This is a genomic window from Rhodococcus sp. NPDC059179, from assembly GCF_042754885.1.
Lineage (GTDB): Bacteria > Actinomycetota > Actinomycetes > Mycobacteriales > Mycobacteriaceae > Rhodococcus_G.
This window is the reverse complement of sequence record NZ_JBHZBV010000001.1, coordinates 248606-362595: the sequence shown is the minus strand read 5'-3', so window position 1 is coordinate 362595 and position 113990 is coordinate 248606. Positions and strand designations below refer to the sequence as shown.

The 113990-nt window shown below is 69.3% G+C and carries 104 protein-coding genes (2 of these 104 running past the window's edge); 59 read left to right on the top strand and 45 right to left on the bottom strand.

Annotated features, from left to right (window positions below; all coding sequences use genetic code 11):
* The 5 genes from pepN to ACFXMV_RS01640 form a co-directional block, all read left to right on the top strand.
* Positions 1-2388, top strand: the 3' portion of a protein-coding gene (pepN, locus tag ACFXMV_RS01660; protein WP_378499987.1) for an aminopeptidase N. 114 nt of this gene lie to the left of the window's left edge; 2388 of the gene's 2502 nt are visible here — the last part of the coding sequence; its start codon lies beyond the left edge, outside the window; its stop codon occupies positions 2386-2388.
* A gap of 28 nt (positions 2389-2416) precedes the next feature.
* Positions 2417-3604 carry a winged helix DNA-binding domain-containing protein gene (locus ACFXMV_RS01655; RefSeq protein WP_378499988.1) on the top strand — a complete coding sequence of 396 codons (1188 nt, stop codon included), beginning with the start codon at positions 2417-2419 and terminating at the stop codon, positions 3602-3604.
* 156 nt (positions 3605-3760) lie between these two features.
* Positions 3761-4168: a hypothetical protein gene (locus ACFXMV_RS01650; RefSeq protein ID WP_378499989.1), complete on the top strand. Its 408-nt coding sequence runs from the start codon at positions 3761-3763 to the stop codon at positions 4166-4168.
* A gap of 55 nt (positions 4169-4223) precedes the next feature.
* Complete coding sequence (locus ACFXMV_RS01645) at positions 4224-5942, top strand: DEAD/DEAH box helicase (RefSeq protein ID WP_378499990.1); 1719 nt, start codon at positions 4224-4226, stop codon at positions 5940-5942.
* A 102-nt stretch (positions 5943-6044) separates the two neighbouring features.
* Positions 6045-6848, top strand: a complete 804-nt coding sequence (locus ACFXMV_RS01640; RefSeq protein WP_378502663.1) for an SDR family oxidoreductase — start codon at positions 6045-6047, stop codon at positions 6846-6848.
* Positions 6849-6864: 16 nt separating this feature from the next.
* Here ACFXMV_RS01640 and ACFXMV_RS01635 read toward each other — a convergent pair whose 3' ends face one another.
* From ACFXMV_RS01635 to ACFXMV_RS01625, 3 genes are all read right to left on the bottom strand, one after another.
* Positions 6865-7989, bottom strand: coding sequence for a GIY-YIG nuclease family protein (locus ACFXMV_RS01635; protein ID WP_378501493.1), 1125 nt, complete (start codon positions 7987-7989; stop codon positions 6865-6867).
* Between the two features lie 175 nt (positions 7990-8164).
* Positions 8165-8791, bottom strand: a complete 627-nt coding sequence (locus tag ACFXMV_RS01630; protein ID WP_378501494.1) for an MBL fold metallo-hydrolase — start codon at positions 8789-8791, stop codon at positions 8165-8167.
* A complete protein-coding gene (locus ACFXMV_RS01625; RefSeq protein WP_378501495.1) occupies positions 8788-9876 on the bottom strand; it encodes an S-(hydroxymethyl)mycothiol dehydrogenase in 1089 nt (362 codons plus the stop codon). Before ACFXMV_RS01625 ends, ACFXMV_RS01630 begins: the two co-directional genes overlap by 4 nt.
* 212 nt (positions 9877-10088) lie before the next feature.
* On the opposite strand from ACFXMV_RS01625, the gene ACFXMV_RS01620 reads away from it, so the two are divergent.
* Positions 10089-10487: a VOC family protein gene (locus tag ACFXMV_RS01620; RefSeq protein WP_378501496.1), complete on the top strand. Its 399-nt coding sequence runs from the start codon at positions 10089-10091 to the stop codon at positions 10485-10487.
* Between the two features lie 64 nt (positions 10488-10551).
* Entirely contained in the window at positions 10552-12783 is a 2232-nt protein-coding gene (locus tag ACFXMV_RS01615) for a thiamine pyrophosphate-dependent enzyme (protein WP_378501279.1), read from the top strand.
* 3 nt (positions 12784-12786) lie between these two features.
* Here ACFXMV_RS01615 and ACFXMV_RS01610 read toward each other — a convergent pair whose 3' ends face one another.
* Genes ACFXMV_RS01610 through ACFXMV_RS01600 form a run of 3 tightly spaced genes read right to left on the bottom strand, consistent with a single transcriptional unit; the run spans position 12787 to position 14881 of the window.
* A complete protein-coding gene (locus ACFXMV_RS01610; protein WP_378501278.1) occupies positions 12787-13452 on the bottom strand; it encodes a cyclase family protein in 666 nt (221 codons plus the stop codon).
* Positions 13453-13483: 31 nt separating this feature from the next.
* The gene (locus tag ACFXMV_RS01605) at positions 13484-13981 is read right to left on the bottom strand and encodes an HPP family protein (protein ID WP_378501277.1); all 498 of its coding nucleotides are present in this window, start codon (positions 13979-13981) and stop codon (positions 13484-13486) included.
* 30 nt (positions 13982-14011) lie between these two features.
* Positions 14012-14881, bottom strand: a complete 870-nt coding sequence (locus tag ACFXMV_RS01600) for an alpha/beta fold hydrolase (protein WP_378501276.1) — start codon at positions 14879-14881, stop codon at positions 14012-14014.
* A 95-nt stretch (positions 14882-14976) separates the two neighbouring features.
* Here ACFXMV_RS01600 and ACFXMV_RS01595 point away from each other — a divergent pair, with 95 nt between their 5' ends.
* The gene (locus tag ACFXMV_RS01595; protein WP_378502664.1) at positions 14977-15531 is read left to right on the top strand and encodes a TetR/AcrR family transcriptional regulator; all 555 of its coding nucleotides are present in this window, start codon (positions 14977-14979) and stop codon (positions 15529-15531) included.
* Positions 15532-15652: 121 nt separating this feature from the next.
* Here ACFXMV_RS01595 and ACFXMV_RS01590 read toward each other — a convergent pair whose 3' ends face one another.
* Positions 15653-15973: a GYD domain-containing protein gene (locus ACFXMV_RS01590; protein ID WP_378502749.1), complete on the bottom strand. Its 321-nt coding sequence runs from the start codon at positions 15971-15973 to the stop codon at positions 15653-15655.
* A 105-nt stretch (positions 15974-16078) separates the two neighbouring features.
* Here ACFXMV_RS01590 and ACFXMV_RS01585 point away from each other — a divergent pair, with 105 nt between their 5' ends.
* A complete protein-coding gene (locus tag ACFXMV_RS01585; RefSeq protein WP_378500328.1) occupies positions 16079-16900 on the top strand; it encodes a DUF72 domain-containing protein in 822 nt (273 codons plus the stop codon).
* A 21-nt stretch (positions 16901-16921) separates the two neighbouring features.
* Here the strand turns inward: ACFXMV_RS01585 and ACFXMV_RS01580 are convergent, their stop codons facing one another.
* Positions 16922-18256 (bottom strand): ABC1 kinase family protein, encoded by a 1335-nt coding sequence (locus ACFXMV_RS01580; protein WP_378500329.1) that lies wholly within the window; start codon positions 18254-18256, stop codon positions 16922-16924.
* A gap of 244 nt (positions 18257-18500) precedes the next feature.
* On the opposite strand from ACFXMV_RS01580, the gene ACFXMV_RS01575 reads away from it, so the two are divergent.
* A complete protein-coding gene (locus ACFXMV_RS01575) occupies positions 18501-19979 on the top strand; it encodes a DUF4185 domain-containing protein (RefSeq protein WP_378500327.1) in 1479 nt (492 codons plus the stop codon).
* Positions 19980-20009: 30 nt separating this feature from the next.
* Positions 20010-20489 (top strand): hypothetical protein, encoded by a 480-nt coding sequence (locus tag ACFXMV_RS01570; protein WP_378502665.1) that lies wholly within the window; start codon positions 20010-20012, stop codon positions 20487-20489.
* Positions 20490-20517: 28 nt separating this feature from the next.
* Here ACFXMV_RS01570 and ACFXMV_RS01565 read toward each other — a convergent pair whose 3' ends face one another.
* Complete coding sequence (locus tag ACFXMV_RS01565) at positions 20518-20997, bottom strand: alpha-isopropylmalate synthase regulatory domain-containing protein (RefSeq protein WP_378500325.1); 480 nt, start codon at positions 20995-20997, stop codon at positions 20518-20520.
* A gap of 339 nt (positions 20998-21336) precedes the next feature.
* Here ACFXMV_RS01565 and ACFXMV_RS01560 point away from each other — a divergent pair, with 339 nt between their 5' ends.
* Complete coding sequence (locus tag ACFXMV_RS01560) at positions 21337-21999, top strand: hypothetical protein (protein ID WP_378500324.1); 663 nt, start codon at positions 21337-21339, stop codon at positions 21997-21999.
* A 57-nt stretch (positions 22000-22056) separates the two neighbouring features.
* On the opposite strand, the gene ACFXMV_RS01555 is transcribed toward ACFXMV_RS01560, so the two are convergent.
* From ACFXMV_RS01555 to ACFXMV_RS01545, 3 genes are all read right to left on the bottom strand, one after another.
* Positions 22057-23064, bottom strand: coding sequence for an NAD(P)H-dependent glycerol-3-phosphate dehydrogenase (locus ACFXMV_RS01555; RefSeq protein ID WP_378502666.1), 1008 nt, complete (start codon positions 23062-23064; stop codon positions 22057-22059).
* A gap of 98 nt (positions 23065-23162) precedes the next feature.
* A complete protein-coding gene (locus tag ACFXMV_RS01550) occupies positions 23163-23807 on the bottom strand; it encodes a YdcF family protein (protein WP_378502667.1) in 645 nt (214 codons plus the stop codon).
* Positions 23808-23975: 168 nt separating this feature from the next.
* A complete protein-coding gene (locus tag ACFXMV_RS01545) occupies positions 23976-26198 on the bottom strand; it encodes an MMPL family transporter (protein ID WP_378502668.1) in 2223 nt (740 codons plus the stop codon).
* A gap of 189 nt (positions 26199-26387) precedes the next feature.
* Here ACFXMV_RS01545 and ACFXMV_RS01540 point away from each other — a divergent pair, with 189 nt between their 5' ends.
* Positions 26388-28148 (top strand): cholesterol oxidase substrate-binding domain-containing protein, encoded by a 1761-nt coding sequence (locus ACFXMV_RS01540; RefSeq protein ID WP_378500954.1) that lies wholly within the window; start codon positions 26388-26390, stop codon positions 28146-28148.
* A 19-nt stretch (positions 28149-28167) separates the two neighbouring features.
* Here ACFXMV_RS01540 and ACFXMV_RS01535 read toward each other — a convergent pair whose 3' ends face one another.
* Positions 28168-28683 carry an Lrp/AsnC family transcriptional regulator gene (locus ACFXMV_RS01535; protein ID WP_378502669.1) on the bottom strand — a complete coding sequence of 172 codons (516 nt, stop codon included), beginning with the start codon at positions 28681-28683 and terminating at the stop codon, positions 28168-28170.
* Between the two features lie 104 nt (positions 28684-28787).
* Here ACFXMV_RS01535 and ald point away from each other — a divergent pair, with 104 nt between their 5' ends.
* The 3 genes from ald (at position 28788) to ACFXMV_RS01520 (ending at position 31461) form a co-directional block, all read left to right on the top strand.
* Complete coding sequence (ald, locus tag ACFXMV_RS01530) at positions 28788-29894, top strand: alanine dehydrogenase (RefSeq protein ID WP_378500952.1); 1107 nt, start codon at positions 28788-28790, stop codon at positions 29892-29894.
* Positions 29895-29970: 76 nt separating this feature from the next.
* Complete coding sequence (locus tag ACFXMV_RS01525; RefSeq protein ID WP_378502670.1) at positions 29971-30771, top strand: crotonase/enoyl-CoA hydratase family protein; 801 nt, start codon at positions 29971-29973, stop codon at positions 30769-30771.
* Between the two features lie 81 nt (positions 30772-30852).
* On the top strand, positions 30853-31461 hold the full coding sequence (locus ACFXMV_RS01520) for a ribonuclease H (RefSeq protein ID WP_378502087.1): 609 nt from the start codon (positions 30853-30855) through the stop codon (positions 31459-31461).
* Here ACFXMV_RS01520 and ACFXMV_RS01515 read toward each other — a convergent pair whose 3' ends face one another.
* The 3 genes from ACFXMV_RS01515 to ACFXMV_RS01505 form a co-directional block, all read right to left on the bottom strand.
* Entirely contained in the window at positions 31462-32325 is an 864-nt protein-coding gene (locus tag ACFXMV_RS01515; RefSeq protein ID WP_378502750.1) for an amidohydrolase family protein, read from the bottom strand. It abuts the gene before it with no gap.
* Between the two features lie 340 nt (positions 32326-32665).
* A complete protein-coding gene (locus tag ACFXMV_RS01510; protein ID WP_378502671.1) occupies positions 32666-33667 on the bottom strand; it encodes an oxidoreductase in 1002 nt (333 codons plus the stop codon).
* A 41-nt stretch (positions 33668-33708) separates the two neighbouring features.
* Positions 33709-34188, bottom strand: a complete 480-nt coding sequence (locus ACFXMV_RS01505; protein ID WP_378499045.1) for a MaoC family dehydratase — start codon at positions 34186-34188, stop codon at positions 33709-33711.
* A gap of 170 nt (positions 34189-34358) precedes the next feature.
* Here ACFXMV_RS01505 and ACFXMV_RS01500 point away from each other — a divergent pair, with 170 nt between their 5' ends.
* From ACFXMV_RS01500 to ACFXMV_RS01470, 7 genes are all read left to right on the top strand, one after another.
* Positions 34359-35048: a TetR/AcrR family transcriptional regulator gene (locus tag ACFXMV_RS01500; protein WP_378499046.1), complete on the top strand. Its 690-nt coding sequence runs from the start codon at positions 34359-34361 to the stop codon at positions 35046-35048.
* Between the two features lie 271 nt (positions 35049-35319).
* Entirely contained in the window at positions 35320-36138 is an 819-nt protein-coding gene (locus ACFXMV_RS01495) for an SDR family oxidoreductase (protein ID WP_378499047.1), read from the top strand.
* 54 nt (positions 36139-36192) lie between these two features.
* The gene (locus ACFXMV_RS01490) at positions 36193-37419 is read left to right on the top strand and encodes an acyl-CoA dehydrogenase family protein (protein WP_378499048.1); all 1227 of its coding nucleotides are present in this window, start codon (positions 36193-36195) and stop codon (positions 37417-37419) included.
* 2 nt (positions 37420-37421) lie between these two features.
* Positions 37422-38204 carry an SDR family oxidoreductase gene (locus tag ACFXMV_RS01485; RefSeq protein ID WP_378499049.1) on the top strand — a complete coding sequence of 261 codons (783 nt, stop codon included), beginning with the start codon at positions 37422-37424 and terminating at the stop codon, positions 38202-38204.
* On the top strand, positions 38197-39234 hold the full coding sequence (locus tag ACFXMV_RS01480) for a phosphotransferase family protein (protein WP_378499050.1): 1038 nt from the start codon (positions 38197-38199) through the stop codon (positions 39232-39234). Before ACFXMV_RS01485 ends, ACFXMV_RS01480 begins: the two co-directional genes overlap by 8 nt.
* Positions 39235-39267: 33 nt before the next feature.
* Positions 39268-40251, top strand: a complete 984-nt coding sequence (locus tag ACFXMV_RS01475) for an NADPH:quinone oxidoreductase family protein (protein ID WP_378499051.1) — start codon at positions 39268-39270, stop codon at positions 40249-40251.
* A gap of 53 nt (positions 40252-40304) precedes the next feature.
* Positions 40305-41156: an alpha/beta fold hydrolase gene (locus ACFXMV_RS01470; RefSeq protein WP_378499052.1), complete on the top strand. Its 852-nt coding sequence runs from the start codon at positions 40305-40307 to the stop codon at positions 41154-41156.
* 68 nt (positions 41157-41224) lie between these two features.
* Here ACFXMV_RS01470 and ACFXMV_RS01465 read toward each other — a convergent pair whose 3' ends face one another.
* On the bottom strand, positions 41225-43033 hold the full coding sequence (locus ACFXMV_RS01465) for a DUF222 domain-containing protein (RefSeq protein ID WP_378502673.1): 1809 nt from the start codon (positions 43031-43033) through the stop codon (positions 41225-41227).
* Positions 43034-43283: 250 nt separating this feature from the next.
* On the bottom strand, positions 43284-46748 hold the full coding sequence (locus tag ACFXMV_RS01460; protein ID WP_378499054.1) for an indolepyruvate ferredoxin oxidoreductase family protein: 3465 nt from the start codon (positions 46746-46748) through the stop codon (positions 43284-43286).
* 163 nt (positions 46749-46911) lie between these two features.
* On the opposite strand from ACFXMV_RS01460, the gene ACFXMV_RS01455 reads away from it, so the two are divergent.
* The 6 genes from ACFXMV_RS01455 (at position 46912) to ACFXMV_RS01430 (ending at position 53067) form a co-directional block, all read left to right on the top strand.
* The gene (locus tag ACFXMV_RS01455; protein ID WP_378499056.1) at positions 46912-47454 is read left to right on the top strand and encodes an Lrp/AsnC family transcriptional regulator; all 543 of its coding nucleotides are present in this window, start codon (positions 46912-46914) and stop codon (positions 47452-47454) included.
* A 9-nt stretch (positions 47455-47463) separates the two neighbouring features.
* Positions 47464-48954 carry an adenylate/guanylate cyclase domain-containing protein gene (locus tag ACFXMV_RS01450; protein WP_378502674.1) on the top strand — a complete coding sequence of 497 codons (1491 nt, stop codon included), beginning with the start codon at positions 47464-47466 and terminating at the stop codon, positions 48952-48954.
* A gap of 120 nt (positions 48955-49074) precedes the next feature.
* Entirely contained in the window at positions 49075-49449 is a 375-nt protein-coding gene (locus ACFXMV_RS01445; RefSeq protein WP_378501251.1) for a nuclear transport factor 2 family protein, read from the top strand.
* A gap of 109 nt (positions 49450-49558) precedes the next feature.
* Positions 49559-50428, top strand: a complete 870-nt coding sequence (locus ACFXMV_RS01440) for a DNA-3-methyladenine glycosylase family protein (protein ID WP_378501254.1) — start codon at positions 49559-49561, stop codon at positions 50426-50428.
* A 141-nt stretch (positions 50429-50569) separates the two neighbouring features.
* Positions 50570-51970: an MFS transporter gene (locus tag ACFXMV_RS01435; RefSeq protein ID WP_378501252.1), complete on the top strand. Its 1401-nt coding sequence runs from the start codon at positions 50570-50572 to the stop codon at positions 51968-51970.
* A gap of 92 nt (positions 51971-52062) precedes the next feature.
* Entirely contained in the window at positions 52063-53067 is a 1005-nt protein-coding gene (locus ACFXMV_RS01430) for a TIGR03617 family F420-dependent LLM class oxidoreductase (protein WP_378502675.1), read from the top strand.
* A 14-nt stretch (positions 53068-53081) separates the two neighbouring features.
* Here ACFXMV_RS01430 and ACFXMV_RS01425 read toward each other — a convergent pair whose 3' ends face one another.
* Positions 53082-54971: a helix-turn-helix domain-containing protein gene (locus tag ACFXMV_RS01425; RefSeq protein ID WP_378499227.1), complete on the bottom strand. Its 1890-nt coding sequence runs from the start codon at positions 54969-54971 to the stop codon at positions 53082-53084.
* Between the two features lie 113 nt (positions 54972-55084).
* Here ACFXMV_RS01425 and ACFXMV_RS01420 point away from each other — a divergent pair, with 113 nt between their 5' ends.
* Positions 55085-56497: an FAD-binding oxidoreductase gene (locus ACFXMV_RS01420; RefSeq protein WP_378499226.1), complete on the top strand. Its 1413-nt coding sequence runs from the start codon at positions 55085-55087 to the stop codon at positions 56495-56497.
* An 18-nt stretch (positions 56498-56515) separates the two neighbouring features.
* On the opposite strand, the gene ACFXMV_RS01415 is transcribed toward ACFXMV_RS01420, so the two are convergent.
* The gene (locus ACFXMV_RS01415; RefSeq protein WP_378499225.1) at positions 56516-57415 is read right to left on the bottom strand and encodes an alpha/beta fold hydrolase; all 900 of its coding nucleotides are present in this window, start codon (positions 57413-57415) and stop codon (positions 56516-56518) included.
* A 103-nt stretch (positions 57416-57518) separates the two neighbouring features.
* On the opposite strand from ACFXMV_RS01415, the gene ACFXMV_RS01410 reads away from it, so the two are divergent.
* Positions 57519-58697, top strand: coding sequence for a hydroxylase (locus tag ACFXMV_RS01410; RefSeq protein ID WP_378499224.1), 1179 nt, complete (start codon positions 57519-57521; stop codon positions 58695-58697).
* Between the two features lie 69 nt (positions 58698-58766).
* Here ACFXMV_RS01410 and ACFXMV_RS01405 read toward each other — a convergent pair whose 3' ends face one another.
* Positions 58767-59405 (bottom strand): TetR family transcriptional regulator, encoded by a 639-nt coding sequence (locus ACFXMV_RS01405; protein WP_378499223.1) that lies wholly within the window; start codon positions 59403-59405, stop codon positions 58767-58769.
* Positions 59406-59475: 70 nt separating this feature from the next.
* Here ACFXMV_RS01405 and ACFXMV_RS01400 point away from each other — a divergent pair, with 70 nt between their 5' ends.
* Positions 59476-60654 (top strand): alpha/beta hydrolase family protein, encoded by a 1179-nt coding sequence (locus tag ACFXMV_RS01400; RefSeq protein WP_378499222.1) that lies wholly within the window; start codon positions 59476-59478, stop codon positions 60652-60654.
* A gap of 69 nt (positions 60655-60723) precedes the next feature.
* Here ACFXMV_RS01400 and ACFXMV_RS01395 read toward each other — a convergent pair whose 3' ends face one another.
* Together ACFXMV_RS01395 and ACFXMV_RS01390 are read right to left on the bottom strand one after the other, a co-directional pair.
* A complete protein-coding gene (locus ACFXMV_RS01395; protein WP_378499221.1) occupies positions 60724-61467 on the bottom strand; it encodes an SDR family NAD(P)-dependent oxidoreductase in 744 nt (247 codons plus the stop codon).
* Positions 61468-61492: 25 nt separating this feature from the next.
* Entirely contained in the window at positions 61493-62416 is a 924-nt protein-coding gene (locus ACFXMV_RS01390; RefSeq protein ID WP_378499220.1) for a 3-oxoacyl-ACP reductase, read from the bottom strand.
* 341 nt (positions 62417-62757) lie between these two features.
* Here ACFXMV_RS01390 and ACFXMV_RS01385 point away from each other — a divergent pair, with 341 nt between their 5' ends.
* Together ACFXMV_RS01385 and ACFXMV_RS01380 are read left to right on the top strand one after the other, a co-directional pair.
* On the top strand, positions 62758-64182 hold the full coding sequence (locus tag ACFXMV_RS01385) for an MFS transporter (protein WP_378499219.1): 1425 nt from the start codon (positions 62758-62760) through the stop codon (positions 64180-64182).
* 100 nt (positions 64183-64282) lie between these two features.
* Positions 64283-65875 (top strand): acyl-CoA synthetase, encoded by a 1593-nt coding sequence (locus ACFXMV_RS01380; protein WP_378499218.1) that lies wholly within the window; start codon positions 64283-64285, stop codon positions 65873-65875.
* A gap of 1 nt (position 65876) precedes the next feature.
* Here ACFXMV_RS01380 and ACFXMV_RS01375 read toward each other — a convergent pair whose 3' ends face one another.
* The 3 genes from ACFXMV_RS01375 to ACFXMV_RS01365 form a co-directional block, all read right to left on the bottom strand.
* Positions 65877-66281 carry a plastocyanin gene (locus ACFXMV_RS01375; protein ID WP_378499217.1) on the bottom strand — a complete coding sequence of 135 codons (405 nt, stop codon included), beginning with the start codon at positions 66279-66281 and terminating at the stop codon, positions 65877-65879.
* 143 nt (positions 66282-66424) lie between these two features.
* On the bottom strand, positions 66425-66907 hold the full coding sequence (locus tag ACFXMV_RS01370; protein WP_378502676.1) for a nuclear transport factor 2 family protein: 483 nt from the start codon (positions 66905-66907) through the stop codon (positions 66425-66427).
* Positions 66908-66935: 28 nt separating this feature from the next.
* Positions 66936-67805, bottom strand: coding sequence for an LLM class F420-dependent oxidoreductase (locus ACFXMV_RS01365; protein ID WP_378502677.1), 870 nt, complete (start codon positions 67803-67805; stop codon positions 66936-66938).
* Positions 67806-68009: 204 nt separating this feature from the next.
* Here ACFXMV_RS01365 and ACFXMV_RS01360 point away from each other — a divergent pair, with 204 nt between their 5' ends.
* Positions 68010-68894 carry an IclR family transcriptional regulator gene (locus tag ACFXMV_RS01360; RefSeq protein WP_378501415.1) on the top strand — a complete coding sequence of 295 codons (885 nt, stop codon included), beginning with the start codon at positions 68010-68012 and terminating at the stop codon, positions 68892-68894.
* An 18-nt stretch (positions 68895-68912) separates the two neighbouring features.
* On the opposite strand, the gene ACFXMV_RS01355 is transcribed toward ACFXMV_RS01360, so the two are convergent.
* Positions 68913-69413, bottom strand: coding sequence for a flavin reductase family protein (locus ACFXMV_RS01355; RefSeq protein ID WP_378501414.1), 501 nt, complete (start codon positions 69411-69413; stop codon positions 68913-68915).
* 140 nt (positions 69414-69553) lie between these two features.
* Between ACFXMV_RS01355 and ACFXMV_RS01350 the strand changes: the two genes are divergently transcribed.
* The 6 genes from ACFXMV_RS01350 to ACFXMV_RS01325 all read left to right on the top strand — a co-directional run bounded on the left by ACFXMV_RS01350 (position 69554) and on the right by ACFXMV_RS01325 (position 75694).
* Complete coding sequence (locus ACFXMV_RS01350; protein WP_378501413.1) at positions 69554-70426, top strand: alpha/beta fold hydrolase; 873 nt, start codon at positions 69554-69556, stop codon at positions 70424-70426.
* Positions 70426-72120 (top strand): FAD-binding protein, encoded by a 1695-nt coding sequence (locus ACFXMV_RS01345; protein WP_378501412.1) that lies wholly within the window; start codon positions 70426-70428, stop codon positions 72118-72120. Before ACFXMV_RS01350 ends, ACFXMV_RS01345 begins: the two co-directional genes overlap by 1 nt.
* An 85-nt stretch (positions 72121-72205) precedes the next feature.
* Positions 72206-73384: an acyl-CoA dehydrogenase family protein gene (locus tag ACFXMV_RS01340; protein ID WP_378502678.1), complete on the top strand. Its 1179-nt coding sequence runs from the start codon at positions 72206-72208 to the stop codon at positions 73382-73384.
* A 32-nt stretch (positions 73385-73416) separates the two neighbouring features.
* Complete coding sequence (locus ACFXMV_RS01335; RefSeq protein ID WP_378502679.1) at positions 73417-74337, top strand: VOC family protein; 921 nt, start codon at positions 73417-73419, stop codon at positions 74335-74337.
* Between the two features lie 135 nt (positions 74338-74472).
* Positions 74473-75204, top strand: a complete 732-nt coding sequence (locus ACFXMV_RS01330; protein ID WP_378502422.1) for a flavodoxin family protein — start codon at positions 74473-74475, stop codon at positions 75202-75204.
* A 103-nt stretch (positions 75205-75307) separates the two neighbouring features.
* Entirely contained in the window at positions 75308-75694 is a 387-nt protein-coding gene (locus ACFXMV_RS01325; RefSeq protein WP_378502421.1) for a VOC family protein, read from the top strand.
* Between the two features lie 66 nt (positions 75695-75760).
* Here the strand turns inward: ACFXMV_RS01325 and ACFXMV_RS01320 are convergent, their stop codons facing one another.
* From ACFXMV_RS01320 to ACFXMV_RS01310, 3 genes are read right to left on the bottom strand one after another with little or no spacing between them, the layout of a single operon-like run.
* On the bottom strand, positions 75761-76552 hold the full coding sequence (locus ACFXMV_RS01320; RefSeq protein WP_378502680.1) for an SDR family NAD(P)-dependent oxidoreductase: 792 nt from the start codon (positions 76550-76552) through the stop codon (positions 75761-75763).
* A gap of 32 nt (positions 76553-76584) precedes the next feature.
* Positions 76585-76812 carry a hypothetical protein gene (locus ACFXMV_RS01315; protein WP_378502009.1) on the bottom strand — a complete coding sequence of 76 codons (228 nt, stop codon included), beginning with the start codon at positions 76810-76812 and terminating at the stop codon, positions 76585-76587.
* A gap of 1 nt (position 76813) precedes the next feature.
* Positions 76814-77974 (bottom strand): Rieske 2Fe-2S domain-containing protein, encoded by a 1161-nt coding sequence (locus tag ACFXMV_RS01310; protein ID WP_378502008.1) that lies wholly within the window; start codon positions 77972-77974, stop codon positions 76814-76816.
* A gap of 175 nt (positions 77975-78149) precedes the next feature.
* Here ACFXMV_RS01310 and hsaA point away from each other — a divergent pair, with 175 nt between their 5' ends.
* Positions 78150-79316, top strand: coding sequence for a 3-hydroxy-9,10-secoandrosta-1,3,5(10)-triene-9,17-dione monooxygenase oxygenase subunit (gene hsaA, locus ACFXMV_RS01305; protein ID WP_378502681.1), 1167 nt, complete (start codon positions 78150-78152; stop codon positions 79314-79316).
* A gap of 26 nt (positions 79317-79342) precedes the next feature.
* Here hsaA and ACFXMV_RS01300 read toward each other — a convergent pair whose 3' ends face one another.
* The 5 genes from ACFXMV_RS01300 to ACFXMV_RS01280 all read right to left on the bottom strand — a co-directional run bounded on the left by ACFXMV_RS01300 (position 79343) and on the right by ACFXMV_RS01280 (position 87420).
* Entirely contained in the window at positions 79343-81310 is a 1968-nt protein-coding gene (locus tag ACFXMV_RS01300; RefSeq protein WP_378501265.1) for an acyl-CoA dehydrogenase family protein, read from the bottom strand.
* Positions 81311-81410: 100 nt separating this feature from the next.
* Positions 81411-83354 carry an acetyl-CoA hydrolase/transferase C-terminal domain-containing protein gene (locus ACFXMV_RS01295; RefSeq protein ID WP_378501264.1) on the bottom strand — a complete coding sequence of 648 codons (1944 nt, stop codon included), beginning with the start codon at positions 83352-83354 and terminating at the stop codon, positions 81411-81413.
* 442 nt (positions 83355-83796) lie between these two features.
* Positions 83797-85383: a DUF222 domain-containing protein gene (locus ACFXMV_RS01290; protein WP_378502682.1), complete on the bottom strand. Its 1587-nt coding sequence runs from the start codon at positions 85381-85383 to the stop codon at positions 83797-83799.
* Positions 85384-85572: 189 nt separating this feature from the next.
* On the bottom strand, positions 85573-85743 hold the full coding sequence (locus ACFXMV_RS01285) for a hypothetical protein (protein ID WP_378502683.1): 171 nt from the start codon (positions 85741-85743) through the stop codon (positions 85573-85575).
* Between the two features lie 147 nt (positions 85744-85890).
* Positions 85891-87420, bottom strand: coding sequence for an FAD-dependent oxidoreductase (locus ACFXMV_RS01280; protein ID WP_378502684.1), 1530 nt, complete (start codon positions 87418-87420; stop codon positions 85891-85893).
* Positions 87421-87578: 158 nt separating this feature from the next.
* Between ACFXMV_RS01280 and ACFXMV_RS01275 the strand changes: the two genes are divergently transcribed.
* The 8 genes from ACFXMV_RS01275 to ACFXMV_RS01240 all read left to right on the top strand — a co-directional run bounded on the left by ACFXMV_RS01275 (position 87579) and on the right by ACFXMV_RS01240 (position 96268).
* Complete coding sequence (locus ACFXMV_RS01275; RefSeq protein WP_378500353.1) at positions 87579-88193, top strand: TetR family transcriptional regulator; 615 nt, start codon at positions 87579-87581, stop codon at positions 88191-88193.
* A 104-nt stretch (positions 88194-88297) separates the two neighbouring features.
* Positions 88298-89074: an SDR family oxidoreductase gene (locus tag ACFXMV_RS01270; protein ID WP_378500352.1), complete on the top strand. Its 777-nt coding sequence runs from the start codon at positions 88298-88300 to the stop codon at positions 89072-89074.
* A 145-nt stretch (positions 89075-89219) separates the two neighbouring features.
* Complete coding sequence (locus tag ACFXMV_RS01265) at positions 89220-90383, top strand: steroid 3-ketoacyl-CoA thiolase (protein ID WP_378500351.1); 1164 nt, start codon at positions 89220-89222, stop codon at positions 90381-90383.
* 78 nt (positions 90384-90461) lie between these two features.
* Complete coding sequence (locus ACFXMV_RS01260; protein WP_378502685.1) at positions 90462-92651, top strand: acyl-CoA dehydrogenase; 2190 nt, start codon at positions 90462-90464, stop codon at positions 92649-92651.
* A gap of 12 nt (positions 92652-92663) precedes the next feature.
* Complete coding sequence (locus ACFXMV_RS01255; protein WP_378502686.1) at positions 92664-93869, top strand: lipid-transfer protein; 1206 nt, start codon at positions 92664-92666, stop codon at positions 93867-93869.
* Between the two features lie 5 nt (positions 93870-93874).
* A complete protein-coding gene (locus ACFXMV_RS01250) occupies positions 93875-94747 on the top strand; it encodes a MaoC/PaaZ C-terminal domain-containing protein (RefSeq protein ID WP_378502687.1) in 873 nt (290 codons plus the stop codon).
* Positions 94747-95397: a PaaI family thioesterase gene (locus tag ACFXMV_RS01245; RefSeq protein WP_378502186.1), complete on the top strand. Its 651-nt coding sequence runs from the start codon at positions 94747-94749 to the stop codon at positions 95395-95397. Before ACFXMV_RS01250 ends, ACFXMV_RS01245 begins: the two co-directional genes overlap by 1 nt.
* An 82-nt stretch (positions 95398-95479) precedes the next feature.
* Positions 95480-96268 (top strand): SDR family NAD(P)-dependent oxidoreductase, encoded by a 789-nt coding sequence (locus ACFXMV_RS01240; protein WP_378502185.1) that lies wholly within the window; start codon positions 95480-95482, stop codon positions 96266-96268.
* Between the two features lie 122 nt (positions 96269-96390).
* Here the strand turns inward: ACFXMV_RS01240 and ACFXMV_RS01235 are convergent, their stop codons facing one another.
* On the bottom strand, positions 96391-96807 hold the full coding sequence (locus ACFXMV_RS01235; protein WP_378501656.1) for a nuclear transport factor 2 family protein: 417 nt from the start codon (positions 96805-96807) through the stop codon (positions 96391-96393).
* The gene (locus tag ACFXMV_RS01230; RefSeq protein ID WP_378501657.1) at positions 96804-99620 is read right to left on the bottom strand and encodes an FAD-binding and (Fe-S)-binding domain-containing protein; all 2817 of its coding nucleotides are present in this window, start codon (positions 99618-99620) and stop codon (positions 96804-96806) included. The genes ACFXMV_RS01235 and ACFXMV_RS01230 overlap by 4 nt, the downstream gene beginning before the upstream one ends.
* 212 nt (positions 99621-99832) lie before the next feature.
* Between ACFXMV_RS01230 and ACFXMV_RS01225 the strand changes: the two genes are divergently transcribed.
* Positions 99833-100267, top strand: a complete 435-nt coding sequence (locus tag ACFXMV_RS01225; RefSeq protein ID WP_378501658.1) for a hypothetical protein — start codon at positions 99833-99835, stop codon at positions 100265-100267.
* A gap of 20 nt (positions 100268-100287) precedes the next feature.
* On the opposite strand, the gene ACFXMV_RS01220 is transcribed toward ACFXMV_RS01225, so the two are convergent.
* The 5 genes from ACFXMV_RS01220 to ACFXMV_RS01200 form a co-directional block, all read right to left on the bottom strand.
* Positions 100288-100803: a nuclear transport factor 2 family protein gene (locus ACFXMV_RS01220; protein ID WP_378502688.1), complete on the bottom strand. Its 516-nt coding sequence runs from the start codon at positions 100801-100803 to the stop codon at positions 100288-100290.
* Positions 100800-101714, bottom strand: coding sequence for a TIGR03619 family F420-dependent LLM class oxidoreductase (locus tag ACFXMV_RS01215; protein ID WP_378500945.1), 915 nt, complete (start codon positions 101712-101714; stop codon positions 100800-100802). Before ACFXMV_RS01215 ends, ACFXMV_RS01220 begins: the two co-directional genes overlap by 4 nt.
* A gap of 60 nt (positions 101715-101774) precedes the next feature.
* Positions 101775-102263, bottom strand: a complete 489-nt coding sequence (locus ACFXMV_RS01210; RefSeq protein ID WP_378500946.1) for a nuclear transport factor 2 family protein — start codon at positions 102261-102263, stop codon at positions 101775-101777.
* Positions 102264-102265: 2 nt separating this feature from the next.
* The gene (locus ACFXMV_RS01205) at positions 102266-103927 is read right to left on the bottom strand and encodes a class I adenylate-forming enzyme family protein (protein ID WP_378502689.1); all 1662 of its coding nucleotides are present in this window, start codon (positions 103925-103927) and stop codon (positions 102266-102268) included.
* Between the two features lie 116 nt (positions 103928-104043).
* Positions 104044-105210: a 12-oxophytodienoate reductase gene (locus tag ACFXMV_RS01200; RefSeq protein ID WP_378500948.1), complete on the bottom strand. Its 1167-nt coding sequence runs from the start codon at positions 105208-105210 to the stop codon at positions 104044-104046.
* Between the two features lie 225 nt (positions 105211-105435).
* Here ACFXMV_RS01200 and ACFXMV_RS01195 point away from each other — a divergent pair, with 225 nt between their 5' ends.
* The 4 genes from ACFXMV_RS01195 to ACFXMV_RS01180 are packed head-to-tail and all read left to right on the top strand — an operon-like array spanning position 105436 to position 109105.
* The gene (locus ACFXMV_RS01195) at positions 105436-105621 is read left to right on the top strand and encodes a hypothetical protein (protein WP_378500949.1); all 186 of its coding nucleotides are present in this window, start codon (positions 105436-105438) and stop codon (positions 105619-105621) included.
* Positions 105621-107333, top strand: coding sequence for an AMP-binding protein (locus ACFXMV_RS01190; protein ID WP_378502690.1), 1713 nt, complete (start codon positions 105621-105623; stop codon positions 107331-107333). The genes ACFXMV_RS01195 and ACFXMV_RS01190 overlap by 1 nt, the downstream gene beginning before the upstream one ends.
* A 19-nt stretch (positions 107334-107352) precedes the next feature.
* Positions 107353-108189, top strand: a complete 837-nt coding sequence (locus ACFXMV_RS01185) for an SDR family oxidoreductase (RefSeq protein ID WP_378501505.1) — start codon at positions 107353-107355, stop codon at positions 108187-108189.
* A gap of 34 nt (positions 108190-108223) precedes the next feature.
* A complete protein-coding gene (locus ACFXMV_RS01180; RefSeq protein WP_378501506.1) occupies positions 108224-109105 on the top strand; it encodes an LLM class F420-dependent oxidoreductase in 882 nt (293 codons plus the stop codon).
* A gap of 8 nt (positions 109106-109113) precedes the next feature.
* On the opposite strand, the gene ACFXMV_RS01175 is transcribed toward ACFXMV_RS01180, so the two are convergent.
* Both ACFXMV_RS01175 and ACFXMV_RS01170 read right to left on the bottom strand, forming a co-directional pair.
* Complete coding sequence (locus tag ACFXMV_RS01175; protein WP_378501507.1) at positions 109114-109527, bottom strand: DUF1992 domain-containing protein; 414 nt, start codon at positions 109525-109527, stop codon at positions 109114-109116.
* 70 nt (positions 109528-109597) lie between these two features.
* A complete protein-coding gene (locus ACFXMV_RS01170; RefSeq protein WP_378501508.1) occupies positions 109598-110158 on the bottom strand; it encodes a helix-turn-helix domain-containing protein in 561 nt (186 codons plus the stop codon).
* Between the two features lie 67 nt (positions 110159-110225).
* Between ACFXMV_RS01170 and ACFXMV_RS01165 the strand changes: the two genes are divergently transcribed.
* Both ACFXMV_RS01165 and ACFXMV_RS01160 read left to right on the top strand, forming a co-directional pair.
* Entirely contained in the window at positions 110226-110927 is a 702-nt protein-coding gene (locus ACFXMV_RS01165) for an AzlC family ABC transporter permease (RefSeq protein WP_378502691.1), read from the top strand.
* Positions 110924-111247, top strand: a complete 324-nt coding sequence (locus ACFXMV_RS01160; protein ID WP_378499928.1) for an AzlD domain-containing protein — start codon at positions 110924-110926, stop codon at positions 111245-111247. The genes ACFXMV_RS01165 and ACFXMV_RS01160 overlap by 4 nt, the downstream gene beginning before the upstream one ends.
* 45 nt (positions 111248-111292) lie before the next feature.
* Here the strand turns inward: ACFXMV_RS01160 and ACFXMV_RS01155 are convergent, their stop codons facing one another.
* Positions 111293-111763, bottom strand: coding sequence for a nuclear transport factor 2 family protein (locus ACFXMV_RS01155; RefSeq protein ID WP_378499918.1), 471 nt, complete (start codon positions 111761-111763; stop codon positions 111293-111295).
* A 122-nt stretch (positions 111764-111885) separates the two neighbouring features.
* Between ACFXMV_RS01155 and ACFXMV_RS01150 the strand changes: the two genes are divergently transcribed.
* Both ACFXMV_RS01150 and ACFXMV_RS01145 read left to right on the top strand, forming a co-directional pair.
* Positions 111886-113355: an MFS transporter gene (locus ACFXMV_RS01150; protein ID WP_378499919.1), complete on the top strand. Its 1470-nt coding sequence runs from the start codon at positions 111886-111888 to the stop codon at positions 113353-113355.
* A gap of 56 nt (positions 113356-113411) precedes the next feature.
* On the top strand, positions 113412-113990 hold the beginning of the coding sequence (locus ACFXMV_RS01145; protein ID WP_378502692.1) for an acyl-CoA dehydrogenase family protein. 588 nt of this gene lie beyond the right edge of the window; only the first 579 of its 1167 coding nucleotides appear in the window; the start codon lies at positions 113412-113414; the stop codon falls past the right edge of the window.

Genomic DNA, 113990 nt, shown 5'->3' with positions numbered 1-113990 from the left:
GGCTTCGCGTCCACCACGACCCTCGAGTTCGATGCCACCGTCGACGAGACGTGGATCGACTTCATCGGGCTCTCGGTCGAGTCGGTGACGGTCAACGGGGAGTCCGCGGACGTCGAGTACGACGGCGCCCGCATCACCGTCCGGAACCTGGGTCCGTCGAACGTCGTGGTCGTCGAGGCGACCGGCGAGTACAGCCGTTCCGGCGAGGGGCTGCACCGGTTCCTCGACCCGGTCGACGGCCAGACCTACCTCTACACCCAGTACGAGCCGTCCGACGCGCGCCGGGTATTCGCCTGCTTCGAGCAGCCGGACATGAAGGCGCCGTACATCTTTGCCGTCACCGCGCCTGCGGGCTGGGAGCTGGTGTCCAACCGCCCGACCGCGACGCGCGAGGCCGACGACGTCCGCCAGGCGGTGGAGTTCTCCCCCACCCTGCCCATCTCGACCTACCTCACCGCGCTGGTCGCCGGCCCGTACGCCCGCGTCGAGTCCTCCTGGAGCCGAGGCGATCTCACGGTTCCGCTCGGGGTCCTCTGCCGCGCCTCGCTCGCGCGGTACCTGGATGCCGACACCATCTTCGAGGTGACCAAGCAGGGCCTCGACTTCTTCGCCGAGCACTTCGAGTACCCCTATCCGTGGGGCAAGTACGACCAGGTCTTCGTGCCGGAATACAACCTCGGCGCGATGGAGAACCCGGGCTGTGTCACGTTCACCGAGGCATACGTCTTCCGCGGCGCGGCCACGGCCGCGCAGTACGAGGGCCGCGCCAACACGATCCTGCACGAGATGGCGCACATGTGGTTCGGGGATCTCGTCACGATGGTGTGGTGGGACGACCTGTGGCTCAAGGAATCCTTCGCGGACTTCATGGGCGCGCTCGCCAGCGCCGAGGCCACGCAGTGGTCCGATGCCTGGGTGGCGTTTGCGAACCGCCGCAAGGCCTGGGCGTACTCGCAGGACCAGCTGCCGACGACGCACCCGATCGTCGCGGACATCGTCGACCTGGAGGCGGCCAAGCTCAACTTCGACGGCATCACCTACGCCAAGGGTGCGAGCGTGCTCAAGCAGCTGGTCGCGTACGTCGGGCGGGACGCGTTCTTCGAGGGATCGCGGCGCTACTTTCGGGCGCACGCCTTCGGGAACACCACCCTCGCCGACCTTTTGGCGGAACTCTCGGCCGCGTCCGGCCGCGACCTGACGGCGTGGGCGCGGGCCTGGCTGCAGACGTCGGGGGTGTCGACGCTGACGCTCGAGCGACGCCGCGGCAGGTACGAGATAGTCCAGACCGACCCCCGCCCGCACACCCTCGGTATCGGCCTCTACGACTTCGACTCCGGCGGCGACCTGGTGCTCGCGCAGCGGCTGGACGTGGACATCGCCGCGGCCCGCACGCCGGTCGAGCTGACCGAGACTCCGCTGGTGCTGCTCAACGACGGCGACCTCACCTACGCCAAGGTGCGCCTCGGTGGCCGCTCGATCCGCACCGTCGAGGACTCCCTGGACCGGGTCACCGATCCGCTGGCCCGCGGGCTGATCTGGTCGGCGCTGTGGAACGCGACCCGCGACGGCGAGTTGGACGCCGAGCGCTACCTGACGATGGCCCGCGCGTTCGCGCCTGCCGAGTCGAACATGGCGCTGCTGGCCGCCGTGCTGGCGAACGCGTCCCACGCCATCGGGCACTACCTGCCCGCCGCGGAGCGGGACCGGTGGCGCGGCGACTGGCTCGATGCGAGCTGGGCGGCAATGCAATCCGCCGCTCCGGGTTCGGGAGCCCAGCTCGCCTGGGCACGCGCGGCGGCGTCCGCGGCCACGGTCGCCGCAGGCCGGGCGAGCGAGACCAGGGCGGTCCTGGACGGCCGCGCGCCCACGCCTGCCGGTCTGGCCCTGGACCCCGACCTGCGCTGGGCGCTGTGGACGGCGCTTGCCGCCACCGGCCACGCCGAAGCGGCGGACCTGGATGCCGAGCTCGCCTGCGACGACACCGCCTCGGGGCGGACGGCCCACCTGCGGGCGCTGGCGGCGCGGCCGGACGCGGAGGTCAAGGCGTGGGCCTGGGCTTCGGCGCTGGGAGATGAACGGCAGGGGGACACCACGCTGACCAACGACCACCTCGACGCCGTGATCGCCGGCTTCCGGGCGGGCGAACGTCGCGACCTCACCGCCCCGTACGACGAGGAGTACTTCGCCGCGATCGGCGCCGTCTGGGAGCGGCGGAGCATCGAGATCGCCAGACGCATCGTGCTCGGGCTCTTCCCCGCGGCCGAGTCGCTCGGCCGGGTCGACGCCTGGCTCGCGGCCAACAACGCCGCGCCGAATGCGTTGCGCCGACTCGTGATCGAGCAGCGTGACCACCTGGCGCGGGACCTGCGGGTGCGTTCGAGGCGCTGAAGGGCGGGGAGCGGGCACAATGAATCCCGTGTCCACCGATCACGCAACACCGTTCGACGAGGCGCAGCGCCGCGCCCGACTGGCCCGACGTCACCGACTCGCGCCCGAGGTCCGCGCCGAGAGCGTGACGGAGGCGGCGACGAGCATGGTGTGCCTGCACGGCACGGACCCCGCGACGATCTTCCTGTCCGCAAGGGCAAGGGTCGACGGAATGGTGGTGGCCGACCTGGAGCGCGCCCTGTACGAGGAGCGTTCGCTGGTCAAGCACCTCGCGATGCGGCGCACGCTGTTCGTGTTCCCGAGCGAGTCGCTGCCGTTCGTCCAGGCCGGTGCCAGCAATCGGGTCGCCGACACGGAGCGGCGCCGCCTGATCCGGGAGGTGGAGAAGGCCGGTCTGTTCGACGACGGGGCTGGCTGGCTCGGGGCGGCCGGGGACGCGGTGCTCGATGCTCTGGCAGGCAGTGAACCGACGTCGTATACGGCACTGCGCGAGCGGATCCCGCTGTTGCAGGGCTCGATGGCCTACGGCGAGGGCCGGAGCTGGGGTGGGCAGGTGTCGGTCGGACCGCGGGTGCTGACCGTGCTGTCGGCCGAGGGCCGGATCATGCGCGCGACCAATGACGGACCCTGGCGGGCGTCGCGGAACCGCTGGGCGACGAGCGAATCCTGGCTGGGCACGCCGATCGATCACCGCACGGAGGCGGCAGGCGCGGCCTGGCTGATCGGGTCGTGGCTGCGTGCGTTCGGTCCCGGCACCGAGGCCGACCTCAAGTGGTGGCTCGGGTCGACGGTGTCGACCGTGCGGAAGGCGTTGTCCGCGTTGGACGTCGTCACCGTCGACCTGGACGGCAGGACCGGCTACCTGCTGGCCGACGACCAGGAACACGATGACCCCGTCGAGCCATGGGCGGCACTGCTACCCGCCCTCGACCCCACCACGATGGGCTGGCGGGACAGGGACTGGTACCTCGGGCCGCACAAGGACCTGCTCTTCGATACCAGCGGCAACGCCGGTCCGACGGCGTGGTGGGACGGCCGGATCGTCGGGGGGTGGTGGCAGGACGAGGCCGGTCGGGTGGTGGTGCACCTGCTCGAGGACGTCGGTGCCGAGGCGCGGTGCGCGTTCGACGACGAGGCGGCGAAGCTGTCGGCCTGGCTCGAGGGCGACAAGGTGCTCCCCCGCTTTCCCTCACCATTGGCGAAGCTGCACGCCTGACCCCGAACGGGCGGATATCGGACCATCTGTCGAGTGGCGTGCCCGATAACCGCGCGTTCGCGTGGACGCGTGAACCCGTCCCCGGGGCCATCGCGCGGGTCTACGCTGGTCACCTGTACCTGCCCCGACCGGATGTGCCAGCGGAATGAGGACCAGATGAGCCCAGCCATCCGCCGTGTCGCGCGGCTCGCCGCGACCGCGACCCTCGCCGCAGGCGCGGTCCTCGGATCGGCGGGCGCCGCGGCCGCGGACGAGTGGCCGCCGATTCCGCCGTATCCCAGCCCGTCCGTCCCGTTCGACACCAAGGATTTTCTGACCCCGACCGACCCCGACTACTGGAACCCGTTCGTCAGCAAGAACCGGCTCACCTCGCCGTTCGGTACCAGCACCCGCATCGTGTGCACGGCCTTCCACGGCGTAATGACCGGCTGCTGGCAGGCCGACGAGAACGGGGCGCCGCACAAGCTGGTCCCGCTGCCGCTGAACTTCCCCGGGTCCACCGAGTGGTTTCTGCCGGGCGGCGGACCAGCCCATTTCGTCTACCCGATCGCTCCAGGAAGCTAGTACCGCGCCACGGCCGCGCCACCGATGTGTCACAGGGCGCGGCTACGGTTGCCCCGTGACCGCCAAGGCCCGCCGAAAGACCGCCCGCCCCGCGAAGAAGGCCGCGACGAAGAAGGCCGCGGCGAAGAAGCCCGACGCGCCGGTCGCCGCCGCCGGGGAACGCGTCTGGGTGCTGGAGGTGCCGTTCCGGGCACCCGCTCCTGGCGCAAAGTACTACGGCGCCATCAAGAGTCACGCCTACGTCGGGTCGAGCCTGCCCGACGCGCTGCGCCCCTACGCGGCGAAGCCGTACTCGTACCAGCAGTGGGTCGAGGACGAGCTCAACGGCACCAGGGGACCCTCCGCCCAGGCCGCCGCGAAGGAGCTACGGCCCGAGCAGGTCGAGGGTGCCGCCGCGATCGCTCAGGCCGCGAAGGCCGACTTCCGGGGGTTCTGCCTCTCCGACGACCCGGGCCTGGGTAAGACGCTCAGCGCGATCGCGGGCGCGAAAGCAGTGGCCGAACAACGCGGTGGTACAACAATTCTCGTCACCGTCGACCGTCCCGTCTCGATCACCATCCCGCACTGGCGCGCGTCGATCGCGGCCGTCGGCGACGGCGGCTACCGGTGGCTGATCATCTCCCCGGATCAGCTGAAGAAGCTGATCGCCCGTAACGGCAGGCCGAGGTACCGCTTCGACGTCGTCGTCAACGACGAGGCGCACAACTTCCGGCACGACTCGCAGCGCACCGACTACCAGCGGCGGGTCACCCGGCACCTCGACCCGCCCGAGAAGGCGCCGTTCGTGATCTCGCTGACCGCGACCCTCGGGCATCACCCCGGGGAGTGGCGGTACCTGTCGTCGCTGCTGGCGCAGGTCCACCGGGAGCCGCCGGAGCGCTGGGACGATCTCGGCGCCCGCCTGCTCGAGCTGGGGGTACCGCTGGAGCGGTACATGGGTCGCTGGCAGTGGACGGCAGAGGCGAAGGCATCCGGACGCGCCCAGGTCGACGCCGTCGCCCTGGTGCGGGACACGATGACCGCGGCCGTCCCGCCGGTGATGCTGCACAGGGACGCGCCCTGGGGGCAGGCCCCGATCGACGGCCTTGGCGTCGACCTGACCGTCGCCGAGCGGCAGCAGTACGAGATGGAGTGGGGCGACTACCGCCGGGAGATGCAGATCGCCAGGACCGGTTCCGACACCGCGCGCGGCCGGGCTGCGCTGATCCGGTTCCGGCAGAAGGCGGGCATGATCCGGGCGCCGCACACGGCGGACCTGGTCGCGGCGACCGTGGACCGCGGCTACCAGTGCCTGGTCGCGACGGAGATGGTGAGCACGGGCGCGGAGCCGGTCGCGGACCTGCTCGAGGCCCGCGGCATCGCGGTGTCCCGGATCTTCGGCGGCCGCCCCGACGCCGAGAACGAGCGGCTGCGGTTCCAGCGCGGCGAGACCCGGGTCGTCGTGTTCAACACGACCTCCGCGATCAGCCTGCACGCCGCCGAGCACCTCGCCGACGGCACCAGGGCCACCGCGACCCCGCGACTGGGGTTCTTTCACCAGCCCCGCTACTCCGGGATCGCGGCCAGGCAGACGATCGGCCGAGGTCACCGCGACTACCAGGTGTGCCCGTGGTCGTTGCTCTACGCCACCGACACCGTCGAGGAGTCCGCGGCCACCACGATGGTCGACCGGCTGATGGTCACCTCCGCCAGCGTCGACGGCGACACCAGCGCGCTGGCGTCGATCGCCCGGCTGTTCAACGCGGACTGGATCGACGAGCGGGCGTTCGATTGACGGGGAGTCTCGAATCACCCGCTGGATGGGACGAACCGGCGTGACGGATGGACGGCGACGGTTAGCCTGCACCGGTCCGATTCGCCGCTCGAGAGGAACCTCATGGCCACCTACGTCATCACCGGCGCCGCGTCCGGCCTCGGTGCGGCAACCAAGGCTCGTCTCGAGTCCGACGGCCACCGCGTCATCGGCGTCGACCTGCACAACACCGACGTCAACGTCGACCTGAGCACCGCCGAGGGTCGCGCGGAGGCGATCGCGAAGGTCACCGAGCTGGCCGACGGCAAGCTCGACGGATTCGCCCCGTTTGCCGGCCTGGCCGCCGCCGCGGGCCGCCCCGCGAGTCTGCTGATCGCGGTCAACTACTTCGGCGCCATCGAACTGCTCGAGGGCCTGCGCCCGCTGCTGGCCGCGGGCGAGAATCCGTCCGTGGTGCTGATCAGCTCCAATTCCACTACCAGCCAACCGAACTGGCCGACCGATCTCGCCGACGCCTGCCTGGCAGGCGACGAGTCGGGCGCGAACGCGGTCGCCGCGACGTTCGGCGACTTCGCCGCCATCCAGGCCTACCCGGCCACGAAGGCCGCGCTGGCCTACTACGCACGGACGAAATCCGCCGAGTACATCGCGGAGGGCATCCGCCTCAACGCGATCGCGCCGGGCCTGATCGACACGCCGATGACGCAGGAGGGCCGCAAGGATCCGCTGGTCGGGGCGGGCATGGAGCAGTTCCTGGCCACCATCCCCGCCGGCCGCGGCGGCAAGCCCGAGGAGGTGGCCGCGCTGGTCGCGTTCCTGCTCGGCCCCGAGGCCAGCTACTTCGTCGGGTCGGTCATCTTCATCGACGGCGGCACCGACGCCGCGTTCCGCGGCAAGGACTGGCCGAAGGTCTGGGACCCGAGCTAGCCGACACTCCCCTGCCTCAACGCCCCGGACGCGCGTGCGTCAGGTGGGACACCGATCCGTTCGTCGGCCATTTCTTCAGCCCCACGCGATCCGGCGTGATCCGCTTCCGCACGAACTGGGCCTCGAGCTCCTGGTCGGCAGCGCCCGTGAACCGCCACAACGCGGTGTCATCCGTGCGCGACACCATCGCCCACGACTCCGCACGGTACGCGGCCCGAACGATGTTGTCCGCGACCACGATCACCGGGATCTTTGCCGAGTTGCGCACGGCGGTCCCGGCCGCCCACGACTGCCGTGCCATCTCGTAGATCTCCTCCGGGGTGACTCCGCGCTTCGCTGCGCCCTTCACCTCGATCAGGAAGCACGGCGTCGGCAGTTCCGGCACGGGTTCGGCCGAGTACTGGATCACCAGATCCTCGACCGGCGCCGCCCTGAGTTCGGGTGCGCCGCCTGCGAGGTTCGTGAGGCCGGGAGTCTCGGTGTCCGGCTCGATCAGGCCGAGCACGCCGACGAGCGCCCTGCCGACCGCGTCCGCGGTCTGATCGTCGTCGGCGGCCGTGATCCGATGCGCCGCAATGTAGTGCTCCACTTCGTGGCCGGAATCGTAGATGTCGCGAATGCGCCTGATGTTCGCGTCCGTGACCTCGGCGCGGTCGGTCTCCGGGCCATCGAGCAACCGACTACTCTCGGTTTCCTCCAGCGCAGTCCACACGTGGCCGTACACGCGGTTGCCGCGACCACTCCCCACGTAGAAGACCGTCCGGTTGCGCGGATCCAGCAGCGCGTACACGTACAAACCCAACTGCTCGGACACCCGCGCGGGTAGCGGCTTCGGAGCGGGACGGGTCTGATGCACCGTCGTGACGATCAGGCGCAGCGCGGCGAGCCTCAGGGCCACCGGAACGCCGTGGCCGTCACCGTCGATCCGATCGAACAGCGCCGCCGACGCCGCCTGCACCGACGTGAACGTCCGGCCCACATGTCGCCCGAGGGCCGAGGTCACCTCGGCGAACTGCGCGAGCCGCACCCGCGGATCCGGGGAGGCGTCGGCCAGGTCGTTCGATGCGAGGAAGGTCTGGACCTCGGGCGAGTCAAGCCAGCGCGGTGTGATGTCGATCGGAACTGTCCAGACGGTAGCCATGCCCCGACTCTAGTGAAGTTCCTGTGAATGAAGCTGGTGGCGCGAGCACTATGCGGTGTGGGGCGCCTGGCTCCCCCTGGTCAGAGTGAGTGCGCCCAAGGCGATGATGAGTGGGCCCCCGATCGGCCAGCCTCTGAAGCTGTGCCGGCCCGACCGGGGCGCCCGTGCGCGGGTACTACGAGCCCGCCCGGATCCACTCCTCGAGGTGCGGAGACTCGGTGCCGATCGTGGTGCCGTCGCCGTGCCCGGTGTTCACCCGGGTCTCCGCGGGCAACGCGAACAGCGCGTCGCGGATCGACCCGATGATCGTCGGGAAGTCGGAGTACGAGCGGCCCGTCGCCCCTGGTCCACCGGAGAACAGGGTGTCGCCGCTGAACAGCTCGCCGGCCTCGGGCAGGTACAGGCAGGTCGAGCCCGGTGAGTGGCCGGGGGTGTGGATCGCCTGGATGTCGGTGCCCGCCACCGCGATCCGCTGACCGTCCTCCAGCGAGCCGTGCGCGACACCGGGGTGCGTCATCTCCCACAGCACGTCATCGGCCGGGTTGAGCAGGATCGGCGCATCCAGCCGCTCCGAGAGTTCCGGTGCGACGGTCACGTGGTCGTTGTGCCCGTGCGTGCAGACGATCGCGACGACCTTCCGGCCGCCGACCGCGTCGATGATGGGCTGTGCGGTGTGCGCGGCGTCGACGATCACCACCTCGGAGTCGTCGCCGATCAGCCAGATGTTGTTGTCGACGTCCCAGGTGCCGCCGTCGAGGCTGAAGGTGCCGGAGGTGACGACCCGGTCCACCCGCAGGCTCACAGCACGACCACCGAACGCAGCACCTCGCCGCGGTGCATGGACTCGAACGCCTGCTCCACCTGATCCAGCGCGATCCGCTCGGTGACGAACTTCTCCAGCGGCAGCCGTCCCTGCTGGTACAGGTCGACGAGCAGCGGGAAGTCGCGTTCGGGCAGGCAGTCGCCGTACCAGGAGGACTTCAGCGATCCGCCGCGGGAGAAGAAGTCCACCAGCGGCATCTCCAGCGTCATGTCGGGGGTCGGCACCCCGACCAGCACCACGGTGCCGGCCAGATCGCGCGCGTAGAACGCCTGCTTCCAGGTCTCCGGCCGCCCGACCGCGTCGACCACCACGTCGGCGCCGAAGCCGCCGGTCAGTTCCTGCACGGCCTCGACCACGTCGTCGACCTCGGCGGCGTTGACGGTGTGGGTGGCGCCCAGCTCGACGGCCCACTCGAGCTTGCGGGGGTCGCGGTCGATCGCGATGATCGTGCCCGCGCCTGCCAGCCGGGAGCCCATGATCGCCGCGTCGCCGACGCCGCCGCAGCCGATCACCGCGACGGAGTCGCCGCGGCCCACGTTGCCGGTGTTCATCGCCGCGCCCATGCCTGCCATGACGCCGCAGCCGAGCAGGCCGACGACCGCGGGGTCCGCGGACGGGTCCACCTTCGTGCACTGTCCCGCGTGTACCAGGGTCTTGTCCGCGAACGCGCCGATGCCGAGCGCAGGCGTCAGCTCGGTGCCGTCCTCGAGCGTCATCTTCTGCGTCGCGTTGAAGGTGTCGAAGCAGTACTGCGGGCGTCCGCGCTTACACGCCCGGCACTGCCCGCACACGGCCCGCCAGTTCAGCACCACGAAATCGCCGACCGCGACCGAATCGACGCCCGCGCCGACGCTCTCGACGATCCCGGCCGCCTCGTGTCCAAGCAGGAACGGGTACTCGTCGTTGATGCCACCGTCGCGGTAGGTCAGGTCGGTGTGGCACACCCCGCAGGTCGAAACGGCGACGACGACCTCGCCGGGGCCGGGGTCGGGGACCGTGATCGTCGCGATCTCGACCGGTGCTCCCTTCGACCGGGCGATTACTCCCCGAACCTGCTGCGGCATGGCGTTGTCTCCTTCGGGCTGCTGTGGACTGATGGCTGTATGAGCGCCGGGTTCGACGGTAGTCCAACCGCCGTCCGCCGTGCCCCGACCGCGTCGATCGGACATAGTTGTCGGGCACCGATGAGTTTGGCGATCGGCGATGGTCTACCTCTTCGACGACCTCACAGGCCGAGGACGCGACGACACGCGACACCCGACGACAGGAGCAGACAATGTCCCGAATGCTTTTCGTGAACATTTCGGTCAAGGACATCAAGGCGACCCGGAAGTTCTTCGACGGACTCGGTTTCGGGTTCAATGAGACCTTCAGCGACGAGAACTGTGCGTCGATGGTGGTCAACGACCTGACCACCGTCATGCTGCTGGAGGAGGCGCGCTTCCGCGACTTCATCTCCGACGACATCTGCGACACCTCGAAGGCCCGCGAGACCCTGCTGTGCATCTCCGCGGACAGCCGCGAGGAGGTCGACTCACTGGTCGACACCGCCATCGGTGCGGGCGGGTCGGCCTGGATGGAGCCGCAGGACCAGGGCTTCATGTACGGCCGCGCGTTCCGCGACCTGGACGGGCACGTCTGGGAGGTCATGTGGATGGATCCGGCCGCCGTGTAGCGCCTCCGGCGCCCGTGCGCGTGTTTCACCCCAATCGGGGTGAAACACGCGCACAGTTGTCAATATGGCCGAAGCGATCGACGAGCTGTTCGTCGAGGCCGTCGCGGCGATGGCGAGCCCGACCCCCCGGCGCCCGCCCGACCCGACGGAGCCCGTTCGTGAGGGTTCGCCGCTCACGGTGGCCCGCTGCCTCGAGCTCTTCGACGCCCAGCTCGGCAGCCGTCACCTCGACCTCGCGGCGCGATGGCTGCGGGCGCGGGGTGCCGGTTTCTACACGATCGGCTCGTCGGGCCACGAGGGCAACGCGGCGGTGGCCGGAGCCCTGCGTGCCACCGATCCGGCGCTGCTGCACTACCGGTCCGGCGGATTCTTCCTCGAACGCGCGCGCCAGGTCGGCGGCGGCGATCCGCTGCGCGACGTGCTGCTCGGGGTGGTCGCCGCCGCGGACGACCCGATCTCCGGCGGGCGGCACAAGGTGTTCGGTCGCCACGACCTCGCGGTGATCCCGCAGACCTCCACCATCGCCTCGCACCTGCCCCGCGCGCTCGGCGTCGCGTTCTCGATCGCCCGCACCCGCAGGCTGGGCGTCGACACGCCCTGGCCAGCGGACGCGGTTGCCGTGTGCAGCTTCGGCGATGCCTCCGTGAACCACTCGACGGCGGTCGGGGCGATCAACGCGGCGACGCTTGGCGCGTACGAGGGACTGCCGCTGCCGCTGCTGCTGGTCTGCGAGGACAACGGCATCGGCGTCAGCGTGCCCACCCCCGACGGCTGGATCGAGGCCGCATACTCGGGGCGGGTGGGCCTGGAGTACCTCTCGGCGGACGGCTGCGACCTCGCCGACGCCTTCGACGCGGCGACGCGCGCCTCGGATTGGGTTCGCGCGCACCGACGACCGGCGTTCCTGCACCTGCGCACGGTCCGGCTGATGGGGCACGCGGGCTCGGACGTGGAATCGGCCTACCGGTCGCCCGGAGTCATCGCCGCCGAGCAGCGCCGGGACCCGCTGCTGGGCACCGCCCGGCTGCTGGTCGGGTCGGGCGCCCTGACCCCGGCCGAGGTGCTCGCCCGGTACGAACGCAAGCGGGACGTCGTGTTCGCCCTCGCAGGCGAGGTGGCCGAGCTCCCCCGACTGACGACGACCGCCGCGGTGATGACGCCGCTGCGCGAACCGAACCCCGAGTCGGTGGCCGACGCGGCGGGCCAGCCGGCCGATCTGCCCTGTCGAGCAGCGTTTTTCGACAATGGACTGCCGGAGGCCGCGGGGCCGCTCACCCTGGCGCAGGCGATCAAACGGGCCCTGCTCGACGCCCTCGCGGCCTACCCGGAGGTGCTGGTCTTCGGCGAGGACGTCGCGCGTAAGGGCGGGGTCTACGGCGTCACCCGCGGGCTCGCGGCGCGGGCCGGGCAGGCCCGGGTGTTCGACACCCCGCTCGACGAACAGACCGTGCTGGGACTGGCACTCGGCGCCGCCGTCTCCGGGCTGCTGCCCATCGCGGAAGTCCAGTACCTCGCCTACCTGCACAACGCGGAGGACCAGATCCGTGGCGAGGCTGCGACATTGGGGTTCTTCTCGTCCGGCAGGTACCGCAACCCGATGGTGGTGCGGGTCGCCGGCTACGGCTACCAGAAGGGTTTCGGCGGGCACTTCCACAACGACGACTCGGTCGCGGTGCTGCGCGACGTCCCGGGCCTGGTGGTGGCCTCGCCTGCCCGGCCCGACGACGCCGCCGCGATGCTGCGGACCTGCGTCGCCGCCGCGAAAACCGCAGGGGCGGTGTGTGTTTTCCTCGAACCGATCGCGCTGTACCACGAGCGGGACCTGCATGAGTCCGGAGACGGGGGCTGGTTGGCGCCGTACGCGGGTGCCGACAGCTGGGCGGCGACGCACGTGCCGATCGGGAGCGGGCGCACCTACGGTGACGGACCGGACCTGACCATCGTGACGTTCGGCAACGGGCTTCGGATGAGCCTGCGGGTCGTCGAGAGGCTGCGGTCCCGGGGCATCGGCGCGCGGGTGTTCGACCTGCGCTGGCTGGCGCCACTGCCGGCGGCGGACCTGCTCCGCGAGGCGGGCGCGACCGGCCGGGTCCTGGTGGTCGACGAGACGCGGCGGTCGGGCGGCGTCTCGGAGGGGGTGATCGCGGCGCTCGTCGATGCGGGTTTCGAGGGCCGGATCGCGCGGGTCACGAGCGAGGACAGCTTCGTCCCGCTCGGCGAGGCCGCGCGCCTGGTGCTCGTCTCCGAGGAGCAGATCGAGGAGGCGGCGGTCGGGCTGGTCGGCCTGCGCCGGTGACGGTCAGGGCCGGTCGAGCTCCATCGCGACCGCCCGCACCGGCGCACCGTCGCCGCCCACGAGTTTCAGCGGCAGGAGGCTGATCAGCGGGTCCGGGAAGTCGACGAGCTCGAGGTTGCAGAGGTTCTCGGCGATCACGCCGCCCGCGTTCGCGACCAGGTGGTGCGCCGGATAGTCCGTGTCCTCGTCGCCGGACGGGTCGATGCTCGGCGCGTCGAGGCAGAACGCCCGCACCCCGCGATCGAGCAGCAGCTCGCAGGCGTCGGGGCTGAGGAAGGGGTGGTCGTAGTAGGCGTCGGTGCCGTAGTGCCGGGCCCACCCGGTGTGGATCAGCGCGATGTCGCCGGGCCGCACCGATTCGGCGGGCCCGGCGATCATCGCCTCGGTGATCGACTGCCCAGGGGCCAGTCCGCGCAGGTCGAAGACGACGCCGCGGCCGACGAAGAGCGACAGGTCCATCCGGTCGACCGGGGTGTCGCCGTCCCGAAGGTGCACCGGCGCGTCGACGTGGGTGCCGGACTGGGATCCCATCTCCACGCGCAGGACGTTGTAGCCGTCGCGGGCCACGGTGCAGTGCGGGGTCAGCCTCGGTACCGGGTCGCCCGGGTACACCGGCATGCCGGTGTCGATCGGATGTGACAGGTCCACGATCCTGCGCACCGTGCTCATCGGCCCCACCTCCGTCGCGTGTCGACCAGTATCACCCGCGCAGCGGGTACTCGAAGCCGGGCACGATCCGCCCGGCCACCGACCCGACCGCGATCACGATCGCCACGGCAGGCACCAACGTACCCACCAGGTAGCCGAAGCCCGGATCGGTGAGCCCGATGACGCCGGCGCACAACGCCGCCGGTACGTGCGGCGCCCGCAACAGGACCATCACGACGACGGCCGACACCACCGAGACGGCAGCGGCGGCCTGTGACGGGCCCGCCACGGCGGTGATGAGCAGCGCGGCCACCGCGGCCGCCGGATAGGCGCGGACGATGGCGCCCGGTCTGGCCAGCGGCGCGGTCGGTGCCATCGCGATCACGGCGGCGGACGCCAGGTATGGCAGCCCGAACACCGTCCACCCGAGCGCCTCCTGCGCGGCCCCCAGTGCCGCGGCGATCATCAGCGCGGCCGCTCCGGCGGTCAGTGCGGGAAATGCGGTGGAACGCCAGGGTGCGGCGACGGAATCGGTGGTGATAGCGGACATTGCTGTTCCCTCTCGAAGAGTGTTGCGGGATCAGAGGTTTCGGCGGAGGAAGTCCCGGATCAGGTCGGCGATCTCCTGCCCGTGGGTTTCCAGCGCGAAGTGGCCGGCGTCGAGCAGGTGGATCTCCGCGTCGGGAAGGTCGGTCGCGAACGCCTCCGCGCCCGCGGGGCCGAAGATCTCGTCGCCGCGGCCCCAGGCGACCAGCGTCGGCGGCCGGTGGGTCCGGAAGTACTCCTGGAAGGCGGGGTATCCGTCGAGGTTGAACTGGTAGTCCCAGAACAACTGAAGCTGAATCTCCTTGTTGCCCGGTCGGTCCAGGCCCGCCTGGTCCGTCAGCCAGGTCTCGGGCGCGATCCGGTCGAGCCGGTCGGTGGGGACGCCGTGGGTGTACTGCCATCGCGTCGCGTCGAGCTCGAGGAGTTCGCGGACCGCGGGCTCGTGCTCCGCGCGGTTCTGCGCATGCGCGAACAGCACGTCCCAGAACGCGGTGAATCCCTCCCGGTAGGCGTTGCCGCTCTGGGTGATCAGTGCGGTGACGCGCTCCGGGTGCTTGGCGGCGATCCGCAGCCCGATCGGGGCGCCGTAGTCCTGGATGTACAGGGCGAAGCGGTCCAGGCCGAGGCGATCGAGGAGGCCTTCGGTGATCTCGGCGAGGCGGTCGAAGCTGTAGTCGAACTCGTCGACCGCGGGCATGGCGGAGCGGCCGAAGCCGATGTGATCGGGCGCGACCACGTGGAACTCGTCCGCGAGTTCGGCGACCAGGTTCCGAAACATGTGTGAGCTGCTCGGAAACCCGTGCAGGAGAACGAGGGTCGGGCTGTCCGGACTGCCGGACTCCCGGTAGGAGACCTCCAGTCCATCGATGGTCGCGGTGCGGTGGCGGGTGTCGAAACTGGACATCGGTGACTCCTGACTCGCTTGGGAGAACGATCGTTCTCCGCCGTGACGTGTACAGTAGAGAACGATGGTTCTCCGCGCAAGTACCGAGGTGAGAGATGGATCCAGATACCGCAGACAGCCAGCTGCTCGATGCGGCCGAGGCGCTGTTCAACGAGCGCGGCGTGCAGGCCGTCGGGATGGACGCGATCCGCGAGCGGTCCGGGGTCTCGCTCAAGCGCCTCTACAAGCTGTATCCGGCCAAGGACCGGCTGGTCGAGGCGGTGCTGCGCAGGCGCGACCTCATGGTGCGGGAGCAGCTGGCCCGGTTCCTCGAGCCGATCGACGACCCCCGTGATCGAGTCCTTGCTGTGTTCGACTACCTGGACGCCTGGTTTCGGCAGGACGACTTTCGGGGCTGCACGTTCATCAACACATTCGGTGAGCTGGGCGGCGGAAACCAGGCCGTCGCCGACATCGCGAAGGCGAACAAGGCGGCGCTGCTCGGGACCCTGCGCGAGCTGGTCTCCGACGCGGATCTGCCTGCGCCGCTGGCCGACCAGTTCGTGATCCTCGCGAACGGGGCGATGGCGACCGCCGCGATCGCCGGCTCGCCCCTGCCGGCCCGGCAGGCCCGGGATGCCGCCCGCGTCCTGCTCGACGCGGTGACCTGACGCCGACCTCCCCAATGTCACATTGGTTCGCCTGAGGTGAACCAATGTGACATTGGGGAAGTCGGGAGGTCGGGAAGTCGGGAAGTCGGGAGGTCGGGAGGTCGGGAGGTCGTCCGGACGGTCAGCGTCCGGGTGGGCGGTAGTCCGCCGGCCGCTTCGCCGCCTGGTCGATCTGTTCGGGGGTCAACAGTGCGACGGTCACCGTCCGGGCCGCGCCGCTCGCCGCGGTGTGGATGCTCAGGGACGCCGCGGCGACCTCGTCGGGCACCTCCCCGATGACGTAGAGGTCGTGGCCGCCGAACGCGAAATGGCAGCTCTCCACGGTCCCGCCGACGCTCTCGACCGCGCGGACTATCGCGTCGCGGCGTCCCGATCCGCCTTCGGTGAGTAGGCCATTGGCACCATCGGGCGTGTAGCCGACCTGCCACAGGTACTTCGGCATGATCATGTCCCTCGGCTCGACTGCTGGGTCCAACCAATCGTCCTCCCTCCGGCCGGGAATCGGTGCGCTATCGGGGAAACCGCGGTGCGGATCTACGCTCGGTCCATGGCGGAAGTCCGTGTCGGGATCTCCGGATGGGCGTATCCCGGCTGGCGAGGCGATTTCTATCCGGCCGGCCTGGTGCATCGGCGGGAGTTGGAGTACGCAGCGTCCCGGATGACGTCGATCGAGATCAACGGATCCTTCTACGCTCTCAAGACCCCCGATTCCTTCGCCCGGTGGCGGGATGAGACCCCCGACGACTTCGTGTTCGCGGTCAAGGGTGGCCGCTACATCACCCATATGAAGCGGCTGCGCGACGTGGGCACCGCGCTGGCCAACTTCTTCGCGTCCGGCCCGCTCGCGCTGCACGCCAAGCTCGGCCCGATCCTGTGGCAGCTGCCGCCCACCCTGGCGTTCGACGCGAGCCGGGTGGCCGAGTTCCTGGCGGCTCTGCCGCGTACCACCACCGCGGCGGCCGCGCTCGCGGAACACCACGACGACAAGGTTCCCGCGGACAGTGCGCTCACCTTCGCCGATGCGCCGCGCCCGGTCCGGCACGCCCTCGAGGTGCGGCACACCAGCTTCGCCGACCCGGCGGCGGTGGCGCTGATCGAGCAGCACGACGTGGCCCTCGTCGTCGCGGATACGGCGGGCCGATATCCGATGTTCGACAGGTGCACAAGCGATTTCATGTATGTGCGGCTGCACGGCGATACCGAGCTCTATGCGAGCGGCTACGGCGACCGTGCCCTCGACGCGTGGGCGACCAGGATCGGCGGGTGGTCTGCGGACGGACTCGACGTGTTCGTCTATTTCGACAACGACGAGTTCGGCCGCGCCCCGTTCGACGCGATGGCGCTCCGGAGCCGGCTGGGCGGGGGTTAGGGCGTGGCGACCGCCGCGTGCTCAGTCCTCGGGCAGCGTGACGCCGAGCGTGGCCGCCCGCAGGGCCACCGCCTCCGGAAAGACGTTCTTGAACAGGTACGGGTCCTGGCCGAGCACCCATCCGGGGGCGAGGCGGGTGGCGTACCGCTCGAAGTAGCCGAGCTGTTTGCCGAACAGGACCAGCTCCTCCGGGCTGGCGACGCCCCACTGTTTGCCGACCTGGACCAGACCCATGATGAGGGCGCCCAGGTTCAGCTCCGCCAGGTCGTTGGCGAACACCGGCGCCAGGACGGCGGCGACCTGCATGCCGACCTCGGAGTCGTCGGCCTCGAGTTCCGCGGCGTAGCCGAGATCACGGATACCGCGCGCCACGCGGGTGAAGTCGCCGTCGATGAGGTTGGCGTAGAACATGTCCCGCAGGATCGACCGCCACACCTCGGGTAGCTCACCGACGATGCCGAAGTCGAGGAAGGCGATGCGTCCGTCGTCGAGCGCCCACAGGTTCCCCGCGTGCACGTCGCCGTGGAACGGGCCGTGCACGGTGATCGATTCGATCCACGCCTTGACGCCGCGCCGGATCAGCATCGTGGTGTCGTGGTCCTCGTCGGGGACGAACCGGTCAAGGGGCACGCCGTGCAGCCGCTCCATGCAGATCACGTGCGGGCCGCAGTAGTCCCAGTACACCTCGGGCGCGGTGACGCCCTTGTTGTCGCGGAACGCCCAGATCGAGTCGCGGAAGCGGGTCTGCCGGTCGGCCTCGACGGCGCTGTTGAGCTCCGTGATCGTGGCGACGTGCAGATCCCGGATGATCGCCGTCGCGTTCGCGATCCGGAAGAACTCGAAGAGCCGCTCGAGCAGCTTGGCGCCGCCGTACGCGGTGCGTAGGTCGACCAGCATCCGGTGGTAGATGCCCGGTCGCTGCACCTTGATCACGGCCTGCCTGCCGTCGCGGAGCACGCAGGCGTGAACCTGAGCGACGGAGGCCGCCGCCAGGGGCACGTCGTCGAAGCTCGCGAAGATCTCGTCGACGGGCCCGCCCAGGTCACCCTCGATGACCCCCCTGGCCTTCTGCGCGGACACCGGCGGCACGTCGTCGAGACAGCGTAGGCAGGCGTTGGCGAGCGGGGCCGGGAACACGCCGGAGGATGACGCCATCAGCTGCCCGAGCTTGACGAAGGTCGGTCCGAGCACCTCGAAGGCATTGACCACGCCCTCCGAGGCGGCGTCCGCCCAGGTCTCGCCGCGCCGCAGGAACGGCTTGGTGACCACCGCGTACCCCGCGCAGGCGAGGATGACCACCCCGACCACCAGGGCCCGCCAGATCTGGGCCAGGCCGAACCGGTCGAGTTCTGGCATGTGGACCGACAGGGCGGCCACGGGCGGTCCCGACGCGTACGGACCGACGGGATGCGGATGGTTGGACTGTGACACCGTTCACCTCGATTCGGGTCCAGCCAGCGTAGGGGTGGCGGCGGGTTCCGTCGACACCAGGCCCGGGAGGCGGGGGATTGCCCCACGTCGATGCTAGATTCCAACAGCAACGTGGTAAGCCCGGTGGCGGGTCTGCGGGCCCCCAGTAGAGCTCGACGCGGAGGTGCCATTGACGCGCAGGCTTGCCGTCGCAGTCGCGGCCGTGGTGATCGGTTCCTGCGCTGTGGTCTACGCGGACAATCCGGATGCCGCAGCCGCCCCACCGAATTCGGGACGACCCGGTGCGCAGGGGAGCGGATTGTGCGCCACCGACCTGGTGACCACCACGGCGCCGTTGCTGCCGGAGAAACTCGAGATCCCGATCCCGGTCCCGATGGTGACCGCGGTGCCGTTCCCGGCGCCGACCACCACCCCGACCCGGATCCCGGCGCAGGTGCTGCCGCCGGACACCTGCGCCGACCCCTGCCCGGAGCTGACCGACGAGGGTCCTGCCGGGCCGGACACCCTGTTGAAGGCTCTCCGGATCCCCGAGATCGGTCTCAAGTTCCAGCCGTTCCACCTGGGGATCCCGGTGCCCGGGCCGGATCCCGGGCAGCAGGCGGCCGCCCCAGACCCGGTGTTCCCGCCGACGGAGGCGGCCGGGCATTCGGCCGCCCGCGCCACACCTCGGGTCGGTGCGGTCACCCGGGTCGCAAAGGAGACGGGGGCCGGCTCGATCAACCGCACCGACAAGCGCTGGCAGGTGAACGGCACCGATCTGGGCATCATGTGGGAGAGCGCGCCCGGCGAGGTCGCGGTGGCATTCGGTGACACGATCGGCCGGGGCTTCCATCCGCCGGGGGGTCAGGGCGACGACTGGCGGAGCAACGTCCTGGCCTTCAGTACCGACGAAAACCTCTCGGACGGTATGAGTTTCGACTCCATGGTGCAGGACGGGCGGTGTCACGCGGCGGAGCTGCTCGGCAGCAGGAAACTGGACAACGTGGAGATCACCACCATCCCCACCTCGGGTTTCGCGATCGGTGATCGGCAGTACATGAGCTACATGTCGATCCGCACGTGGAACAGCATCCCCGGCACCTGGTTCACCAATCACGGCGGCATCGCCTATTCCGACGATCACGGTCAGACCTGGGTGAAGGATCCGTATGCCGTGTGGGACAACATTTTCGGGCTGTCCAACTTCCAGGTGAGCGCCATGGTCCCGCAGGGCGAGCACGTCTACATGTTCGGCACCCCCAATACCCGGCTCGGGGACCTGGGCCTGGCGCGGGTCCCGATCGGGGACGTGCTCAACAAGTCCGCCTACCAGTACTGGCAGAACGGGGTGTGGACCCCGGTCGGTGGGCAGGCGGCCGCGGCCCCGGTCGTCGGTGGCCCGGTCGCCGAGGTGTCCGTCCGGTACGACGAGGCCAGGCGGGTGTGGCAGATGGTCTACCTGGATACCGCCAGGACCGCGATCGTGCTGCGTGAATCGGACTCGCCGCAGGGGGCGTGGTCGGAACCGGCGCCGCTGGTCAGCGTCACCGAGTATCCCGAGCTGTACGGTGGCTTCATCCACCCCTGGTCGACCGGTGAGGACCTCTACTTCACCATCTCGACGTGGTCCGACTACAACGTCTTCCTCATGCGCGCCGAGCTGAACTGAACCCAAGGATCCAAGGAGCAGTACCACCCGATGTGGCCCACCGAATGGCCGTCCGCCGCCCGTGAGATCGCCGACGCGACCGACGCCGCCGTCGCCGCGGCACGCGCCGCCGAGCCGGAGTCCTACGCGGAGGCGGCCGCCCGGCTCGCCGCCCTCGACCAGGAGCAGGTCACCGTGGTGCACGCATCGATCGTGCGTGAGCTGCTCGAGGAGCTGCACCCCGACGGGCTGACTGGCGACGACGTACAGGCCGTGCTCGCACGCTGTGCGCGGTCCGCCGCGGTGTGGGTGCCGGACCTGGACGTGTCGATGCTCGTGGTGGTGCTGACCGGCGCGCTCGGCCTGACCGATCCCGACGAGGATCCGCGCCCCCTCGCGCGGGCCGACCTGCCCCGGTACGCGGCCCTGATCATCGCCGACCTGCTCGCGACCGCGGACGCGGCGGGCTCGGGCTACATCCGGCGGGCGATCGGTGAGATCGCCCGCGCGGAGACCGTCGAGATGCCCTGAGCCTCGCCGTCGACCCGGTCGAGGCGGCTCAGCCGTGCAGGATGTTCGCGCCCGCGATCATCGCCTCGATCGACGATTCGGTCGCGGTGTCCGCGAGGCCGACCGACCAGTGCCTGCGCCCGTCGTGCTCGCACAGCAGGAACGTCGCGGTGCGGCCGCCCGCGTCCTGCTGGTGGAAGGACAGGATCTCCAGTTGCACGCCTGCGTCGTAGAGCATCGAGGTGAGTGCGGCGATGGGGCCGGCCGCCGTGGCCTTGGCCTGGTGAATGGTGTCACCGAGGGCGAGGGTGGCCCGGAACTCGGAGCGGCCGGCGCCGAGGGCGTGCGCGGACCAGCGGCCGAATCGGATCGGGCCGCGCGGCGGCGAGTAGGTGGCGAGGAAGGTGCGCCAGTTCATGCCCGCGGCCTCGGTGCGCAGCGCGCGGGGGAGCGGGGTGCCGAAGCGCAGCGCGAAGGGGTCGGACGGCGTGGTGGCGGTGTGCGAGGCGAATGCCTGGAGAGGGTTCATTGAAGCGGTCTTCCTGAATCAAAGGAAGGACCAACAGAGAGCTCGACGACCCGCAGCGAGGGGTCGGTCCGAATCAGACCCCGCTACGGGCGGAATACGAGCTGCATGCGCTTCATGGGCGTCGAATGTAGTGGCGAAACCTCGATCGCGCAACCGGGGCGCGGCCACCGGCTCCGCGGGGATGTGACTCGGACCCCGACGCGCCCTTGCTTTGCCTAACGATTCATCAAGTGCGGCAGGAATATCCGAATTCACATCCGGGCCTGAACGCCCGTCCATACGATGGCGCGACGCACGTTCGGGGGGCGCGTGCACACACCTATCGATCGGAGAACATGCATGTCACATCCCATGATGCGCCGTGTCGCATCCACCCTCGCCGCCGCGACCCTGCTCGCCGCAGGCGGCGGCCTCGCCCTGGGTGCCAGTGCCGCGTCCGCTGGACCGCTCGACTTCGGTTCCTCAGCAGGCGGACCGGCCGGGCTTGATTTCGGATCCAGTGCGAATGGCCAGGAGTTGCCCGCATCGGCCACCGTGACCGCCGACAATCTCGCGATCACCAAGGTCATCGTCGGCAACAACACGATCGCCCCCACTGGCACGGTCACCTACCGGACGACCATCGCCGCCACCGGCGCGCCGGACCGGATCATCACCAAGATCGTCGACATCGCCCCGCCCTCCCTGCGCTATGTCGAGGGGAGTGCGAAGGTAACCTCCTGGGTGGACGGCCAGGTCAAGACGGAGGGTGTTGTCCCAACGGAGTCCGGCGGCCGACTCATCGCGGCCAACGATGTCGGCTGGGTGGTCTCGGTGAACGACAACAAGACCGTCAGCTTCGAGGTCACGTACCAGGTGCGTCCCGATATCACCTTCGACACCGACACCTTCGACAGCGGCGCCGCGATCGAGGTCAGTGGGCAGGCGCCGCGTGAGTGGCCCGAGATGGGTGTGAAGTTCCGGATCCTCAGCTCGGGCGGCTCGTCCTTCGTCGGCAGCTGACGACGCTCGAGCCTCTGTGGGGCCGTTCGGGATTCTCCCCCGGGCGGCCTCCGGCGCTCAGGCCATGTCCTCCTCGCCGCCGGGGGCGACCCGCCGCAGCCCGCGGTAGGCGTCCTCGGCGGTGCGCCGCCCGGCGACCACCGCCTCCACCTCCGCGGCGATCGGCATCTCGACGTCGAAGTCGCGGGCCAGCTCCATCACCGTCGGCGCTGTCTTGACGCCCTCGGCCACCTGACCCAGCTCGGCGACGGCCTGCTCGACCGTGAGCCCGCGCGCGAGCGCCTCGCCGACCCGGCGATTGCGGGAGGCCGGGCTGATGCACGTCGCGATCAGGTCGCCGACGCCGGTGAGCCCGGCGAAGGTTCGCGGGTTGGCCCCCATCGCCTCGCCGAGCCGGGTCATCTCGGCCAGCCCCCGGGCGAGCACCATCGCCCGGGTGTTGTCGCCGACGCCGAGGCCGTCGGCCATGCCCGCGGCGATCGCGACGATGTTCTTGAGGATGCCGCCGAGCTCACAGCCGAGCACGTCGGTGTTGCGGTAGACGCGGAACACCGGGGAGGCGAACAGCGGCTGCAGCGCCGTCGCCACCCGGTCGTCCTGGGTGGCCACCACCGACGCGGCGGCCAGGCCGTCGACGATCTCCCTGGCAATGTTCGGTCCGGCGAGCAGCCCGACCGGGTGGCCCGGCAGGCATTCGGCGATCACCTCGGTGGGACGCTGCCTGGTGCCGGGCTCGAGGCCCTTTGCCAGGGACAACACCGGCACCCATGCGCGGACCCCGTTGGAGATCTCGCTCAACGTGGAGCGAACCGCGTGCGAGGGCACCCCGACTACCAGGACGTCGGCCTCGTTGGCGGCCTCGGCGAGATCGGAGGTCGCGCGAAGGTCCGGCGGCAGGGCGCGGTCGCCGAGGTAGCGGGAGTTACGGTGCTCGGAGTTGACCTCGTCGGCCGTATCCGGGTCCCGGGCCCACAGCAGCGTCGGGGTGTTGCGCGCGGCGAGGCCGGCCACCGTGGTCCCCCAGGAGCCGGCCCCCAGCACTACCACCCGTACCGGCCGCGCCATCACCGATCACCCAGTCCGCCACCGACGATTGCGATCATCAGCTCAGATTCCCACCTCGCCGATGGTGCGGTGCGGAAATCTTGAAACTCGTCGCAGCCCTACTGGGGTGCGACGACGCCCGCGATGGGGATGCGGCCGCCGACGGCGACGCGGAAGTCGACCATCGCGCGCTGCAGGTGGTCCGGCGAGGTGACCACGACGGCGCTGGTGGCGCCCCGCTGGGCCAGGAGCCAGTTGGTGTTCCGCGCGTTCTCGACCGTGGAACGCGAGGTGAACTCCTCGGTGATCCGGAACGCGGGGATGCCGTGGGCGATCAGCCAGTCGCGCATCGCCCGGGACTCGGTGATCCCGTTCTGCGGCACGCCGCCGCTGACGATGATCGGGGACAGCGGGTACCGGTGGGCGACCTGCAGGGTCGCCCGCATCCGGGACTCGAGCACCGGCCGCATCGTGCCGTTCGGGTACAGACCCGCGCCCAGCGCCACGATGTTGGTGCCGAACGGATTCAGGTCGAGGACCACCGGGAACTGGGTGGTCAGGGTCTCGAATCGGGTGCAGGCGAGGATCGCGTCGCGGGAGGGTGTCTGGCAGCCGCCGACGGTCGAGAGAACGCCGTTCACGAGCGTGGTCGGTGTCACGTCGGCGTTCGCCGTCGCGGGCAGCGCCGCGCCGGCTGCGGCCGCGGCGAGGACGGCGGCGGCGAGGAACCGGCGAGAGAGCTGTGACCGTGAACGAAACGACATGGCACTCCTTTTCGAGCGGACGGCTCCTCCCCCGCAGGAGGTGGCGATCGGGGATCAGTCTGCCGCAGGACAGCTGGATTGTGGGGACCTTCCGGGAAACTGTTCCCACGGAGCACTATTCGAACGACGCGACACGCCCGGTCATCGGGGTGCGCCGCGCTCGGGGGTTCAGTCCCCGGCCTTCGCCAGCGCCGACGGCCACCAGATCCGTTTACCGATGTCGTACGACAGGGCGGGCACCAGCACACTGCGCACGATGATGGTGTCGAGCAGCACGCCGAACGCCACCGCGAACCCGATCTCCGCGAGGAACACCAGGGGCAGCACGCCCAGCACCGCGAACGTCGCGGCGAGAACCACACCCGCAGAGGTGATCACGCCGCCGGTGACGGCCAGCCCGCGCAGCACGCCGGACCGGGTGCCGTGCGCGAGCGACTCCTCGCGCACCCGGGTCATCAGGAAGATGTTGTAGTCGATGCCGAGCGCGACCAGGAACACGAAGGCGAAGAGCGGGAAGGCCTGGTCGGCGCCCGCGAAATGGAACACGTGGGTGAAGAAGAATCCGCAGACGCCGAGGGTGGCGGCGAACGAGAGCACCACGGTCCCGATCAGGATCAGCGGGGCGAGCAGCGCCCGGAGCAGGATCGCGAGCACCAGGAAGATCACCACCAGCACGATCGGGATGATCAGGTTCCGGTCGTGCACCGAGGCGGTCTGCACGTCGAGGGTGGCCGCGGAGTTCCCGCCCACCAGGGCGTCGCCGCCGGGAACGGCGTGCACCGCGGTGCGCAGCCTCTCGATGGTCTCCAGCGCCTCCGGCGAGTCGTAGGAGTCGGCGAGGGTGGCGGTGACGACGGTGCGGCCGTCGATCGGCTGCACGGTCAGCTGCGGCGGTGGGCAGCCAGTCGGGGCGCCCGCGGGGGCGCCGCCGCCCAGGTTCAGCCCCGCCAGCTTGGCGTAGTCGATCTGCAGGCACACCGATCCGGGCGCCGTCGACACCCCGTCGACGCCGGTTGCGGCGGCGATCACCTGGTCGGCGGCGTCGGCGTTGGTCATGATGACGGCTGGCGCGCCGGTGCCCTGCGGGAACTTGGCGTCGTAGATCGCCTGGCCCTGCGCGGCGTCGGGGTTGTTGGTGAAGTTCTCGGTGGCGGTGAGCCCGTCCGTCTGCAGGCTGCCGATCCCGATGGCGCACAGCGCGATCAGCAGCACCGTCGTGCCGATCCAGGCGGGCCGGGCCCGGTTGCCGACGGCGGTGGCGATCCTGCCCCACATGCCGTGCGACGCGAGGTCGGCGGCGTGGTCGACCTGCGGGACGCGCGGCCAGAACACCCATCGGCCCGCGGCGGCGAGCGCGACCGGCAGGAAGGTCATCATCACCAGGTAGGTGCAGCCGATGCCGATCGCGGTGACCGGACCGAGGCTCTTGTTCGAGTTCAGCTCGGAGAAGGTCAGGCACAGCAGCCCGAGGATCACGGTGACGGCGGAGGCGGTGATCGCCGGGGCGGATTCGCGCCAGGCCCGGATCATCGCGTCGAAGCGGTTCGGGTAGGCGTGCAGTTCCTCCCGGTACCGCGCGATCAGCAGGAGGGCGTAGTCGGTGCCCGCGCCGAGCACGAGAACCATCAGGATGCCCTGACTCTGGCCGGTGAGCGTCAGGATGTCCTGCTTGGCAAGGAAATAGATCACCATCGAGGACAGCCCGAGCGCGAGCATCGCGGACAGCAGCGGGAAGACCCAGAGGACGGGGGAGCGGTAGACGACCAGCAGGATCAGGATCACCACCAGCAGGGCCGCGACGAGGAGTGTGCCGTCGAGGCCGGCGAAGGCATCGATGAACGCGACGAGCAGCCCGCCGGGTCCCGCGGGCAGCACCTCGAGTTCGGTGGCGGCGGCGGACTTGGCCGCGTCCATCACGTGCTGCTCGGTCTCGGCGAGGACGTCCCCCTGGACCTGTGCGCCGTCGGTCTTGGCCACCAACGGCACGAACAGGGAGGCGGTGGTGCCGTCCTCGGAGTACTGCACCGGGGCCATCCCGGCCCTGTCGACGCCGGGGACCTGCGCCACCGCCGTCGCGGCGCGGGCGATCGATTCCCTGTCCTGATCGGTGAGCGGGCCGTCGCGATGGAAGACGACGAATCCCGGGATGGTCTCCACCGTGACGAACTTCGCGGATTCGTTGGCCACGATGGTGGATTCGGCGGAGGCGGACAGATAGCTGGCGTTGTCATTCTTCTGGACCTCGGCGAGCTTGCTCTGGAACGAGCCGCCGACGCCGCCTGCCAGGAAGGCGATCAGCGCGATCGCGATGATGGTGAAGACCGGCCAGCCGCGCAGGGGCTTGCGGGGTGCCACCGTCGAAGGCTCGTCGCTGACGTCGAGTTCTGCCATCGGTTCTCCTCGGAAATGCCCGTTACCGCAGGTCTCCAACGGGCTCAAGTAGACCACGGGGCGGCATCGGGTAACCCGGATTCCCTGGACCCAGATACGCGTTTCCCGACACGGAGACGGGAACATGTTCTATTTTTGTCCTCGCTCCGGCACGTCCGTTGTGCCACCACTGAGAGAGGGACACCATCGATGGCCGCAGGGCGCTCGGACCAGCACTCAGGCTTCTCTCGCAGAAGCTTCCTGACCGCGGCCGCGGGGGCCGCCGCCCTCACCGGGCTCGGTTGGACGCCCGCGCAGGCGATCCCGTTCGGTGACGCCAGGGCAACCCTGCCCGCCCCGCCCGCGTTCCCCGACGGCATCCCGCTTTCCCAGCAGGGCTACGAGAACTGGGTGCAGGAGATCGTCTTCGACCAGGTCTGGACGTGCACGCCCCGCGACGCGCAGGACGTGGTGCGGCTGGCGAACTGGGCGCACGCGAACGGCTACCGCCTGCGGCCACGCGGAACCATGCACGGCTGGAGCCCGCTGACCCTGGTCCCCGGCCAGAACGTCGAACGGCTGATCCTGGTGGACACCCTCACCAGGCTCAACGCGGTCACGGTGCACAAGTCCGCGGAGCCGGGTCGGTCCACCGTCACCGCCGACGCCGGCGCGCTGCTGATAGATGTGCTGAGCGAGCTGCAGGACCATGGGCTGGGCTGGGCCAACTCCCCCGCGATCGGCGAGCTCTCCATCGCAGGCGTGCTGGCGATCAACGCGCACGGTGCGACACTGCCCGCCGACGGCGAAAAAGTCCTCCCCGGAGCGTCGTTCGGATCCCTGAGCAACCTGATCACCGCGATGACGGCGGTGGTCTGGGACCAGGCGGCCGGCGCGTACGCGCTGCGCGAGTTCACCCGCGCCGACGCGGAGATCCGTCCGCTGCTCACCCACCTCGGACGCGCCTTCATCACCTCGGTGACGCTGCAGGCAGGCGCCAACTACCGGCTGCGCTGCGAGAGCTCCACCAACATCCCGTGGCGCGAACTGTTCGCCCCCGCGGGCTCACCCGGCCGCACATTCGAAAGCTACGTGGCCCGCTCCGGCCGGGTCGAGGCCATCTGGTTCCCCTTCACCGACACGCCGTACCTCAAGGTGTGGACCCCGACCCCCACCAAGCCGCCGCAGTCACGGGAGGTGACAGGGCCCTACAACTACCCGTACTCCGACTCGATCCCGAAGCCGGTCACCGACCTGCTCGGACAGATCGTCGACGGCTCCGGCGTGGTGACCCCGCTGTTCGGCCAGACCCAGTTGGCCACCTTCAAGGCCGGTCTGGCCGCCACCAACGGCGCCGACCTGTGGGGCTGGTCCAAGGACGTCCAGTTCTACCTGAAGGCGACCACCCTGCGGATGACCGCGGGTGGCGGCGTGGTGATCACCAAGCGCGCGAACATCGCCCGGGTCATCAACGAATTCACCACCTGGCACCACGAGCGCCAGCGGCATTACCAGTGGAGGGGTCAGTACCCGATCAACGGACCGTTCGAGGTGCGGCTGTGCGGGCTCGACGACCCGTCCGAGATGACCGTGGAAACCTCTGGGCCGCCAACTATTTCGGCGCTGCGGCCGCGTCCGGACCATCCCGAGTGGGACACCGCGATCTGGATGAACGTGGTTGGGGTGCCCGGCACCCCGGGTCAGGCCGCCTACTTCCGTGAGATGGAGCGGTTCATGCGGCAGAACTACAGCGGCGACTACGCCACCTTCCGGCCGGAATGGGCCAAGGGCTGGGCGTACACCGGCGAGTCGGCATTCGCAGACGGCGAGACGATCGAGACCGCGATCCCGGCGACCTTCCGCGCGGGCGTCCCGGCGGGGGACAACTGGGACTCTGCCCGGGCCGCCTTCAACGCCCACGACCCGCACCGGGTGTTCTCGAACCCATTGCTGGACAGGCTTTTGCCGTGAGGCCGGTCGGGTCGCTGTCTCAGCGACCCGACCTGGGCCGGATGTGCTCGAACACGAGGATCGTCTCGGTCGCTGCGACCTCGGGCCGCGCGGACAGGTGGTCGAGCACGAAGTCGCGCAGGGCTCCGGTGTCGCGCATGGCGACGTGCAGCAGGTAGTCGTCGGCGCCCGCGATGAAGTAGACGTCGAGCACCTCGGGGGCGGCGGACATCCGATCCGCGAACCTGGCCATGTGCGGGCGCGCGTCGGCGCGCAGTCGGACCGAGATCATCGCCTCGAGGTCCCGGCCGAGCGCCGCCGGGTCGATGTCGGCGTGGAACCCCCGGATCACGCCCCGTTCGATCAGCGAGCGCACCCGGGCAAGGCAGGTGGACGGCGCGATGCCCGCCATCGCGGCGAGCGCGTTGTTCGGGGTGCGGGCGTCGCGGGTGAGCTGGGCGAGTAGGACATGGTCGATCTCGTCGAGTCCGACCCCCCGAACATCGTTCGGACGGACGGTCCTCGACGGCCTCGAATCCGAAGATCCGGTACCCATAGAGCGATTCTAGAGAATCTTCGGCGCATATCTAGGTATCGATTCGCCGAAAATTCATACTGGGCGCAGCTTCACCGTTCACCTCCGCAACCCGAGGAGCCGTCATGAGGATCGGTGTCCCGCGCGAGATCAAGAATCACGAGTACCGGGTCGCCATGACCCCCGCGGGTGTCCGCGAGCTCGTCGGCCGCGGCCACCAGGTGGTCGTCGAGACCCAGGCAGGCGCCGGGTCGTCGTTCGCCGATGCGGACTATCGGGCCGCAGGTGCCCGGATCCTCGCCGAGCCGTCCGACGTGTGGGGGGAGGCCGAGCTGCTGCTGAAGGTGAAAGAGCCTATCGCGGAGGAGTATTCGCGCTTGCGCGGCGACCTGGTGCTGTTCACCTACCTGCACCTGGCGGCCTCGAGGGAGTGCACGGACGCGCTGATCGCGGCGAGGACGACCGCGATCGCCTACGAGACGGTGCAGGCCGCCGACGGCTCCCTGCCGCTGCTCGCGCCGATGAGCGAGGTCGCCGGCAGGCTCGCGCCGCAGGCAGGCGCCTACCACCTGATGGCCAGCGCAGGCGGCCGCGGTGTCCTGATGGGCGGCGTGCCGGGGGTGCGCCCGGCCAATGTGGTGATCCTCGGCGGCGGGGTGGCCGGCCAGAACGCGGCGGCGATGGCGGTCGGCATGCGCGCCGACGTCACGGTCCTGGACCTGAACGTCGCACGCCTGCGCGAGCTCGACGACCGATACCGCGGCCGGCTGCGGACCGTCGTGTCCAACGGGTTCGAGGTGGAGCAGGCGGTTCTGGGGGCGGACCTGGTCATCGGTGCGGTGCTGGTCCCGGGGGCCAGGGCGCCGCAGCTGGTCTCGAACGAGCTGGTCTCCCGGATGCGGCCGGGGTCGGTGCTGGTCGACATCGCGATCGACCAGGGCGGCTGCTTCGAGGGGTCGCATCCGACCACGCACACCGAGCCCACCTACCGGGTGCACGACTCGGTCTTCTACTGCGTGGCGAACATGCCGGGCGCGGTGCCCCGCACGTCCACCTTCGGCCTGACCAACGCCACCCTCCCGTACGTCATCGAGATCGCCGACCTGGGCTGGCGACGTGCCACCGCAGCGGACCGGGCGCTGGCCGCCGGCCTCAGCACCCACGACGGCGCCGTGCTCTCGACCGCGGTCGCGGACGCGCACGGCTATCGCGGCTTCGCCGCCCGTGCGTGATCGGTACCCCGATTGGGGTGAAAATCGCGCACAGGCGCGGAGCGCATAGCCTTGGCGCGACCGAAGGGAGAGCGCAGTGACCGAGGCAATCGTGGTGGAGCGCGACGGGGACGTCGTCACCTGGACGCTGAATCGTCCGGAGACCCGCAACGTCATCTCCGAGCCCGACGTGATCGAGGCGTTCGAGGCCGCGATCGCGGACGTCAACCGGGACGTGACGGTGCGTGCGGCGGTGTTGACCGCTGCCGGACCGTCGTTCTCCTCGGGCGGCAACGTCAAGCACATGCGCGACCAGGAGGGCATGTTCGGCGGTTCGCCCGCCGAGCTCCGCGGCGGCTACCGGCACGGCATCCAGCGGATCCCGCGGGCGCTCTACCACTGCGAGGTCCCGGTGATCGCCGCGGTGAACGGACCGGCCATCGGCGCGGGGTGTGACCTTGCGCTCATGTGCGACATGCGGATCGCGGCGACCACCGCCACCTTTGCGGAGAGCTTCGTCAAGCTGGGCATCATCCCCGGCGACGGCGGCGCCTGGTTCCTGCCCCGCGCGGTCGGTGCGGCGCGGGCCGCCGAGATGGCCTTCACCGGCGATGCGATCGACGCCGCGACCGCGCTCGAGTGGGGCCTGGTCTCCCGGGTGGTGGAGCCCGATCAGCTGCTGCCCACCGCCCGTGCGCTGGCCGAACGGGTCGCCGCCAACCCGCCGCAGGCCCTGCGGATGACCAAGAAGCTGCTCCGTGAGGGACAGCATCAGAGCCTGGAGAGCCTGCTCGAGCTGTCGGCCGCGATGCAGGCGCTGGCGCACCACACGCAGGACCACCAGGAGGCGGTGGCGGCGATGCTCGAGCGCAGGCCGCCGCGGTTCACAGGGGCGTAGCCGGCGCCGGGCCGGGCTGTCCGCTTTCGGGCTCGGCGCGGGCCCTTCGCAATGTCGGGGGGCCACCGTAAGGTGTCGGTCGTGATCATCGTCAGCACGGACGGCTCCTGCCTTCGCAACCCCGGCGGCGCGATCGGCTGGGCGTGGGTCAACCACATGGGGCCGAGCCGCTCCGGCGGTGAACGGTCGGGCACCAACCAAATAGCCGAGCTGCGTGCACTTTTGGAGGCCATCAGGGCGCACCCGGGTGACGAGCCGATGTTGATCGAGTCCGATTCGCAGTACGCCATCAAGTGCGCCTCCGAGTGGGTGTCCGGCTGGAAGCGCAAGGGCTGGCGTACGGCCTCGGGCGAACCGGTGAAGAACCTGGACCTGGTGCGCTCGATCGACGAGGCGATCGCCGAGCGCACCGGTCCGGTGCGCTTCCGTTGGGTGCGCGGCCACGTCGGCAATCACTACAACGAGGAGGCGGACAAGCTGGCGGGCGAGGCCGCTCGCGCCGTCGCCTCCGCTGCCGCGCCCGCGCCCGCCCCGCGGGCCAACGCCGCGACGCACTCCGCGCCGCTGTCCCCGGCGAAGAAGGTCTCGCGGGCCAAGTCGGTCGCGGCCAACGCCGTCGTCCCGACGGAGATGGAGCCGACACTGTTCGAGGTCGTCCCCGAACCGGACGATTCCCTCACCCTGTTCTGATCAGAGGTCGAACAGGCGCGTGCCGTTGCCGTGGCACACCGCGCGGACCCAGTCCTCGCCCAGGTCGAGTCGGGAGACCGCCTCCAGCGCATGGGCGTACTGGTAGGGGATGTTCGGGAAGTCGCTGCCGAACAGGATCCGGTCCTGGAGGTCGAGTAGGCGCGGCAGGTCGGACGGGAGCAGCGGCGCGGCCTCGCTGATGAAGTCGGTGAAGGCCATCGTGGTGTCGAGAAGCACCCGATCATGGCGTTCGGCGATCGCGAGGAAGTCCGCGTACTCGGGCATACCCATGTGCGCGATGATCAGCCGAAGCCGGGGGTATCGGGCCAACAGTTCCGCGATCGGTCCCGGTCCGGTGAAGCGCCCGGGGGCGGGCCCGGACCCGCAGTGGATGACGATCGGGGTGCCGGCGTCCTCGAGGGCTCCCCAGACGCCGTCGAGAAGCGGATCGTTCGGGGCGTAGTCGCCAACCTGGATGTGCGACTTGAATACCCGGGTGCCTGCGTCGAGTGCGTCGGTGACGTACTCGAGCGCGCCGGGCTCGGGATAGAAGGTCGAGGTGTGCAGGCAGTCGGGGTTGCGGGCGGCGAACTCGACCGCCCACTGGTTGAGCCAGGCCGCCATGTTCGGTTTGTGCGGATAGATCATCGAGGTGAACGCCTTGACCCCGTAGGAGCGCAGCCGGTCGAGTCGGACGTCCTCCTCGAGCCGGTAGGCGATCGGCCAGGTCATCCCGGTCAGTGGTCCGACGGAGTCGAAGTACGTCCAGACCTTGTCCATCACGCTCTTGGGCATGAAATGCGTGTGCACGTCGATGATTCCGGGCAGGTTCCACTGCTCGCGAAACGCGGTCACCGCGTCGATGTCGGCCTGCCGGGATTCGGGTTCGTCGATCACGGCCCCACACTGTCACGTCCGGTATCGGTTCGGCCAGAGTGGTCGACACGGTCCGCATCAATCGTTACCGTAGCTGCGGATCGCGGGCCCCGTGATCCTCATCGGACTGTTCTCGAGGAGAAGTTCAAGCATGCTGACCAACGTGATCAACGGGTTCCTTGGCGCCGTCGGCGGAAGCTCCGCCGGCAGCAGTGGCTACCAGATCGCCCCGGGCACACTGCCTTTCGGTAGCTGATTCCAGTGTTCGGCTGATCGAGTGGACGGGAGCGTTCACTCGATCAGCCCGTTCGATTGATCAGCCCGGGCGTCAGAACCCGCCGTCGACCCGGACCACGGCGCGGCCGGTGTAGGTCCCGGACCGCACCCGGTCCAGCACCGGGGCGATGTCCCGGATCGGCACCTCGTGCGCGATCGAGGACAGGTGCCGCGGCCGCAGATCGCCCGCGAGCCGCGCCCACAGCGCGCGCCTCTTGTCGATCGGCAGCTGCACGGAGTCGACGCCCAGCAGGGCGACGCCGCGCAGGATGAACGGGAGCACCGTGGTCGGCAGCGACGATCCGCCCGTCAGCCCGCTCGCCGCGACCGCGCCGCCGTACCTGATGGTGCTGAGCACGTGGGCCAGCGTCTTGCCGCCGACACAATCGACCGCCGCCGCCCACTCCGCCCTGCCGAGCGGGCGGGGCTTCGCGTCCGGGTCCTCGGGCAGCCGACCGATCACGGACGCCGCGCCGAGCGAGGTCAGCAGATCCGCGGCCGCAGGCTTGCCGGTCGACGCGACCACCTCGAACCCGGCCGCGGCGAGCAGGTCGACGCTGACGCTGCCGACGCCGCCGCTGGCACCGGTGACCAGGACCGGCCCGTCCGAGGGGGTGAGGCCGCGCTCGAGGAGGGCCTGCACGCTCATCGCCGCGGTGAAACCGGCGGTGCCGATGGTCGCCGCGTCCCGAGGGGACAGGTCCGAGAGCCGGACAACCCAGTCCGCCGGGACCCTGGCGAGCTCGGCGTAGCCGCCGTGACGTCCGGTGCCGATCTCGTACCCATGGGCCAGCACCAGGTCGCCGGGGCGAAACGATTCGTCCTCGGAGGCGACGACCTCGCCTGCGAGGTCGATGCCCGGGACGATCGGGTATTCGCGCACAACGCCGCCCCTGGGCGTGACGGCGAGGGCGTCCTTGTAGTTCACGCTCGAGAAGTGCACCTTGATGGTGACCTCGCCGGGCGGCAGCGCGGCGTCGTCGAGGGTGTCGGGGGCGAGTGCGATCTCCCCGTCCTGGTCGCGTGCGATGTAAGCCGAGAAGGTCGTGGTCACGCTGCCGAGCCTAGGGCGTCCGCAACCGCGGGGCCAGGCCTCTACTTGCGCTCGGCGAGGAATCCCACCGCCTCGGCCACCAGGACCGGTTTGGCCGAGCCCTCGCGCTCGATGGTCAGCTTGTTGGTGAGCTGCGCACCCCCGGCGATCTCGTGCACCGCGATAATGGTGGCGTGCATTCGAATTCGTGATCCGACCGGCAACGGCGCGGTGAACCGCACCTTGTTGTAGCCGTAGTTGAGTGCGTGTGCGAATCCGTCGAAGGCGATCAGCTGCGCGGTGAAGAACGGGCCGAGCGAGAGGCTGTAGTTGCCGTGCGCGATGGTCGTGCCGAACGGGCCTGAGGCCGCGCGCTCGGGGTCGACGTGGATCCACTGGTGGTCGCCGGTGGCGTCGGCGAAGGCGTCGATGCGCTGCTGCGTCACGTCGTGCCAGTCGGTGGGCCCGAGCACGGTCCCGACCAGCGCGGTGAGCTGGGCGAGGGTGCTCGGTCGGATCGGGTCGGCGCTGGTCTCGGTCATGTCTGCCCCTCGATGCAGCGACTGTGGTGTGCAACACCGTCATATTACGGTCCGCGAGTGTGCCCTGCGGCGACGCCGGGTGGTCCGCGCGTCGATGCGCACGGGACGCGGAAATCGCATGCCACGGTGTCAGATCATGCCGTCTACCGGCGGTGACGTATAACTACTGCATGCCATCTGTCCCCGAGGACGACCGCGACGACGCGCCGCCGTCGATGGCCCGCTCCTCTCTGTTGCGGGAACTGCCCGCGACCGAGCGCGGGCTGCGGACGCGGTCGTCACTGATCGCGGCGGCACGAAAGGTGTTCGAGCGCGCCGGCTATCTCGACACCCGGCTGATCGACATCACAAAGGCCGCCAAGTGTTCGGCGGGGACCTTCTACACCTACTTCGCGAGCAAGGAAGAGGTCTTCGCCGCGGTCCTGGAGCTGGCGCAAGAGGACATGATGCATCCGGGGATGCCGCACGTCGCCGCCGACGACGAGCCGGCCGCCATCATCGAGGCGAGCAACCGGGCGTACTTCCAGGCCTACAAGCGGAACGCGAAGCTGATGGGCCTGCTCGAACAGGTCGCCAGCATCGACCCCGAGTTCCGCGCCCTCCGGCAGTCCCGCGCGAACGCGTTCATTCGGCGTAACGCGCGCAGCATCGAGAGCCTGCAGCAGCGCGGCCTGGCGGATCCCGAGATCGATCCGCTGCTGGCCTCGAGGGCGCTGTCCGGCATGATCAGCCGTCTCGCCTTCGGGTACTTCGTCACCGGAGACGGCACCGAGGACGGCAAGACCATGCCCCTCGACGACCTCGTCGGTGCAGCCACCCGGCTCTGGGTGAACGCGCTCCGCATCGCCCCCCGCGCCTGACCCTTCTGGCGCGAGGCGGTTGTCCCGACGTTCAGGGAACCCACCTGGCTCACCGTGACCTGAATGCCGCCACCGACCTCGTCGGCGGAAATGATGTTGGTGCACATGCGGATTCGCGAGCCAGCCGGGACCGGCGTGGGGACGCCGGCCTCGACCCTGGCCTCAAATCTTGAATATGACGCCGGATTCAACTATACATTGTCGGGAGACCTGGAGCACGGGTCGTGGGGTCCGGACCGAGAGCAGTGCCACACGAAATGAGGGACTCGGAGTGAAGGTTGCAAGCAAGGTTGCCGTCGTCACCGGCGGCGGTGGTGGTATCGGCGGCGCGCTCGCGGAGGCGCTGACCGCGGCCGGCGCGCGGGTCGTGGTGGCGGACCTGGACGCGACCGCCGCGCAGGCCGTCGCCGACAAGATCAACGCCGACCGCCCCGGAACCGCGGTCGCGGCGGGCGGGGACGTCGCGGACACCGAACAGATCCGCGGCCTGATCGCCCTGGCGGAGAGCGAGTTCGGTCCGGTCGACATGTACTTCGCCAACGCCGGCATCGCCGGCAGGCCCGGACTCGAGGCCGACGAGGCCGACTGGGACCTCTCGATCGATGTGAACCTGCGCGCGCACATCAGGGCGGCGCAGCTGCTGGTGCCGGGATGGGTCGAGCGCGGCGAGGGCTACTTCGTCAGCACGGCCTCCGCCGCGGGCCTGCTCACCCAGATAGGGTCCGCCACCTATTCGGTGACCAAGCATGCCGCGGTCGGCTTCGCGGAGTGGCTCAATGTCACGTATGGCGACCGCGGGGTCCGGGTCAGCTGCCTGTGCCCGATGGGCGTGAACACCAAGCTGCTCTACGCCGGTGAGGATTCCGGTGACGGACTCGGCCTCGCGGCGACCCGGGCCGTCACAGCCGCGGGCAACGTGCTCGAGCCCGCCCAGGTGGCCGCCGACGTGCTGGCCGCCGTGGACGAGGAGCGGTTCCTCATCCTTCCGCACGCCAACGTGCTGGAGATGTACCGGCAGAAGGGCTCGGACTACGACCGCTGGCTGCGCGGCATGCGCCGGTACCAGGCCTCGCTGCTGGGCGAGGCGTAATGAGCACCGACCGGCGATCCCCGACTTTTCCCTCCCTATCCGTCAGGAGTTCACATGTCCCTGTTTGAGACCTCGGACCGCGGCAAGAAGTATCAGGAAGACCTGCTCGACTTCATGGACACGCACGTCTACCCGGCCGAGGCCGTGTACGACGAGCAGATGCGCGAGTCCGGCGACCCGCACTTCCAGCCGCCGATCCTCGAGGAACTCAAGGCCGAGGCCAAGAAGCGGGGCCTGTGGAACCTCTTCCACCCGCACCCCGGCCGCGGCCCGGGGCTGACCAACCTCGAGTATGCCCCGCTCGCGGAGATCATGGGCCGCAGCCACATTGCCTCCGAGGCGTGCAACTGCAACGCCCCCGACACCGGCAACATGGAGGTGTTCGAGCTCTTCGGCACCGACGAGCACAAGAAGAAGTACCTCGAGCCGCTGCTCGACGGCACCATGGCCTCCGCGTTCGCGATGACCGAGCCCGGCGTCGCCAGCTCCGACGCCACGAACGTCGAGCTGTCGATGGTCAAGGACGGCGACGAGTACGTCCTCAACGGCCGGAAGTGGTTCGCCTCCAACGCCTTGCACCAGAACTGCAAGGTGATGATCGTGATGGGCAAGACCGACCCGACCGCCCCGACACACCGTCAGCAGTCGATGATGGTCGTCCCGATCGACGCCGCAGGCGTCACCGTGATGCGCGGACTGCCGGTCTTCGGCTACCAGGACCGCGAGGGCCACGCCGAGATCGACTTCAAGGATGTCCGGGTGCCCGCGAAGGACGTCCTCAAGGGCGAGGGAGAGGGCTTCGCGATCAGCCAGGCCCGCCTGGGCCCCGGCCGGATCCACCACTGCATGCGCGCCATCGGCATGGCCGAGCGCGCCCTGGAACTGATGTGTAAGCGCGCGCAGTCCCGCGTCACCTTCGGCAAGCCGGTCGCCGACAACGCCAACATCCAGGACTGGATCGCCGAGGCGCGCATCGACATCGAGATGATTCGGCTGCTCACCCTCAAGGCCGCCTATCTGATGGACACGGTCGGCAACAAGCAGGCGCAGACGGAGATCGCCGCGATCAAGGTGGCCGCGCCGAACATCGCGCTCAAGATCGTCGATCGCGCCATCCAGGTGCACGGCGGCGCCGGCGTCACCGACGACTTCCCGCTCGCGATGGCCTACGCGCACCTGCGCACCCTGCGCCTCGCCGACGGCCCGGACGAGGTGCACAAGCGCGCCATCGCCCGCCGTGAGCTGCGCCCGTACCGCGACCTGCGACCGGAAGGACTGTGACAATGACGAATCTGGACCTGACCGGCAAGACCGCGATCGTCACCGGTGCCTCCCGCGGCATCGGGCTGGCCACCGCACAGGCGCTGGCGACCGCGGGCGCAAACGTGGTGCTGACCTCGCGTAAGCAGGAGTCGGCCGACGCGGCGGCCGCGCAGATTACCGGAAACGCGATCGGCGTCGGCGCCCACGCGGTCGAGGAGGACCAGGCGCGCCGCTGCATCGAGATCACCCTCGAGCGATTCGGCAGCCTCGACATCCTCGTCAACAACGCGGGCACCAATCCCGCGTTCGGGCCGCTGATCAACCAGGACCACGGGCGTTTCGTGAAGACCTTCGACGTGAACCTGTGGGCACCGCTGCTGTGGACCGGCCTGGCCGCCGAGGCGTGGATGGGCGAGCACGGCGGCTCGGTGATCAACACCGCCTCCATCGGTGGGCTCGGCCACGAGGCAGGCATCGGCATGTACAACGCGTCCAAGGCGGCGCTGATATACGTGACCAAGCAACTGGCACTGGAACTTTCGCCACGGATCAGGGTGAACGCGGTGGCGCCGGGCGTGGTGCGCACCAAGCTGGCCGAGGCGCTGTGGAAGGAACACGAGGAGCAGGTCTCGGCGTCAACCGCGTTGAACCGGATCGGCGAGCCCGACGATGTCGCGACGGCAATTGCGTTCCTGGCATCGGACGCGGCGAGCTGGATCACCGGCGAGACCATGGTGATCGACGGCGGCCAGCGTCTCGGCGACGCCAAGGCCTACCGGAGCGGAGCGGGTGTCGGTGTCTGACGTGCAGGAAGTGGTCGGGATCGACCCGGTCGCGGTGACGCGGTGGTTCGGGACCCTCGGAATCGAGGCAACCGGCCCACTGAGCTTCGACCGGATCGGCCTCGGCCAGTCCAACCTCACCTACCTCGTCCGCGACGAGGGTGGCGGGCGCTGGGTGCTGCGCAGGCCGCCGCTCGGCCACCTGCTGGCATCGGCGCACGACGTGGCCCGAGAGGCGCGGATCATGACCGCGCTCGAGCACACCGATGTACCCGCCCCGCGGATCTACGGCGTCGCACAGGATCCGGCGATCTCCGAGGTGCCGCTGGTGCTGATGGAATTCATCGACGGCCAGGTCGTGGACACGATGGAGATCGCGCAGTCGCTCACCCCGCTGCGGCGTCACGAGATGGCGGTCTCGCTGCCGCGCACCCTCGCGAAGATCCACGCGGTGAATCTCGACGAGGTCGGTCTGTCCGACCTCGCGAGCCACAAACCGTACGCGGCACGTCAGCTCAAGCGCTGGGCCGGGCAGTGGGAGCAGTCGAAGACCCGGGAACTCCCCGAGCTCGACGACCTGACCCGCCGGCTGGTGGCCGCAGTCCCGGAGCAGCGCGAGCTGGCACTGGTGCACGGCGACTTCCACCTGCGCAACGTCATCACCTCCAGGGAGAACGGCGAGGTGATCGGGGCACTGGATTGGGAGCTGTCGACGCTCGGGGATCCGTTGGCGGACATGGGTTCCATGCTCGCGTACTGGCCGGAGCCGGGCGAGGACACCGGAGGCGACTTCCCCGCCTCGACGCTGGCGGGTTTCCCGAACCGGGCCGAGATCGCCCAGATATACCTGGACGAGACCGGACGGGACGCCGAGGCGCTCAAGTTCTGGCACGTGCTGGGGCTGTGGAAGGTGTCGGTGATCGCCGAGGGCGTCATGCGCCGCGCCATGGACACCCCGCAGAACAAGGCCGCGGCTGGCACGCCGACCGTCGAGCGAATCGACGCGCTGGTGCGCAAGGCCCGCGAAATCGCCGATGCGGCAGGCATTTAGCACCTTCGCATCCACACCCGTCAGGAGAACAACATGAAGGCATGGCGCGTCAACGAACTTGGCCAACCCCGCGACGTACTGAAACTGGAGGACGTCGACGACCCGACCGCCGGTGACGGCCAGCTGCTCGTCAAGGTGCTCGCCGCCCCGGCGAACTTCCCCGACGTGTTGCTGTGCCGCGGCGAGTACCAGATCAAGCCGCAGCTGCCCTTCACGCCTGGCGTCGAGCTCTGCGGTGAGGTCGTCGCGGTCGGCGTCGGCGTCACCGAGTTCGCGGTCGGCGACCGGGTGGTCGGCAACCCGAACCTGCCTGATGGAGGGTTTGCCGAGCTCGCGGTCATGGAGGAGGCCAATGCCTTGCCAGCGCCCGCCGCGCTCGACGATGCCGAGGCGTCGGCGCTGAGCATCGGGTATCAGACGGCCTGGTTCGCGCTGCACCGCCGCACCCAGCTGCTGGCGGGGGAGACCCTGCTGGTGCACGCCGCCGCCGGTGGGGTCGGCAGCGCCGCCGTCCAGCTCGGCAAGGCAGCGGGAGCCACGGTGATCGGCGTCGTCGGTGGTCCGGAGAAGGCGGAGTACAGCCGCCAGCTCGGTGCCGACCTGGTGATCGACCGGCGAACCGAGGACTTCGTGTCGATCGTCAAGGAGTTCACCGGCGGCCGCGGCGCGGACGTGGTGTTCGACCCGGTCGGCGGCGACGCCTATGCCGGCTCGACCAAGTGCATCGCGTTCGAGGGCCGGATCGTGGTGATCGGGTTCGCGGGCGGCACCATTCCGCAGCCCGCACTCAATCACGCACTGATCAAGAACTATTCGATCATCGGCCTGCACTGGGGTTTGTACAAGGCATACAACCAGCAGGCCATCGATGACTGCCATGCCGAGCTGACCAAGCTCGCCGCCGCGGGCGCGATCAAGCCGCTGATCAGTGAGCGGCTCTCGTTCGCCGATCTGGCCGACGGCGTCGGCAGGCTCGGTGATGGCACCACCGTCGGCCGCGTCGTGTTTCAGCCCTGAACCGGATGTCCGGCTCCGGCTTCGAGAACTGAAACGTGTTCTAGTATCGCCAGATGGACGTGACCTACGAGGGGACCAAGAGGGAAATCGCCACCGAAAAGGGTGTGCTGCGCTACCACGAGGCGGGGGAGGGGCCACCACTCCTGCTGCTGCACGGCTCCGGGATCGGGGTGAGCGGTTGGCGGAACTACCGAGGAAACCTGGATGTCTTCGCCGAGCACTTCCACTGCTACGTCCTCGAATTCCCTGGTTTCGGGGTGAGCGATCCCATCGACGGACATCCGGTGCTCACGGCAGGGTCGTCGGTGATTCGCTTCATGGACGCGCTCGGCATCGAATCGGCCGCGATGATCGGAAACTCGATGGGCGGGGTCGTCGGCGTCAACGTGGCCATGAAGTATCCCGAACGGGTGAGCAAGCTCGTCACCATCGGCGGTGTGGGTCCGAACATCTTCAGCCAGAATCCAAGTGAGGGCACTCGGCTGCTGCAGGACTTCGCCGACGAGCCCAGCCGTGACAAGTTGGTTCGCTGGCTCGAATGCATGGTCTATGACCGCGACGTGGTCACCGAGGAACGGATCGAGGAGCGCTGGGAGACGGCCAACGATCCGGAGTCGCACAAGTCGCTCACCGCCATGTACGGCTCCGCCGCGTTCGAGGCACAGCAGCAGGCGATGACCAATGCCGGTCTGCCGCCGTACTGGGCGATGATGGGCAAGGTGCAGTGCCCGACGCTGCTGACGTGGGGTCGAGACGACCGGCAGTGCCCGCCGGACATGCCGATGATCCCGATGCGACTGATTCCCAATGCCGAGCTGCACATCTTTCCGAACTGCGGGCACTGGGTGATGATCGAGGCGAAGGAAGCATTCGAGCGGATCACCCTCGAGTTTCTGCTCCGGTGACCTGGCAGCCACCGCTCGGGTGACTGTCTGTTCGCTGCGTCAAGCACTGGGGTAGTGAGGGATTGACCTCAGAACGGTGGCGGTTCGTCGAGATCGATGACGAGGATCGGCCTGGCGGGTTTGCGGGGTTTGGGGTGTCGCCAGTCGGGTGACAGCGTGTCGAGGAGGTAGGCGAGGTCGTCCTCGACGGTGCGGCCGCTGTTACGGTCGGCGAGGTCGCGGAGGATGCGGTCGGTGTCGGTGTCGGTGTCGGTGTCGGTGTCGGCGGTGTCGTGTTCGTGTTCGTTCATGCGCGGAGCGCTACCGGTATCGGCCCGTGCGGTGTCGCCGCTGTTGATGTTGTGTGTGTCGACAGCGTGCTCGTCCGGGCCGTGCCCGCTGCTGTGATCGTCGTCGGGGTCGGTGAAGGGTCCGGTGGGTTCGGTGATGGTGGTGGTGCCGTGTCGGTCGGTCCATTGGAGGCGGCCGGAGCCGATCTGTTGGACGGTCCAGTAGCCCTCGGTCTTGAGGCGGTGATGTTTTCGGCAGAGGCAGGCCAGGTTCTGTTCGATGGTCAGCCCACCGAGTGCGGGGTTGGCGTGGTTGAACGGGATCGTGTGGTCGAGGTCGCAATCCTGTGCCCGCGCGGTGCAATTGGGGAATCGGCAGGTGCCGTCTCGGGTGCGGATGATCTCGGCGAGCCGGGCGCTGGGCTTGTAGGTGAGGGCTTCCCGCGAGGCCTTGGTGCGGTTGGCGATGTCGGACGGGGTGATACCCGCGGCCTTGAGGGCTTTGCCGACACCGAGGATCGGTCCGTGCGGATTCGTGTCGATGCGGCGGCCGGAGACCCAGGGCTCCCCGTCGTCGGCATCAGCGCCGGTGTCGTCGTTCGATTCCTGTGTGCCGGTGAACAGTTCGGGTGAGGCGCCGCCGAGTTCGCCCAGGAGGGTATCGATGAGGCGTTGCCGGTCCTTCTCGGGAAGCAGCAGGATTTGTTTCCAGGTGCCGTCGGCGGCGAGGTCGCGGGCGAGGGCGGCGTCTATGGCGCCGTAGCCGTCGAGGTAGCCGGGGAGATCGTCGAGGCCGAGGAGGGTGCTGGCGGAGATGCCGACCAGGACCGTTGCGGTCGGCTTCGGTGGTTGTCCTGAACTGTTTGCGGCAGGGCAGTGTTGTTGTCCGCACTGGCAGGGGAGGTGGTCGGCGCCGTCGGTCAGGGCGATGAGGGCGTCGGCTCGGCGTTGGGCGAGGGTGCGGGGGTCGTCGGCACAGACCTGTAGCGACATTTGGCGTAGTCGCATGGACAGTCGTTGGGCGCCGACGGTGGGGAGCAACCCTTCCAGGGTCGACATGCCGTCGTCGGAGGCGTGGGTGCGGACGTCGCGGTCGGCTTCGGCGCGTTCGCGTCGCTTGCGTGCTCCGTCGGGGTCGTGGCGGGCGATCAGGCGGCGGGCGCGTTGTTTGAGTTTGGTGGAGCAGTGGTGGTCGGCGCCGTCGAGGAGGCGTTGTTCGATGGCGTCGAGTTTGTCGTCGGAGACGTTCGCCAGGGCGTCGGCGATGGCGCGGGTTTGGGTGAGGTCGATGGTTCCTGCGGCGAACGCGGCGCAGGTGCGGTGCAGCCGCCAGCGTAGGTCGCAGCCGAGGTCGATCATCGCGGCGGCGGCACGTTCGGTGATGTGCAGGATCGCGGCTATCTCGACGTGCGCGAATTCGCCCTGGCGGGCCTCGTTCTTGCCGCGCCGGGCGTCTTGCTCGCAGTCGGCGAGGTAGAGGGCGGTGACGGCATGGATTTCGCGGAATTGTTCGCGGGCGATGTGGGCGTGGTGCTGTTGCAGCGTTGCCGGTTGTTCAAGATCCGGCACGTTGTCGAGCAGTCCCGATGTCGACCCGTTATCGAACATACATTCGAGCATATCGGAAACTGAGGATGGAATCCAGAGGTGAACCCAACCGAATTTCCTCGAACTGAGGGGATCTGCTGCGGCCTGTCCGAGATGCACTGCGAAGGGCGCGAGCGCCGACCTGCGTGAAGTGCGCAGACTACACTGGCGACCTGGCGTTGACGAACTGGTGATACCAAAGAGGGCATCCGGTGGTCGGCCGGGGAAGATTGACCACCGAATGCCCTCTGCGCGAGCGGAACTCCCCTCGCTACCGCTCGATCCCCAGCTCGCGCAGCTGCTCCCAGTAGAGCTCCACGTTGCCGAGCTTGACGTCCTCGTAGCCGCGGACCATGTCGGGCAGCCCGGCCACCTGGACCGCGGTCGCGTAGCTGCCCGTGTCCAGTTCGTCCGCCAGCCGCAGCACCATCGCGGTGTAGTGCGCCAGCAGCTCGCGCTCGACCTTGCGGACGTGGGCGTAGCCGAACGGGTCGAGCTTGGTGCCGCGCAGCACCTTGCCCTTGGCCAACACCTTCAGCGCCACATGCGACTTCGGCCGGAGCCCGATCTTCTTCTTGCGGCCCATGGCGCGCAAGGCGGGCGGGTGCAGCTTGTAGGTGAGGTTCTCGCCTTCGGGCACCTGGGACGCGACGTCCTCGAGGAAGGCGGGATCGACCAGCATCCGGGCCACCTCGTATTCGTCCTTGTACGCGGTGAACTTGAACAGCCCGCGGGCCACCGCCTCGCTGAACTCCGTCCGTTCGGTGACCGAACGCTCCGCCGACCAGACGGACTGCACGGCGTCGATGTACCGGCGCGCGACCTTCGCGTTCTGGAACTCGACCAGCTGGCCTGCCCGAAGCTCCACCAGCCGCCGAACCTCACCGTCAAAGGTACAGTCGGCGAACAGGTGTGCAGGCGCGACGGCGGGTGCGCGCTTGGGACGCGAGGTGACCGCGGCGAACGCGTCCGGGTCGGCGACGGCGATGCGTCCCCAGCGGAACGCGTCGACGTTCGCGGCGACCGCGATCCCGTTGATGCCGATGGCCTCCTCGATCGACTCGGCGGGCAGCCGCAGCCCCCCGCTCTGGAAGGCCGCGCCGATCAGCAGGAAGTTCGCTGCGGCGGTGTTGCCGAACAACTCCTGCGCGGCGGCCAAGGCGTCGAATGCGTTGAGCGACTTCGACGCCGAGCCGAGGCGGTCGAGCAGCGACTGCTCGTCCGGGTAGCGCACCGACTTGTCGTAGACCATGTCGCCGGTGGGGGTCTGGCTGGTCGACGCGACCGCTACGGTGCCTGCGCCGCCGTAGCCCAGGTTCTTGTTGTCGGTCGCGGTGAGCAGGTCGAACGCGACGATGCAGTCGGCGCTGCCCGGCGTCAGCCGGTTCGACGGCTCGAGCGCGCCGGGGGAGAAGCGCAGGTGCGAGACCACCGGCCCGGCCTTCTGGCTCAGCCCGATCTGGTCAAGGGATTCCACCTCGTAGCCGGCCCGCAGCGCCGCGGTGGCGAGCACCTGGTTGACCGTGACGATGCCGGTACCGCCGATGCCCGCGAGGAAGACGTTCTGCGTCGCGGTCAGCTCGCCGAGGTCCGGATCGGCCACGAGCGGAGGCGCCGGACGCTCACTACGGGCGGCCTTCTTCTTGCCCGGCACCACCTCGACCGTGACGAACGACGGGCAGTCGCCGTCGAGGCAGGAATAGTCTGTGTTGCAAGAGGTCTGGTCGATGCGGGTCTTGCGGCCGAACTCCGTGTCCACCGGCTGGACCGACAGGCAGTTGCTCTTGGTCCCGCAGTCGCCGCAACCTTCGCAGACGGACTCGTTGATGATCACCCGGGTGTTGCGGGTGGGCAGGGTGCCGCGCTTGCGCTGACGACGCGCGTCGGCGGCGCAATGCTGGTCGTAGATCAGCACAGTGACGCCCTCGACCTCGCGCAGCACCTTCTGGGCCTCGTCGAGGCGGTCGCGGTGCCACAGCGTGACGCCCTTGGCGAGTTGTCTCTTGTTGTGCCGCTTGGGATCGTCGGCGCAGATGATGATCCGCTTGACGCCCTCGGTCGTGAGCTTGTGGGTGAGCTTCGCGACCGACAGGGCGCCCTCGGCGTCCTGCGCGCCGGTCATCGCGACGACATCGTTGTAGAGCAGCTTGTAGGTGATGTTCACGCCTGCCGCGACGCAGGCCTGCACGGCGAGCTGGCCGGAGTGGAAGAAGGTGCCGTCGCCGACGTTCTGGAACATGTGCTTGACGTCGGTGAACGGCGCCTGGCCGATCCACTGGCTGCCCTCGCCGCCCATCTGGGTCAGCCCGGTGACGGCGCTGTCCTCCCGGTTCGAGATGGTGACCATGGTGTGGCAGCCGATGCCGCCGCCGCCGATCGAGCCCTCGGGCAGCGCGGTGGACCGGTTGTGCGGGCAGCCGCTGCAGAAGTACGGGGTTCGGGTGGCGGAGAGCACTTCGAGTGAAAGCTGCGGGGGCAGAGCCTTCTTCAGCTCCACCCGGTCCCGGAGCACGCGCCGGAGCGGGCCGAGCAGGCGCCCGGCGGTCAGCTCGCCGTCGACGGGCATCAGCGGGCGACCGGATCCGTCGCGCTTGCCGAGGATCTGCGGGGTGTGTTCGCTGCCGTAGAGGATCTCGCGGATCTGGGTTTCGATGAAGGCCGTCTTGTCCTCGACCACGATCAGCTGCTCGAGGCCCGCGGCGAACTCCCGGACCTTCTGCGCGCCGAGCGGGGTGGGCATGCCGATGCGCAGCAGGCGGATCCCCGCGTGGTGCAGTGCGGCCTCGTCGACACCGAGGTCGAGCAGGCCCTGGCGCAGCGAGTCGAAGGTGGTGCCGGTGGCGGCGAATCCGATCTTCGCGCCGGAGGGGTCGACCTCGATCACGTCGAGATCGTTCGCGGCGCCGTAGGCGCGCACGACCTCCCAGCGGGGTCCGTACAGGTCCGCCTCGGCGATGACGCTGTCCGTCGGCACCGCCATCGGGCGTTGCTTGTAGACGAACGGCTTTCCCTCCCATTCGATCTCGGGGACGGTGATGTCGATGCTCGACACGCCCCCGTCGACCGTCCAGGCGCCGTCGGCGACGTCTGCGACGACCTTCAGCGCGACCAGGCAGCCCGAGGCGCGGGACAGTGCGACGCCGTGCATGCCCATCGTGATCATCTCTTCGGCGTTGCGCGGGAACAACACCGGGATACCCAGCGCCGCGAGGGACCGTTCGCTGACCGCGGGGACGGTGGAGGACTTCGAGGCGGGGTCGTCGCCGACGAGCAGCAGCACCCCGCCCTTGGGGTTGACGCCGTACATGTTCGCGTGGCGAAGCGCGTCGGTGGCCCGGTCGACGCCGGGGCCCTTGCCGTACCAGACACCGATGACGCCGTCATGCGTCGCGGCTCCTGCCGGCAGGTTCGCCTGGCTGCCCCAGACCGCGGTGGCGGCGAGCTCCTCGTTGAACCCCGGCACGAAGGTGATGTCGTGCTCGGCGAGCACCTGCGGCATCCCGTGCAGCATCTTGTCGACGCCGCCGAGCGGGCTGCCCTGGTAGCCCGAGACGAACGTCGCGACCCGTCGGCCCGCGCGGATGTCGTGGACGTGCTGCTCGACGAGCTGGCGGGCGATCGCCTGGACCCCGGTCAGCAGGACCGGGCCCGCCCCGGACCGGTAGCGGTCGTCGAGGTCGTACGGGGCGGGCAGTGTCGCCGTCGGGGTGACGGGACGATCGGCCAGTTCAGTCATCGCGGTCCACCGTTTCTTCGCCGCATCGGAACACGTTGCGCGCAATCAATCGGGCATCAGGTGTAGCAATGATTTGCCCAGGTGGTGTGACCGTCAACACCCGCCGATTGGGCTGACCGATATGATCAGTAGTGACGCACGACACTGGAACGAGGTCGCCATTGTGATCAGCATCGACCGGCTCGACGCCTCGCTGCTCAAACTGCTCACCGACGATCCGCGGGCCGGGGTGATGGAACTCGCCGCGCGACTCGGCGTCGCGCGGAACACGATCCAGTCCCGGATGCGGCGGCTGGAGGAGACAGGGGTGGTCACCGGCTACCGGCCGGAGGTCGATCTGCCGACTCTCGGGCTGCCGGTCCAGGCCTTCGTCGGAGCCGAGCTCGAACAGGGCCGCATCCAGGACGTGATCGAGGATCTACGTGGGGTTCCGGAGGTGCTGGAGGTGCACACCACGACCGGTCGGGAGGACCTGCTGATCCGGATCGCGGCGCCCTCGCACGAGGAGCTCCTGCACGTGCTCGAGAGCATTCTCGGGCTCGACGGCGTCGCGCACACCACGACCACGCTCGCGCTGACGACGCCGGTGAAGTATCGGACGCAGCCGCTGGTGGACCACATCACCCGCGAGGCGGGTCACGGGCGCTCCGCGGCGTCCTATCGGGGCGGGGGCGACGGGGGTTCCCCAGGTCGCGACACGCCCTAGACTGTTCCAATGGAGCCGCCGGGGGTCCGGTACATCGAACGTGACGGTCACGCGCTGGCCTACCAGGTCGTGGACGGCGGGCCGCACAACGCCGTGGCGTTCCTCGAAATCGGGATGCATCTCGATCTGATGTGGACGGATCCCCACATCCTCGCCCTTTTCGAACGAGTCGCCTCCTATGCGCGCACCGTCTACGTGCAGCGCAGGGGTTTCGGTCTCTCGGACCAGGTCGATCACGTCCCGACCATCGAGCAGCAGGCCGACGACATCGCCGCCGTGATGGATGCGGCGGGCATGCGGCGGGCGACCCTGATCGGGTACGTCACCACCTGCGGCCCGCTGGCGCTGCTGGCGGCACGGTCCCCCGCAAGTGTCGCGGGCCTCGTGCTCGTCAACCCTGTCGCCCAGGGGCCGCTGTGCGGCGCAGCCGAGCTGCACGGGTGGGAGGCCGAGGAGGCCGACCACTTCGTGGCCGGTTATCGGGAGGCGTATCGAAACTGGGGAACCGGGCAGTCGCTGGAGATGTGGGATCCGGCGTTGATGTCGCCGCACAACAGGCGGCTGATGGCGATGATCGAACGCTGTTCGGCCACCCCGGCGGCCGCCAGCGCCTTTCTGGAATGGGCGTTATGTCTTGATATCTGCGAGGTGCTGCGCTCGGTCCAGGCGCCCACCAGGGTGCTCTGCAACCCGGCCAACGCGGCCTCCGAGGGGGCCGTCCGGTATGTCGCCGAGCTGATACCCGGTGCGAGCTATCGCGTGCTGCCCAGGACGCGGCCGGGCGCCTCGATCGGGGAAGGTTCGATACCCATATTCGATCAGATGGAGGAGATGGTCACGGGGGCAAGCCATCCCGCCGACGTCGACCGGTTTCTTGGCTCGGTCGTCTTTACCGACATCGTGGGTTCGACCGAGTTGCTGTCCGGGCTCGGGGACGTGAGCTACCGAGAACTCCTCGCGGCACACGAGCGACAGGTCCGGCTGGAGGTGGCGAACTCGGGCGGTCGCGTCGTCGGCATCATGGGGGACGGCACCTTCAGCCTCTTTGACGGCCCGAGTTCCGCGGTCCGCTGCGCGCAGGCGATCAGCCTGGCCGCAGCGGAACTGGGCATCGAGGTTCGCGCCGGTGTGCACACGGGCGAGATCGAACACATCGGCACCGACCTGGCCGGGATGACGGTGCACATCGGTGCCCGAGTCGGCGCCGCCGCCGGGCCGGGCGAGGTGCTGGTGTCGAGGACGGTTCGGGATCTGGTCGTCGGATCGGGCCTGATGTTCGAGGACCGGGGTGAACGTGAACTCAAGGGCGTACCCGGCCGCTGGACGCTGTATGCGCTCACCGCAGGCGACCACAGTCCTATTTCGGTTCGCCAGGAATCGCGACTGCTCAACCCGATCGACCGCGCCGCACTCCAGGTGGCACGGCGCGCCCCGCGACTGGCGCGGGCCGCTGTGAGCCTGGCCAACGCCAGGCAGCGCCGACGGATGCGATCAGGCTAGAGCGTGTCTGGGTGGATCGTCGCCCCGACGAATCGGTGGACGACCTGTACATGCATTGAGCCCGCTGATTGACTTGTTCTGTCGCTCTCGTCTGAGAACGACAGACACGGGAGGTGTCTCATGTCAGCTGAGCAGAACATCGAGATCGCGAAGCAGGGGTACGCGGCGTTCTCGGCCGGGGACGCGGAGGCGGCGATGGCCAACCTCGCGGACGACCTCGAGTGGATAGTGCCGGGCAACAGCGCGGTCTCCGGCAGCTTTCACGGCAAGGCCGAGGTCGGCGGGTTGTGGATGAAGATGGCCGAGAAGTCCCTGACCACCACGCCCGAGCACTTTCTCGGCGACGGCGAGAGGGTCGTGGTGCTGACCCGGGTGAGCGCAGGCGGGGAGAGCTGGGACGCCGCCGACGTCCTCACCTACCGGGACGGGAAGGTCGTCAAGATCCAGTCCGTGGCCGACACGGCGAAGGCCGAGAAGGTGTTCGGCACCGCCTAGCGGACAAGGTGCGACGGCGGGGGCCTATCGTCGAATCGTGACCGTGCCCGCCCCCGCAGCCCCCGGCGACGCGGTGGAGACCGAACTGGTCAGCCGCCGCCCGCTGTCGATGGCGCTCACCCTCGCCCCTCTCGGCCGCGGCCCGTACGACCCCTGTCACCGGGTGGCCGCGGACGGCGCGATCTGGCGGACGTCACTGCTGCCGACCGGGGCGGTGACCTATCGGCTGACCCAGGCCGACGCGTCGACGGTGTCCTGCCGGGCCTGGGGGCCGGGCGCGCGGGAGTTCGAGACCACCCTCGCCGACCTGCTCGGCGAGCGCGACGACACCGCAGGCTTCGCCCCCGAGCACCCGAAGGTGGCCGAGGCGAACCGCCGCTTCCCGGGCCTCCGGATCCCACGCACCGGACGGGTCTTCGAGGCCCTGGTGCCCGCGATCCTCGAGCAGCGGGTGCACACCGTCGCGGCCCAGGCGTCCTGGCGGCGGCTGGTCCTCCGGTACGGCGAACCGGCGCCCGGGCCAGCCCCGGACGGGATGCGGGTGCCGCCGCCTGCGGAGGTCTGGCGCCGGATCCCGTCCTGGGAGTTCCACCGGGCCGGGGTCGACCCACGCCGCTCCCGCGTGATCGTCACGGCGGCGGCCGTCGCGAGCCGACTGGAGGAGGCCGCCGCGATGACGGCGCCCGAGGCATCGGCCCGGCTACGGGTGGTCCCCGGGATCGGCCAGTGGACGGCGGCGGAGGTCGCCCAGCGGGCCCTCGGCGATGCCGACGCCCTCTCGGTGGGGGACTTCCACCTGTCCGCGACGGTCGGATGGTCGCTGCTCGGCCGCCCGTTGGACGACGCGGAGATGGTCGAGTACCTCGAATCGGTTCGGCCGCACCGGCATCGGGTTGTCCGGCTGCTCCAGGTCAGCGGGCAGGCGGTCAAGCCGAAGTTCGGGCCGCGTACCCCGATCACGGATCACCGGCGACGCTGACGCCCGCCGCCACGGAGGTTGTCTCCATGAGGGTGGGGCTTCAGTGGACGCTTCCTCCATAGCGCCCGGACCCCCGGGTTCATAGTGTGGCGGGCATCACCTTTGAACGCTGATGTACTTCGCTGCTAGGAGTTGCCCCGAATGACAACCGCACACGCCGGCGCCGCAGCCGGTGGCCCCGCAGCCGGGGACATCGCAGGAGCGGAGCTCGAAGCCCGGGTGGTGAAGAAGGTCGCCAGGCGCCTGATCCCGTTCCTGGCGGTCCTCTATTTCGTCAACTACCTGGACCGGACCAACATCGGGTTCGCGAAGCTCACCATGAGCGAGGAACTCGGGATGACCGAGGCCATGTACGGCCTCGCCGCCGGTCTGTTCTTCGTCGGTTACCTGATCTTCGAGATCCCGAGCAACCTGGCGCTGCACCGCTTCGGCGCGCGCAAGTGGATCGCCCGGATCATGCTGACCTGGGGCGTCCTCGCGGCCGCGCTGGCGTTCGTGCCCAACGTCGGCAGCCTGTACTTTCTGCGGATCCTGCTCGGCGTCGCCGAGGCCGGCTTCTTTCCCGGCGTGATGCTGTACCTGACGTTCTGGTTCCCGAAGAAGTACCGGGTGCGCCTGATCGGTCTGTTCCTGCTGACCCTGCCGGCGTCGTCGGCGATCGGCGCACCGCTGTCGGCCGCGATCATGCAGTACGGCGACGGCCTGTTCGGCCTGTCCGGCTGGCGGGTGATGTACCTGCTCGAGGGCCTGCCCGCGGTCGCCCTCGCGTTCGTGGTCTGGTTCTACCTGACCGACAAGCCCCATCAGGCGAAGTGGCTCGACGACCGCGAGCGGGCGTGGCTGGTGGAGTCCATGGACGCCGAGGCGCGCGAGCTCGAGGCCAAGCACCACACCCCCGTGCGCAAGACCCTCCGCAACCCGCGGGTGATCGCGTTCGGCTTCGTGTACTTCGGTATCACCTACGGCCTGTACGCGCTCAGCTTCTTCCTGCCGAGCATCGTCGCCGGGTTCTCCAAGACCTTCGGCACCAAGTTCTCCTTCCTCGAGACCGGGCTGATCGTCGCCGTGCCGTTCGTGATCGGCGGCATCGCGATGGTGCTGTGGAGCAGGCATTCGGACAGGACCGAGGAGCGGGTGTGGCACGTCGCCGCCCCGACCCTGCTCGGCGCGGTATCGATTCCCGTTGCGATGTACCTCGATTCACCGTTCGCCGTGATGGCGGCCGTGACGTTGACCGCGATCGGTGTGCTGTGCGCACTGCCGGTGTTCTGGTACCTCCCGACGACCTTCCTGGCGGGCGCGGGCGCCGCGGCGGGCATCGCCATGATCAACTCCATCGGCAACCTCTCCGGCTTCGGCGCCCCCTACGTGACGGGCTGGCTCACCGACCTGACCGGCAGCGTCAAGGCCGGGCTGTGGGTCGTCGGCGCCGTCATGCTGATCGCGGCGATCCTCGTGGTCATCCTGAATGCCAAGGGTGCCCAGGATGATTCGACCGAAGCCTCCGACGTCGAGGATGTGGAGCCCGTCCCGGTGCGCTGACCGGGCCATTTGGGCCGGCAGTGCTCAGCAGGCACGTAATGTGGCAACGGAGGGCGAGTTGCCTGCTATAGGTCTGGAGTAGTCGGATTGCCATGGAACTAGTGACATCGCTACCTGCCGACACTCCGCTGCGGCAGGTAGCGGAACGTGTGCGGCGCATAGAGGAACTCGGTTTCGACACGGTGCACATCTCGGAGACCGTTCGAGATCCATTTGCCGTTGCGGCGCTGGCCGTAGAGCACAGTTCCACCCTCACCGTGCGCACGTCCATGGTGGTGGCGTTTGCGCGTAGCCCGATGCTGACCGCATTGGCGGCCTGGGATCTGGCGGACTTCTCCGGCGGTCGATTCCAGTTGGGGTTGGCGACCCAGGTACGCGGAAATATCGTCGGACGCTATTCGATGCCGTGGACAGATCCCGTTGCGCAACTGCGCGATTACGTCGGTGCTGTGCGGGCGATATTCGAGGCCTTCCGATCCGGCAGTGCTCTCGACTACGAGGGCACGCACTACACATTCACCCGGCTGCAGCCGTACTTCAATCCGGGGCCGATTGACGTTTCGGCGCCTGAGATCTGGACCGGTGGGGTAAACGCGCGGATGTGCGCACTTGCAGGCGAGGTTGCCGACGGTTTTGTTGCACATCCGACGAGCTCGCATCCGAAGGTGCTCGCGGAGAGGATAATTCCGGCGCTCGAGTCCGGTGGCCACAAACCCCGGATTGTCGCGGTTCCGAAGGTGATCACCGGGCGCGGCGCCACCGCAGTCGCTTCCGCCCGAGAGCCGGTGCGCAAGGAGCTTGCGTTTCTGTACTCCACGCCCGCATACCGAGTTGCGTTGGATGTGTTGGGGTTCTCCGAAGTAGGGGAGAAGCTGACCGCCATGGCGCGCTCTGGCGACTGGGCTGATCTGGCCACCGTACTCACCGACGACGTACTGGATGTCCTTGTCACACAATGCACGTATTCGGAGTTGCCCACTGTGTTGACTGCAAAGTACGCAAACCTATGTGACGGAATTGCGTTGGCGGCACCGGCAGACGCTGCCGACGACGAGGAGTTTCGGGAGATGTGCGCGGACCTTCGGTCGTCGCAGTAGCGCTGCGGCCGAGGCTAGAGCTGTCCGAGCCGGACGGCGCCCCCGCGGAGCCGGAGCAGGAGCTGGAGATCCAGCGACTGGTCTGGCTCGCGCCATGCGGTGCCGATGAGACGGTCGACGGCGTCGAGCCGCTGATACAGGGTGTTGACGTGGATCGCGAGGTCCGCGGCGGTGGCCGAGTGCTTGCGGTTGTGGTTCAGGTATGACGCGAGGGTGTCGAGCAGCGGCACACCACGCCGCTCCTGCTCGCGCACGAGCGGCCCGAGCTCCTGCTCCATGACGGCATCAAGTTGTTCCCTGCCGGTGCGGCTCAACAGGATTCGATAGATCCCGAGCCTGCTCGCGGCCATCACCTGAGACTTGCGGCCGAGGGTCTCGAGCACGTCGACCGTCTGCTGTGCCTCGGTGTAGGCCCGGGCCAGGCCCTCGCCCCCGCGCGCCGGTTCGGCCAGCCCGACGGTGGGCGCGGTGTCGGGCTGCACCCAGGCCGCCGCGACCTCGGCAGGGTCCATCCCCGGGACCAGCACGATGACGCGGGACCCGTGCTCGGCCACCACGGTGCCGGACGGGAAGCCGATCCGCTCGATAGCCGACCGGGTCCTGTTGGTATCCCGGGGCGGGCGGGCGACCGCCACCGTGTACGTCCGCTCCGGGTTCAGCCCGGCGAGCTGGAACTGCTGCCGAGCCTCCGGTGCGGTCGGGGCGGGCCGGGTGATGAGGTCGACGAGGAAGGCGTCCCGCGCGCGCCGGGTTGCCTCGTGGGTGGCTCGTTCGCCGATGAGCGCCAGCGCGATCGCGGGGGCCGAGCGGTCAAGGATCAGCAGCCGTGCCGGGTCGACCTGCCCGGTCGCGTCGGCGAGGGGGCACAGCATCAGAAGCACGCCGAGCCGGTCCCCGCCCGCCCGTACCTCCCGGCCAACGAGCACGCGATCACCGGCCGGGCCCCGCAGGCCGATCGACACGGTCTCCTCCGCTGCGCCCCTGTCGAGCACCTCGAACAGCCCGGCGACCGCCTCCTCCGACCCCTCTAGCCCGGCGGGGAGCTCGGCCGGTTGGGCCACGAAGAACACCGGGCAGCCAGCCGAGGAGGACGCCTCGCCGATCAGGTCCCGGACCCCGCCGCCCTGCAACACCACCTGGGTCAGCGCTCGGTCCCACCGCAGGCTCTGCTCCAATACGTCCGCGCGCCTGGCGAGTTCGGCGTTGGCCGCGTTCACCTCGGCCACGGTTGCCCGGTACCGCTCCATCGAGCGCGCGTTGTCGATCGCGACGGCGGCGTGGGCGGCGAGCGACGACAGCAGCGAGATCTCGTCGTTGCTGAAGCTGCGTTCCTGTCGCTTGCATGCACAGAGGGCGCCGAACATGGTGCCGCCGAGCTGCAACGGCACCGCGAGCAGACCGCGCATGTTCTCGGACCGGGCCGCGAGGTCGGCGGGCCCCGTGTGCGGGAAGGACGGGTCGTCGCGGTAGTCGGGCGTCCACAGCGGTTCGGAGCGGGCGATGACCCGACCCATCAGGCCCTCGGCCCTTGGCACCTCGAGCCCCAGCAGATTTGAGGTGAGCGCCCCGCTCGCGACCTCGATGACCAGGTGGTCGTCGTGCAGCAGGCCGAGGTAGGCGAGGTCCACCCCGAGGAGGCGTTTGGCCTGGTTGACGATCTCGGTCAGCAGTGCGCGGTGGTCGTGCATCGTCGTCAACTGGGTGGAGATGTCGTTCAGCGCGGCGAGCTCGGTGGCCCGCTGGCGCCGCTGCTCGAGAGTCGCGCGCAGGGCGACGGCGGCGTGTGCGGCCTGCTCGACGCCTGCGCGGTCGGCGCCCGGCTCGGCGAGCAGCCCGTCACGATGCGCGATCAGCTCCTCCGTGGTGGCATCGCCCAGCAGCAACGCCAGCCAGCTCGCCTGCATGCCATCTCCTCCGGAGTCCGCGGATCCGTATGGAGACATCATCCACCGTTTGGCCTGTTTTACGGAGTCCGGCCACATGGTCGCGAGGCGGCGCCGGATCTACCGTGGGCAGCATGAGTGCGAATGCCCCGCTTGCCCCCGCACACGCTCTGGTGGACCGGTTGCGGTCCTCGATCCCCGAGGATCGACTGGTGCTCGATCCGGACGTGATCGAGCGGTACGTGCACGACGAGGCCGAGTGGGCGCCGTACGAGACGCCGCTGGTCGTCGTGCGGCCGCGCACCGCGCAGGAGGTACAGGTTGTCGTCCGGCTGTGCATCGAGCACCGGGTTCCTGTGGTCTCGCGCGGGGCGGGCACCGGGCTGTCGGGCGGAGCCAACGCGGTCCGCGGGTGCGTGATCATCGCGTTCGACAACATGAACGCGATCAAGGAGATCGACCCGCTTGAGCGGCTCGCGGTGGTCGAGCCCGGAGTGGTGAACGACGACCTGCGCGCGGCGTGCGCTGAGCACGGCCTCTGGTATCCGCCGGACCCGTCCAGCGCTGCGTGGTCAACCATCGGCGGCAACGTCGCGACGAACGCGGGCGGGCTGTGCTGCGTCAAGTACGGCGTGACCCGCGACTACGTGCTCGGCCTGCAGGTCGTCACCGGCACCGGCGAACTGGTCCGACTCGGCCGCCGGACCGCCAAGGGCGTCGCGGGGTTCGACCTGGCCGGCCTCATGGTCGGCTCGGAGGGCACCCTCGGCGTCATCACCGAGATCACCGTCAAGCTGCGCCCGCTGCAGGACCCGCAGCGCACCATCGTCGGCTACTTCGACTCGATCGTCGACGCGGGACTCGCGGTCCGGGCGGTCGCCGAGGCGGGCCTGACGCCGTCGGCGCTCGAGCTGATCGACCGGCAGTGCCTGCTAGCGGTGGACGGGTGGAAGAACATGGGCCTGTCCGCGGACGCGAACGTCGTGCTGCTCGGCCGGATCGACACCCCGGGCTCGGTCGGCGATGCCGAGGCCGAGAAGATGCTGGCCTGCTTCGACGGGTCCGGGGCCACCTGGAGCGCGCAGTCCAGCGACCAGCAGGAGGCCGACGCCCTGTTCCTGGCCCGCCGACTGGCCTACCCGGCGATGGAGCGGCTGGGGCCGGTGCTCACCGAGGACATCTGCGTCCCGAAGGCGGCGGTGCCGGAGATGCTCGAGCGGATCGAGAAGATCGGCGAGCGACACAAGATCACCATCGCGAGCATCGCACACGCCGGGGACGGGAACCTGCACCCGCTGCTGATCACCCCGCGCGACGACGATGACGCTCGGTTGCGCGCGCAGGCGGCATTCGCCGAGATCATCGACCACGCAATCCAACTCGGCGGAACGGTGACCGGCGAGCACGGCGTCGGCCTGCTCAAGATGGACGGCTTGGCCAAGGAGCTGGACCCGACGGTCCTCGACATGCACCGCAGCGTCAAGAACGCCCTCGACCCGCACGGCATCCTCAATCCGGGCAAGGTCATCAGCTCGTCGGACGGCTGACCGAGAAGGGAACGTCTCCTACGGGTTTCGGTTTGGCGCTGACGCAAGATCGTTCGCTGCCAGCGCGAGAATGTCGTTCGCGTGGCTGAGCGCAATGAAATGACCACCACCGTCGACCGGGTGCCAGATGGCTCCAGGGGTCCTGTCCGCCACCGTCTTGTTGATCACCTCGGGCACCAGGGCGTCGGCGTTGCCCTGCCAGAAGTGCACCGGGCGAGTCACTTTGGTCATATCGAACGGCCACGCCTCGTAGAGCATGGTGGCGTCCACGATGAGCCCGTCTGCGCCCTGCCGGAAGCACTCTCGCCCCGCCTCGAGGAACGACTTCATCACCGTCTCGTCAGCGAGCACCTCCCGATCCGCCGCGCTGACCGACTTGTTGATCGCCTTCGCGTAGCTCTCCGAAAAGTGCTTGGCGCTCAACCCGAGCAGCTCGTACATGAGCTTGAAGCCAGGGTGAAAATGAAGCGCCAGGCGACCGCCGAGAGCGTCCTGGCTGCTGAGATACTTCGCGGCCCAGTTCGCCCCGAACGTTCCGTAGTTGCCCCCGGCGATGCACGTGACATGGACGAGGCGCGCGGCGTCCAGGTACGCGGCCGCCGCAAGGGCCCAAGGTCCACCCTCGGACCAGCCGGTTACCGCGAATCGGTGTGCGCCCAAGGAATCAGCCAGCAGTAGGAGGTCATCGGCCCAGCGCTCGAAGGTGCGTCCCGGCTGCATGTCGGACCCGCCGATGCCGGGCCGGTCCGCGCAGACAAACCTCACTCCAGCGGCTTTCGCCGACGAGTCGAACAGCTCAGCCTCCAGGCGGCTCGAGGGTCCACCATGGTTGTGCAATACGAGTGGTCCGTCCGGGTCGCCGGCTTCGAGATAGGTGACAGTCCGGCTACCGACCCGGATACTTCCCTCTCTTGTCACGTGGACTCCTCACAGTGTTGGTCCGGCGTCGAAACTGGAGGTACTGCGATCTCCTCCATATTAGGCTCGACCGATCGTTCGCCCCGGAGAGTTGAGGTAGGTCATGGGTCAGGTCCTGGATCGGATTGAGCAGTACGCGGACGAGATCCGCGCCGAGGGCGCCGAGGGCGACAAGCTCATGCGGCTTTCGGACACGTCCGCGAAGCGGCTACGCGACTCGGGTGCGATCCGCATGCTGCAGCCGAAGGAGCACGGTGGCCTCGAGGTGCACCCGCGGGAGTTCGCGGAGACCGTGATGGGCATCGCCGCGATGGACGGCGCGGCCGGATGGGTGACAGGCATCGTCGGCGTGCACCCGTGGGAGCTGGCGTTCGCCGATCCCACGGTGCAGGAGGAGATCTGGGGCGCCGACCAGGACACCTGGGTCGCGTCGCCGTACGCGCCGATGGGTGTCGCCAAGCAGGTAGACGGCGGCTATGTCCTCAACGGCCGCTGGTCGTTCTCCTCGGGCACCGACCACTGCCAGTGGGCGTTCCTGGGCGCCTTGCTCGGCAACGCCGACGGCGCGCCGGTGATGCCGCCGGTCATCCTGCACGTGATCCTGCCGCGGTCGGACTACGAGATCGTCGCGGATTCCTGGGACGTCATCGGCCTGCGTGGCACCGGCTCGAAGGACCTGATCGTCAAGGACGCGTTCATCCCGACGCACCGCACCATGCTGGCGTCCGAGGTCATGGACGGCACCGCGGTGAAGGCGGCAGGCCGCACCGAGACGCTCTACAACATGCCGTTCTCCTGCATGTTCCCGCTGGGCATCACCTCCGCGGTCGTCGGCATCGCCGAGGGCGCGTTGGCCTGCCACATCGCCGCGCAGAAGGACCGGGTCGCGATCACCGGAACGAAGATCAAGGAAGACCCGTACGTGCTCTACGCGATCGGCGAGGCGGCCGCGGAGATCGCCGCGTCCCGGGCCGCGCTGCTCGAGAACGTGGACCGGTTCTGGGACATGACCGAGAAGGGTCAGGAGATCGACTTCGAGGCCCGGGCCATCGGCCGTCGCACCCAGACCGCCGCCGCCTGGCGCGCCGTGCGTGCGGTGGACGAGATCTTCGCGCGGTCCGGCGGCGGCGCGCTGCACTACAAGTTCCCGATGCAGCGCTTCTTCCGGGACGCGCACGCCGGCATCGCGCACGCGATCCACGTGCCGGGCTCGATCTTCCACTCCTCGGCGCTCACCCAGCTCGGTGGCGAGCCGCAGGGGATCCACCGCGCCATGATCTAGGCGGCTTCGCCGCCCGTGCGCGGATAACGGGTCCCTGGACCCCTCAACCGCGCACGGGCGCGAAGCGCCTCATTCGGCCGTGAGCAGCGCGACCGCCATTCGGATCAGCTCGGGCTCGAGCGCGTCGAGGTCCTGTCCGGTGGCGGTCGCGGGTTCGCGTTCCCAGGCCGCGAGCGCCCCGATCACGAATCGCGCCATCAGCGCGACACGCCGGGCCCGCGTGGACTCCGGTATCTGGGTGAGTTCGCCCGCGATGTCCGTGAACAGGCCGTGCACCACCATGATCGCGTCGGTGTTGGGTTGGCGTGCGACCTCCGCGTCGTCGAGCGCGAAAAAATCGAGCCGGATGCCCGCAAGCCACTGCTCGCTGAAGCGCGCCCAGTAGCTGGGCTGGTGCCTGCGCAGCTCGGCGACCAGCGGGCTGACGTAGGCCTCGACCATCCTGGCCAGAGTGAATGTGCCGTCCGCTCGTGCCGACGCCATGAACGCCGCCCGGTCCTCGTTGACCGGCCCGGTGTGCAGCTGCCACACCGCCTCGAGCAGGCCCTCCCAGGATCCGAAGTGATAGGCGATCGCCGAATTGTTCTTGTGCCCGGCGGCCTTGACCACCTCGCTCGCGCGGACGCCGTGCAGACCCCGGTCGGCCACGAGCTGTTCCGCGGCCCGCACCAGGGTGAGACTGGTGGTTGACAGTGTGGTCTGCGTCACGGTACTAAGAAGCCCTTCTTAATGTCCCCGGTCGAGGCTACCGCCTCGGCACCCTGCCCGAGAGGCTGTCATGCGTCCATCCCGCATTTCCGTTCAGATCATAGGCGCGCTTGCGGTCACCGCAGCCGCCGTGACCAGCTGTTCCACTGGAGGCGACGACTCCGCAGCCGCGGCGCCGAAGAGTGGCGACGTGCTCTCGTCGGCGCCCCTCGCCAACGCCGCGGTGCTGCCAAGCGCCGCCCGCAGTGAGTTGATCACCTACGCGTCGGAGAACGGGAACGGCGACCCGATCGTGGTCTCGGGCACGGTGGCGATCCCTGCGGGAACCGCGCCGGAGGGCGGTTGGCCGGTGATCAGCTGGGCGCACGGCACGACCGGCATCGCCGACACCTGCGCGCCGTCGGGGGACACCGTCGACGGGGCCGTGCACGACTACGTCGGTGGCGTCACCGCCACCCTCGACGAGTGGATCAAGAAGGGCTACGCGGTGGTCCAGACCGACTACGAGGGCATGGGTACGCCCGGTGACCACACCTACCTCAACGCGACGTCGGAGTCGAATGCGGTGACCGACATCGTCAGGGCTGCACGGCATCTCGATCCCGCGGTGGGCACCAAGTGGTTCGTCGGCGGCCATAGTCAGGGTGGCGCTGCGGCGATCAGCGCGTCCGACCAGGCGGTGGACCGGGCGCCCGAGCTCACCCTGCTCGGCGCGATCGCCGTGGCGCCCGGTAGTGGCCTGAGCCAGACCCCGCAGTACATCGCGAGCGGAAGCCAGGCCGTGGCCCCGGTGCTGTCGTTCCTGCCGATCACCCTGCTCGGTGCTGCGGCGGCCGACCCCGCGGTGGTGCCGGAGGAGATCGTGACCCCCGCCGCGGAACCGCTGATGCGGGCCGCCCGCACGGGGTGCATCGCCGACGTTCGCGCCGCGATCGGTGACATCCAGGTCAATTCGGTGATCCGTCCGGGCGCGGACCTCGGGCCGTGGACGGACTACCTGGCCAAGCAGGAGCCCTCGAACGCCAACCCCAAGGTGCCGGTGCTGTTTGCGCAGGGCACCGCCGACGCCCTCGTCACGCCTGCCGCGTCGCAGGTCCTGGTGAAGCAGCTGTGCGACAAGGGCGCCAAGCTCGACTACCGGACCTATGACGGCGCAGATCACCGGGCCGCGGTCGGATCGTCGCTGGCCGACGCCCAGGCGTTCACCGGCGCGCTGCTCGCGGGGGAGGAGACCCCGACGACCTGCTAAGGCGGCTGCGCCGCCTGTGAGTCCTTTTGGCCCGCATAGGGGCCAAAAGGACTCACAGGCACGGAGTGCCTATCGCAGTTTGATGCTGCCGCCGTCGACCATCAGGGTCTGGCCGGTCATGTAGCTCGCATCGTCGCTGGCGAGGAACACCGCGACCCGGCCGATGTCCGATTCGGGATCGCCGAACCGGTGCAGCGGCGTCTTGGCGAGGAGCACGTCCTCGATGCCGGGGTTCGCCTTGATGTACGCCTCGACGCCCTCGGTCAGGGCGAGCGGCGAGATGATGTTGACATTGACGTTGTCCACGGCCCATTCGTTGGCCGCGACCCGGCTGATCGCGCGGATGGCCTCCTTCGCGGCCGCGTACGAACCCTGGGTCACCTGCCCCTCGAGGCCCGCGCCGGAGGCGAAGTTGATCACCGAGCCCTCGTTGGCGGCGAGCTGCGGGTGGCAGGCCTTCATCAACCAGAAGGTCGGGTAGAACCCGGTGCCGAACGACAGGTCGAGCATGTCCTGGGTGGTCTCGAGCAGCGGTGCCTGTCGCGACGCGTGCGCGTTGTTGACGAGCACGTGCACCGAGCCGAACGCCTCGACCGCCGCGGCGCAGATCCGTTCCGCGGAAGACTCTTTCGAGATATCGGCGTTGAGGTACTTCACCGCATCGCCGAGCTCGGTCTCGAGCGCCTGGCCGAGTTCGTCGTTGATGTCGACGATCAGGACCTTGGCGCCCTCCTTGACGAACGCCCGGACGATGCCGCGCCCGATGCCGCCGGCGCCGCCGGTGACGATCGCGACCTTTTCTGCAAGCCTCATATCGAGCTCCTTCGAGTTCAGCTGATCAGTCGACAGCGAGTGCGGGCTTCTCCAGCTCGGCCACGCTGTATGCAGCGTAGGTCTCGTACGGCCCACGGCCGACGAAGTACGACGAGAGCTGCTGGTCGAGCTCGTCGACGGTGAACGCGGAACCCGCTGCGTCGAACCGGTTCTCGACCTTCGGTGCGGCCATGAGCGCGACCATCTTGCCGTAGACGACGAAGACCTGGCCGGTGATCTCGTGCGAGGCGGGGGAGGCGAGGTAGCTCACGAGCGTGCCGACGCGCTCGGGGGCGAGCGCGTCCAGGCCGGTGGCTGCGCCGTCGGCCTCGCCGAACGCCTCGGCGGTCATGGCGGTGCGGGCGCGCGGGCAGATGGCATTGGCGGTGACGCCGTAACGGGCCAGGCCCTGCGCGGAGGACAGCGTCAGCGCGGTGATGCCTGCCTTCGCGGCCGAGTAGTTCGGCTGTCCGGCCGAGCCGAACAGGAACGCCTCGGAGGAGGTGTTGATGATGCGTCCGTAGACGGGACCGCCCGCGGCCTTGCTGGCGTTTCGCCAGTACACGGCCGCCGCGTGTGAGGTGGCGGCGTGGCCCTTGAGGTGGACCCGGATCACGTCGTCCCAGTCGGACTCGGACAGGTTGAAGATCATCTTGTCGCGGATGATGCCCGCGTTGTTGACGAGGATGTCGAAGGAACCGAAGTTGTCGACGGCGGCGGCGATCAGGCGCTCGCCCAGGGTCCAGTCGGAGACGTCGCCGAGCACGGCGACCGCACGTCCGCCCGCGGCCCGGATCTCCTCGGCCACGGCCTCCGCGGCCGGTCCCATGTCGTTGACCACAACGGCGGCACCCGCGGCGGCGAGGGCGAGGGCCTCCGACCGGCCGAGTCCGGCACCCGCACCGGTGATGACGGCCGTCCGGCCCTCCAAGCTCACTGTTTCACCCATCAGGGCCTCCTTGTATTGGTAATGCTGGGACGAAAACTAGTATCAATTCTAGTTCTGTGGCAAGCGTCGATCCCAGTGCGCACAGGCCCACGTGATCCGCGTTCCGACCCACTGCCTACTCGGCGGACTATGCTTTGGGTGCGTCGTCCCGCTGACTGAGAGTGACGCCCGCCACGTCTCGGATCCATGGAACCTTCTTCCGTCAAGGTGCCGAACGCAGGAGTCGGTGCCGGCGACCCACGAGCACGTCGGAGTTCTCTTTCATGAATCAGATGCCACTCTCGAGCGGCGAGGCCGAGCGCGCCCCCCTTTCCCGACGCCGGTCATTCGTTCTGCTGGCTGTGATCATCCTTCTGATCGAGGTCATCCCGCTGGCCTACAACTTCGTCACGCCCGCCCTGGCCGAGATCGCGAAGGATTTCGAGACCACCGCCGTCGGCTGGGTGATCACGATCGTCACCCTCGTGCTCGCGGCGACCACGCCGATCGTCGGCAAGCTCGGCGACATCTACGGCAAGAAGCGGGTCATGCTCGCCGCCTCAGGGGTGTTCGCGGCAGGCTCGATCATCGCGGCGCTCGCCCCGACCTTCGGGCTGTTCCTGCTCGGACGCGGCCTGCAGGGCGCGGGCATGGGCATCCTGGTGCTCGCCTACGGCCTGATCCGCGACGTGCTGCCCCGCGAGATGGTGCCGGTGGCCCTCGGCTTCATCGCGACAGGGATGGGCGCGAGCACGATCCTCGGTCCGATCCTCGGTGGCTTCCTGATCGACAACTTCGGCTACTCCAGCGTCTTCTGGGCGCAGCTGGCCCATGTCGCGGTCGCCGGTGTGCTCGTCGCCGCGCTCGTCCCGGAGTCCACGCTGCGCACCCCTTCGCGCCTCGACGTGGCGGGCGCGCTCATCCTCGGAGTGGGCGCCTTCATCCTGCTCTTCGGTATCGGCCAGGCCATGACCTGGGGTGTCACCGACGTGAAGACCGTGATCACGGTGCTCGGCGGCCTCGCGATCCTGGTGGGTTGGCTGTTCTACGAGCGCATGCCTGCGGAGCCCCTGATCGACCTGACGCTGCTCCTCGACCGCCCGGTGGCCAAGACCCTCGCGGCGAGCGCGCTCATTCAGTTCGTGCTGGTCAGCCATTCGATGCTGATCCCGATGTTCGCGATGACCGACGACAAGCTCGGGCTCGGTTACGGTTTCGGGCGGACCGCGCTCGGGGTCGCGCTGTTCACCGTCCCGACCGGCATCGCCTCGATGATCGCCGGACCCGTCGGCGGCTACGTCTCGAAGCGGTTCGGCCCCGCCGTCGTGCTGGTCTTCGGCGGTGTCACCCTCGGGATCGGCTCGACATTGCTGGCCACCATGCACGACACCGTCCCGCAACTCATCGTTGCCCAGCTCGTGATGGGCCTCGGGCTCGGCTCGGCCTCCGCGGCGCTGCCGAACCTCATCATGCGGAACGCGCCCGCGCGGTCGCAGGGCATCGCGGGCGGCATGCTCAACCTGTCCGGTTCGATGGGTAGTGCGATCGGCAGCCAGCTGATGATCGCGATCCTCATGGTCCCCGGGGTCATGGTCGCCGCCGGACATGCCTCTCTGTACCAGGAGGCCGGGTTCGTCTACGCATTCGCGGCGCTCGCCGTCGCAGGCCTGCTCGCAGCGGCCGTCGGGCTGAGTTTGCGGAAGCATGTCGCGACCGACGGGCAGCAGTCAGGCGGGCAGTCGCAGGAGGACGCCGTCACCGAGCAGAGCCTCGCCGGCCGCCACTAGACCTCAAGACGTCGGTGGGCTCGCGGACCCCTCAGCGCGGGCTCACCGACAATCTCGCCATCTCAGCCCCAGCCCAGTCTGCCCAGGCAAAGGAACTCTGATGTCGCTCAATCTTGCCGATCTGTTCGAGGCCGTGGCCGACGCGATCCCCGATCGAACCGCGATCGTCTGCGGAGCCGAGCGCCGCAGCTTCGCCGAGCTCGAGGACCGGGCGAACATGCTCGCCCACCACCTGGCAGAGGCGGGGGTTGGTGCGGGCGATCACGTCGGCATGTTCATGCGCAACAGCGTCGAGTTCGTCGAAAGCCTGTTGGCCTGCCTGAAGATTCGGGCCGTACCGATCAACATCAACTACCGCTACGTCGACGCGGAACTGGCCTACCTGTTCACCAACGCGGAGCTGGTCGCGCTGATCGCCGACGGCGAGTTCGCGCCGACGATCGCGGCGGTGCTGCCGACGGCGACCCGCATCGGGCACGTGGTGACCGTCGGTCCCGCGGACGAGGTGGACTGGGGCACCGCGACGGCCGTCGACTACCACGAAGCCGCCGACGAGTGCAGCGCCGAGCGTGACTTCGCCGCCCGCAGCGGCGACGACCTGTTCATCATCTACACCGGCGGCACGACCGGGATGCCGAAGGGCGTGATGTGGCGGCAGGAGGACTTCTTCTTCGCCGCGCTGACCGGGGGGAACCCGTTCGGTGACCCGCGCGGCAGTGTCGACGAGGTGGCGGTGGCGGTGCCGCACATCCCGCCGATGACGTGGATGCTGACCGCGCCGCTGATCCACGGCGCCGCCCTCTACTCGTTGTTCACCGCGTTCTTCGTCGGTGCCACCCACGTGCTGATGCCGAGGTTCGACGCGCACGATTGCCTGGCGCTGATCGAGCGCGAGCGGGTGATGACCATGACGGTGGTCGGCGACGCGATGGCCCGGCCGCTGGCCGACGCCGTCGAGTCGCACGGCCAGGACCACGACCTGAGCTCGCTGCTCGTCGTCGGCTCCGGCGGCGCACTGTTCTCCAAGAGTGTGCGCGACCAGCTCACCCGGCTGCTGCCGGCGCTGATGGTGCGCGACGGGTTCGGTGCGTCGGAGTCCGGGGTGGACGGCAACCTCGAGATCGGCGCCGACGGCACGCTGCGGATCTCCGCGAAGCCGTCGGTGCGGGTGGTCGACGAGCGGATGCGCCCGATCGCCCCCGGCTCCGACGAGGTCGGCTACATCGCCCGGTCGGGGAACGTGCCGCTCGGCTACTGGGGCGACCCCGAGAAGACCGCAGCCACCTTCCCGGTGGTGGAGGGCGTCCGGATGTCGATCCTCGGCGACGTCGCGAGGGTCGATGCGGACGGCTCGATCGTCCTACTCGGCCGCGGCTCGATGTGCATCAACACTGGCGGGGAGAAGGTCTACCCGGAAGAGGTGGAGATGGCACTCAAGAGCCATCCCGCCGTGATGGACGCACTGGTCGCGGGCGTCGCCGACGAACGGTACGGGCAGCGGGTTGGTGCCGTGATCGAGGCGAGGGACGGCTTCGAGGCACCCGGCGTGGACGAACTCGTCGAGCACTGCCGCACCCAGGTCGCCGGCTACAAGGTGCCGCGGGTGGTGGTCGGGGTTCCGTCGATCGTCCGATCGCCCAGCGGCAAGGCCGACTACCGATGGGCGGCCGCCACCCTCGAGGAGCACGCCTAGCTCATTCGACGATCAGGATGCTCGCCATCTCGGGGTGATAGACGCAGTGGAACGTGTACGCGCCCGGGGTCGTCGGCGCCGTGAAGGTGGCGGACTCGCCTCCGTCCACGTGCGTGTCGAACAATCCCTCGGTGTCCGAGGTGACGGAGTGCTCTGGCCCTGCGCCGTTCTTCACGACGATCTGTTCACCGGCGCGCACCGACGGCGGGGTCGTGAAGGTGAATTCTTCGATGGCGATCACCGGTGCATTGGCGTCGGGCGCGGCGGTCATGGTCATCGAGTGGTGCTCGGATCCGTCGTCCGACGAGCAGCCTGCCGCGAGGCCGGCCGTGACGGCGAAGGCGGCGATGCTCGCACACCGAATTGCGGACCGCCTGCGGGTGGAACGGGGCGTGGATCCGGGCATGTCGGCCTCCGTCGGTCGTCGCCTGACTGTGCACTGCCGAACGTCGCTGGGACGATTCCAGCGTAGGCCCGAGGCGCGGACCGCGATACCCGCTGCCGCTCGCGGCCGCCGGTCCGACGGCGGCCGCGAGGGTGGAGCGAATTTCAGTTCTTGACGCCCGCGGCGAGGATCTCGCGCGCCGACTCGCGGCCGTCGAGCACCCGGCTGGTGCGCACGGTGCACTTCCACTGGCCGTCGATCTTCTTCATTTCCCAGCGGTTCGCGGTCACCCGAAGCACGGTGAAGCCGCCGGCGTCCGGGTTGTTGATGATCAGCTGCGACTTGCAGGTGGCGACGGCGGTGTCGCCGTCGATCGTCACGTATCCGGGCTCGAGGATGTGTCCGCAGCCGCCCATGATCCAGCTCTGGTGCGCCTGCGAGCGGACCATCGCCGAGATCTCGGCGTGTCCGCGCATGATGCCGGTGTCGACGTCGTAGATGCCGTCCTCGGTCCACACCCGGGTGACGGCTTCGACGGAACCGCTGTCGATGGCGGGGCCGTAGGAGGCCATCAGCTCGAGGATCGCGATCCGATCCTCGAGCGTGGTGATCCGGTCGGCCAGGGCCTGCAATGTCAGGTCGGGCATGAGCGCTCCTTGTGAAAATGGTTGGGGATCAGTCGAAGTCGATGCCGAGCGGAACGGCAAGTGACCTGAGGGCCTCGAGCTGGTCGGCGTAGTTCTCGGGGCCGGTCGCGGCGATGCTCACGCTGGCGATGGTGGCGCCTGCGTCGCGCAGCCGGGTCAGTGCGCGGGCGGCGGCGTCGGGGGAGGCCGCCGGATCGAGGGCGCGGCCCGCGCTGAGCACGATCTCCATCCCCTCGGGTATCGGCGCCTTGGCGAGCATCGCCGCCAGGTCGTCGAGGCGGAGGCCGAACGGGACCCAGCCGTCGCCGAGCTCGACGGCGCGGCGCAGGGAGCGGGGCGTCCGCCCGCCGATCCACAGCGGCAGGTGCTGCTGAACCGCGTGCGGCTCGACCACGAAGTCCTCGAAGTCGTAGAACTCGCCGTGGTACTCGGGGGTGGGTTTGCCGAGCGCCGCACGGAGCGCGCGCAGCGCGTCGTCCGCACGGGCGCCCCGACCTTCAAAGGGGGCGCCGAGCAGGTCGAACTCCTCGTGCAGGCTGCCAACGCCGAGGCCGAGGGTGAGCCGTCCGCCGCTGACCCGGTCGAGGGTGCCGTAGCGCTTGGCGATCTCGAGTGGGTGGTGATACCCGAGGACCAGCACCTGGGTGACCAGGCGGATCCGCGTGGTGCGCGCGGCAAGGAAGCCCAGGGTGGCCAGCGGGTCCCAGTAGGTGCCGCCGCGCTCGGCCGCGATCGGGACCGGGACCGCGACGTGTTCGCTGCAGGTGACGTGGTGGTAGCCGAGCCGGTCAGCCGTCGCGGCGATCGCGGCGACCTCGTCGATGCCCGCGCCGACCTCCCAGTCGGCGCGCAACGCGGGGTGCTGGATCAGCACCGGGGTCACGATCCCTATCTGCATGGTTCACGGCTCCGGATTCATGATAAGAGTTTCCCAACCTTTTTATCTCAGTGTCGGTGGTCACGTCAGCGGTCTCCCGGTGGCCGGGATCGCACAAATTCCGCCCCGCCACTCCCGCCCAGCGGGATAAGTTGCTACAGTTTCAGAATTGATTTCAGTTTTGCGGTCGGGCAGCCCCCCGACCTGGAGCGGAGGAGTACGCATATGACGGTCATCACCGAGGACGCCGTGCGGAACGACAAGCGCGAGGTGCCGCCCTCCATGGTCGAGCGCATGACCCTGATCCTCGACGCGTTCGACGGCCGGGCGGCCCGCCTGACGCTCGAGGAGGTCGCCTGCCGCTCGCGGCTGCCCAGGTCGACGGTGCACCGGATCCTCGATTCGCTGGTGAAGCTGAACTGGGTCGAGCATGCCTCGTTCGGATACCGGCTCGGCCGCCGCGCGCTCGGGATCGGCGGCGGCGACGGCGGCAACGCCGAGATTCGCGAGGCCGCCGCACCGCTCCTGCACGAACTGCACCTGCAGACCGGCATGGTCGTGCACCTGGCGGTCCTGGACGGACACGAGGCGGTGTACCTCGACAAGGTCGGCGGCCGGATCGCCGCGTCCATGCCGTCCCGGGTCGGTGGCCGGGTTCCCGCGCATTCCACCGCGAGCGGCAAGGCGATGCTGGCGTGGCTCGTCCCCGAGCGGGTGGACGTGCTGTTCGGCGGTCGGATGAACCGCTGTACCGACCAGACCATCTCGGACATCGGCGTCCTGCACCAGGAGCTCAACCGGATCCGGCAGCGTCGCGGGCTGGCGTTCGAACGGGGAGAGTCCGCACGCGGCGTGGCGTGCGTCGGCGTCGGAATCCGCGGGCACGAGGGCCCGGTGGCCGGCCTCTCTCTGTGCGGCGATGCGCGCACTGCCCCGCTCGAGCGGGTCGCCCCGCTGGTGGTCGATGCCGCTCGGGAGATCACCCAGACCCTGTTCCCCGAGTTCGGTAGCGGTCGCCGGGCAGCCCAGCCGGTTGCACCCCAGCCGTCACAGACCTGGTCGGCCGAGGCGGGACGGCTGATGACCCTTGGTGGCGTCGGCTGGATCTAGCCACCCGGCTGGATCTGGTCACCCCGCGTCGAGCCCGAACCCGCCGCGGAAGAACACCATCGGACGGTCCTCCCGGACCGTCTCCAGCTCGAGTACCCGACCGAGCACCACGTCGTGGTCGCCTGCCGGGTGCACATTGTCGACCTCGGCGTGCACCCGCACCAGGACATCACGCAGCGACGGCGTCGCCCACCGGGACCGATCCCAGTCGAGGCCGTCGAACTTGAGTCCGCGACTCGACCCGAACCGGCCGCACACCTCCGCCTGGGACTCGGCCAGCACGTTGACCGTGAACCGGCCGGTGGCCTTGATCCGCGGCCAGGCCCGGCCGCGGTGGTCGGCGCAGAACAGGACGAGCGCCGGTTCGAGCGATACCGAGGCGAACGACTGGCAGGCGAAACCGACCGGGCCGGTCTCGTCGAGTCCGGTCACCACGGTGACCCCACTCGCGAACCGGCCGAGCACGTTCCGCAAGTGATCGGGTTCGGGGGCAAGCGTTGTCTGCGCCTGTACGTCCATGAGCGGAAGGGTATGGAGGGCTGCTCGCTGTCTGTGGCGGAGCTCCCGGTCAGTGGAACCCGGGCGCCTGCTGATCCAAGCGTCTCGCTGATCGGGATCGATGCGGCGGGTGGCCTGCGGTTACGGCAGCGTGTGGACTCATGACGAGTGAACTCACGTACGAGGGCACCAAGCGGGAGGTCACCACCGACCTCGGTGTGCTCCGTTACCACGAGGCCGGCGACGGCCCGCCCCTCTTGCTGCTGCACGGCTCCGGCCCGGGCGTGACGGGATGGCGCAACTACCGCGGCGTCCTCGCTGACTTCGCCGAGCACTTCCGGTGCCTCGTGCTCGAGTTCCCCGGCTTCGGCGTCAGTGACCCGGGCGATGGGCACCCGATGATGATGGCAGGCGCCTCGGTCGGGACGTTCCTCGACGCGATCGGCATCGACGAGCCGGTGCACATGATCGGCAACTCGATGGGCGGCATCGTCGCCACGAACGTCGCCATCAACGCGCCGCAGCGGGTGAACAAGCTGGTCACCATCGGCGGCATCGGCAAGAACGTCTTCGCGCCCGGACCGGGTGAGGGCATCAAGCTGCTGATGGAGTTCACCGACAATCCGACCCGCGAGAGCCTGGTCCGGTGGCTGAACTCGATGGTCTACGACCCCGCCATCGTCACGGAGCAGCTGATCGAGGAGCGCTGGGCGCTCGCGACCGAGCCGCTGACGCTCGAGATCGCCGCCCGGATGTACAGCAGCAAGGCCTTCGCCGCGAACGCCGCCGCCGCGAAGGCATCGGGAGCCACTCCGTACTGGGCGCAGCTGCACAAGGTGCAGGCGCCGACGATGCTCACCTGGGGTCGCGATGACCGCGTCAGCCCCGTGGACATGGCGATGTTGCCGATGCGCGACATCCCGAAGGCCGAACTACACGTGTTCCCGAACTGCGGGCACTGGACGATGATCGAGGCGAAGGAGGCGTGGACGTCCGCCGTACTCGCCTTCCTCCTGCGCAAGGACGAGAACTGATGAGTACTGAACAGAATTGGGACACCACCGTCGACTTCCTGATCGTCGGCAGCGGCGGCGGCGGCATGAGTGCAGGCATCACCGCGGCCGACCTCGGGCTCGACACCCTGATCATCGAGAAGGGCAAGAAGTTCGGTGGCTCGACCGCGATCTCCGGCGGCGGCATCTGGATCCCGAACGCCCCCACCCTGACCCGCAAGGACGCGGGCGACGACCCGAACGCCATCCGCCGGTACCTGCGCACCCTCACCGAGGGCACGGTTTCCGAGGCGCGGATCGACGCCTACGTCGACAACGGTCCGAAGCTGATGCAGCTGCTCGACCGCAACAAGAACATGAAGCTGTACTGGGTGAAGGGCTACTCCGACTACCACCCGGAGGAAGACGGCGGCAGCGCCCTCGGCCGGACCATCGAGTGCATGCCGTTCGATACCAGGAAGCTGAAGGAGGACGAGCAGTTCCAGCGTCCCAACAGCATGAAGGGCCCGCTCGGCCTGTGGGTCACCTCGAAGGACTACCACGACCTCGCGATGGTCAAGCGCACCTGGGCAGGCCGTCGGGCGTCGATGGTCGCCGCATGGCGGGTCGCGTCGAACACAGTTCGCCGGCGGCACATGGCCACCGGCGGCCGCGCCCTCGCGGCGCGGTTGCGCATGGTGCTCAAGGATGCAGGCGTGCCGCTGTGGCTGCGCACCTCGATGACCGAGTTGGTCACCGACGCCAACGGCACCGTGATCGGTGTGGTCGCCGAACGTGAGGGCAAGACCGTCCGGATCGGCGCGCGGCGCGGCGTGCTGCTGGCGACCGGCGGCTTCGACCACAACCAGGAGATGCGCGACAAGTACCTGCCCGAGCACGGCCGAGCGGACGTCAGCTCCGGCGCCAGGGAGAACCAGGGTGACGGCATCCGCGTCGGTCAGCAGCTCGGTGCCGCGCTGGACCTGATGGACGACGCCTGGTGGATGCCGTCGGTGTTCCATCCCATGGGTGCGGTGATCCCGTTGGTGTCGGAGCGCTGCATCCCGCCGTCGGTGATCGTCAACGCCAGCGGCGAGCGGTTCACCAACGAGTCCTCGCCGTACGTGAACTTCGTGCACGACCAGCTCGAGGGCGGTCACGTCCCCGCCTGGTTCGTCATGGACACCAAGGCGAAGAACCGCTACCCGTTCGCCCAGGTGCTGCCGAACATGCCTTTCCCGCAGGGCTTCTACGACTCCGGGGTGATCCACAAGGCCGACACCCTGCCGGAGCTCGCCGCCGCGATCGGGGTCCCGGCCGACAAGCTGGTCGCCACGATCGAGCGGTTCAACGGCTTCGCCCGCAGCGGCAAGGACGAGGACTTCGGTCGCGGTGACAGCGCCTACGACCGCTACTACGGCGACCCGACGATGAAGAACCCGAACCTGGACGAGATCGTCAAGGGCCCGTTCTACGCGATCAAGTGCGAGGCAGGCGACCTCGGCACCAAGGGCGGCCTCGTCACCGACGAGAACAGCCGGGTGCTCCGTGGGGACGGCAGCGCGATCAACGGCCTGTACGCCACCGGTAACACCACCGCGTCGGTGATGGGCAACGAGTACGCGGGCGCGGGCGCCACCATCGGACCCTCGATGGTGTTCGGATACGTCGCCGCACGGTATGCAGCCGAGCATCAGCTCTCACTGAGCGAGAGCGCACCCGTCGCCTCGAGCTGAGGCTGAGACGTTCAATACATGAGGCGGCTCGCCCACACACACTAGGCGGCTCGCCGCCAGGCAAACAGAGAAAGCCGAGGAAGTCATGGGACAGGTCCTGGATCGGATTGAGCAGTACGCGGACGAGATTCGCGCGGGCGGTGTCGAGGGCGACAAGCTGATGCGCCTGTCCGATGCGAACGCCAAGCGACTGAAGGAGTCCGGGGCGATCCGGATGCTGCAGCCGAAGCAGTACGGCGGCCTGGAGGTGCATCCGCGTGAGTTCGCTGAGACGGCCATGGCGATCGGTGCGATGGACGGCGCGACGGGCTGGGTCACCGGCATCGTCGGTGTGCACCCGTGGGAGCTGGCGTTCTTCGACCCGAAGGCGCAGGAAGAGGTGTGGGGCCAGGACCAGGACACCTGGATGGCGTCGCCGTACGCGCCGATGGGTGTCGCGGTCCCGACGGACGGCGGCTACATCCTCAACGGCCGCTGGTCATTCTCCTCGGGTACCGACCACTGCCAGTGGGTGATGATCGGTGCGATGGTCGGTGGCCAGGACGGCAAGCCGCAGATGCCGCCGAAGATCCTGCACGTGCTGCTCCCGCGCAGCGACTACGAGATCGACCAGGACAGCTGGGATGTCGTCGGTCTGCGCGGCACCGGCAGCAAGGACCTGATCGTCAAGGACGCGTTCCTCCCCGAGTACCGGACCCTCGACTCGGCGACGGTGTACGACGGCACCGCGCCGAAGATCGCCGGCCGCGGCGAGACGCTGTACAACTTCCCGTTCTCGTGCATCTTCCCGCTGGGCATCACCTCCTCGCTGATCGGCATCGCCGAGGGCGCGCTGGCCTGCCACATCGCGGCGCAGAAGGACCGGGTCGCGATCACCGGTGTGCCGATCAAGGAGGATCCGTACGTGCTGTTCGCGATCGGTGACGCCGCGGCGGAGATCGCCGCCTCGCGGGCCGCGATCCTCGAGACGGTCGACCGGTTCTGGGACATGACGGAGAAGGGCCAGCAGGTCAGCTTCGAGCAGCGGGCCGTCGGCAGGCGCACCCAGACCGCGGCGGCGTGGCGCGCTGTCCGCGCGGTGGACGAGATCTTCGCTCGCTCGGGTGGCGGTGCGCTGCAGATGAAGACGCCGCTGCAGCGGTTCTGGCGGGACGCGCACGCCGGCCTGTCGCACGCCATCCACGTGCCCGGGTCGATCTTCCACGCGTCGGCGCTCACCCAGCTCGGTGGCGAGCCGCAGGGCATCCACCGCTCGATGATCTGATCGTCTGACACGCAAAGGGATTGGTGGAGAACATGTCTGACATCCGCTCACTCGGATACCTGAAGGTCCAGACCCAGGACGTCGCGCGCTGGCGCGAGCTGGTGGTCGACGGTCTCGGCATGGCCGTCGGAACCGGCCCGGAAAAGGACGGCCTGTACCTGCGCATCGACGAGCGCACCTCGCGCCTGCAGGTGCTGCCCGGCGACGTCGACAAGGTCCTCGCCGTGGGCTGGGAGGTGCGCGACGAGTTCGGCTTGCAGGCGGTACGCGAGCGCGTCGAGAAGGCAGGCGTCGAGGTCCGCGAGCTGACCCAGGAGGAGGCCGACTACCGGCGCGTCGAGCGCGGCGTCACCTTCTCCGATCCGGCGGGCACCACCACCGAGGTGTTCTTCGGCCCGGTGCTCGACCACAGCCCGGTCGTCACCCCGCACGGCGGCCGGTTCGTCACCGGCGCCGCCGGCCTCGGCCACGTGGTGCTGCCGACGCCTTTCTACCAGGAGACCTACGACTTCTACACCGAGGTCCTCGGCTTCCTGCCCCGCGGCGCCATCCGGCTCGGCGGCCTCGACGCCCCCGGCCCCCCGCGCCGGGTGCGGTTCCTCGGTGTCAACCAGCGGCACCACAGCCTGGCGATCTGCCCGGCGCCGCCGACCGAGGCTCCCGGCATGGTCCACCTGATGATGGAGGTCGACACCCTCGACGCCGTCGGCCAGGCCCTGGACCGGGTCACCAAGCTCGGCTTCTCGCTGTCCTCGACCCTCGGCCGGCACACGAACGACAAGATGATCTCGTTCTACGTGCGGGCACCCGGCGGCTGGGACCTCGAGTTCGGCACCGAGGGCATGATCGTCGACGAGAGCCACTTCACCGCGGAGGAGATCACCGCGGACAGCTACTGGGGCCACGACTGGTCCGGATCCGAGCCGTTGGCGGCGTTCACGCCTAAGGCATAGGAACCACACCCACTGACACGCCGAATGCGGCGGCCGCGCGCGACGCGGCCGCCGCATTCGGCGTCTTCGGGTTACCAGGTGCGGCGCCTGCGCCTATCGTGGATTCTCGGATCCACCGTCCAACGGAGGTGCCCGATGCCCGGTCCCGCGTTCTCGGAGTCGCGACCCGACTTCACCGGCCTGCTCGCGGTGTTCGTGAACTGCACGCTCAAGCGCTCACCCGAGACGAGCAACACGCAGGGCCTCATCGACCGCAGCGTCGGGCTGATGCGTGATGCGGGCGTCGCGGTCGACGAGATCCGCGCGGTCGATCACGACATCGCGACCGGCGTGTACCCCGACATGACCGAGCACGGCTGGCCGAGCGACGAGTGGCCCCGACTGTTCGAGCGGATCCTGGCGGCGGACATCCTGGTGCTGGCAGGCCCGATCTGGCTCGGCGACAACAGTTCCGTGATGAAGCGGGTGATCGAGCGGCTGTACGGATGCTCGTCGATCCTGAACGACAAGGGGCAGTACGCCTTCTACGGCCGGGTCGGCGGCGCCCTGTTCACCGGGAACGAGGACGGCGTCAAGCACTGCGCGATGAACGTGCTCTACAGCCTGCAGCACCTCGGCTACACGATCCCGCCACAGGCGGACGCCGGCTGGATCGGGGAGGCCGGGCCGGGGCCGTCCTACCTGGACGAGGGGTCCGGCGGGCCGGAGAACGACTTCACCAACCGCAACACCACCTTCATGACCTACAACCTCCTGCACCTGGCGGCAATGATCAAGGCGGCGGGCGGGATTCCCGCCTACGGTAACCAGCGCTCGCAGTGGGACGCGGGCTGCGCGCCGACCTTCCCGAACCCGGACTACCGCTGAGTCCACTTGCGTGGCGGCCTGCCACTCGGCATCCTGGGGGGAACGTCGCGTGCCGATGACGGACTGCGTCAGGCATGGAGGCGTCGAACCGCAAGGGGTTTCCTTGACCATCTCGCTCAACCACACCATCGTCGCTGCGAAGGACAAGCAGCATTCGGCGTACTTTCTCACCACATTGTTCGGACTCCCGGATCCGGTTCCGGCCGGATTCTTTCTCGCCGTCCAGCTCGACAACGGGGTCACCCTGGATTTCGCCGAGCCCCCGCCGCACGTCGAGGTGACGCCGCAGCACTACGCCTTCCTCGTCTCCGAGGACGACTTCGACGCCATCTACGGGCGCATCGTCGAGCAGAGGCTCGAGCACTGGGCCGACCCCAGGCAGTCGGCGCACGGCATCAACAGGAACGACGGGGGCCGGGGTACCTATTTCCTCGACCCGGCAGGACACTTCCTCGAGATCATCACCCGGCCGTACGGGTCGGGCGGGTAGGCCACTGACACGACTGTGGCCGCGCCCCCGATCGGGGCGCGGCCACAGTCGTGTCCAGGCGGTCTGCTACTTGCGGTTCAGCAGCTTGCGCATCATTTCGGCGGCGCCCTTGACCAGCTTGTCGCGGGGGAAGCCTGCGCGCTTCTGCGCGGCCGCGTAGTTGCCGCCTGCCACCCACACCGGGCCGTCGGTGAGGTGCTCGAGACCCTCGCGCGCGGCGTCCTCGGGCTCCTGCACGATCATGCCGGGCACGTCGAAGTTCAGGCCGGCGCGGACCATGGCGGGGGTGCGGGTGACGCCGAGGACCAGCTCGACGACGTGCACGCCGTGCGGCTCGAGCTCGAGCCACAGGCTCTCCGCGAACACCCGGCTGAACGCCTTGGCGGAGGCGTAGATGCTCTGATGCTCGGAGCCCATGTACCCGGCCAGCGAGCCGAGCAACATGATGCCGCCGCGGCCGCGGTCGCGCATCAGGCCGCCGAAGTGGTGCGAGAGCTCGAGCTGCTTGGTGATGTTCAGGTCGATCACGCCACGGAAGCCGTCGAGGTCGCCGGTGACGAACTCGTGGCCGTAGGAGTTCGCGCCCGCGTTGAAGATCATCAGCCCGACCTCGACGTCGTCGGTGACCTTGCGGATCTGCGCCAGCGCGTCCGGGGCGAGCAGGTCCAGCGACAGGGTGCGGACCTCGCCGCCGTGCGTGCGCACCTTCTCCGCGGTCTCTTCGAGCGGACCGGGCTTGCGGGCGATCAGCACGAGGTTGAAGCCGGCCTGGGCCAGCTCATCGGCGAACGCCGATCCGACGCCCTCGGAGCCGCCTGCGATGACGGCCCACGGGCCGTACTGGTTGATGTCGATCATTGTTCTCCTTGAGGGGGCTCCGCTAGTTGTCGCTAGTTGTCGGGGACGTCGAGGCGTCCCTCGACTACGGCCTTGTTGATCGAATCCTGCAGTGCGCCGCAGACCCTCACCTTGATGGTCCGAGCACGCGAGGGCATGCCCTCCCGGAACTCCGCACACGAGGACTCGGCGTCGGACGTCCACTGGATCGCGGTGTGGTGGAAGCTCTTCTTCTCCACCAGCACCCGATTCCCGCAGCGCTGACACTCCAAGGGCTGCATGTCAGACCGGCTGTGCTGCCGCGGCGGCGGCCTTCGCGGCGATGTTCGCGTCGACCTCCCTGCGCCAGGCCTCGTTCGCCTTGGTGGTGTCCATCTCGAACTCGAAGCGCTCGGTCATCTCGGGCTTGATGTCGGCGACGTCCACGTAGAACTGCTCGTACCAGCGGCGGAGCTGGTAGACCGGCCCGTCCTCCTCGCACAGCAGCGGGTTGTTGATCCGGGACTTGTTCCGCCAGATCGCGACGTCCTGCTCGAAGCCGGTCGCGATGAAGGTGGTCATGCCGCTGGCGATGGACTCGGCCTGGCCCGCGGGCAGCTGGTCGGTCTTCTTGACCATCACGCCGTACATCAGCACGAACTTGTCGGGCGAGATCGGGTAGTGGCAGTTGATCAGGATGGACTCGACGTCGAACGTGTCGTAGCGGTAGATCAGCTCGTCGACCATGAACGACGGACCGTGGTACGCCGCGGTGGAGAAGCTGCCCTGCAGCTTCGGCTGGGTCGGATCGTTCGACGGGGGCCGGACGTCCTCACGGGCCAGGCCCTCGAAGTACTGGACGGCGGTGTGACCCTCGAAGATGTTCTTGAACCGCGTCGGGAACGAGAAGTGCACGTAGAAGAAGTGCGCCATGTCCACGACATTGTCGACGATCTCGCGGCAGTTGGTGTCGATGACGATGGAGTTCCAGACCCAGTCGGTCCACTCGGTGCCCGGCTCGTGCATCACGGGAATCGTCACGTCGGCAGGCGGAGGGTTGCCCTCGGGGTCGTTCCACACGAACAGCAGGCCGTCCTGCTCCATCGTGGTCCAGGCGCGGGTACGAGCCAGCGGGGGCACGCGTCGGGCATACGGAATGGCCGTGCACTTGCCGTTGCCGCCCCAGCGCCAGTCGTGGAACGGGCAGGCGACCGAGTCGCCCTTGACGGTGCCCTGGCTGAGGTCGCCGCCCATGTGCCTGCAGTACCCGTCGAGGGTGTTCAGCTTGCCCTCGCTGTCCGCGAAGACCACGAGCTTGGTGCCGAACGCCTCGATGCCGTGTGGCTTACCGTCCTGGAAGTCTTTGACGAGGCCGAGGCAGTGCCATCCCCTGGCGAACCTCGTCGGTGCGGCGCCTGCGTCGATCACGCGGACTTCATTGTCTGCGGACTGCGTGGTGGTCACGGTTCTTCCCATCCCTTCGAGCAAGGCCGCCTGCTTACGGCGAGACCCTAGATTCAGTTGATTTCGAAGTTAGTGAGCGTCGTCACCGATCATGCCCCCGATCTCACTGGCCGGGACCGTTCTGACCAGGCCAGGTGGGTGCTCATCCGCTCGTCGGACCGATAACATCGGTCAGATGGACAACGAGGTTCTCGCGTCGGTGCGCGAGTTGCTGCCCGACATCGCCGACCAGGCCCGCGCCACAGAGGAGGCGCGCCGAGTCTCCGTCGAGACGATCCAGGCGCTCACCGACACCGGGGTGTTCCGGATGCTGCAGCCGAAGCGATACGGCGGCGCCGAGGCCGACCCAGTGCAATTCTACGAGACCGTCCGCGCGATCTCCGGGGCCTGCGGCTCCACCGGCTGGGTCACCTCCGTGCTCGGCGTCCATCCGTGGCATCTCGCCCTCTACGACGACAGGGCGCAGGCCGAGGTCTGGGGCGACGACCCGGACGTGCTGGTGTGCTCGTCGTACGCGCTGATGGGGACCGTGACCCCGGTGGAGGGCGGCTTCGAGCTCTCCGGCGTCTGGCGGTTCTCCTCCGGATGTGACCACGCCGACTGGGCGTTGCTCGGGGCCATCATGGTCGGGGGCAAGGGCGAGCCGTCCGATTTCACCACCGTCCTGGTGCCGCGCGCCGACTACCGGATCCAGGACGTCTGGGACACCGTCGGTCTCCGCGGTACCGGCAGCAACGAGATCGCGGTGGACAAGGTCTTTGTCCCGTCCCACCGGGTGATGCGCAACTACGAGCTCTCGCAGCTCCGCGGCCCCGGTCAGAAGGTCAATCCCGGCCCGCTGTACCGAATCCCGTTCGCGGCGATCTTCACCACAGCCATCGCGGCGCCGGTGATCGGCGTCGTCGCAGGCTGTTACGAGAACTACCTGTCGGCGATGCGTGACCGGGTGCGGCTCAGCCTGGGCGGGGGCAGGTTCGCCGAGGACAAGTTCGCGCAGGTGACACTGGCCAGGGCCTCCTCCGCGATCGATGCCGCGATCCTGCAGATGGACCGCAACGTCCGGGCCCTGGTGGAGGCGGCGGCGGCGGGCAAGGAGATCCCGATGCAGCTGCGCCTGCGGGCCCGACGGGATCAGGTGCTGGGAACCGAGCGGGCGCTCGACGCCATCGAACAGCTGTTCAAGACCGCGGGCGGCCAGTCCCTCGACCGGGGCAACCCCATCGAGCGGGCCTGGCGAGACGCGCACGCAGGCGGGGTGCACGTGGCCAACGACGCCGAGCGCGCCCTCTCGCTGTACGGGCGCGGGGCGTTCGGGCTGCCGGTCGAGGACACCATGATCTGACCGATCGTCGAGCCGCTCGGCGTCGGCTAGCCCCCGGCCCGTGTCGACGGCAGGAACCTGCGGGCGACGTTCTCCTCGGTCGACGCGCCCGGCGACCACTGCGAGATCCACGGTCCGGTGCCCTCGCTCTGATCGAGCACCCCTGCCTCCAGCCAGCTGTACCGGCCGTCGAGGATCGCGCCCGCGAGCCGGTGGTCCACCTCGTCGGTGTTGTCCCACAGCGCCGCGAACAGCCGATCGACCCGGATCCGGGACTGCTGGCAGAACGCGTCGGCCAGCTCGTACGCCGCATCGCCCTGGTTCGGGTCCTGCCCGCGCAGCATCTCGGCGCGCACGCAGCTCGCCGACATCGCGAACAGCTCGGCGCCGATGTCCACCACCCGGCCGAGGAACGCCTGGTGCTTCTCCATGCCGGCCTGCCAGCGGGCCATGCCGTAGAAGGTGGAGCGCGCCAGCTTGCGGGCGTTGCGCTCGACGAAGCGCAGATGCGTTGCGTTACTGCCGAATTCGCCGTAGGACGTCGGGAGCTGCCCCTTGCCGGAGACCAGGTGCGGCAGCCACTTCGCGTAGAAGCCGCTGGCGCCGATGGCTGCCTTCGCCTTGTGCTGCAGGTCCGCCTTGGGATCGGCGAGGTCCCCAGCCGCGGCGAGGTGGGCGTCGACGGCCTCGCGGGCGACAAGCAGTCGCATGATCTCGCTGGACCCCTCGAAGATCCGGTTGATCCGCAGGTCGCGGAGCAGTTGCTCGGCTGGGACCGCCCGCTCGCCCCGCGCGGCAAGCGACTCGGCGGTCTCGTAGCCCCGCCCGCCGCGGATCTGGATCAGCTCGTCGGCGATCAGGCACGCCATCTCGCTCGCCCACAGCTTGGCCAGCGCGGCCTCGATCCGGATGTCGTTGCGGCCCTCATCCGCCATCTGCCCGGACAGTTCCAGCACCGCCTCCAGCGCGAAGGTGGTGGCGGCGATGAACGAGAGCTTGGCGGCCACCGCCCCGTGCTTGCCGACCGGCTTGCCCCACTGCACGCGCTCCGCGGACCACTCCCTTGCGATCTTGAGCGACCATTTGCCCGCGCCCCCACACATCGCGGGGAGCGCGAGCCGGCCGGCGTTGAGGGTGGTCAGCGCGATCTTCAGGCCGTCGCCCTCGCGACCGATCAGATTTGCGGCAGGTACCCGCACCTGGTGTAGCCGGGTGACGCCGTTCTCGATCCCGCGCAGGCCCATGAAGGAGTTGCGCCGCTCGACGGTGATGCCGGGCGAGTCGGCCTCGACCACGAACGCCGTGATCCCGCCGCGGTGCGGCCTGCCAGGCTCGCCGGGGTGCCCCTCGCTCTTGGGCACCCGCGCCATCACCACGAGCAGTTCGGCGACCACGCCGTTGGTGGTCCACAGCTTGACGCCGTCGAGTATGTAGGCGTCGCCGTCCTCGGTCGGGGTCGCGGTGGAGGCCATCCGCGCCGGGTCGGACCCGACGTCGGGCTCGGTGAGCAGGAACGCCGACACCGCACCCTTTGCGCAGCGGGGCAGGAACTCCCGCTTCTGTTCCGGGGTGCCCGCCAGCTTGAGCGGCTCCGGCACACCGATGGACTGATGCGCCGACAGCAGCGCGCCGATGCTCGGGTGCACCGAGGCGGCGAGCATCAGGGCTCGGTTGTAGGCGACCTGGGACAGCCCGAGCCCGCCGTACTCCTCGGCGACCTTGAGGCCGAAGCAGCCGAGCTCGGCGAATCCCTTGACGTAGTCGTCGGGGATGCAGGAGTCCCGCTCGATCACCGCCCCGTCCAGGGTGGCGCAGTACTTCTCCAGTTCGGCGAGGAACCGGGCGGTCTTGGCTTCCTCCTCCGGCGGCGGCTGCGGGAAGGGATGCACCAGATCGATCCGCAGCCGACCGAGGAAGAGCTCCTTGGCGAACGAGGGTTTCTCCCACCCGCTCTCCCTGGCCTCTTCGGCGACCGCTCTCGCCTGTTCCTCCGTGACCTGGGCCGGTGCAACCATGATCCGCCTCCTGGAAGGACGTGTCAGTTGTTACTGGCGAGTATCCCCCCGTGGCCGCGGTTTGGGAAGCGTGGCCACGCGGGGCGCAGCCCGCGTGCCGTCAGGCCCGGGTCTCGCGCAATCCCAGTGCGAGCAGCCGCGACTCGACGATCTCGGTCAGGCCATCCGGGCTCTGCAGAGACATCCGCTCGGCCGCCTCGCGATCGTCGGTCGCGCCTCCTGGCAACGCGCGCAGCACCGTCCGCAGCCTGCCGGCGCGGTCGGCGGTCCTGGTCTTCAGCCAGCCAAGGGCCTTCGCCAGGCGCTGCTCGACGGCGGTGAAGTCGCTGCCGAGCGGGTAGTCCGGCAGCGTGCCGTCGCGGCGCAGCGACGTCAGTGCCGACCGCAGCGCCTCCGGGGTGTTGCCGCTCGCTTCGGCGGGAAGGCGGAAACCGCGCGGCAGCTTGCCACTGCGTTGCGCGGTCTCGACCAACTCGGATTGGAACCGCGCGTCGGTGATCGCGGTCATCGCGGCGACACAGTCCTCGTCGGTGCGGCCACGGACGTCGGCGACGCCGTACTCGGTGACGTAGACGTCGCGCAGGTGCCGGGGGATGGTGGTGTGGCCGTAGTTCCACAGCACGTTGGACGTGGCCGTGCCGCCCGTCCCGCGGGTCGCGCGCAGCATCAGCACCGAATGCGCCTGCGGCAGCGCGTGCGCCATCGCGACGAAGTTGTATTGGCCGCCCACGCCGGACACCACCCGGCCGTCGTCGAGCGCGTCGGACACGGCGGCGCCCAGTGCGGTCGCCATCATGGCTGTGTTGAAAAACCGTGCGTGGCGCCGCTGCAGCCGTTCGAGCGTCTCGTTGCCGCCGTACAGCTCGTTGACCTCGCTGACCCGCTTCATGCCGATGCCGCACCGGTCCCGGTCCGGAAGCTCGCGCAGCCAGTCGTAGAACTCCTGGGAGCCGAGATAGAAAGCGCCGTGCAGGAATTCGCCGTCATGTTCCACGGCGGCGCGGTCGTCGTCGGTGGCCGTGCCCGCGTTGATGCGGGACATCGCCTCGGCATCGTCGACCACCCTGCGCTTGACCACGCCGACCTCGACCAGTCGCTTGAAGCCCTCGTTGATCATCTCGGTGCACCCGTACAGTCCGTCGCTGAACGGCGCCAGCGCCGGGTCATCCGTACCCGGCGATCCGAGGGCGCGCAGTACCCGGCGATAGGTCGCATTGTCGGTGTGCCGCAACGCCAACGCGTGGCACAGCGCATCGGCGAGGGCGCCGATGCCGATCTGCAGGGTGCCGCCGTCGAGCACGAGGGTGCTGGCGTGGAAGCCGATCGCGTAGTCGGCGTCGGTGACCGGTTCGCGCGGCAGGCCGAACAGCTTCGGGTGCGGGCCCGGTGGGGTGAGCACCGCGTCGAAGAAGTCGGGGTCGACCGCGGCGGTGCCGCCCAGCCACGGCAGCTCGGGGTCCACCTCGGCGATCAGGGTGGGCCGCGGCAGGCCGCGTTCCTTGATTGCGTCGAGGGCGTCGAAGGTCAGGTCGGTGTTGCAGGACAGCGAGAGTCGTGTACCGCCGGGTTCGCGGGCGACCTTCTGCAGCACCGCGTTCACGCCACGGTCGGCCAGCGCTCGCGCGACGTGCGTGTAGTTGAGGCTCGCGTAGCGCTGCTGCGCCTGCGGTGCGCCCAGCAGTGAGCCGGACTGCAGGTAGAACTCCTCTACCTCGATGTGCGCGGGCAGCGAGCCGCGCTTGAGGGCCCGCACGTAGGCCAGGCGCGGGAAGTCGTCACCGAAGTGCCGCCGCAGGAACGGGCCGAGGAAGCGGGCCTGCAGTCCGTCGCCCGCAGCAGGCGGGTCCAGAGACAGCGCGGTGTACAGGTGCAGCGGCCGCGACGGGTCGGCCTCGATCCGCGAGTACAGCGTGTTCAAGAGTCGATGCGGCTTGCCGAGGCCGAGCGGAGCGGCCACGTGCAGCGGGCCGTCCGTACGCGCCAGCAACCATTCGGTGGCGTTGTCGAGGGAATCGAACTGCACCGGCTCCGGGCGTGTTGGCATGGGACACACCCTAAGCCTGAATCCACCGATGGGCTGGCGGGTAAAGCTGTGAACACCGACCGATGTGACTGGTGCCTGTGGGCGTGCGGTAGCTGCTGGTCGTCCGGGGCTCCGCGGTGGTCGGGTTCGGCCGGCTCGATCGGCAGTGTCTCTTCGGGCTTTGGTTGGTTTGGTATGGCGCCGCCAGGTCGGGGGTCATGGCGGCGCCACACGTCATTGGTACCTGGGTGCCGCGCGAATCGACAGTGTTTCCCTTCGAATTGGGGGAACGGTTAGGGGGATCGCGGTGACTAGGGGAAGCTTCACCGGCGGTGGGGTGTGCGCCGGGGCGTCACAGGCAGCGCAGACCGGCTGCGGCCGAGTGTGTTTCGGCCGCAACCGGTCTGGTGTTCGGGGTGCAGGTCTTGTGGGTTGAGTGGGGTGATGTGGCCGCGCCTGCGGGTCAGGCCACGGGGTGGAGGTCGCGCCGGTTGTGGGCCGGCCGGGGTCTTCGCAGGGGGTCCAGCCATGCGGGTGGGGTGAACCATGGGTGGCCGTCGTCGCCGATTGTCACGTCCCAGTGGTTTTTGTGGATGAGGGTGTGGTGCTTGCGGCACAGGAGTACGAGGTTTGACAGGGCGGTGGGTCCGCCTTTCGCCCAGTGCCAGATGTGGTGTGCGTCGGTCCATTCGGCGGGTCGGCCGCAGCCGGGGAAGGCGCATCCGCAGTCTCGTGTGACGAGTGCTTTGCGGATTTTCGTTGGGATGATGCGGGTGGTGGTGCCGACGTCGAGTGGGGTTCCGTTGGAGTCGGTGATGATTGCGGTGAGCATGGCGTCGCAGGACAGTCGGGCGGCGACTGTGGGGGAGATCGGTCCGAGCCAGGGCATGGAGGCGTGTGCTCGGCGGTGTTGTGGCTGTGGGGGCCTGCAGTGGGTGCACTTGGTGCTGTCCTGGCGGTCGCTGCCGTCCTTGTGGTGGTTCCAGTCCTCGCAGGCGGTGCCGTGTTCGGCGGGTCCGGTGTGGCCGGGCCCGTATGCGGTGCTGCGTCCGTCGGGTCCGGTATCGCCGGGCCCGTATGCGCTGCCGTGTCCGGCGGGTCCGGTGTTGCCGGGCCCGGATGCGGTGGTGGAGTGGTAGTCCCAGCCGTTTTTGCCCCAGGGTCCGGTCGCGGGGGCCTGTGTCGACGCGGATACTGCCGCGACGAGGGCGTCGAAGTCGATGGTGATGGTGATGTGGGGGCGTTCGCCGTTTTCGGTGGGGCCGCGGCCGGCGTTGAGGTGTCCGCGGACGATGTCTTCGAGGGCGTCGGCGCGCCGCTTCGGTGCGTGGCGGGGGTCGCGGGTGGGGTTGCCGTTGTCGTCGGTGGTGGGGCGGGGCTTGGACAGGCCGGAGAGGGCGGTGGTGATCGCTTCGCCGGTTTCGGCGTCGAAGGTGCCTTTGAGGTGGAGGCGTCCGCCGAGGGTGGTGGACGCGTAAAGCTCGTTGAGCTCAGGGTTTTCGCCGTCGGGTGGGGTGTCGCCGTCTCGTTCGAAGAGTATTTCCAGGGCGCGGGCTCGTTGGCGCAGCTGGTGGGGGTCTTCGAGTTGCGCGGCGATCAGGAGGTAGGCCTCGCAGTCGTCGGGGCGTGCGCTCATCGGGTCGGGGTGATCCCAGTCGGTGGGGGCGTCGTCCTGGTCGAGGTCCTTGGTGAGGATGGCGAGTCGGGTGAGGAACTTGGTGATCACCTGGGCGTGGCCGAGGGCGATGTTGCCGGAGTCCAGCAGGGCAGTCATCTGTGGGTGTTGGGGCAGTTCGCGTCCGATGTGGACGATCCTGCGTGCCTGCGCGGGGAGCATCCGGGTGGTTCCGGCGAGCCAGCTGGGGGTGTCGGCGGCCCCGACGTGTTCGGGTACGGCTCGCTGGTCGGCTTCGTGGACGAGGCGCAGTCGTAGTGCTTCGAGTTTGAGGATTGCGGTGGAGAGTTGGGGGACTGCCGCGAGGAGGTCGGTTTCGTCGAGTCGCCATGCGTCGACCGTGTCGGGGTCGGTGAGCATGGCGTCGAGGTCCATGCCTTGATTCTACTCGTACATCAGTTCGAATGTCGATGGTTTGTGCTGGTAGAAAAGGTGTGTGATCCCGAAAGGGTGCGTTATTCCTGTGCGATCCGGGCCGTCTGAGGCGTGATGCGTCGCGAGTTCGTTCGCGACCGGCGTTACGGGCGTGCTCGTCGCGACGGATGGCTGGGAGGGCAGGTTCACTCAATGCCGGCCGCGCACTGCCGCGCCGATCCGGGCGGCATGGTCGGCGGCCTCGGCCTGGTCGGCGTATCGGGTGCGCGGCCAGAAGAAGCCGCGCAGGCCGTCGCCCCTGGTGCGCGGCACGACGTGCACGTGCAGGTGCGCGACGGATTGCGAGACAACATTGTTCACCGCGACGCGAGTTACTGTGCGGCGGTGACGGTTTCGTTCCGGCAGATGCGGGACTGGATGCCCGATCCGGTCGTGACGGGCGCTGCGCACCCGTGCGCGTTTCTGGTAGCTGGAGCTGCCAGAAACGCGCACGGGCGGCGAAGCTGCCTAGGCCATGTGCTGGGCGGCGCGGTACGCGAACACCATCGCGGTGCCAAGGGGGACACCGGGTCCGGGGTAGAAGCGCCCGCTCAGCGACGCGCTGGTGTTGCCGGCGGCGTACAGGCCGTCGATGGCGGTGCCGTCCTCCCGCAGCACCCGACCGTCCACGTCGGTGACCAGCCCACCCTTCGTGCCCAGGTCGCTGAGCACGATCCGGGCGGCGTAGAACGGTCCGTTCTCGATCGGGGTCAGGGCCGAGTTCGGGCCGCCGTTCGGCGGGCAGAAGAAGTTGTCGTACGGGTCCTCGCCGCGGTGGAACGACTCGTCGACGCCGTGCTTGGCGTAGTCGTTGAACTGCTCGACGGAGGCGCGCAGGGTGTCGGCGGGCAGGCCGGTCTTGGCGGCCAGGTCCTCGAGCGTGTCCGCCGCGACCCAGGTGCCTGCCTCGAGGTGCTTCGCGGGAGCGGTGTTCGGGATGGAGATCGCGGGCAGTCCGCCGCCCTCGCGGGAGTCGAAGATCATGAACGACGGGATGGCCGAGACACTCGCATCGCGGGCGGCCATCGCCCTTCCGAACTGGTCGTAGGGCAGCGACTCGTTGAGGTACCGCTCGCCGGTCGCGTCGACGACGATGCCGCCGCGCACGCCGACCATGAACGCCGCGGAGCCGTCGGGCTGCTCGACGCCCGGGCAGAACCAGGCCTGGTCCATCAGCGCGGTGGCACCGCCGACCGCGACACCGGCGGCGATCGCGTCACCGGTGTTGGCGCCGAACGGGCCCATGCTCCAGGCGGCCCTGCCAGGCGTGCCGGACTGCTCGCGGACCTCGGCGTTGCCCTCGATGCCGCCCGCGGCCATCAGCACGCCGCGGCGCGCCCCGATCCGCACGGTCTTGTCGCCGGAGGTGGCCTCGACGCCGACCACGCGGCCGTCCTCGACGACCAGCCCGGTGACGCGGACGTCGGTGCGCAGCTCGGCGTTGCCGGTGCCCTGCACGGCCAGCAGCAGCCGGCCGGTGAGCGCGCGTCCGCCGATCAGGGCGCCGGGGGCGTGGCCCTGGCCGGTGCGATCCTGGTCCAGTTCGGGCCGCACCCGGTCGGCAAGGTCGCCCAGCTCGGCGGGATCGAGGTTGCTGGGGTTGATGGACCGTCCGGCGTCCATCCGGCCCTCGGCCTTGTAGTAGTCGGGGAAGGCGCGGTACTCGAAATCGATGTTCGGGTCGCGCTCGAGCAGCTCGACCACCGCGGGAGCCGTCGTCACGTAGGCCTCCTGGCGCTCGGCGTCGGAGTCGCCGAGCAGCGCCCGCAGGTAGGTCCGTGCGTTGTCCGTCGAGTCGGCCAGCCCCGCGCGTTCCTGGACCTGGGTGCCGGGCAGCCAGATCGAGGCGCCGGAGTAGGAGGAGGTGCCGCCGAACAGGCCGGTCCGCTCCAGCACCACGGTGCGCAGGCCCTGGGCGGCGGCCGCATAGGCGCCGGTGAGGGCCCCGCCGCCGGAGCCGACCACAACCACGTCGAACTCCTCGGTCCAATCCTGCATGTGCGCTTCCCTTTCGTCGTGATGAGTGCTGGGGCCAAGGCAATCGCAGGACCCCGCGCGGCGGTCGGGGTGTTCCCACTGAGCGGAACTCGCGGACTGTGCGCCGCGTCGGATGTCAGGATCTATCCTCGGGGAACCATTTGGACAGAAGGGGAGACATGCCGAGGCTTGCGGAGGCGCGCGACGCGGCCGAACCCAGTTCGGTCGAACAACGGGCGCGGTACGGCCGCATCCTGGACGCGGCGGCCGCGTTGGCGGCGGAAAAGGAACTCGAGCGGGTCCAGATGCACGAGGTCGCCAAGTCGGCCGGCGTCGCGATCGGGACCCTGTACCGCTACTTCCCGTCGAAGACGCACCTGTTCGTCGGGGTCATGGTCGACCAGATCGACCAGATGGGCGTCGGGGTCTCGAGGCGGCCGAGGACCGGCTCGCCTGCCGACGCGGTGTATGACACCCTGCTGCGCGCGACGAGGGCGCTGCTCCGCAGGCCCATGCTGGCGACGGCGATGATCCAGTCCGCGGCCACGTCCAACGCGGCGACGATTCCCGACGTCGCCAAGATCGATCGGCATTTCGAACGGCAGCTGCTCGACGGCGCGGGGATCGACGAGCCGTCCATCCGCGACTCCACGGTGATCCGGTTGGTCGTGTCCCTCTGGTTCGGGTTGATCCAGTCCAGCCTCAACGGCCGCGCGTCGATCCCGGAGATCGAGTCGGATCTGCGGCTCGCGTGCGATCTGCTGCTCGGGGATCTGACCGGCACGATCCTCTAGCTCCGCAGGTCCTTCCGGTACCGGTGACCGGGATCGCGACCCTCGCTCCAGGCTCCTCCACCTAACGTCCGGTGAAATCAGACCTGCAGACGTGAGGGATCACCATGACACGACGGATTGTCGTCACCGGTTCGGCATCGGGAATCGGGCGGGCGACCGCCGATCTGCTACGTGAGCGGGGCGACGACGTGATCGGCGTCGACCTGCGCGATGCGGATGTGGCCGCGGACCTGTCCACCCCCGAGGGTCGCGCCGCGGCCGCGGCGGCGGTCGCCGAGCGTTGCCCCGAGGGCATCGACGCGATCGTGGCCTGCGCCGGCCTGTCCGGGGTGACGCCGTTGCTGGTCCAGGTCAACTACTTCGGGGTCACCGAGCTGCTGACCGCGCTGCGTCCGCTGCTCGCGAAGAGCGCCGAGCCCCGCGCCGTGGTCATCGGGTCGATCTCCGGCACCATGCCGCACGACGCCGAGCTGGTCGACGCGTGCCTGGCGGGTGACGAGCAGCTCGCGGTGAAGCTCGCGCAGGCGGCCGTCGACCGCGGCGAACCGCGCAAGCTGTACCCCTCGAGCAAGGCGGCGCTGGCCCGGTGGATCCGCCGCACGGCCATCGCGCCCGGCTGGGCGGACGCAGGCATCCCGCTGAACGCGGTGGCGCCCGGGAACGTCCTGACCCCGATGATGCAGCCGATCTTGGACGACCCGGAGATGAAGAAGGTGATGGACCAGGCGGTCCCGATGCCGCTGAACGGGTACGCGAAGCCCGAGGTGCTCGCGCGCGCACTGACCTGGCTGGTGAGCCCGGAGAACTCGCACATCACCGGGCAGACGATCTACGTGGACGGCGGCGCCGAGGTGACCACGCGCGGCGACGGCCGCTGGTAGCGGGCGCACCCCGCCGAGCCGGTGCGCTGCGCGCGATTGCCAGGCTCTAATAAATAGAATACATTCCAGAAAACCGGCCCAGGGCCGCGTCGGCCGTCCAGCTTCGGATCCGGCGCAGGCGCAGCCAACCACCCAGGGAGCAGTCATGAGCACAGCCGTCATCGTCGACGCAGTCCGCACGCCGATCGGCCGCCGCCGCGGCCAGCTGGCCGGGCTTCACCCCGCTGTCCTGCTTGGCACCGCGCAGGCCGCGCTGATCGAGCGCACCGGGCTGTCGGCCGCCGAGGTCGGCCAGTTGGTCGGCGGCGCCGTCACCCAGGCAGGCGAACAGTCCAACAACGTCACCCGCCAGGCCTGGCTGCACGCCGGCCTGCCGTACACCACCGCGGCCACCACGATCGACTGCGCCTGCGGCTCCTCCCAGCAGGCCGTGCACATGGTCGCGGGCCTGATCGCGTCCGGCCAGATCGACGCGGGCATCGGCTGCGGCGTCGAGGTGATGAGCAGGGTGTTCCTCGGCCAGGCGAACGCGCCGGGCACCGGAAACCCGTACCCGGACGACTGGACCATCGACATGGGCGACCAGTTCACCTCGGCCGAGCGGATCGCGGCCAACCGCGGCATCACCCGGGCGGACGTCGACGCGCTCGGTCTCGAATCGCAGCGCCGCGCGGCCCAGGCCTGGGCCGAGGACCGGTTCGATCGCGAGATCACGCCGGTCAAGGCCCCGGTCGTCGACAAGGAGGGTGTGCCGACCGGTGAGGTCGCGGACGTCACCCGCGACGGCGGCCTGCGCGAGACCACCGCCGAGGGCCTCGCGGGCCTCAAGCCGGTCATCGAGGGCGGCATCCATACCGCAGGCAACTCCTCACAGGTCAGCGACGGCGCCGCCGCGGTGCTGCTGATGAGTGAGGAGAAGGCCCGTGAGGCCGGCCTGCGCCCGCGGGCCCGGATCCTGGCCTCGACGCTCGTCGGTTCGGACCCGTACTACCACCTCGACGGCCCGATCGACTCCACCCGCGCGGTGCTCGAGCGCACCGGCATGACGCTGGGCGACATCGACCTGGTCGAGATCAACGAGGCCTTCGCCTCCGTGGTGCTGTCCTGGGCGCAGGTGCACAAGGCTGACATGTCGAAGGTCAACGTCAACGGCGGCGCCATCGCCCTCGGCCACCCGGTCGGTTCGACCGGCTCGCGACTGATCACCACCGCGCTGCACGAGCTCGAGCGCTCGAACAAGTCCACCGCGCTGATCACCATGTGCGCGGGCGGCGCGCTCTCGACCGCCACCATCATCGAGCGCATCTAGCGTAGGCGCGGCCCCGTGATCCGGGGCCGCGTAGCTGTCTCAACAGAATTAGAATTACTTCTATTATTAGGATCAAAGATGACCATAGGACTGAGTGACGAGGACCGCGATCTCCGCGATTCTGTACGCGGCTGGGCCGCCCGGCACGCCACCCCCGAGGTGATCCGCGGGGCCGTCGAGGCCAAGGCCGAGGTGCGACCGACCTACTGGGGATCGCTGGCCGAGCTCGGCATGCTTGGCCTGCACCTGCCCGAGGAGGTCGGCGGCGCCGGATTCGGTTTGCTCGAAACCGCCATCGTCACCGAGGAACTCGGCCGCGCGATGGTGCCCGGACCGTTCCTGCCGACCGTGATCGTCTCCGCGGTCCTGCACGAGGCCGGGCGCACGGGGGAACTCGAGGGTCTGGCCGACGGCTCGCTGTTCGGCGCGGTCGCGCTGCAGCAGGGCGGGCTGCGGATCGTTCGTGACGGCGGCGTCGCCACCCTGTCCGGCGCGTCCAGCTACATCCTGGGCGGCCAGGTCGGCGACGTCTTCCTGCTGGCCGCCGACGACGATGGCACCCTCGCGTTCGTGGTCGTGGATCGCGCCCGGCTCGAGGTCACCGAGCTGCCGAGCCACGACGTGGTGCGCCGCAACGCCGAGGTCGTCGTCGACGGCCTTGCGCTCGCAGAAGGCGACGTGCTGGAGCTGGACTCGCGGCGGGTACTCGACATCGCCGCAACGCTTTTCGCCGCGGAGTCGGCCGGTCTGGCGGACTGGGCCACCACCACGGCCGCCGACTACGCCCGGGTGCGTCAGCAGTTCGGCCGGGTCATCGGCCAGTTCCAGGGCGTCAAGCACAAGGCCGCGCGGATGCTCAGCCTCACCGAGCAGGCCCGCGTCACCGCGTGGGACGCCGCCCGTGCGCTGGGGGAGGACGTCTCGGCCGCCGAGTCGTCGCTGGCCGCCGCCGTCGCCGCGTCGGTCGCGCCCGAGGCCGCATTCCAGGTGACCAAGGAATGCATCCAGATCCTCGGCGGCATCGGCTACACGTGGGAGCACGACGCACACCTGTACATGCGCCGCGCGCAGTCGCTGCGAATCCTGCTCGGCTCCACCGCTTCCTGGAAGCGGCGGGTCGCAAACCTCACGCTCGAGGGTGCACGCCGCGTGCTGAGCATCGACCTGCCCGCCGAGGCGGAGCAGATCCGTTCCGACATCCGGGCCGAGCTCGCGCCTGCCGTGGAGCTCGACGGTGCCGAGCGGAAGGCCTACCTGGCCGAGCGGGGCTACACGTCGCCGCATCTGCCCGCGCCGTGGGGCAAGAGCGCGGATGCCGTCAGCCAGTTGGTCATCGCCGAGGAACTGCGCACGGCCAAGATCAAGCCGCACGACATGATCATCGGCAACTGGGTGATCCCCACCCTGATCGCGCACGGCAACGAGGAGCAGTTGCAGCGGTTCGTCCCGCAGTCGCTGCGTGGCGACATCGTCTGGTGCCAGCTGTTCTCCGAGCCCGGCGCAGGCTCCGACCTCGCGAGCCTGTCCACCAAGGCCACCAAGGTCGACGGTGGCTGGAGGCTGCAGGGCCAGAAGGTGTGGACCTCGATGGCGCGCGACGCGCACTGGGGTATCTGCCTCGCCCGCACCGACGGCGACGTGGCCAAGCACAAGGGGCTGTCGTACTTCCTGATCGACATCAAGAACTCCGAGGGCCTCGACATCCGCCCGCTGCGGGAGATCACCGGTGAGGCGCTGTTCAACGAGGTGTTCTTCGACGACGTCTTCGTTCCCGACGAGTGCCTGGTCGGCGAGCCCGGCGACGGCTGGAAGCTGGCCCGCACCACCCTGGCCAACGAGCGGGTGTCCCTGTCGAGCGACTCCTCGCTCGGTTCCGGCGGCGAGGCGCTGCTGACGCTGGCCGAGACCGTCCCGGGCGGACTGGACGCCGAGCAGCTCACGCTGCTCGGAAAGGTGCTGTGCGACGCGCAGTCCGGTGGCCTGATGGGCCTGCGAACCACGCTGCGCTCGCTGACCGGCGCGCAGCCCGGCGCCGAGTCGTCGATCGCCAAGCTCCTCGGCGTCGAGCACATCCAGCAGGTGTGGGAGGTCGCGATGGACTGGGCGGGCCCGACGTCGCTGCTCGGCGAGCAGGATCGCCGGTCCGCCACGCAGATGTTCCTGAATTCGCAGTGCATGTCCATCGCCGGTGGTACGACGAATGTTCAGTTGAACATCATCGGCGAGCGGATCCTCGGTCTGCCTCGCGATCCTGAACCCGGAAAGTGAGCACGTAAGCACATGAACCGCACCTTTGTCGTCGGCGTCGGCATGACCAAGTTCGAGAAGATCGAGTCCCGCGACTGGGAATACCCGGACATGGTCACCGAGGCCGTCGGCAAGGCGCTCGCCGATGCCGGCATCGAGTACTCACAGGTGCAGCGCGCCGCGGCGGGCTTCGTGTTCGGGGCGTCCACCGCGGGGCAGCGGGCGCTCTACGAGACCGGGCTGACGGGCATCCCGATCGTCAACGTCAACAACAACTGCGCCACCGGCTCCACTGCGCTGCTGATGGCGCGGGAGTGGGTGCAGGCCGGCTTCGTGGACTGCGCGCTGGCCGTGGGCTTCGAGAAGATGACCAAGACCGCGCTCACCGGGACCGGCGAGATGCCGAAGGTCACCACCCTCGACGACCAGCTGAAGGTGATGGTCGACAAGTTCGGCTGGGCCAAGGGTCCGATGACGGCGCAGCTGTTCGGCAGCGCCGCGGTCGAGCACATGGAGCGCTACGGCACCACCGCCGAGCAGATCGCCGCGGTCGCGGTGAAGAACCACAGGCACTCGGTGAACAACCCGTACGCGCAGTTCCAGGACGAGTACACCCTCGACCAGGTGCTGGGCGACAAGATGATTCACGCGCCGCTGACCCGTTCGCAGTGCTCGCCCACCTCCGACGGCGCCGGTGCCGCGATCGTGGTCAGCGAGAAGTTCGTGCGCGAGCACGGCCTCGAGGACCAGGCGATCGAGATCGTCGCGCAGGCGATCACCACCGACACCGCCGAGGCGTTCGCCGACAAGTCGATGATCGACGTCGTCGGTGCCCCGATGACCCGCGCGGCCGCCGAGCAGGTGTTCGCGCAGTCCGGTCTGACCATCGACGACGTCGACGTGATCGAACTGCACGACTGCTTCGCGATCAACGAGATCATCACCTACGAGGGCCTGGGCCTGTGCGCACCGGGCGAGGGCGGAAAGCTCGTCGAGTCCGGCGCCACGACCTACGGCGGCCGCTGGGTCGTCAACCCGTCCGGCGGCCTGATCTCCAAGGGGCATCCGCTCGGCGCCACCGGCCTGGCGCAGTGTGCCGAGCTCAACTGGCAGCTGCGGGGTCAGGCCGATGCCCGGCAGGTCGAGGGCGCAACCGTTGCGCTGCAACACAACCTGGGCCTCGGCGGTGCCTGTGTGGTCACCGTCTACCGGTCCGGCACCATCACCAAGGAGTCGTAAGAACAATGCCAATCGATGTCAACGCGGCCCTGTCCGCCGAGCCGACCGTCCGCGAGGCCAGTTGGACCGAGCGGGACGTACTGCTCTACCACCTGGGCCTCGGTGCCGGTGTCAACTCGCTGGACCCCGCCGAGCTGGGCTGGGTGTACGAGAAGGGCCTGAAGGTCCTGCCGACGTTTGCGATGGTCGCGGGGCAGGGAGTTTCGGCCGGGACACTGAAGCCGGCCGGAATGAACATGCCCGGCATCGACATCGACCTGCGCAAGATCCTGCACGGCGGTCAGTCGCTCACCTTGCACGCCCCGATCCCGACGTCGGGTACCGCGACCATCTCGTCGCGGGTCGCCGACGTCTGGGACAAGGGCAAGGCGGCGGTCATCGTGCTCGAGCAGTCAGCCAGCGACCTCGACGGAAACCCGTTGTGGACCACCGGGATGCAGATCTGGGCCCGGGGCGAGGGCGGCTTCGGTGGCGAGTCCGGGCCCGAGGTGACCAGCTCGATTCCCGAACGGGAAGCCGACAAGGTTCTGGTCTCGCCGACCAGCGCGCAGCAGGCGCTGGTCTACCGCCTCAGCGGCGACATGAACCCGCTGCACGCCGACCCCGCGTTTGCCACCATGGCAGGCTTCGACCGGCCGATCCTGCACGGGTTGGCCTCCTACGGCGTCGTCTGCAAGGCCGTCGTCGACGGGGTTCTCGACGGTGATCCGTCCCGGGTGCGGAACTTCTCGGTGCGGTTCGCCGGGTCGCTGTTCCCTGGTGAGACCATCGAGACCGCCGTCTGGCGGGACGGGGACCAGCTGACCTTGCTGGCGACATGCCCCGAACGCGACGGCGGGCCGGTGCTCACCCACGCCAGCATGGAGGTGCGGTCGTGATGGAGTCCGGGGACCACCCCACTGTCGAAAGCCATCCCGACGGAACGGTTCTCACGTCGGCGCCACAGGACACCCCGGTGGACCGGGCGACCGCGGCCGCCCGCCGGGTGATCGACGCGATGCTCCGGACCGACCGAGGCAACGCCAACCTGGACCGTGTCGCGGAGGAGCTGAACAGCATCGCCGATCATCTCGAGGAGCACGCCCCCGAGGTGGCCGAACGGATGATCGACATGTGGAGCGGCGAGGGCGTCACCCGGCACGACCCGATCACCGGTCCGGAGAACGCGATCGCGCCGCCCCTGGTGATCGAGGGCCTCGAGGACGGTTCGGTGCAGGGTGTGGTGACGATGACCCTGCCGTACCAGGGCCCGCCCGGGTGCGTGCACGGCGGCGTCTCCGCGATGCTCCTCGACCACGTGCTCGGCGTCGCGAACGCGTGGGGTGGCAAGGCCGGGATGACCGCGCAGCTCAACACGCGCTACCACAAGCCGACGCCGTTGTTCGAGCCCCTGACCATCACCGGCAGGCAGGTCTCGGTGGACGGCCGCAAGATTCAGACCGTGGGCGACATCAAGAACGCCGCAGGCGAGGTGTGCGTGTCGGTCGAAGGGTTGTTCATCGTCGCGGGCGTGCCGCGCCCGCGGTAGGCGGCTCCGCCACCCGTGAGTCCTTCTGGTCCCGTGGGGGGCCAGAAGGACTCACAGGCAGCGACGAAGGAGATGCATTTTCATGGGCAAGCTGGACGGTCGGGTTGCGGTAGTCACCGGAGCCGGGATGGGGATCGGCCGGGGCATCGCCGGTGCGTTGGCCCGCGAGGGCGCGAAAGTGTTGGTTGCGGAGATCGACGAGGCCGCGGGCGCGGAGACCGCGCGCTGGCTGACCGAAACATGGGGCGTGCGGGCGACGTTCGTGCGCACAGACGTCACCGATCGCGGGCAGGTCGAGGCCATGGTGGATGCCGCTGTCGCCGAGTTCGGACGGCTCGACATTCTCGTGAACAATGCCTGGCGCTCGTTCGGCTACGCGCGGATGGAGAAGACCGATCCGGACACCATGACGGCCGGTTTCGACATGGGAGTGATGGCCGCGTTCTGGGCCATGCAGCGGTCCTTCCCGGAGCTCGAGAAGCGCGGCACCGGGCGGGTGATCAACCTGGCCAGCCTCAACGGTGTGAACGCCCACATGTATTCGGTTGCCTACAACGCGGCCAAGGAGGCGCTGCGGGCGCTGACCCGAACCGCCGCCCGCGAATGGGCACCGAAGCAAGTGTGCTGCAACGTGATCTGCCCGGGTGCGCAGAGCGCGGCATACCAGCGGGTGGCCGACGCCAACCCGCAGATGGCGGCGTCGATGGCATCGGCGAACCCGATGGGACGCATCGGCGACCCACTCGACGACATCGGTCCGGTCGCCGCCTTCCTGGCGAGCGACGAGTCGCGCTACCTGACCGGTAACACGCTGTTCGTCGACGGTGGCGGGCACATCAACGGCGTGCAGTGGGCGCCACAGGTGGACTGAGCGGGACCAGGGCACCCCACTGTCCGAATGTCACACTCGTTCACTTCAGCTGAACGAGTGTGACATTCGGACAATGGTGGGCGGGCAGCTGCCTCAGCTGCCGGAGCTGCCCGAGTGACGGGTCAGCCGACGGCGATGGTGCGGCGTGCGAGCAGCCAGCGTCCGTCGACCCGGCGGAAGGTGTCGCTGTAGCGCCCGATGGCGGTCAGTCGAGGCGCGGTGGCGGTGTCGGCGAAGAACTGCCACACCGATTCGGCATGCGCCTCGTCGGGCGAGTCGACGGTGACGGCCACGCAGCTGGTGATGTGGCGGGTGGCGGTGCCCGGCCCGGAGGTGCCCGCGGCGCGTCGCTCACGGGTCGCGGACTGGATGGCCGTGAGGCCGACGTTCGCTGGTTTGCCGGCCATCTCCCACACGGCATCCGAGGTGTACAGGTCGGCGTAGGTGTCGACGTCGCCTTCGTCCGCGGCGTGCGCGATGCGGGCGACGAGCGACCGGATCGCCTCGGGTGCAGTGACTTCCGGTTGGCCGTTGTTCACGTGTCAGGTCTCCGTTCGGTATGGGCGTGGATCAGTTGTGCCAGATGGATGCCTGCGCGTCCGCCGAGTTGGGCGGCCTGGGTGCGGCACGAGAATCCGTCGGCGAGCAGCACGGCGTGGGGGTGTGCATCGAGTGCGGGGAGGAGGGCGTTGTTCGCGACGGCGACGGAGACGTCGTAGTGGCCGCGTTCCATACCGAAGTTGCCAGCGAGCCCGCAGCAGCCCGCCAGTTGATGCACCGTCGCTCCTGCGCGGTCGAGGAGTGCGCGGTCGGGCCGGAATCCCATGATGGCGTGCTGGTGGCAATGGGGTTGGACGACGACCTCGATGCCGGTCAGGTCCGGTGGTTGCCAGTTCTCCGCGGTGAGGAATTCGGCGAGGGTGTGTGTCGACGCGGCGACCCGTGCCGAGCGTGGGTCGTCGGGCAGCAGCTCCCGCAGGTCCGAGCGCAGGACAGCGGTGCACGACGGTTCGAGCCCGACGATGGGGCGTTTGGCGTCAAGGTGCGGGGTCAGCTGGTCGAGGGTGGCGCGCAACTGCTTTCGCGCGCCGTCGAGCTGCCCGGTGCTGATCCAGGTCAGGCCGCAGCAGGCGCGCCGCGCGGTGACCAGCACCCGGTATCCGGCGCCCTCCAGCACCGCCACAGCCGCCTCAGCCACCTCAGGGGAGAAGGCGTCGGTGAAGGTGTCGACCCACAGCAGCACCTCGCGGCCGGATCCGTTCGGGACCGGCCGCCGCCGCCACCATTTCCGGAAGCTCTGGTCGGCGAACCGTGGGATCTCGCGGCGCGGATCGAGGCCGACCATCCGCATACCGGACCGTCGCAGCGGCCCGATTGTGCTCGCCGCGTTGATGATCCGTGGTAGTCGTCCGGCGGCCCGCGACCACCGCGGCAGCATTCCGAGCGCGTAGTGGGTGCGCGGACGCGGACGGCGGCGATACCGCCGATACAGCACCTCCGACTTGTATGCCGCCATGTCCACCCCGGCAGGGCAGTCCGACCCGCACGCCTTGCAGGACAGGCACAGGTCGAGGGATTCCTCCAGCTCGGGTGAGCCGAATCCACCCGCCACCAGGGAGCCGTTGATCACCTCCTGGAGGACACGGGCCCGACCGCGGGTGCTGTCCTTCTCGTCGCCGGTCGCGAGGTAGGACGGGCACATGAAGCCGCCCGACGCCGACGTGTCCGCGCGACACTTGCCGATGCCGACACAGCGGTGCGCAGCCATGTTCAGGTCGCTGCGGTCCCGTGACAGCGCGAGGCCGCCGACGAACGGGACCCGTGCCGCCTGCGCGACCCGCAGGCCGGCGTCGATGGGTGCTGGGTCCACCAGCACGCCCGGATTGAGGACATCGTCCGGATCGAAGACCGCCTTGAAGCCGGCGAATGCGGCGAGCGTCGGCGCCGAATACATCAGCGGCAGTAGCTCTGAGCGGGCGCGGCCGTCGCCGTGCTCGCCGGACAGCGAGCCGCCGTGGCCGGCCACCAGCGCCGCGGCGTCGAGCAGGAAGGCGCGGAAGCGTTGTGGTGCGTCCGCGATGGGCAGGTCCAACCGGACGTGCACGCAGCCGTCGCCGAAGTGCCCGTACAGCAGGCCGTCCACCCCGTGCTGACTGGTCAGATCCGCGAAGTCGCGCAGGTAGGCGCCGAGGCGTTCGCGGGGGACCGCGGCGTCCTCCCAGCCGGGCCAGGCCGGTTGCCCGTCGACGGTGCGGCCTGCCAACCCGACGCCGTCCGCGCGGATCCGCCACAGCGCAGCCGATTCCGGGCCGGTCGGCACCACTCGGCTGTCCAGCGCGCCGGAACCGCGGCAGATCTCGGCCGCCCTGGCGAGCGCATCGGCCGACGTGGCGCCGTCGACCTCGACGAACAGCCAGCCTGCGCCTCGGGGCAGGTCCGGAACCGCACCCGCGCCCTTGTGCCTGCGGACCACGTCGACGAGCCGGGCGTCGATGCCCTCGATCGCCAGCGGGCGCCCGGTCAGTAGCGTGGCGGCGTCGTCCGCGGCGGCAGGCATGTCGGGGTAGCCGAGGACGGCGAGCGCGGTGGCCGCCGGGACCGGGACCAGCGCGACGGTCGCGTCGAGGATCAGCCCGCAGGTGCCCTCGGACCCGACGAGGGCGCGGGCCACGTGGTGCCCGCGCTCGGGGAGCAGGTGCTCGAGCCCGTATCCCGACCCCTGCCGCTCGAACCGGCCCAGTTCGGTCCGGATCACCGCGAGGTTGTCGGAGACCAGACGGTCGAGCCCGGGCACGGCCGCGAGATCGTCGGCCAGTCGGCGCTCGGCCCCGGTGCCGTCGAGGATCCGCAGGCCGTGCACGTTGTCGGCGGTGCGACCCCAGGCGACGGCCCGCGGGCCGCAGGCGTTGTTGCCGATCATCCCGCCGAGGGTGCAGCGATCCTGGGTGGACGGGTCGGGGCCGAACCGTAGGCCGTGCGCGGCGGCCGCCCGCTGGAGCGTGCTCAGCACCAGGCCGGGCTGCACGACCGCGGTCCGCCCGTCCGGATCGAGGGCGATGATCCGGCTCAGGTGTCGGCTGAAGTCGAGGACCAGGCCCGGTCCGATTGCGTTGCCCGCCACCGAGGTTCCGGCGCCACGGGCCGTGACGGGGAGACCGTGGGCACGGCCGACGTCCAGCACGGCGGCCACATCGTCATCGGACCGAGGGAACACCACGGCGGCGGGCACGACCCGGTAGTTGGAGGCGTCGGAGCTGTACTCGGCCCGACGCCGTGTGCCATCGTCCACCTCGCCCGCGACACGCTCGCGAAGCGCGGCGACGGCGGAGAATGCGGCCGGTGAGCTGGTCACCCTGTTGATTCTACGGCTCACACGCGACGGTGAGCACTCTGAGTGCGGTGGGCGGCATCTGTCGTTGAACCATTGTGTTAGACACTATAATTAGAAGGTTTGATCCATTTCTGGAGAATGCGGCCTCGGGTTCGGCGAGGCGTGCATGATGTCTGCTGTCATCCTGGCTCGCGCTCCACCGAGCCGGCCACTCGTCAAGAAATGGACATACCGTGAAGACATCCCGCAAGAGCATTGCCCGCGTCGGCGCCGGTGCAGGCGTCGCCGCCCTGGCCCTGCTCGCCAACCCCGCGTTCGGCTCCGCCACGGTCACCGGTTCTGCCGCAGTGCACGTCGAGGGCAAGAGCGTCGTCGTGGAATTCACCGGCATCACCTCCCCGAGCCTGCTCACGTGCCTGGGTCAGGTGAAGGACACCTCCGGACAGTTGGTGGCAGGCAATCCGGCATCGATGGCAGGCGATCCGGCGGCCGGGACCTATCGCTCGCCCGCTCTCGACGATGGGACGTATCTGATCGAAGCGATCTGTGTCGACGGAGACGGCGTTACGACCCTCACCCCGGCGGGTGGCGAGCGGATCACCATCGGCAACGATTCGGGCAGCAGCGGTTTCAGCTTTGGCAGCCTGCACCTCACTACCGGCAGCTGATCGTCGCGGCCCCGGCGCCGCTACCGCGCGGCCAGCCGCGACCGCAACTCGACCAGCAGGTCGGTGCCGTCGCGGCGGCCGCGCGGTCCGTCGGCCTCCGGCGTGATCATCCGCCCCTCGTCGGAACGGGTCCACTCGCGCACGGCCCAGCGTTCCGCGATCGCCCACCGGCCGTCGCGGCGCTCCATCAGGTCGAGGAAGCGCGCCCCGCTGGTGAAGTCACCCCGGTCGGGATGACCCCAATGTGTTGCCGTGGAATATGACTCGCTGATCGCGAGGTCGCCGCGCAACTCGACGAGGTGGTTCCCGATGTGGTGCATGGTGCCGCCGAGAAGCTCCAACTTGGGGCGGACCCAGGCGATGTACTCGTCGATGGTGCCGTCGAATCCGGTGTGGTGGTCGATGCCGTCCCGGTGGTACGCCCCGCGCACCAGGTCGAAGTCGAGCCGATCGATGCCGCGGCAGTAGCGCATCACCACCTCGTAGATGGCCTGCTTGTCGAGAAGATCCTGCAGTTCCCGCGATTCCACCGTCATCGCCGTGCCTCCGTCTTGAGCCCGACCATCCAGTCCAGCAGCGTCGGAATCTCGTCCGCGCTCACCCCGAATGCCGCCGGCCGGAACACCACGACCGTCGCGCCCGCCCCGTGCCAGAACAGCGCCTTCTCGGCGGTCGCGTCGAGGTCGACGTCGCCCGCGGCCGTGCGTTCGGGGGTCACCGACACCTGGATCACGGGTGCCGACGGGTCGCGTCCGTGTTCGGCAAAGCATTCCCGCAGCAGTGCGACGTCCTGCGTGAACGTCGCCATGCCCGCGGGGTTGACGGTCCATCCGTCGGCGACCCGGGCGATCCGGTTGAAATTCCGCTTGCTGGCGCCGAATCCGAACAGCACCGGCAGCCGCTCCTGGACCGGGAACGGCAGCGAGTGGAAGTCCTCGAACGAGAACTCGCGGCCCGTGAAGACGGCCGGCGCGGAGGTCCACAGCTCGCGGCAGGCACGTACCGTGTCCTCCATCCGGCCGAACCGGGCATCGAAGGGCATGTTCGTGGCGGTGTACTCCGCCTCCTGCCAACCGACACCCATCCCGATGACGGCCCGACCGTCGGATATCGCGTCGAGCGTCGCGAGCTGCTTGGCGAGCAGCACCGGTGGGCGGACGGTCGCGATCAGGACCGACACCCCGAGGCGTGCCTGCTCGGTGACTGCGGCAATCGCAGACAGCAGCGAGATCGGTTCGTACCACGGCTGATCGAGCGGGAACGGAAAGCCGTGCTCGCGCACCCGCTCCGCGTGCGCGGCGGCGCTGAACCCGAGGTGGTCCCCGGTCGAGATCAGGTCGACCCCGGCCCTGTCCGCGGCGGCCGCGATGTCGATCACGGGCCGGACGCGCCCCTCGAACAGGGCCTCGGCCCCGAGCAGGTTGAGTCCGATCTCCAGTGGCGCCATGGGGTTTCCGCTCTGTCGGTTACGGCCGGGGGAGCTCACGCTGGTCGACGACGAACTGGATCAGATCAGCGCGCGCCTCGCGTGCGCGGACAGATCGCCGGTGTGGTCGATGCAGCACAGTCGCTGCGTGAACCGCCACTGCCCGTCGAACAGGGCGAAGCTGTCGAAGTACCGCCCGGTGAGGATCGGTTGCAGTGGCAGTTCCTCCGCACCCTGGAGCACCGTCACGTAGGCCAGCGAGGTGGCCGTTCGATTGTCGTCCGCCACGGTGATCCGGACGTTCGTGGTCAGGTGCTTGGTGCGCGGGGACGGCGGGTCCCCGTGCATCCGGATGAACGACTCGTTGGCCCGCAGTACCGCGGCGGGATCCCGATCGATGAGACCACCGATCGGGGACCCGTTCGCGTCGCACTGGCCGTACGTCGCATCGGCGAACAGTGCAGCCACCTCGGGCAACTCGCCGCGGTCGATCAGGTGCGAGTACTGGTAGACCAGGTCGCGAATCGCCTCGGTCGCGGCGAGCCGCTCGACGGTGTGCTGCATGTCCATTCCTAGAGCTTGACCTTCATGCGGGACACCTTGCCGGTTGCGTTGCGCGGCAGGGGCTCCGTGGTCAGGCGCCACCGCGTCGGCACCTTGAAGTACGACAAGCGCTCGGTCGCGAACTGACGCAGCTCCTCCTCGTCGACAGTGGCGCCGGCGCGGACCACCACGATCGCCGCGACCTCCTGGCCGAGATCCTCGTGTGCCTCACCGACGACGGCGCACTCGACGACGTCGGGATGCTCGTCGAGGACCTGCTCGATCTCCGTCGGGTAGATGTTCTCGCCGCCGCGCAGGATCAGGTCACTGCGGCGGCCGGTCAGCCGCAGCCGTCCACCGTCCATCCGGCCGAAGTCTCCGGTGTGCAGCCAGCCGCCCTCGCGGATCGCCGCGGCGGTGGCCTCCGGGTTCTCCCAGTAGCCCAGCATGACGTAAGGGCTGCGCACGCAGACCTCGCCCTCCTCGCCCTCCGGCAGAACGTCGCCGAACGGGTCGCGGATCTCGAGCGCGACGCCGAAGATCGGCCTGCCGAGGGTGCCCGGGAACTGCTCGACGTCGATCGGGGTGGCGACCGCGATGCCAGTGCTGCACTCGGTGAGACCGTAGCTGTCGACGAGCGAGTTCTTGGCGAACGGCACCTCCTCGCGCAGGCGCTGCTTGAACGCCACCGACGACGGGGCAGATGCCAGCGAGAACGCGGTCATCGACGAGGTGTCGTACTTCCGGACGTTGCCGTGCTCGATCAGCCGGGCCGCCATCGTCGGCACCGCGCCCCAGTTCGTGATCTTCTCGCGCTCGACCAGCGCGAGCACCCGGTCGACGTCGAAAGCACCCTGGGTCATGATGATCGCGCTGCCGGACACGGCCTTCGGCACGATGATGTTGTGCAGGCTCGCGATGTGGAAGAGCGGCGAGCTCAGCAGGTACCGCGCCTCGCTGGGGCGGTTCGGGTCGTACTCGCGGCCGGAGAACGCGTCGATCATGGCGTCGCTGTACCGGTGGTAGTCCGACACCGCGAGCAGGTTCCGCTGGGAGTGCAACGCGCCCTTGGGCTTTCCGCTGGTCCCGCTCGTGAAAAGGATGACCGAGGGGTCGTCCTCATCGACGTCGGCGGTGCGCAGTTCGGCGCCCCGGTTGGCCTCGATCAGGCGCGGGACGTCCTGCTCCATGGTGAGCACCGGCACGTCGACGTCCGACTCGGCGACCAGCGCGGCGCGCTTGGCGTCGACGATCAGCACCTTCGGGGTGGTCAGCGTGACGCCGTACTCGATCTCGCGCGGCACCCACCAGGCGTTCAGCCCGACCGTGATCGCGCCGAGCGACTGCGTCGCCCAAAAGGCAATGACCCACTCGATGGTGTTCGCGGCGAGGATGCCGACCCGGTCGCCCTTGCCGACGCCGTACTCCTCGGCGAGGACCTTCGCGAAGGCCGCCACCTGCTCGCCGTGCTCCCGGAACGAGAGCCGGCGGTCCTCGGTGACGAGGTAGTCGCGGTCGCCGAACGCCAGCGACGCGGTCAGCAGCTCGTGCACCGCGTGCCTCCGGTCCCGCATCACCGGGATCCGCGCACCCCGGACGTCCTCCTCGACCAGTTCGAAGGGAGCTCCCGGTCCCGTCAATCGGGACACGACGGCCGCGAGGTACGCCTGGGGATCGGTGGCAGTGCTCATCAGGGTGCCTTTCTGCAGCTATTGAACTGCACGAAACATCTCACGGGAAGGGTAGGACGCGGAGTGGCTTTCCACTGACCGAGACCGGTCGGCTTCGGAGCCCGTTGACCGGCAGGTTAGTGCAGCACGCCCTCGTGGCGGGCCCGATCGAAGGCGGGCAGGGGACCACCTGCGCGCAGGGTGTCCGCGAGCCCGGGATCGGCCAGGTGCAGCCTGCCGATGGCGATCAGGTCGAACTCGCCGGTCCCGATGCGTCGTTCGAGCTCGGGGATGTTGTCGACCACCGGCGCGGACCCTTCGATGCGGCTGTCGCGCAGCGACTTCCCGATGCCGACGCTGCCCACGGCCATGGTGATCGCCCCGGTCACCTCCTTTGCCCAGCCGGCCAGCGACAGGTCGCTGCCCTCGAAGGCGGGGAAGTCGAACCGCCGGATGCTGGCGTCGAGAATGTCGACACCCGCGTCGACCAGCGCGCCGAGGATGACCTTCAACTCGTCGGGGGTCTCGGCGATGCGCGCGGTGTAGTTCTGCTGCTTGTGCTGCGAGAAGCGGTAGACGATCGGGTGGTCCTCGCCGATCTCGGCGCGGATTGCCTTCACGACCTCGGCGGGAAAGCGGGTGCGACGCGCGAGGTCGCCGCCCCATGCGTCGTCACGCTTGTTGGTGCCCGCCCAGAGGAACGAGTCCAGCAGGTAGCCGTGGCCGCCGTGCAGCGCGATGCCGTCGAAGCCGACATCGATCGCGTTGCGGGCCGCACGTGCGTACGCGGCGATGACGTCGGCGATGTCCTGCTCGGTCATCGCCTCGGTGGCCGTCTGCGCCCACGCGACGTACTCGTCGGAGTACGACGTGGTGCCGAGCTCGCCCCACTCGCCGGACGGACGCATCGGCTTGAGCGCAGGATCGACCTTGCTCATCGCGCCCCACAGCGGGCCCACGTGCCAGAGCTGGGGAATGATCTTGCCGCCCGCCTCGTGCACGGCGTCGATGACCGTCCGCCAGCCAGCGAGGGCCTGGTCCCCGAACAGGTGGGGGACGCGCGAGTTGTCGACCGCGGTGGGGTGATCGATCGCGACGCCCTCGGTGACGATCAGGCCGGTGCCGCCCTCGGCGCGGCGCCGGTAGTAGTCGGCGACGTCGGCGCCAGGGACGCCGTCGATCGAGTAGGACCGGGTCATCGGCGACATGACCACGCGGTTCGCGAGGGTGAGCGAACGAATCTGGAGCGGCTGGAAGAGCGGGGAGGCGGAGCCGGTCGAGCGGCTCCCGGTGCTGTCGGTCATCACTGCGCCTTCACGAAATCGGAGGAATCGGGGGAATCTGGGCGTATCAGGGGCCGCGTCGCGGGCCGCTCTCGAGTTCTACTGCAGACCCGGGCGGCAGGTGGGGCGTCTCCCGGTCACCGGGAAGGGAAGTGCCCGGGGGCACTACCACTGACCGGGATTTCGGGGCCCCGCCGTCGGCGGCGTCGTTAGCGTCGGGCCAAGTCGCCGCACGAGGAGTTTGTCATGACCACCGATTTCGGTTCGCCCAGGGTTTCCGCCCGGGATCCGCTCGCACCCGCGAAGCTGGACTCGATCACTTTGGTCAACCGCATGTCGACCGGTCAGATCCGGCGGACCGGCGAGGCGACCTACGGTGGCACCCAGTGGGTGCTGAACCCGAAGCCCGCAAACCCGCCTGTGGCCGCGTGATGACGGCCGCAACGAGCACCCAGTCACCGAGTACAGGAGTCGAGTTGGAACGCGCCACCATTGCCGAGATGTTGCTCGACCGCCTGGGCGACGAGCACCTGGGCGTGCGGACCCGGGAGCGGGACTGGACGTGGGACGAGACCGTCCGCGAGAGCGCGGCCCGCGGAGCGCTGGCCACGTCGCTGCAGGTCGACGGGCAGTTCCACATCGGCGTGCTGCTCGAGAACACCCCCGAGTTCCTGTTCTGGCTCGGTGGCGCGGCGCTGTCCGGCGCCGCGATCGTGGGCATCAACCCGACCCGCCGCGGCGCGGAGCTCGAAGCCGAGGTCCGCTATGTCGACTGTCAGCTGATCGTCACCGATGCGGCCGGAATGGAGCAGCTGCGCGGACTCGACCTCGGGCTGACCGAGGACCGATTCATCCTGGTCGACGACCCGGCGTACCTCGATCGGGTCGCCGCGCACCGCGTCGAGCTGCCGGTCGCGACGGCCTCCGTGGACGAGTCGACGCTGTTCCTGCTCCTGTTCACCTCCGGGACCACCGGCATGTCCAAGGCCGTTCGCTGCAGCCAGGGCCGGCTCTCCCGACTGGCGTACGCCAACTCCGCGAAGTACGGGCACATCCGCGAGGACGTGGACTACTGCTGCATGCCCCTGTTCCACGGCAACGCACTGATGGCCCTCTGGGCGCCTGCGCTGGCCAACGGCGCGACCGTGTGCCTGCCGAGCGCGCGCAAGTTCTCCGCGTCCGGCTTCATGCCCGACGTGAAGTTCTTCGGCGCGACCTTCTTCACCTATGTCGGCAAGGCGCTGTCCTACCTGATGGCGACGCCCGAGAAGGCCGACGACATCGACAACACCCTGGTCCGCGGGTTCGGCACCGAGGCCTCCCCGGAGGATCAGGCCGAGTTCGTGCGGCGCTTCGGTGCCCAGTTGTTCGAGGGCTACGGTTCCTCGGAGGGCGCAGGCTCGGTCAAGCTGGACCCGGAGGCGCCCGAGGGTGCACTGGGGCGGCCGGCCCACGACGAGATCGCGGTCGTCGACCCGGAGACCCGGGTCGAATGCGTGCGCGCGAAGCTCGACGAGCACGGCCGGGTGCTCAACCCGGACGAGGCGATCGGTGAGATGGTCGACAAGGGCGGCGCCAAGCGGTTCGAGGGCTACTACAAGAACGAGCAGGCGGTCGCCGACCGGATCAAGCACGGTTGGTACTGGACCGGCGACCTCGGCTACGTCGACGAGGCCGGGTTCATCTACTTCGCAGGCCGCAAGGGCGACTGGATCCGGGTCGACGGGGAGAACACCTCGGCGCTGATGATCGAGCGGATCGTCCGCAGGCACCCGAAGGTCATCGCGACCGGTGTGTACGCGATCCCGGACCCGAAGTCGGGCGACCAGGTGATGGCCGCGATCGAGGTGTCGGACCTGACAGACTTCGAACCGGAGGAGTTCGCCTCGTTCCTCGCAGCGCAGGACGATCTGGGCACCAAGTCCGCGCCCCGGTTCGTGCGGGTGTCAACCCACCTCCCGGTCACCGGGTCGAACAAGGTGCTCAAGCGGGAGCTGCAGGCGCAGGTGTGGCGGTGTGAGGAGCCGGTGTTCCGCTGGCAGGGACGAGGCGAGCCCGACTATGCACTGATGTCCGACGATGACAAGCGTGAACTGGAAGCGCAATTCGAGGCGTCGGGCAGACAGCGATTCCTCGGCGTCTGACACGACGATGACGGATCCGATGCCTTCGCCGGCGAGCGGCCGCCCGGTCGCGCTGGTGACCGGCGCGAGCCGTGGCATCGGCCGGGAGGTCGCACTCGCGTTCGCGCGCAACGGATTCGATGTGGCACTGACCGCACGAACGGTGCGCGAGGGCGAGGGGCGGGTGCCCCCGCGCACCCGCGGTGAGCTGATCCCGGTGCCGGGAAGCCTGGAGACCACCGCTGCCGAGGTGCGGGCGCTCGGTGTCGACGCGCTGGCCGTTCCGATGGACCTGCTCGACGGTGCCTCGGTGTTCGCCGCCGCCGACCGGGTGCTCGAAACCTGGGGCCGCGTAGACGTTCTCGTCAACAATGCCTATGCGCAGACCGCCGGGAACATGGATCGGGTGCTCGACATCGAACTCGACGACGCCGCCACGATGATCCGCGGCAACTACCTGCACCAGCTGGCGCTGATCCAGCGGGTGCTGCCGGCGATGGTCGGGCAGGGGTCCGGCGTTCTGATCAACCTGGTGTCGGGATCGGCGACGATGGATCCGCCCGCCGCACCCGGCGAGGGTGGCTGGGGACTGTCGTATGCGGCGTCGAAGGCGGCGTTCGGCCGGCTCGCCGGTGCCGTCAACGCGGAGTACCGGCATCTCGGGGTGCGGGCGTTCAACCTCAGCCCCGGGTTCGTGGTCACCGAGTCGGGCGCGGCCCGCGGCGGCACCGACGCGATCACGGGTAGCGGGTTCGATTCCGTGCCCGCAACGGTTCCCGCCGAGGCCGCGGTGTGGCTGGCGACCGATCCGGAGGCCGACCGGTTCCTGGGTAAGGTCGTGTGGGCTCCGAAGCTGGTGGAGTCCATCGCGGCGTGATCTCGCTGCGGGACAACGGGAAAGGGCGTGCGCGGTGAAGCTCGGAGTGGTGATGCCGGTCGAACTCGGCATGGCGGGGGATCCGGACAAGGTGCTCGAGTTCGCCAGGGCGGCAGAGTCACTCGGATTCGACGAGATCTCCGCGGTGGAGCATTCGGTGGTGATCGCGAACACCGGCAGCGAGTACCCCTATTCGCCGACCGGCAAGTCGCATCTGCCCGACGACTGCCCGCTGCCCGACCCGCTCGAGCTGCTCTCGTTCGTTGCCGGCGCCACCACCACCCTTGGCCTTGCGACCGGCGTGCTGGTGCTGCCCAATCACAATCCCGTGGTGCTGGCCAAGCGGCTCGCGACCCTCGACCGGCTGTCGGGCGGTCGCCTGCGGATCTGCCTCGGCCTCGGCTGGATGCGTGAGGAGATCGAGGCCTGCGGCGGCGACTTCGACCGTCGCGGGAAGATCGCGGACGAGGCCATCGCCGTGCTGCGGGCACTGTGGGCCGGCGGTGCCGAGGGTGTCGACTTCGCCGGCGAGTACTACGGGTTCACCGGCGCCTACTCGTTCCCGAAGCCCTTCCGCGAGTCCGGCGTTCCTTTGTGCATCGGCGGGCACAGCAAGGCCGCCGCTCGGCGAGCGGGACGGCTGGGCAACGGTTTTCAGCCGCTCGGTCTCGGTGGAAACGACCTGGACGCGGCCGTCGCATTGATGCGTGCGGCGGCGACCTCGGCCGGCCGCGATCCGTCCGAGGTCGCGCTGGTGCTCGGCCACATCCTGCCGAAGATGGACGAGTCGAAGGTCGAGTGGGCACAGTCGCTCGGGTCGGACCGGATCCTGCTGTCGGCGTCCCGGCGCGCGACGACGCTCGAGGCGGTGCTGGACGAGATGGCCGAGTGCTCGGCGCGCATGTCCCTCGCCTGACGGCTCCCTCACCGGGGCCGGGGACCGCGTCTTGCCCGCCAGATGGACATGAGCGCATCGGCGTCCACCCGGTGCACCGGCACCACCGGGGCACTCGGTGCCCGCAGGTAGTCGGCGATCCGTCGGTTCAGCTCGGCGACCACGTCGCGCACCGACTGCTCGGTCGGCAGGTCCGCGATCGTGTCGGGTAGCCGCTGCACCTCGCGCCGCAACTGCAGCGACGGCGGCAGCAGGGCCTCGGTGGACAGGCCCTCGGCCCGCAGCTTGTTCTTGACCCACCACAGTTCGTCGTCGTCGCCCAGGTGCGGAATCGGCTTGCCCGCGCCGGGCAGGTTGTCGAACTCGCCGCGTTCCTGCGCGAGCCGGATCTGTCGCTCGACCCACGACTCGAACGGCACGTCCCACGGCTTGCGCTCGGTCATGTCTCCAGCATGCGCGGCTTCGGAAGGATCAGCCCCGGAACCCAGGGCTGATCCTTCCGAAGCGTCCCGCTCAGGGGTGCTCGGAGATCAGGACGGCCCGGGTGCCCGGTTCGAGTGCCTGGAACACGTGGGCGACGTCGCCCGGGTAGGCGATGTAGTCGCCGGGGCCGAGTTCGACCGGGTCCTCGGTGACGCCGACCAGGGCCCGGCCCGCGCTGATCACGACGTGTTCGACGACGCCGGGCAGGTGCGGGTCGGACTCGCGGGCGGGACCCGGTTCGACGGCGATTCGGTAGACGTCGCGGCGGGCGTTCGGCGGGCAGGAGGACACCAGCGTGGCCTGGTAGTCGGTCCGTTCGGAACGCAGTACCGGACCCTCGTCCACCCGGATCACCTGCACCCTCGGCCGCGGGGGATCGACGAGCTGGGCGAACTGGATGTCCAGCGCGGTGCTGAGCGCCCACAGCGTCTCGACGCTGGGGTTTCCGGTGCCCGCCTCGAGCTGGGAGAGCGTCGACTTGGCGACCCCGGCGCGCCGGGCGACCTCGGTCAGCGAGAGGCCTGCGCGTTCGCGTTCGCGGCGCAGCGAGGCCGCGATGACGTCGAGAGGGGCCTTGCCGTCCGGTGCCATGCGTTCACCATATCGGTACAGGCGTTCAGGTTGACGAACACAGGTCGAGATGTTCACTATAAGAGTCATGCGTTCGACATGGCGAACAATCGATCGGGTCCTCCGACGGGACATCGCGCTGGTCGCGCTGGCCGTCGGTGCCGTCGGCGTCTCCTACGGTGCGATTGCGGTCGGGCTCGGGTTCGCCCCGTGGGTGCCGATCCTGATGTCCACGGTGGTGCTCGCCGGTTCGTCGGAGTTCCTGTTCGTCGGGATCGTCGCAGGCGGCGGCAGCCTGCTCGCCGCCCTGATCGGCGGACTGCTCGTCAACGCCCGGCACGTGCCGTTCGGTCTGGGCATCGGCGACGTCACCGGCAAGGGTTGGCGGCGGGTGCTCGGTAGCCACCTCCTCAACGACGAGAGTGCGGTCTTCGCGCTGGGGCAGGCCGACCCGGACCGCAAGCGGGCCGCCTACTGGGCCAGCGGGATCGGGGTCGGGCTGTGCTGGCCGCTCGGCACCGCGATCGGCGCGACCGCGGGCACCATGATCGACGACATCAACGCCTTCGGCCTCGACGCGATGTTCCCGACAGTGCTTGTCGCGCTGGTGTTCCCGGCGCTGCGTGACCGGTCGACCGCGCGGATCGCGGTCCTCGGCGCGCTGATCGCCATCGCCGTCACCGGAGTCCTGCCCGCCGGGGTGCCGGTGCTGTTGTCCCTGGTGGCCCTGCTCGCGCTGCTGCCGGGCCGGGCGCGGCAGCCGTCGAGCGCACGGGTGACGGCGTCGTGAACTCGCCCCTGCTGCTGGTGATCGCCGTGCTGGTCCTCGGCGCAGGCACCTACGCGTTCCGCTTCGCTGGTCCGGCACTGCGCTCGCGCGGCATCGTCCCGGACCGGCTCGAGACGGTGCTGGCCACCGGCGCCGTCGTCCTGCTGACCGCGGTCGCGGCGACCGGCGCCCTCACCGAGGGCGGCGGAGCGGCCGGAATCGCGCGTCCGGTCGGCGTCCTCGTCGGCGGCGTGCTCGTGTGGCGGAAGGCGCCGTTCGTGGTGTCGATCCTGGCCGCCGCCGCTACCGCCGCGATCCTGCGGCTGCTCGGCGTGCCCTGACCCGTCGTCATTCCCGAATGGCCCATCGCGTCAGTTGGGGTTGGGTCAGGCGCCGGGGACCGTCACCGCGCGGTCGTCGGCGAAGTCGACCACCAGCTCGCGGCGCGCGATCTGCCAGCGACCGTCGGTCTTGCGGTAGCGGTCCTGGTAGCGAATCGCGACGGCGTTGTCGCGCATGGTGCCGTCCTTCGCCCGGTAGATGTGGTGCGCGGTGCAGTAGGTCTGTCCGACCGCCGCATCGCCGTCGGTGCGGTCGAGGACCTGTTGGTGAACCGCGTGGTGCGTCGAGTGCAGGTGGGCAGTCGCGGCGAGCACGGTGGTCGAGATCGACTCGGCGCCCGCGGTCACCGGGTCCTGGCCGCGGCGCACCAACGCCGGTGGCTGCACGAACTGCGCGTCGGCGGTGAACAGCGCGGTCAGCGCCGCGGCGTCGCGGCCGTCCACCGCCGCGGCGTACCGGCCGACCAGGTCTGCCAGCTCGGCGCGATCCGCGGCGCCTCGGTTCTCAGTGCTCATGCCCCGAGTATGCGGCCACCCCGACTGTGCGCGGAGCGCGTGGGTGGCCCACTGAGCGGGAATGGGCGGCGCGTCGAGGGATTGCGGGCGCATGATCGGGGTCGAGACGTCCGTCTGGAGGAATGTTGGCCACACAATCGATCGCCGGGAAGTCGTCCCGGCTCGTGGTGCTGGCCCTGGCCTCATGCGGCATCGCGGTGTCGCTCATGCAGACCATCGTGATGCCACTGCTGCCCGAGTTCCCGCGGCTGCTGAACACGTCGGCCTCGAACGCGGCGTGGCTGGTGACCGCGACCCTGATCTCGGGGGCCGTGTGCGCGCCGGTGCTGGGCAGGCTCGGCGACATGTTCGGCAAGCGCCGGATGCTGCTGGTCGCGCTCGCGCTCATGGTGCTGGGGAGTGCGCTCGGCGCGGTGTCCGACGAGTTCGTGGTGGTGCTCGTCGGACGGGCGCTGCAGGGCGCCGCGATGGGCGTCATCCCGCTGGGCATCAGCATCATGCGCGACGAGCTGCCGGAGGAGAAGGTCGGCTCCGGGATCGCGCTGATGAGCTCGACGCTCGGCGCGGGCGGCGCGATCGGGCTGCCGCTGACCGGTGTAGTCGCCGAGCATCTGAGCTGGCACTGGCTCTTCGGCGGCGCCGCCGTGCTCGGGATCATCGAGTTCGTCACGGTCTGGGCCCTGGTGCCCGAATCGCCGGTCCGGACCGGGGGCCGGTTCGACCTGGCCGGGGCGGTGGGGCTGTCCGCGGCGCTGATCTGCCTGCTGCTCGCGGTGACCCAGGGCAACAACTGGGGCTGGACTAGCGCGACCGTTCTCGGACTGTTCGCGGCGTCGGCCGCGCTGTTCCTGCTCTGGGGCGTCTACGAGCTACGGCTGTCCGCGGCCGGCGCCAGGCGCCCGCTGGTGGACCTGCGGGTCTCGGCCCGCAGGCAGGTGCTGCTGACGAACATCGCCTCGATCCTGATCGGTTTCGCCATGTTCACCTCGTTCATGGTCAGCGCCCAGATCTTCCAGGCACCCACCGAGACCGGGTACGGCTACGGGATGTCGCTCACCCTCAGCGGGATCGCCCTGCTGCCGGGCGGGCTGATGATGATCGCGTTCTCGCCGGTGTCCGCGCACATATCGCGGCGCAGGGGCCCGCGGACGACCTTCCTCCTCGGCGCCGGGATCCTGTTGGCCACCAACGCCACCCGCGCCCTGGTGCCACACCAGTTGGGCGTGATCGTCGCCTGCATCGCGGTGACCGCGGTCGGCGCGGCCTTCGCCTACGGCGCGGTGCCCGCGATGATCATGCGCGCCGTACCGGTATCCGAGACCGCGGCGGCGAACAGTCTCAACGCGCTGGCCCGGTCCGTCGGCACCTCCGCATGCAGCGCCGTCGTCGCGGCGATCACCACGGCGTCCATGATGCAGGTCGCGGGCGTCGAATTCCCGACGGCGGGCGGGTACGCGCTGGTGTTCGGCATCGGGGCCGCCGCCGCCCTGTTCGCGCTGATGGTGGCGGCGTTCATCCCGGGCGACGGAGACGGCCCGGTGGATCTACCGCTGAGTGAGACTGAACCGGATCGGATCCGCATCGCTCCGTAGCGTCCGATCCTGCGCGAGGTGTATGTGGATACAGCGCGAGAAACGGGAGAGCATCGATGGAGTTGAGGGAGTCTGCGGCGCAGGTCGAACTGCGCCGGGAGCTGCGCGCGTACTTCGCGGCCCTACTGCCCGAGGAGAAGCGTCGCAAGGCCGGTGAGCAGGGCGTCGGCGGTGAGTACTTCCGCGAGATCGTCAAGCTGCTGGGCAAGGACGGCTGGCTTGGCATCGGGTGGCCGGTCGAATACGGCGGACAGGGCCGCTCGATCGAGGAGCAGTTCGTGTTCTTCGACGAGGTGCAGCGGGCCGGACTGCCGTTCCCGTTCGTGACCGTGAACACCGTCGGACCGACGCTGATGAAGTACGGCACCGAGGAGCAGAAGGCGCGCTTCCTGCCCGGCATCCTCGCGGGCGACATCGTCTTCGCGATCGGCTACACCGAGCCGGAGGCCGGTACCGACCTGGCCTCGCTCAAGACTCGCGCCGTCCTCGACGGCGAGGAGTGGGTGGTCGACGGCAACAAGATCTTCACCTCCGGCGCCAACACCGCCGACTACGTGTGGCTCGCGTGCCGCACCGATCCGGAGGCCCCCAAGCACAAGGGCATCTCAATCCTGGTCGTCCCCACCGACGACGCC

Coding starts and splice junctions, on each gene's coding strand:
- ald (WP_378500952.1), top strand. CDS start 28,788: ATGAGGATCGGTGTCCCGCGCGAGATCAAGAATCACGAGTACCGGGTC.
- ACFXMV_RS01200 (WP_378500948.1), bottom strand. CDS start 105,210: ATGACCGACAGCACCGGGAGCCGCTCGACCGGCTCCGCCTCCCCGCTC.
- ACFXMV_RS01355 (WP_378501414.1), bottom strand. CDS start 69,413: ATGGACGTACAGGCGCAGACAACGCTTGCCCCCGAACCCGATCACTTG.
- ACFXMV_RS01465 (WP_378502673.1), bottom strand. CDS start 43,033: ATGTTCGATAACGGGTCGACATCGGGACTGCTCGACAACGTGCCGGAT.
- ACFXMV_RS01170 (WP_378501508.1), bottom strand. CDS start 110,158: ATGGCACCGGACGGCAAGGCCCCTCTCGACGTCATCGCGGCCTCGCTG.
- ACFXMV_RS01640 (WP_378502663.1), top strand. CDS start 6,045: ATGGCCACCTACGTCATCACCGGCGCCGCGTCCGGCCTCGGTGCGGCA.
- ACFXMV_RS01620 (WP_378501496.1), top strand. CDS start 10,089: ATGTCCCGAATGCTTTTCGTGAACATTTCGGTCAAGGACATCAAGGCG.
- ACFXMV_RS01370 (WP_378502676.1), bottom strand. CDS start 66,907: ATGCCCGACCTGACATTGCAGGCCCTGGCCGACCGGATCACCACGCTC.
- ACFXMV_RS01315 (WP_378502009.1), bottom strand. CDS start 76,812: ATGCAGCCCTTGGAGTGTCAGCGCTGCGGGAATCGGGTGCTGGTGGAG.
- ACFXMV_RS01400 (WP_378499222.1), top strand. CDS start 59,476: ATGCGTCCATCCCGCATTTCCGTTCAGATCATAGGCGCGCTTGCGGTC.
- ACFXMV_RS01440 (WP_378501254.1), top strand. CDS start 49,559: ATGGCGCTCACCCTCGCCCCTCTCGGCCGCGGCCCGTACGACCCCTGT.
- ACFXMV_RS01500 (WP_378499046.1), top strand. CDS start 34,359: ATGCCATCTGTCCCCGAGGACGACCGCGACGACGCGCCGCCGTCGATG.
- ACFXMV_RS01195 (WP_378500949.1), top strand. CDS start 105,436: ATGACCACCGATTTCGGTTCGCCCAGGGTTTCCGCCCGGGATCCGCTC.
- ACFXMV_RS01485 (WP_378499049.1), top strand. CDS start 37,422: ATGACGAATCTGGACCTGACCGGCAAGACCGCGATCGTCACCGGTGCC.
- ACFXMV_RS01330 (WP_378502422.1), top strand. CDS start 74,473: ATGCCCGGTCCCGCGTTCTCGGAGTCGCGACCCGACTTCACCGGCCTG.
- ACFXMV_RS01340 (WP_378502678.1), top strand. CDS start 72,206: ATGGGACAGGTCCTGGATCGGATTGAGCAGTACGCGGACGAGATTCGC.
- ACFXMV_RS01380 (WP_378499218.1), top strand. CDS start 64,283: ATGTCGCTCAATCTTGCCGATCTGTTCGAGGCCGTGGCCGACGCGATC.
- ACFXMV_RS01295 (WP_378501264.1), bottom strand. CDS start 83,354: ATGCCAACACGCCCGGAGCCGGTGCAGTTCGATTCCCTCGACAACGCC.
- ACFXMV_RS01240 (WP_378502185.1), top strand. CDS start 95,480: ATGGGCAAGCTGGACGGTCGGGTTGCGGTAGTCACCGGAGCCGGGATG.
- ACFXMV_RS01260 (WP_378502685.1), top strand. CDS start 90,462: ATGACCATAGGACTGAGTGACGAGGACCGCGATCTCCGCGATTCTGTA.
- ACFXMV_RS01265 (WP_378500351.1), top strand. CDS start 89,220: ATGAGCACAGCCGTCATCGTCGACGCAGTCCGCACGCCGATCGGCCGC.
- ACFXMV_RS01205 (WP_378502689.1), bottom strand. CDS start 103,927: ATGAGCACTGCCACCGATCCCCAGGCGTACCTCGCGGCCGTCGTGTCC.
- ACFXMV_RS01560 (WP_378500324.1), top strand. CDS start 21,337: ATGTCACATCCCATGATGCGCCGTGTCGCATCCACCCTCGCCGCCGCG.
- ACFXMV_RS01590 (WP_378502749.1), bottom strand. CDS start 15,973: ATGCCGAAGTACCTGTGGCAGGTCGGCTACACGCCCGATGGTGCCAAT.
- ACFXMV_RS01570 (WP_378502665.1), top strand. CDS start 20,010: ATGTGGCCCACCGAATGGCCGTCCGCCGCCCGTGAGATCGCCGACGCG.
- ACFXMV_RS01595 (WP_378502664.1), top strand. CDS start 14,977: ATGGATCCAGATACCGCAGACAGCCAGCTGCTCGATGCGGCCGAGGCG.
- hsaA (WP_378502681.1), top strand. CDS start 78,150: ATGGACAACGAGGTTCTCGCGTCGGTGCGCGAGTTGCTGCCCGACATC.
- ACFXMV_RS01270 (WP_378500352.1), top strand. CDS start 88,298: ATGACACGACGGATTGTCGTCACCGGTTCGGCATCGGGAATCGGGCGG.
- ACFXMV_RS01185 (WP_378501505.1), top strand. CDS start 107,353: ATGCCTTCGCCGGCGAGCGGCCGCCCGGTCGCGCTGGTGACCGGCGCG.
- ACFXMV_RS01345 (WP_378501412.1), top strand. CDS start 70,426: ATGAGTACTGAACAGAATTGGGACACCACCGTCGACTTCCTGATCGTC.
- ACFXMV_RS01470 (WP_378499052.1), top strand. CDS start 40,305: ATGGACGTGACCTACGAGGGGACCAAGAGGGAAATCGCCACCGAAAAG.
- ACFXMV_RS01290 (WP_378502682.1), bottom strand. CDS start 85,383: ATGGACCTCGACGCCATGCTCACCGACCCCGACACGGTCGACGCATGG.
- ACFXMV_RS01420 (WP_378499226.1), top strand. CDS start 55,085: ATGAGTGCGAATGCCCCGCTTGCCCCCGCACACGCTCTGGTGGACCGG.
- ACFXMV_RS01460 (WP_378499054.1), bottom strand. CDS start 46,748: ATGACTGAACTGGCCGATCGTCCCGTCACCCCGACGGCGACACTGCCC.
- ACFXMV_RS01215 (WP_378500945.1), bottom strand. CDS start 101,714: ATGGCGCCACTGGAGATCGGACTCAACCTGCTCGGGGCCGAGGCCCTG.
- ACFXMV_RS01430 (WP_378502675.1), top strand. CDS start 52,063: ATGGAACTAGTGACATCGCTACCTGCCGACACTCCGCTGCGGCAGGTA.
- ACFXMV_RS01175 (WP_378501507.1), bottom strand. CDS start 109,527: ATGACCGAGCGCAAGCCGTGGGACGTGCCGTTCGAGTCGTGGGTCGAG.
- ACFXMV_RS01320 (WP_378502680.1), bottom strand. CDS start 76,552: ATGATCGACATCAACCAGTACGGCCCGTGGGCCGTCATCGCAGGCGGC.
- ACFXMV_RS01335 (WP_378502679.1), top strand. CDS start 73,417: ATGTCTGACATCCGCTCACTCGGATACCTGAAGGTCCAGACCCAGGAC.
- ACFXMV_RS01210 (WP_378500946.1), bottom strand. CDS start 102,263: ATGGACATGCAGCACACCGTCGAGCGGCTCGCCGCGACCGAGGCGATT.
- ACFXMV_RS01610 (WP_378501278.1), bottom strand. CDS start 13,452: ATGAGCACGGTGCGCAGGATCGTGGACCTGTCACATCCGATCGACACC.
- ACFXMV_RS01250 (WP_378502687.1), top strand. CDS start 93,875: ATGCCAATCGATGTCAACGCGGCCCTGTCCGCCGAGCCGACCGTCCGC.
- ACFXMV_RS01245 (WP_378502186.1), top strand. CDS start 94,747: ATGGAGTCCGGGGACCACCCCACTGTCGAAAGCCATCCCGACGGAACG.
- ACFXMV_RS01255 (WP_378502686.1), top strand. CDS start 92,664: ATGAACCGCACCTTTGTCGTCGGCGTCGGCATGACCAAGTTCGAGAAG.
- ACFXMV_RS01475 (WP_378499051.1), top strand. CDS start 39,268: ATGAAGGCATGGCGCGTCAACGAACTTGGCCAACCCCGCGACGTACTG.
- ACFXMV_RS01275 (WP_378500353.1), top strand. CDS start 87,579: ATGCCGAGGCTTGCGGAGGCGCGCGACGCGGCCGAACCCAGTTCGGTC.
- ACFXMV_RS01615 (WP_378501279.1), top strand. CDS start 10,552: ATGGCCGAAGCGATCGACGAGCTGTTCGTCGAGGCCGTCGCGGCGATG.
- ACFXMV_RS01300 (WP_378501265.1), bottom strand. CDS start 81,310: ATGGTTGCACCGGCCCAGGTCACGGAGGAACAGGCGAGAGCGGTCGCC.
- ACFXMV_RS01375 (WP_378499217.1), bottom strand. CDS start 66,281: ATGCCCGGATCCACGCCCCGTTCCACCCGCAGGCGGTCCGCAATTCGG.
- ACFXMV_RS01425 (WP_378499227.1), bottom strand. CDS start 54,971: ATGCAGGCGAGCTGGCTGGCGTTGCTGCTGGGCGATGCCACCACGGAG.
- ACFXMV_RS01155 (WP_378499918.1), bottom strand. CDS start 111,763: ATGAGCACTGAGAACCGAGGCGCCGCGGATCGCGCCGAGCTGGCAGAC.
- ACFXMV_RS01490 (WP_378499048.1), top strand. CDS start 36,193: ATGTCCCTGTTTGAGACCTCGGACCGCGGCAAGAAGTATCAGGAAGAC.
- ACFXMV_RS01550 (WP_378502667.1), bottom strand. CDS start 23,807: ATGTCGTTTCGTTCACGGTCACAGCTCTCTCGCCGGTTCCTCGCCGCC.
- ACFXMV_RS01580 (WP_378500329.1), bottom strand. CDS start 18,256: ATGCCAGAACTCGACCGGTTCGGCCTGGCCCAGATCTGGCGGGCCCTG.
- ACFXMV_RS01605 (WP_378501277.1), bottom strand. CDS start 13,981: ATGTCCGCTATCACCACCGATTCCGTCGCCGCACCCTGGCGTTCCACC.
- ACFXMV_RS01650 (WP_378499989.1), top strand. CDS start 3,761: ATGAGCCCAGCCATCCGCCGTGTCGCGCGGCTCGCCGCGACCGCGACC.
- ACFXMV_RS01190 (WP_378502690.1), top strand. CDS start 105,621: ATGACGGCCGCAACGAGCACCCAGTCACCGAGTACAGGAGTCGAGTTG.
- ACFXMV_RS01450 (WP_378502674.1), top strand. CDS start 47,464: ATGGAGCCGCCGGGGGTCCGGTACATCGAACGTGACGGTCACGCGCTG.
- ACFXMV_RS01390 (WP_378499220.1), bottom strand. CDS start 62,416: ATGGGTGAAACAGTGAGCTTGGAGGGCCGGACGGCCGTCATCACCGGT.
- ACFXMV_RS01410 (WP_378499224.1), top strand. CDS start 57,519: ATGGGTCAGGTCCTGGATCGGATTGAGCAGTACGCGGACGAGATCCGC.
- ACFXMV_RS01220 (WP_378502688.1), bottom strand. CDS start 100,803: ATGACGGTGGAATCGCGGGAACTGCAGGATCTTCTCGACAAGCAGGCC.
- ACFXMV_RS01635 (WP_378501493.1), bottom strand. CDS start 7,989: ATGGCTACCGTCTGGACAGTTCCGATCGACATCACACCGCGCTGGCTT.
- ACFXMV_RS01280 (WP_378502684.1), bottom strand. CDS start 87,420: ATGCAGGATTGGACCGAGGAGTTCGACGTGGTTGTGGTCGGCTCCGGC.
- ACFXMV_RS01555 (WP_378502666.1), bottom strand. CDS start 23,064: ATGGCGCGGCCGGTACGGGTGGTAGTGCTGGGGGCCGGCTCCTGGGGG.
- ACFXMV_RS01365 (WP_378502677.1), bottom strand. CDS start 67,805: ATGCAGATAGGGATCGTGACCCCGGTGCTGATCCAGCACCCCGCGTTG.
- ACFXMV_RS01350 (WP_378501413.1), top strand. CDS start 69,554: ATGACGAGTGAACTCACGTACGAGGGCACCAAGCGGGAGGTCACCACC.
- ACFXMV_RS01435 (WP_378501252.1), top strand. CDS start 50,570: ATGACAACCGCACACGCCGGCGCCGCAGCCGGTGGCCCCGCAGCCGGG.
- ACFXMV_RS01600 (WP_378501276.1), bottom strand. CDS start 14,881: ATGTCCAGTTTCGACACCCGCCACCGCACCGCGACCATCGATGGACTG.
- ACFXMV_RS01535 (WP_378502669.1), bottom strand. CDS start 28,683: ATGGGTACCGGATCTTCGGATTCGAGGCCGTCGAGGACCGTCCGTCCG.
- ACFXMV_RS01165 (WP_378502691.1), top strand. CDS start 110,226: ATGCGTTCGACATGGCGAACAATCGATCGGGTCCTCCGACGGGACATC.
- ACFXMV_RS01445 (WP_378501251.1), top strand. CDS start 49,075: ATGTCAGCTGAGCAGAACATCGAGATCGCGAAGCAGGGGTACGCGGCG.
- ACFXMV_RS01540 (WP_378500954.1), top strand. CDS start 26,388: ATGGCCGCAGGGCGCTCGGACCAGCACTCAGGCTTCTCTCGCAGAAGC.
- ACFXMV_RS01565 (WP_378500325.1), bottom strand. CDS start 20,997: ATGAACCCTCTCCAGGCATTCGCCTCGCACACCGCCACCACGCCGTCC.
- ACFXMV_RS01150 (WP_378499919.1), top strand. CDS start 111,886: ATGTTGGCCACACAATCGATCGCCGGGAAGTCGTCCCGGCTCGTGGTG.
- ACFXMV_RS01505 (WP_378499045.1), bottom strand. CDS start 34,188: ATGACCGAGACCAGCGCCGACCCGATCCGACCGAGCACCCTCGCCCAG.
- ACFXMV_RS01585 (WP_378500328.1), top strand. CDS start 16,079: ATGGCGGAAGTCCGTGTCGGGATCTCCGGATGGGCGTATCCCGGCTGG.
- ACFXMV_RS01545 (WP_378502668.1), bottom strand. CDS start 26,198: ATGGCAGAACTCGACGTCAGCGACGAGCCTTCGACGGTGGCACCCCGC.
- ACFXMV_RS01360 (WP_378501415.1), top strand. CDS start 68,010: ATGACGGTCATCACCGAGGACGCCGTGCGGAACGACAAGCGCGAGGTG.
- ACFXMV_RS01395 (WP_378499221.1), bottom strand. CDS start 61,467: ATGAGGCTTGCAGAAAAGGTCGCGATCGTCACCGGCGGCGCCGGCGGC.
- ACFXMV_RS01625 (WP_378501495.1), bottom strand. CDS start 9,876: ATGCCGCAGCAGGTTCGGGGAGTAATCGCCCGGTCGAAGGGAGCACCG.